This is a genomic window from Streptomyces sp. NBC_01288, from assembly GCF_035982055.1.
Classification (GTDB): domain Bacteria; phylum Actinomycetota; class Actinomycetes; order Streptomycetales; family Streptomycetaceae; genus Streptomyces.
The window spans coordinates 3,504,346-3,617,447 of sequence record NZ_CP108427.1 but is presented as its reverse complement, the minus strand read 5'-3'; the positions used below and the strand labels follow the sequence as shown (position 1 = coordinate 3,617,447).

Here is a 113,102-nt window from a genome sequence, read left to right as displayed (position 1 = left end):
CGGGGTCGGGGCCGCGGAACCGAGCGCGTTGCCCGCGAGGAAGACGACGGCGACGCTGGCCAGGCTGAGCGACGTCGACTGATCGCCGAACGCCCGGATCGACGCGTCCAGGCACATCACGAAGCAGGCCGTCAGCAGCAGCATGCCGCCGATGCCGGTGACCAGCTTCTGCGGCCGCTGGAGCACGTCGAGCATGCGCGGGATGACGCCCGCGAAAAGCGACCGCACGCGCGTGACGAGGAACTTCCGCAGGAACGGCACCGAGGTCACCACGAGCACGAGCACCGCCACCGTCAGCAGACCGGCGATGACCGTCCGGGACGGCGACAGGGACGGCGTCTTCTCGGTGCCGGTGAGATAGCCGAACGACAGCAGCATCAGGATGTGGCAGCCGAGACCGAACAGCTGCGACGCGCCGACACTCGCCACCGCGAGCCCGGGCCGCACCCCGGCACGCTGGAGGAAGCGTGTGTTCAGGGCGACACCGCCGACCGCGGCCGGGGCCACGATCTTCACGAACGACCCGGCGACCTGCGCCCCCACGGCCCGCAGGAACGGCACGCGCTCCGGTACGAACCCCAGGAGGGCCATCGCCGCCGCGAAGTAGCTCAGCGCGGAGAACAGCACGGCCGCGGCCACCCAGCCCCACTGGGCGTTGGCGACGAGCGGGCCGAACTCGATGTGTGTGAGCTGCGTCAGCAGGAAGTACGCGCCGATCGCGCCCGCGATGAAACTGATCAGCGTGCGCGGCCGCACCCGCTCCAGACGGGCCGGTTCGACGTGCGCCTGCGGTCTGATCAGCAGCACCTGGTGACGGATCTGGGTGAGCAGATCCTCCTCGCGTGCCTCGTCCAACGCTTCGTCGATGGCCCGCTTCTCGGCCCGCTGCTCCGCGCGCACGGCCTTCTTGTCGGGCTTCTCCAGTACGGGCGTGGAGCCCTCCGAAGCCTCCGCGCGGGCCAGCCTGGTCTGCTGGGACGCCTCCAGGATCGCGTCGCGCTCCCGCTGAGCCCGCTCCCTGGACAGGCGTCGCAGCGTCGCGCGCGTGGAGCGCGACAACGCGATCGGCTGGAGCATCGGCAGACAGTCGGCCACTGCGTCGGGACCGAGGACACCGACCGCCGAGGCCACCGCGCGCTCGGCGCCCACCAGCAGACCGATCGTCGTCACCAACTGGGCGACGTCCATGCGCAGCAGCAGCTCACCGGCCGCGATCTCGCCGCCGCGCAGATCAGTCAGGATCACACTGCCGGAACGATCCACCAGAATCGCGTCACCGGCGAGCCTGCGGTGGGCGATGCGCCGCGACTGCAACGCCTGCACCTGGTGCCAGGTCAGGCGCAGCAGATCGTCGGTGATCTCCTCGTCCGCGAGCGAGTCGAGCGTGCGCCCACCGGTGTGCTCGTAGACGAGCATCACGGCGTCGGGGCCGAGTTCCGAGGTCGCGATCAGCTTCGGGGCGTTGGCCCCGGCCGCGATCGCCGCGTACGCCAGCAGGGCCTCCTGCTCCAGCGCCTGGCGCAGCGACTGGAGGCTGCTGCGGGTCGCGAAGCCGCGCAGCGTCAGATTGCGCCACGCCCGGTAGAAGAAGCCCTGCGCCTGCTGTTCGCGGTCGACCACGGTGACGTCCAGCGGTGGACCGTCCTCCAGGGTCACGAAGTAGCGCCGGCCGCGGTCGCCGTTCTCCGTGTCGACGACCTCCTCGCGGGCCGCGCCCACGGGGTGGAAGCCGACCGTCCGCAGGCCCGCCATCAGCGTCCGTCCGGTGGGCCGGACGTTCGGCGAACCCACCGCGTACAGCGTCCCGTAGGCCACGGTCCAGCCGATCAGCACCGTCAGGATGATCGAGAACGGCGTCGTGTACCCGGTGACCAACATCGAGAAGGCGTCGAGCAGCAGCACGATCCACAGCACGGAGCGCCAGCGCGGCCTCCGGGACATGCCTACGGCCGTCATGTACGCGATGACGGGCGCCAGATAGCCGTGCACCGGGTCGGTGAGGGCGTGGATGTCGCCGGGGGAGGGCTGGGTGAGCGCCTCCTGGATGGAGCCCGGGGCGGCCTTGGCGACCCACAGGTCCGTGGCGAGTGTCACTCCGTGGGCGAGGACCGCCGCGAGCACGCCGTCGGCGATGCGCAGTCCGTCGCGCTTGATCAGCCGTTCGATCGCGAAGGCGACCGGCACCAGCAGGATGGCGATGCTGGACGCCAGCCCCGCGATCTTGATCAGCAGGTCGGGCGCCTGCCCGGTGCCCTTGTTGATGTCCTGTTCGAGCCCCGAGGTCGTGCCGTGCGCGAACGCGGCGATCGCGAGCAGTACGACGATCGCGAGAAAGCCCACCAGGAGGCGCATGAGATCGGAAGGGCGGTGCACGCGCGCGGGGAGCAGTGGTTCGTCGCCCTCGACCTCCTCGACGTGCGGGTCGTCACCGCAGTCGTCGAGACCGGGCACAGGGCCGGGCGCGGGGCCGGGTGAGGGCGTCTCGGCGGACCCCTCCGCAGGGTCCTGCTCGTGGGCGTCGGCGGTGTCCGGGCGCGACGCAGCGTCAGAGGTGCCCTCCGCGTCTTCGGGGTGCACACCCTGCTGCTTCATCGTCTCTTCTTGATCTCGTATCACCGGTCACCGCCCGCACGATGGTGGCATGCCCCACCGACACACGGGGGCATCAGGGTGCAAATGCGGGGGCGCACAGTCTGCCCCACGCGCCGCTCCGGGGCGAGGGATACGCAGAGTCGCCAGCGCGTCGCACTGTCGGTGGTGTGCGGCAGGATGGGACGGATGAGCGAGGAGAGCCTTCCGGACGACACCGGCCCCGAGCACGGCGACGCGCTGCCCGAGTACGCCGAGCGCGTCCTCGACGTGGCCGAACGGATTCCGCCCGGGCGCGTCATGACGTACGGCGATGTCGCCGAATGGCTGGAGGAGGGCGGCCCGCGCCAGGTCGGCCGCGTGATGGCCCTCTACGGGGGAGCCGTTCCGTGGTGGCGGGTCGTCCGCGCGGACGGCACGTTGCTCCCCGGCCACGAGCTGCGAGCGCTCGACAACTACCGCGCGGAGGGCACTCCCCTGAAGGAGGCGAGCAGATCCTCCGAGGGTCACTTGCCACGCGTCGACATGAAACGGGCGCGATGGGACGGCGGCGAGCGCGCGGACGGTCACACCTGACAGCTTCCGCCATCGGCCGCGCCCCGGGGCGGCCTGTGGCCCGTACGGGGGAAACCCGGCACGTCCGTGGCATGCCGTACGTTCGAGGGGCGAGGGACGCGAGGGTCGCGCGAGCCGTGAGGGAACGCGCGGAAGTCCTGCTTCCCTACGACCCGTCGGCGTAGCGTCGGCTGCACCTGTCCCCCTCACCACGCGGTCACCGCCCTCCACGCGCGGTGGTCAGGCAACCAGCACACCCACCAGGACCGGCGAACCACGTGAGCTCCTCTTCCTCCACCAGGCGCCTGTCGCACCCCCAGGTGCGACAGGGGAACCGTGGCGCTTACCGACTGGTGCGTACCCCGCAGACCCGGCCGGTTCCCCCTCGTCTGGACGCGCCACAGCGCTCCGTGGTTGACCACGAGGCCGGTCCGCTGCTCGTCCTGGCAGGTCCTGGCACCGGCAAGACCACCACCCTCGTGGAGTCCGTCGCGGCACGGATCGCCAGGGGAGGTGACCCCGCGCGGATCCTCGTGCTGACGTTCAGCCGCAAGGCGGCCGTCGAACTGCGCGACCGCATGGCGCTGCGCATCGGCGCCGCCCGCGCGCCCCGGGCGACCACGTTCCACTCGTTCTGCTACGCCCTTGTCCGCGCCCACCAGGACACCGGCCTGTTCGTCGAGCCCCTACGGCTGCTCTCCGGCCCCGAACAGGACGTCGCCGTACGCGAACTGCTCGCCGGCCAGCCCGACCTGGAGCGGCTCGGCCTCGCCCACGTGCGGTGGCCGGACGAACTGCGGGCCTGCCTCACCACCCGCGGCTTCGCCGACGAGGTCCGCGCGGTCCTCGCCCGCAGCCGCGAACTGGGCCTGGGCCCCGGCTCCCTGGATGCCTTCGCCCGCCGCATCGGCCGCCCCGACTGGCGTGCCGCCGCCGCCTTCCTCGCCGAGTACCTCGACGTACTCGACCTCCAAGGAGTGCTCGACTACGCGGAACTGGTCCACCGCGCGGTGCTCCTCGCCCAGCGCCCCGAGGTCGCGGAGCGGCTCGCCGCGGAGTACGACGCCGTGTTCGTGGACGAGTACCAGGACACCGACCCGGCCCAGGTACGACTGTTGCACGCCCTCGCCGGCGGCGGCCGCAACCTCGTCGCATTCGGCGACCCCGACCAGTCGATCTACACGTTCCGGGGCGCCGATGTGAACGGCATCCTGGACTTCCCGAGCGCCTTCCCGCGCGCGGACGGCAGTCCGGCCCCCGTAGAGGTGCTCCGGACCTCGCGCCGCTCCGCCGCCACCCTGCTGACCGCCACCCGCCTGCTCACCCAGCGCATGCCCCTGACCAGGCTCCCGGCCCAGAAGGTGCGCGCCCACCGCGAGTTGTCCCCGGTACGGGACGGCGGCCAGGTCGAGGTCTACACGTACCCGACGTCCGGCACGGAGCTGGACAACATCGCCGACATCCTCCGTAGGGCACACCTGGAGGACGGCGTCCCCTGGAGCGACATGGCCGTCCTGGTACGCGCCGGCTCCCGGACCATCCCCACGATCCGACGCGCCCTCACCGCGGCCGGCGTCCCCCTGGACATCGACGGCGACGACCTGCCCCTGCGCCACGAGCCCGCGGTGGCACCGCTGCTGACGGCCCTGCGGGCGGTGGCGGCGGCGGAGGCATCAGCGCGGCCCGAGGACGACACCGAGGCCGTAGGAGCCGTAGGGGAGGGCGACGACGTAGAAGACGCTGCGTCGGAAGCCGACGATGGACCGGCCACTGTGGAAACCGAGCACGGGCACGAACAGGCCACGCCGGAAGCCGATCCCGAAGAGCCCGTTGCTCCCTCCTGGCTCGACGCCGAAACCGCCCTCACTCTGCTCGCCTCCCCCCTCGCCGCCATGGACGCCGCCGACCTGCGCCGCCTGGGCCGGGCGCTGCGCGAGGAGGAGCGGGCCGGTGGCAACCCCGTGCCGCCGCCCTCGGACGAGCTGCTCACGCGGGCGCTCGCCGAGCCGGAGCGGCTGGTCGCGCACGACCCCACGTACGCGCGCGGAGCCCAGCGCCTGGGCGCGCTGCTGCGCAAGGCACGGGAGCGCCTGGCAGGCGGCGGTACGGCCGAGGAGGCGCTCTGGGACCTCTGGCAGGGCACGCCGTGGCCCGGGCGCCTGGAGCGGGCCGCACTGCGCGGCGGCGCGGCCGGGCGCAACGCGGACCGTGACCTGGACGCCGTCTGCGCGCTGTTCGCGACCGCCGCCCGCGCGGAGGAGCGCACCGGAGGCCGGGGCGCCCTCAACTTCCTGGAGGAGATCGACGCCGAGGACATCGCCGCCGACACGCTCACCCGGCGTGCCGTACGCCCCGACGCCGTACGCCTGATGACCGCGCACCGCTCCAAGGGCCTGGAGTGGAACCTGGTCGTCGTAGCCGGCGTCCAGGAGGGCCTGTGGCCGGACCTGCGCCGACGCGGCTCCCTCCTGGAGGCCGACCGCATCGGCCGCGACGGACTCGCCGAACCGCTCACCCCGGGAGCCCTGCTCGCCGAGGAACGCCGCCTGTTCTACGTCGCGGCCACACGCGCGCGTGAACGCCTCGTCGTCACCGCCGTGAAGGCACCCGCGGACGACGGCGACCAGCCGTCCCGCTTCCTCACCGAACTCGGCGTCGAGCCCAAGGACGTCACCGGCCGCCCCCGCCGCCCGCTGTCGGTCGCCGCACTGGTCGCCGAGCTGCGCGCCACGACCGTCGACCCGCGCGTGTCCGAGACCCTCAGGGAGGCCGCCGCACGCCGGCTGGCCCGGCTGGCCGCGCTGGCCGACGACGAGGGCCGCGCCCTGGTCCCGTCCGCGCACCCGTACCGCTGGTGGGGCATGTACGACCCGACCGAGAGCAAGGTGCCGCTGCGCGACCGCGACCAGCCCGTCGTGCTCTCCGGAAGCGCCCTCGACCAACTCGCCAACACCTGTGCCCTGCAATGGTTCCTGGGCCGCGAGGTGAAGGCCGACGCGCCCGCGACCGCCGCCCAGGGCTTCGGGAACGTGGTGCACGTCCTCGCCGACGAGGTCGCCTCCGGACGCACCCCCGCCGACCTCGACGCCCTCATGGAGCGCCTCGACACCGTGTGGAACGCGCTCGCCTTCGACGCGCCCTGGAAGTCGGTACAGGAGAAGGACAACGCGCGCGTGGCGCTCGAACGCTTCCTGAAGTGGCACGTCGACTCCAACGGCGTCCGCACCGGTCGTACGCCGGTCGCCAGCGAGCACGACTTCGACGTCACCCTCGAAGCGGGCGACTACGAAGTGCGCATCCGCGGCTCCATGGATCGCGTCGAGGCGGACGGCGAAGGACGCGCCTACGTAGTCGACTTCAAGACCGGCAAGGCCACACCGACCGCCCGCGAGGTGGAGCGCCACCCCCAACTCGCCGTCTATCAACTCGCCGTCCAGGAGGGCGCCGTAGACGAGGCCTTCGACGGAGTGCGCCCCGAAGCGGGCGGCGCCGAACTCGTCCAGCTGCGCCAGGGCGCCGCGCAACGGGACGGCGGCGAGACCCTGCCCAAGGTGCAGGCCCAGGAGCCACTGGAGGGGGAGTGGGCCGGTGAACTGCTGGCCACGGCCGCGGGCAAGGTCCTCGACGAACGGTTCACGCCCACGGCCGGACAGCACTGCACGCACTGCGCGTTCCGGGCCTCGTGCAGCGCGCGGCCCGAGGGACGACACGTCGTCGAGTAACTCGCGTGACGTATCGCACCACATGTGCTGACCTGCGCTTCTTCTGCCCCTGAGGGCGATTGGTCCTCGACTGTCAGTGGCCGCCGCTAGCCTCTCCGACATGCCCGCCCGTATCACCGATCCCGATCAGCTCAAGGAGCTCCTCGGCATCCCCTTCACCCCGGAGCAGACGGCCTGCATCATCGCGCCGCCCGCCCCGCAGGTGATCGTGGCCGGAGCCGGGTCGGGCAAGACCACGGTGATGGCGGCCCGCGTGGTGTGGCTCGTCGGCACCGGCCAGGTCGCCCCCGAGCAGGTCCTCGGCCTGACCTTCACCAACAAGGCCGCCGGTGAACTCGCCGAGCGCGTCCGCAAGGCGCTGATCAAGGCGGGCGTCACCGACCCCGACGTCATCGACCCGGACAACCCTCCGGGCGAGCCAGTGATCTCGACCTACCACGCCTTCGCGGGCCGCCTCCTGACCGACCACGGCCTGCGCATCGGCCTCGAACCGACGGCTCGCCTGCTCGCCGACGCCACCCGCTTCCAGCTCGCCGCGCGCGTGCTGCGCGAGGCCCCCGGCCCCTACCCGGCGCTCACCCGCTCCTTCCCGGACCTCGTCAGCGACCTCCTCACGCTCGACGGCGAGCTCTCCGAACACCTCGTACGCCCCGAGGAGTTGCGCGCCTACGACGCCGAGCTGCTGCGCGCGTTGGAGGGCCGCAAGCTCAGCAACGCCGAGCTGCGCAAGGTCCCCGAGGCGGCCGCCGCACGGCGTGAACTCACCGAGCTGGTGAGCCGCTACCGGACCGCCAAACGCGAGCGCGACCTGCTCGACTTCGGTGACCAGATCGCCCTCTCCGCGACCCTGGCCCGCACCCGCCCCGAGGTCGGCGACATCCTGCGCGACGAGTTCCGGGTCGTGCTGCTCGACGAGTACCAGGACACCTCGGTCGCCCAACGCATCCTCCTGGCAGGCCTGTTCGGCGCCGGCACGGGCCACCCGGTGACCGCCGTCGGCGACCCCTGCCAGGCGATCTACGGCTGGCGCGGCGCGTCCGTCGCCAACCTCGACGACTTCCCCGAGCACTTCGCGCACGCCGACGGACGCCTCGCCGCCCGCCAGTCGCTCAGCGAGAACCGCCGCAGCGGCGGCCGCCTCCTCGACCTCGCCAACAACCTCGCGGAACCCCTGCGCGCCATGCACGCGGGCGTGGAGGCCCTCCGCCCGGCCCCCGGCGCCGAGCGCGACGGCATGGTCCGCTGCGCGCTGCTGCCCACCCACACCGAGGAGATCGACTGGCTCGCCGACTCCATCGCCCACCTCGTACGGACCGGCAAGGCGCCCGCCGAGATCGCCGTCCTGTGCCGCACGGCCACCGACTTCGCCGAGATCCAGGGTGCCCTCGTCGCCCGCGACATCCCGGTCGAGGTGGTCGGGCTCTCCGGGCTGCTGCACCTGCCCGAGGTCGCCGACCTCGTCGCCGTCTGCGAAGTCCTCCAGGACCCCGGCGCCAACGCCTCCCTGGTCCGGCTGCTGACCGGCCCGCGCTGGCGCATCGGCCCGCGCGACCTCGCCCTCCTGGGCCGACGCGCCCGGTTCCTCGTGTCCCACACGCGCGTGGGGGACGACGACCCGGACCGCCGACTCGCCGAGGCCGTCGAGGGGGTCGACCCCTCCGAGGTGATATCGCTCGCCGACGCCCTCGACACGTTCCTGGAGACACCTCTTTACGGCGCCGACCGCACCGGGGACGACGACGGGCTGCCCTTCTCACCGGACGCGCGCGTGCGCTTCGCCCACCTCGCCACCGAACTGCGCGACCTGCGCCGCTCCCTGTCCGACCCCTTGATGGACGTCCTGCACCGCGTCCTCGCCGTCACCGGCCTGGAGGTCGAACTCGCGGCGTCCCCGCACGCGTTGGCCGCCCGCCGCCGCGAGACCCTGTCGAACTTCCTGGACGTCGCCGCCTCCTTCGCCGCGGGCGACGGCGAGGCGACCCTGCTCGCCTTCCTCGGCTTCCTGCGCACCGCCGCCCAGTACGAGAAGGGCCTCGACAACGCCCTGCCCGGCGGCGAGAACACCGTCAAGGTCCTCACCGCGCATAAGTCCAAAGGCCTGGAGTGGGACGTCGTGGCCGTCCCCGGCCTGGTCACCGGGACCTTCCCCAGCACCCAGGGCCGCGAGAAGTGGACCGCCCAGGGCAAGGTCCTGCCGCACGCCCTGCGCGGCGACACCGCCACCCTGCCCGACGTGGCCTCCTGGGACTCCCGAGGCCTGAAGGCCTTCCACGAGGACATGAAGGACCACCAGCACACCGAGGAACTCCGCCTCGGCTACGTCACCTTCACCCGCCCCCGCTCCCTGCTGCTCGGCTCCGGCCACTGGTGGGGTCCCACCCAGAAGAAGCCCCGCGGACCCTCCGACTTCCTCCAGGCCCTCTACGACCACTGCACGGCCGGGTACGGCGAGATCGAGGCCTGGGCGGACCAGCCCGAGGAGGGCGCGGAGAACCCCGCCCTGCACACGGCCACCGCCGACCAGGCCTGGCCGCTGCCCCTGGACGACGCGGCGATGGCCCACCGCCACAAGGCCGCCAAGCTGGTCATGAACCACTTGGAGTACCTCGCCTCCCACGACGAGGGCCACCCCGCGGCCACCCACGACCCGAACACCCACGACGACCCGGACTGGCCCCCACCACCGGAGGACGACGAACCGCCTTACGACGAGCCCCCTTCCGGGGAGCCTCCCTACGAGGAATCGCTCCCCGAGACGGACATTCGGGCCGAAGACGCCCTCCCGGAGGACGACCCCGCCGACTGGGACGCCTGGACCACGGACCGCCCGACCGTCCCGCAGCAGGCGACGGCCCCGCACGCCGCCGAACACTCCAGTGCGCCAGGGGGCGCGCGCCCACACCCCACGGAACCGCCCGGCACGCGCCTCACCCCCGAGGAGGCCCGTGCCATCGCCTCCTGGGACCGCGACCTCGACGCCCTCACCGGCGAACTCCTGCGCGCCCGCCGGGGAGTCACCGACGTCCCCCTGCCGGCCTCCCTCACGGCCACCCAGCTGATGCTCCTGGCCGCCGACCCGGACGCCCTCGCGCAGGAACTCGCCCGCCCGCTGCCGCGCCCGCCGCAACCCGCCGCACGTCGGGGCACCCGCTTCCACGCCTGGGTGGAGTCACGCTACGAAGAGCTGACCCTGCCTATGCTGGAACCGGACGAACTGCCCGGCAGCGAGGCCGAGATCGCCGACGAACGCGACCTGGAAGCCCTCAAGGAAGCCTTCGAACGCACCGAGTACGCCCGGCGCACGCCCTACCGCGTCGAGACCCCCTTCCAGCTCGCGATCGCCGGCCGCGTCGTACGGGGCCGTATCGACGCCGTCTACAGACAGGGCGACGGCGACGGGACGACGTACGAGATCCTCGACTGGAAGACCAGCCGCACCCGTACCGCCGATCCGCTCCAGCTCGCGATCTACCGGCTGGCCTGGGCCGAGCTGCGGGGTGTGCCCCTGGAAGCGGTCACGGCCGCGTTCCTGTACGTGCGCGGCGGCGAGGTCGTACGGCCGGAGAACCTCCCGGACCGGGCCGCGCTGGAGCGGCTGCTGCTGGAGGAGCCGGGCGCGCAAGCAAACTGTGAGGAACCGCCCACCGAGGATGTCAGTGCGGGCCGATAGGCTCGTGACCATGAGCCACACCGTTGACAGTGCCGTCAGCGCGGTCCGCACGTACATCGAGCAGCACCGCGCAGCCTTCCTCGACGACCTCGCCGAGTGGCTGCGCATCCCGTCCGTGTCGGCCCAGCCCGACCACGCGCCCGACGTCCGGCGCAGCGCGGACTGGCTCGCCGCCACACTCCGGGAGACCGGCTTCCCCACCGCCGAGGTCTGGCCGACCCCGGGCGCCCCCGCCGTCTTCGCCGAGTGGCCCTCGGACGACCCCGAGGCACCCACGGTCCTCGTCTACGGCCATCACGACGTCCAGCCCGCCGCCCGCGAGGACGGCTGGGACAGCGAGCCCTTCGAGCCCGTCGTCCGCGAGAACCGCCTCTACGCGCGCGGGGCGGCCGACGACAAGGGCCAGGTGTTCTTCCACACACTCGGCGTCCGCGCCCACCTCGCCGCCACCGGCCGCACCGCCCCCGCCGTCCACCTGAAGCTCCTGATCGAGGGCGAGGAGGAGTCCGGCTCCCCGCACTTCCGGGCGCTCGTCGAGCAGCAGGCCGACCGGCTCGCCGCCGACGCCGTGATCGTCTCCGACACCGGCATGTGGTCCGAGGACACCCCCACGGTGTGCACCGGCATGCGCGGCCTCGCCGAGTGCGAGATCCGGCTGCTGGGCCCCGACCAGGACATCCACTCCGGCTCCTTCGGCGGCGCCGTGCCCAACCCGGCGACCGCGGCCGCCCGCCTCGTCGCCGCCCTGCACGACGAGCACGCACGCGTGGCCGTTCCCGGCTTCTACGACGGCATCGTCGAGCTCACCGATCAGGAGCGCGAGCTCTTCGCCGAGTTGCCCTTCGACGAGACGGAGTGGCTGCGCACCGCCAAGTCGCACGCCACCCACGGCGAGGCCGGACACACCACCCTGGAGCGCATCTGGGCCCGCCCCACCGCCGAGGTCAACGGCATCGGCGGCGGCTACCAGGGCCCCGGCAGCAAGACGATCATCCCTTCCTCGGCGATGGTGAAGCTGTCCTTCAGGCTGGTCGCCGGCCAGGACCCCGACCACATCGAGAAGGCCGTCCGAGCCTGGGCCGCCGAGCAGGTGCCCGACGGGATCCGCCAGGAGATCACGTTCAGCTCGGCCACGCGCCCGTGCCTGACGCCCCTGGACCACCCGGCCCTCCAGTCCGTCGTCCGAGCCATGGCCCGCGCCTTCGAGAAACCGGTCCTCTTCACCCGTGAAGGCGGCTCGGGACCGGCCGCCGACCTTCAGGAAGTCCTCGGGGCACCCGTCCTCTTCCTGGGCATCTCCGTCCCCTCCGACGGCTGGCACGCCCCGAACGAGAAGGTCGAACTCGACCTCCTCCTGAAGGGCGTCGAAACCACCGCACACCTGTGGGGAGACCTCGCCGACACCTGGCGCCGCGCGCCCTGACGAAACCGCGCGATCCGGAACGGCTACGCGCGCGGGGCACACTGGAAGAACCGCCCCGCACACCCCGTCCCCGCCGGACCCGGTCGCCTCCTGCCGAACGTCCCGCTGAACCGCCCGCCGAAACAATCCGCATTGCCGGGGGAGTTGGAAGCACCCGTGACCACCTGGACCGACCACACAGCCGACCGACCCATCTCGCTCACCGCCCCGAGCGGCATCGACCGAGCCGCCCACCACCGGCTCGACGAGGCCTGGCTCGCCGCGGCATGGAGCCACCCCACCACCCGTTGCTTCGTGGTCTCCGGCGGCCAGGTCCTCATCGACGAGACACCCGACGGCAAGACCGAACTCGTCATGACGCCCTCCTTCGAGGCCCCCCTCACCGAGGCGCACCGCTACTTCCTGGGCACCGACGACGACGGCGTCAGCTACTTCGCTCTCCAGAAGGACGCCCTCCCCGGCCGCATCGACCAGTCGGCGCGCCCCGCGGGCCTGCGCGAGGCGGGCCTCCTGCTGTCACCCCGGGACGTGGGCCTCATGGTGCACGCGGTCGCCCTGGAGAACTGGCAGCGCCTGCACCGCTTCTGCTCCCGCTGCGGCGAGCGCACGGTGATCGCCGCGGCCGGCCACATCCGCCGCTGCCCCGCCTGCGGCGCCGAGCACTACCCGCGCACCGACCCCGCCGTGATCATGGCCGTCACCGACGAGGAGGACCGCATCCTGCTCGGCCGCCAGGTCCACTGGCCCGAGGGCCGCTTCTCGACGCTCGCCGGCTTCGTGGAGCCCGGCGAGTCCATCGAGCAGTCGGTGCGCCGCGAGGTCTTCGAGGAGGCAGGCATCACCGTCGGCCACGTCGAGTACGTCGCCAGCCAGCCCTGGCCCTTCCCGTCCAGCCTCATGCTCGGCTTCATGGCCCGTGCCACCTCGACCGACATCAACGTCGACGGCGACGAGATCCACGAGGCCCGCTGGTTCTCCCGCGAGGAGCTGCGCGCGGCCTTCGAGTCCGAAGAGGTGCTGCCCCCGTACGGCATCTCGATCGCGGCCCGCCTGATCGAACTCTGGTACGGCAAGCCGCTGCCGACGCGCACCTTCGTCTGAGGCGACCTGGGGCGCGGATGCCGGGGCGCGGATGACCGACCCGTACTGGAACCACAATGTCCACTACCACCCCCTGGTGGTGGACGCCGTGCCCGCCGGCTGCCGTACCGCCCTGGACGTCGGCTGCGGGGACGGCCTGCTGGCCCGCAAACTGGCGAGCAGAGCCGGGTCCGTCACGGGCGTGGACCGCTCGCCGCAGATGATCCGGCTCGCCCGCGCGGACGTGCTGCCGGAAAACGTCACCTTCGTAGAGGCCGACTACCTCGACGCCACCTCACTCGACGAAGGCACGTACGACTTCGTGAGCGCGGTCGCCGTCGTCCACCACACGGAGTTCGAGGACGCCGTGGCACGGCTGGTGAGCCTGCTGGCACCCGGCGGCCGACTGGTGGTCGTCGGCCTGGCGTACAACCGCACCTTCCTGGACTGGGTGATCAGCGGCTGCGGACTGCCCGTGAGCCAGTTCCTCGCACGACGGAACGGCGGGAAACTCGGCCCCGTCGGCATGCCGATCGAGGACTCGGCCATGTGCTGGGGAGAGGCCCGCGCAGCCGTCCGGCGCATGTTGCCGGGAGCCCGGTTCCGGCGTCGGCTGCTGTGGCGCTACATGGTCGCGTGGGACAAACCGGTCGCCTGAGGAGAACGACAAAGAGGGCGGCCCTCGACATCAGGGGCCGCCCTCTTCGGAGCTGTGTGCGCCGACCGTCGTTCAGGCGCCGAGCGCCTGCTTCACCTGGGCGAGGCTCGGGTTCGTCATGACGACCTCGGAGCCGCCCTGGGAGGGAACAACCAAAACCGTGGGCACCGTCTGATTCCCGCCATTCGCCTTCTCGACGAACGCCGCCGAAGCCGGGTCCTGCTCGATGTTGATCTCGTTGTACGCGATTCCCTCGCGGTCCATCTGGCTCTTCAGCCGACGGCAGTAACCGCACCACGTGGTGCTGTACATCGTCACAGTGCCCGACATTCTCTCGCGCTCCTCAACAGCTCGGGGGATGTGTCCTCGCAGTGGAGGGAACGTACGCGACACGGCCGCAATTCCCGCAGGGAGCGGCATGCGGCACGTGACGCCGGCCGCATTAGTACGACTGCGGGTGCCTCCCTGTGGACAACCGGCTCACCTGTCTCCGGCGACCTGGCAGCATGGCCGTGTGACAGCAGCAACGCACTCCTCCCTCTTCCCGCAGGTACCGGACTCGGCCGACGCGGTGCTCGAAGGACTCGACCCCGAGCAACGCGAGGTGGCCACGGCCCTGCGCGGTCCGGTGTGCGTGCTGGCGGGCGCCGGCACGGGCAAGACACGGGCGATCACCCATCGGATCGCCTACGGAGTGCGCGCCGGGGTCCTTCAGTCCTCCAGCGTGCTGGCCGTCACCTTCACCAACCGCGCCGCCGGCGAGATGCGCGGCCGGCTGCGTCAGCTCGGCGCCACCGGAGTGCAGGCACGCACGTTCCACTCGGCCGCGCTGCGCCAGCTCCAGTACTTCTGGCCGAAAGCGATCGGCGGCAGCATGCCCCGGCTCGTCGACCGCAAGATCCAGCTCGTCGCCGACGCCGCGGCCGCCTGCCGCATCCGCCTCGACCGCGGCGAACTGCGGGACGTCACCGCCGAGATCGAGTGGTCCAAGGTCACCCAGACCGTGCCCTCCGACTACGCGGCCGCGGCGGCCAAGGCGGGCCGCGACGTCCCCCGCGCCCCCGCCGAGATCGCCCAGCTCTACGCCACCTACGAGGACGTCAAGCGCGACCGCGCGGTCATCGACTTCGAGGACGTCCTGCTGCTCACCGTCGCCGTCCTCCAGGACCGGCACGACATCGCCGAACAGGTCCGCTCGCAGTACCAGCACTTCGTGGTCGACGAGTACCAGGACGTCAGCCCGCTCCAGCAGCGCCTCCTGGAGCTGTGGCTGGGCGACCGCGACAACCTCTGCGTCGTCGGCGACGCCAGCCAGACGATCTACTCCTTCACCGGAGCGACGCCGGACCACCTGCTCGACTTCCGCACCCGCCACCCCGGCGCCACCGTCGTCAAGCTGGTTCGCGACTACCGCTCCACACCCCAGGTCGTCCACCTCGCCAACGGCCTGCTCTCCCAGGCCCGCGGCCGTGCCGCCGACCACCGGCTGGAGCTGATCTCCCAGCGTTCCGCGGGCCCCGAGCCCGTCTACGTTGAGTACACCGACGAGCCCGCCGAGGCCGAGGGTGCCGCCCGCCGCATCCGCGACCTCATGGACGCGGGCGTCCCGGCGAGCGAGATCGCGATCCTGGTCCGCACGAACGCCCAGTCCGAGACCTACGAACAGGCCCTCGCCGACGCCGGAGTGCCCTACCAACTGCGCGGCGCCGAGCGGTTCTTCGACCGCCCCGAGGTCCGCAAGGCCGGCATCGCCCTGCGCGGCGCGGCCCGCTTCGGCGGCAACGACTCCCTCCTGGACGACGTCATCGACCTGCCCTCCCAGGTCCGTGCCGTCCTCTCCGGCGAGGGCTGGACCACCGAGCCCCCGGCCGGCTCCGGCGCCGTCAGAGAGCGCTGGGAGTCGCTGGCGGCCCTGGTCAACCTCGCCCAGGACTTCGCCGCGGCGAAACCCGGGGCCACCCTCGCCGACCTGGTCGCCGAACTCGACGAGCGGGCCAACGCCCAGCACGCCCCGACCGTCCAGGGCGTCACCCTCGCCTCCCTGCACTCGGCCAAGGGCCTGGAGTGGGACGTCGTCTTCCTGGTCGGCGTAGCCGAGGGCATGATGCCCATCACCTACGCGAAGACCGACGAGCAGATCGAGGAGGAGCGTCGCCTCCTCTACGTCGGCGTCACCCGCGCCCGAGAGCGGCTCCACGTCTCCTGGTCTCTCTCCCGCTCACCCGGAGGCCGCCCCAACCGCCGCCCCAGCCGCTTCCTGGACGGCCTGCGCCCCGGCTCGACCGGCGCCGTGGGCAGACCCGGCACGATGGCCCCCGGAGGCATCGAGCGTGGCTACGCGGGCACCCCCAAGGCTGTACCGCGCCGGACGCAGCGCACCGTGGCCCGCTGCCGGGTCTGCGGCCGCACTCTCACCGAGGCCGGTAAGATGAAGCTGATGCGCTGCGAGGACTGCCCCTCGGACATGGACGAGGGCCTCTACGAGCGGTTGCGCGAGTGGCGGGAGGTCCAGGCGCAGCGCAGCGGTCAGCCCGCGTTCTGCGTCTTCACCGACAAAACACTGATGGCGATCGCCGAGACCGTCCCCGACGACGACGGCGAACTCGCGCGCATCCCGGGCGTCGGCGTCCGCAAGCTCAACCGCTACGGGGCTGATGTCCTGGCCATCTGCGGCGGTCAGGAGCCTGCGGAGGGTGTCGCGGAGGACTGATTCAAACTCGTCGAGAAAATAGTTTGCGCATGCCCCAGCAATCCCCATAGGTTCTTAGGCACGGGAACAGGGGGCCTTCTCGAAGGCCCTGATTCCGTGCTGTACTTGCCTAACCGAAGGACCGGTCTCACCCCCGGTCCCCCGAGACGCCGAGAGGAGGCGATTCCAGTGATCAGCATCAACACCCGTTCCAGCAGCACCGTGAAAATGACCGATCCCTCGGTCGTCTCCCTGTGCATCCTCGGCGTTTCGAACCTGGGCACCGGTCTGTCCGGCATTTCTGCCGCCCGTCCGACGTCCGCCCTGTCTCTCGCGGTCCTTCCCGTCCGTGAGCGCAACGAGCGACCGATCAAGGCACTGGAAGCAGTAGGGGCACAGGCGCAGGCCTATGCCTTTGCGCCCGGTGCCGGAAGCCGGAAGCAGACGACGCAGCACCACCAGATGTGGGCCTTCCGTGGGCCAGAACCCTGGAGTGATCCAGCCTGATCGATCAGGCCGGCGCCTTCAGGGCCGCGGAACCCCATCCGGGATCCGCGGCCCTTCTGTTTTCCCCGAACGGGGACGACGGAGCGAAGGGGCCTCGGGACAAGAAAAGAACCCGGTACCAAGCCGACAACCGGCCCAACAGGGCCGGACCGACCAGACGAGGAAGAACAACCGTGCAACTCGAAGCGCACGCCCCGTCCGTACCGCCTTCCGACACGATCCCCCCGCCCGGCCTCACGGAGGACTCCACCTTGACTCCGCTCACTACGCTCACCGCGCTCGACGACGCCATCGAGAACCTGGGCGTGCCCGTCCCCTGCCGTTCCTACGACCCGGAGGTCTTCTTCGCCGAGTCGCCGGCAGATGTCGAGTACGCCAAGTCCCTCTGCCGCACCTGCCCGCTGATCGAGGCCTGCCTCGCCGGCGCCAAGGAGCGGCGTGAGCCCTGGGGCGTCTGGGGTGGCGAGCTCTTCGTCCAGGGTGTCGTCGTGGCCCGCAAGCGGCCGCGTGGCCGTCCGCGCAAGAACCCGGTCACGGCATGAACATCACCCTGGGAACGATCGACCGCCCCCTCACGCACGACCCCAAGAAGCAGGCCCCGATGAAGCCGTCCACTCCCAGCGAGCCCGTGGGCTCCGCGATCCCAGACTTCACCACCCCGGGTGCGACCGAGTCGCGCCAGAACAGGACCCGAGAGATGCAACTCATCCCAGAAGCCCTGGCCCGTGCGCATATGCACGAGCGCCTGCACGAGGCCGAGCGGGAACGCCGGGCCGTGCGCCTGGTGACCGCTCGCCGGATGCAGCGCAGGGCCGAGCGCGCCTCGATGCGTGCCCGGCGTGCGCTCGCCATGGCCGTCATGCAGTAACCGATCACACCTGAAGCGGTGGCCTCCCGACCCCGGGAGGCGAAAGCTCCCCCGCGGGGCCGGTCCGTCCGAACGGACCGGCCCCGCGGTGCGTTCCGACCGCCGATCCCCGGCCGCGGAGATATCGTCACCGCGTGACGAGTCCTCCCGGAGGCAGTGACACCGGCGCCTCCACCGCGAAGCCCCAACCCCTCGTGTGCGCCCGCTGCGGCACCCGGTCCGAAGGCCCGCGGCCCACCTGGACCTGCTCCGTGGAGCACGGAACCCGGCACTACTTCTGCGACACCTGCGCCAGAGAGAACCTCAGGGCGATCGAGGGACGGCTCGACTCGGCCTGGTGGTAGGCCGCACTCGCGCCATCAACGCCCTGACCCGCGCCGTCAGAGGCCCGACTCGCGTCACCCGCGGCCCGGCTCACGCCTCCGCCGCGGGGTCCTCCTCGTCCAGGTGCTCCTCGTACTCGTCCGGGTCCTCCGGTACGAACCCCGGCAGCCACTCCTCCAGCTCATCGCGCAACCGCACCGTCGCACCCAACTGGCACAGCACGCCGATTGTGCTCAATGTCACCCGGTGTATCAGGAGGTACGCCGGGGGCAGATTGAGCTGCTTGCCGAGCTGGTGGGCGGGGGAGCGGGGGTCGGCGATACGGGCCGCCTGGCTGCGCATCCAGCCGCGGCTGAAGGTGAACGCGTCGACCTGCGCCGGCTCGATGATCGGCACGAGGTAGTCGAGGACGGCGTCGGGGTCCAGCTCTATCGACTCCTTGACGAATCCCTCCGTGCGCAGCAGCTCGTAGACCCCCTCGGCGTCGCCGTCGAGCGTCATGCGCAGAGAGTCGCCGATGGGCGTCGGCAGACCGCCGGGAAGACGGTCGACCGTGCCGAAGTCCAGGACACCCAGACGCCAGTCGCCCTTGCCGTCCGGATCGGCGGGCAGCAGACGGAAGTTGCCCGGATGCGGGTCCGCGTGGAGAAGACCCGTGCGGGCCGGGCCGGAGAAGAGGAAGCGGGCCAGGAGCTGGCCTGCCCGGTCGCGCTGTTCCTGGGTGCCGTCGGCGATCACCTCCGACAGCGGGATGCCGTCGATCCACTCCGTGACCAGGACCTGGTCGCACTGGTGGACCACGGCGGGCACCACGACGTCCGGGTCGCCCTCGAACTCCTCCGCGTGCGCCTGCTGGGCCTGTGCCTCCAGGCCGTAGTCCAGTTCCTCGGAGACCCGGTCGCGCAGCTCCGCGATGAGGGGCTTGATGTCCATCCCGGGGATGAGCGGGCCCAACAGACGGGCGAATCGGCTCAGTTGGGTCAGGTCGGAGAGGAGGGCCTCGCCGGCGCCCGGGTACTGCACCTTGACCGCGACCTCGCGGCCGTCGTGCCACACCGCCCGGTGCACCTGGCCGATCGACGCGGCCGCCGCGGGCTTGTCCTCGAACTCCAGGAACAGCTCCCGCCAGTCCTCGCCGAGCCGCTCCGTCAGCACACCGTGCACGGTGCGCGTCGGCATCGGCGGTGCCGCCTCCTGGAGCTTGGTCAGCGCGGCACGGTAGGGACCGGCGACCTCCTCGGGCAGCGCCGACTCGAAGACGGACAGCGCCTGCCCGAACTTCATCGCACCGCCCTTGAGCTCGCCGAGCACCTTGAACAGCTGCTCCGCCGTGCGCTGTTGCAGTTCGCGGCCGACGATCTCCGCGGACTCGCCCACGATCCGTTTCCCGAGCCCCCACGTCGCTCTCCCGGCGAAGCCGAGCGGGAGCGCGGCGAGCTTGGCGGTGCGGGTGACCGCCTTGCGGGGAAGATCAGACATGCGCCCTCCAAGTCCCGGCCGGCCGGGCCGAGTCTGCCTTACGGCGCACATCCCTCGACGGCCGGTCCCCTGCCATTGTCGCGTGTCGATCCTCGTCCGTAGAGGTGTGTCCCTCCTTACCTTTCCTCGCACCCTTCTCCGCGGCTCCGCACGGGCAGGCGGAATGCGCCCAGACCGGTCGCGCGTGCCAGTCAAGACCGGGCAGCGAGACCTCCCACCGCGCACCCGCGCTCGACGGCGACCGCCCGTCCAGGAAGGCCAGCGCGTGCGCGGCGGCCAGCCCGGCGACGGTCGTGGCCAGCGTCAGATCGCACGCCCGCACCCGCGGCTGCTTACCGGAGCGCCACTGCGCGACCAGACGCGGCCAGGTCGGATCCCGGTCGGTACGCGCGTGGTGCAGGCAGCCCGCGCAGGACGTCTCGCCGGGCAGGACCAGCGGGCCCACGACTCCCGTGCCCTCCACCACACCGGCGTACAGATGAGGTGTCCCCGAGACGATCAGGCCGGTGGCGGCGGCCGGGTCGGGCGCGTGCACGGCGACGTCGTCGCGCGGGGCGAGGATCACCAGGGAGAAACCGGGGTCGCTCTCCTCCGCCGTGGCCCGCGAGGTCCGGCGGGGCTGGCGGTCCGGTGCCGCCCGGCGTACCGCGCGGCGCGCCGCCTCGTCCCGGCGCTCGCCGACCGCCTCCGCGGGCAGCCCGCCCGGAGCGACATCCCAGGGCTCGGTGTTACCACCGTCGCGCACGTCGACCTCACCGACCCCCGCGCCCGACAACAGTGCGGCCAGCACCGCGCCCACCCGGCCCGCGCCTCTCACCTGCACCCGCAGTTCGCGACGTGCCGCCAGACGGCCCATCGACTCGCCCGGCTCGCCGGTGATCAGGGAGAGCGACGCGAGGTCCGGGCGCAGCCGGTCGAGGACGTCCTTCTTCGCGCGGAGGGCATCGGCCGCGGGCCCGCCGCCCCTCGCGTCGTCGAGCAGTCCCGCGTGCGTCAGCCCCTCCACCAGCTGGTCCACCTGCCCCTCGGGCAGCTTCATCCGCTGCCCCTCCTCACGCAGGAGCGGCAGTCCGCGCGTGCCGTTGAGCAGGTCCAGGAAACCGCCCGTCGCCGTGTCCATCGGGCCCAACGTCAAGGCGTGCGCCGGTGTCATCCCGAACTGCACGGTGTGGAGATCACGCCAGCCGCGCCGCAGCGCGGGCTTCACCATCGGATGCATGACAGGCCCCCGTAGCCCTAGGAAGTACGTCCCGTGTGCCGGCGGAACCGGTCGGTGCTCCGCCTGCGATGCCAGCCTGCCCGGCCCGGGCGTCGGGTGCGGAAAGTTGTCCACAGGCTGTGGGATTCGTCGTACAAATCAAACGCTTGGTGGCGGATCGATACCGAAACCGCCCCGGAGTCGGGACTTCCCGCGTGTGCAGAGGGTAACGTCGTGGCGTGCCCGCCGACCCACTGCACAGCGCCGGAAAACCACAGCGCAGTACGACGAGCCAGCCGCCAAGCGGCTCGGGGGCGAGCGCGATCGAGGTCCGCAGGAGTGCGCGTCGGCGCAGAACTGTCTCCGCGTACCGCGAGGGCGATCGCACCGTCGTGCTCATCCCCGCCCGCATGTCCGAGGCGGAGGAGAAGCGCTGGGTCACCGTCATGCTCGACAAGCTGGCCGCCCAGGAAAGCAAACGCGTGCTGGGTGACGCCGAGCTGTCCGAGCGCGCCGAGCGACTGTCGGCCCAGTACTTCGACGGCCGCGCCCGGCCCACCTCCGTGCGCTGGGTGACCAACCAGAACACGCGCTGGGGCTCCTGCACGCCCTCCGAGGGCAGCATCCGCCTCTCCCACCGGCTCCAGGGAATGCCCGAGTACGTCGTCGACTACGTGCTGCTGCACGAGCTGGCGCATCTCCTGGTGCCCGGACACGGGCCGCGGTTCTGGCGGCTCCTGGAGGCGTATCCGCGCACCGAGCGGGCGAAGGGCTACCTCGAAGGCGTGGTCGCGGCCGAGCGGCTGCCCCATCCGCCGGGCGCCCGCGAGGAGTGAGGCCCTCTTGTGGGGGATTGTGTACCGGGTCTGTACCGACTTCCTCCGGTGTCGGTGATTGCCGTTAGCCTGGCGCGACTCACTTGCATCGGGATGGGGGACGGTCGTTACGCATGGCCAGGGAATTCCAACGCGGCCACAAGGCCAAGATCAGTGACCTCACCGCGGGCACGGATCTGTACGTAGGTGTGCAGATCACCGGCCCCGGACTGACGTTCGACATCAGCTGCTTCGGCCTCGACGCCGAGGAGCGGCTCTCGGACGACCGGTACTTCGTGTTCTTCAACCAGCCGAAGTCCCCCGAGGAGTCCATCCAGCTCCTGGGTGCCCAGGCGGGCGACTCGGAGTCCTTCCGGGTCACGCTCGACAAGATCCCGCCGCAGATCCACAAGCTGGCGTTCACGGCGACCCTCGACGGTGCCGGGCAGATGTCGCAGATCGCCCCCGGGTACGTCCGGATCGTCGCGGGCGGCGAGGAGGTGGCCCGCTACTCGTTCAACGGTTCGGAGTTCACCACCGAGCGGGCCGTGATGCTGGGTGACTTCTACCTGAAGGACGTCTGGCGGTTCGCGGCCGTCGGCCAGGGCTTCGACGGCGGCCTCGAAGCGCTGCTGAAGAACTTCGGCGGCGAGGTCGCCGAGGAGGAGACGCCCGAGCCGCAGCAGGCACAGCCCGCGCCACCGCAGTCCGGTGCCGCCCCCGGCTTCGCCCCGCCCGCGTTCGGCGCCCCCGCGGCCCCGGCACCCGCCCCGCAGCCCGTCGCGCAGGGGTACACACCCCCGCCCGCACCCTCCGTGCACGCCGCGCCGACCATCATCGCGCCCATGACCCCGCCCGGGGCGGGCACCGTGCCGCCCCCGGGTCCCGTGCCCGCGCCCTACGGTCAGCCGCAGGCGCCGTACGGACAGCAGGCCCCCGGCCAGAGCCCGCCTCCGCCGCCCGGCTACGCGCAGCCCCAGGCCCCGCACGCGCCGGGCCCCCCGCCCGGCTACGGTCAGCCGACTCCGCCCCCTGGCTACGGCCAGCCGCCCGCGCCTCCCGGGTACGGGCAGCAGCCGCCCACTTTCGGGCAGGTCCCGGGGCAAGCAGCCGGCTACGGAGTGCCCCAGGGATCTCCCCAGGGCGCCGGTGTGTCGGCCGCGCTGGAGAAGTTCAAGGAGACGCCCACCGGGCAGCGCTGGACGCAGCAGAACAAGAAGCTCGTCCGCGTCGACCTCGGCATCGGCGGCCAGCCCGTGCTCGCCCGCCAGGGCAGCATGGTGCTCTACCAGGGCAAGGTCGACTTCGGCTACAAGGGCGCCGGGTTCGCCGGGCGGATCGTCGGCAACGCGACCGGCCAGGAGATGCAGCTGATGCGCTGCACCGGCCAGGGCCAGGTGTTCCTCGCCGAGAACTCCGCGCATCTGCACCCCGTCGAGCTCCAGGGGGACGCGATCTGCGTCTCCGCCGAGAACGTCCTCGCCTTCGACGAGAGCCTCCAGTACGAGGTCCGGCGCATCGAGGGACACGGCATCCCCGGGGGCGCGCTGTTCACGATGCAGTTCCAGGGGACCGGCACCATCGTCGTGAAGACCCACGGCTCGCCCGTCGTGCTGCCGGTCACGCCGACCACGTTCGCCGACTGCAACGCGGTCGTCGCCTGGTCCGCGGCCGCCCAGGTGATCGTCTCCAGCCAGGTCCGGATGCGCCGCAACGCCTATCCGGGCGACACCGGGGAGAGCGTCAACCTGCAGTTCCGGGCGGCCCCCGGAAACTTCATCGTCGTCCAGCCGTACGAGGTCTGAGGGAGCCCGTCATGAACCAGCCGCTCGCGGGCTACGCCCCCGCACCCGTCTCCGCCCGCATGGAGAACCACGGCAACAACATGCTGAAGGTCGCCATGCAGACCGGAAGCGACCTCTTCGCGCGCGTGGGCTCGATGATCGCCTACGAGGGCTTCATCCAGTACGAGCCCAACCCGCCGGCCGTGCGCCAGATCGCACGCGACTGGATGACCGGCGAGGGCGCGCCCCTGATGAAGTGCTCCGGTGACGGACTGCTCTACCTCGCCGACTACGGCGCGGACGTCGTCGTGATCAACCTCAACGGCGACGGGATCTCCGTCAACGCCACCAACCTGCTCGCCTTCGACGCCCACCTCACCTGGGGCGTGGAGCGCGTCAAGGGGCTCGCGAAGTTCGCCGGACAGGGCCTGTGGAACACCAAGATCACCGGCCAGGGCTGGGTCGCGCTGACCTCCCGCGGCAAGCCGATCGTCGTCGACTGCGGCGGCGAGGACGAGACGTACGTCGACCCGGACGCGCTCGTCGCCTGGTCCCCGAACCTCAAGGTGAAGGGCAAGCGCAGCTTCAAGGCGCAGTCGCTGATCGGCCGCGGCAGCGGCGAGGCCTACCAGATGGCCTTCTCCGGGACGGGCATCGTCGTCGTCCAGCCCAGCGAGGACAGCACCGACCGTCTCCGGTTCCGGGGCTGAGGGGGGAACACGACACCATGCAGAGCCCGCTTTTCGCGTTCAACGACTCGCAGTCCCCGGAGCGCTACAGCCTCCAGAACAAGCAGATGCTGCGCATCGTCCTGGAGGGCCACGACGACATCCTCGCCCGCAAGGGCACGATGGTCGCCTACCAGGGGCTCGTCGAGTTCGACGCCGAGTACCAGAGCACCCAGCAGGCTTACGCGCGTGCGGCCACCGGCGAGGGCGTCAACCTGATGCGCTGCCACGGGCAGGGCACGGTCTTCCTCGCCAACCTCGCCCAGCACGTCCACGTAGTGGATGTGGAACAGGACGGTCTGACCGTCGACAGCAGCTACGTCCTCGCGATGGACTCCTCTCTGCACCACGAGGTCATCGCCGTGGACAGCCAGTACGGCATCTCCGGCTCTGGGAAGTACCAGCTCAACATCACCGGCCGCGGCAAGGTCGCCCTCATGACCTCGGGCGCGCCCCTGATGATGCAGGTCACGCCCGACAAGTACGTCAACTGCGACGCCGACGCGATCGTCGCCTGGTCCACCGGCCTGCGCGTCCAGATGCAGGCCCAGACGCACTCCTCCGGGGTGTGGCGGCGCCGCGGCAACACCGGTGAGGGCTGGGAGCTGAGCTTCATGGGCAGCGGCTACGCGCTCGTCCAGCCCAGCGAACTCCTGCCGCCGCAGAACGCCGCGATCGGTCAGGGCGTCGCCGCCCAGTTCGGCATGGGCCAGCACGGCGCTCACGCGCAGAACCAGGGCAACGCCTGGAGCTGACCGTCCAGAAAACCAACGTAAGGGGCGCCCGCCATCGCGGGCGCCCCTTACACGTTCAGCGCCGGCCGCACCCCGCTCAGAGCCTGGCGCGCGTCGCCTCCAGCAGCCGTAGGACCGACTCGTCCGCTACGGACGGCACCTCGTCGTAGGTGAACCAGCGCAGGTCGAGGGACTCGTCGCTGATCTCCTGGACGGCGCCGGGGGGTGCCAGCACCGTGTACTGGACGTCGTAGTGGCAGTGGCACGGCGGGGGGATCGGGTGCCGGTCCAGGCGGACCGGGCCGCCCGGGAGCAGGGTCAGTCCGGGGATGCCGGACTCCTCCGTGGCCTCGCGCAGCGCCGCGGCCTCCAGGGAGGTGTCCTCCGGCTCGCAGTGGCCGCCCATCTGGAGCCACATCCGCAGCTTCTTGTGCAGGGTCAGCAGCACGCGACCTTGCTCGGGGTCGATCACCAGGGCGCTCGCCGTCACGTGACCGGCGTGGCAGGACTTCCACATGCCGTCCGGGTGGGCGGCCAGGTGGTCCAGGTAGGCCTGGCGCAGGTCCGTCTGGTCCTCGTAGCTCTTCAGTACGAGGACCGCGTCGTCGTACAGGCTCACTCGGTGTCGTCGTCCTTGGAGTCCTCGTCCTTCTTCAGGTTCGGCTTCTCCGCGGTGCCGCTCGCCGCCTCGCCGAGCATCTTGTCCAGCTCGGAGAAGTCCATCTGCTCGCGGTGCACGAAGCCGTCCGGGTCGTCCAGGTCCGAGGCCGTGGGCAGCATGTCCGGGTGGGCCCACAGGCCGTCCCGGCCGTCGACACCGCGCGCGTCCGTGAGCGAGGCCCACAGGCGGGAGGCGTCGCGCAGCCGGCGCGGGCGCAGCTCCAGGCCGATCAGCGTGGCGAACGTCTGCTCGGCGGGACCGCCCGTCGCACGACGGCGTCGCAGGGTCTCGCGCAGCGCGTCGGCGGACGTCAGACGCGGCTTCGCGGCCGCGTGGACCACCGCGTCCACCCAGCCCTCGACGAGCGCCAGAGCCGTCTCCAGACGGGCCAGGGCGGCCTTCTGCTCCGGGGTGTCCTCCGGCTGGAACATGCCCTGCTGGAGCGCGTCCTGCAGCTGCTCCGGGTTCGCCGGGTCGAACTGGCCGACCACGTCCTCCAGCTTGGCGGTGTCGACCTTGATCCCGCGCGCGTACCCGTCGACCGCGCCGTACAGGTGCGAGCGCAGCCACGGCACGTGGGCGAACAGGCGCTGGTGGGCCGCCTCGCGCAGGGCGAGATAGAGCCGCACCTCCTCCTGGGGGACGCCCAGGTCCTTGCCGAAGGCCTCGATGTTCAGCGGCAGCAGCGCGGCCTTGCCGACCGGGCCGAGCGGCAGGCCGATGTCGGTCGAGCCGACGACCTCGCCCGCGAGCACGCCGACGGCCTGCCCGATCTGCGTGCCGAACATGGCGCCGCCCATCGAGCGCATCATGCCGATCAGCGGGCCCGCCATGGCCTGCATCTCCTCCGGCAGGACGTCACCCATGGCCGCGCCGACGCGCTCGGCGACCGGGTCCACGAGCTCCTTCCACGCGGGCAGGGTCGCCTCGACCCACTCCGCGCGGGACCAGGCCACGGCGGTGCCGGCGCCGGACGGCAGCGACGTCGCGTCGTCCAGCCACAGGTCCGCGAGCCGCACGGCCTCCTCGACCGCGCTGCGGTCGGCGGGGCCGATGCTCGCGTCCTTGACGCCGTCCTGCGTGCCCTGGGAGACCGTCTGGCGGGCGATCTGCTTGGCCATGTCCCAGTTCACCGGGCCGCCCTCGTACGAGAGCATCTGGCCCAGCTGCTGGAACGCGGCGCCCAGGTCATTGGGGTTCAGCGAGCCGAACATGGCTGCGAGCGGATTGTCCGCGCCGGGGCCGCCAAAGCCCCCGGCACCTGGCAGGCCGCCAAAACCGAACGGGTTGGCCGGTCCCTGACCACCACCGCTCTCCTGGTCCTTCTTCTTGCCCTCGTCGCCGTCGTCCGGCTCCTCCGGCGGAAGGCCGAATCCGAATGGGGTGTCACTCACGGGATTCCTCGGCTGTTAAGGCCGCCGGTTCTCTCCGACGGCACGACTGCCCTTCAACACCACCCAGCGTAGACACCGCGGGCCGATCGGGCCTCAGTGCTTCGCCGAGACCCGGCCTGCGGCAGGATGGATGCCACCTGGTCCGGACGCGTCACGCGCATCCGTACTGAAGACAACCGCTGGAGACGCCCGGTGAGTTCCCCAGATCCGCAGGTTCGCGCAGCGCGAAACCACTCAACCAGTCCCGCCGTGCGCGGGCCCGTCGTCGCGGTCACCGGCGCCGCGTCCGGGATCGGGGCGCTGCTGACCGAGCGGCTCGCCGCCTCCGAGGAGATCAAGCAGGTCATCGCCATCGACGAGCGGCGCGGTGAGTGCGCCGCGGCGCAGTGGCACATCCTCGACGTACGGGATCCGGCCATCGCGGAGAAGCTGCGCGGCGCGGACGTCGTCGTCCATCTGGCGCTCGATCTCGACTTGGAGACCGACCCGGCCGCCCGTTCGGCGTACAACGTGCGGGGGACGCAGACCGTGCTGACCGCCGCCGCGGCCGCCGGTGTCCACCGGGTCGTGCTGTGCACCTCGGCGATGGTCTACGGAGCGCTGCCCGACAACGAACTGCCGCTCTCGGAGGACGCCGAACTGCGCGCCACTGCGGAGGCCACCGGCGTCGGCGACCTCCTGGAGGTCGAGCGGCTCGCACGGCGCGCCCCCCGGGCGCATCCCGGGCTCAACGTCACCGTCGTCCGCCCCGGAGTACTCGTCGGCGGCACCGACACCGCGCTGACCAGGTACTTCGAGTCACCCCGGCTGCTGGTGGTGGCCGGGTCGCGGCCCGCCTGGCAGTTCTGCCATGTCGAGGACCTGTGCAGCGCCCTGGAGTACGCCGTCCTGGAGAAGGTCGAGGGCGAGCTGGCCGTCGGGTGCGACGGATGGCTGGAGCAGGAGGAGGTCGAGGAGCTCAGCGGCATCCGCCGCATGGAGCTGCCGTCCGCGGTCGCGCTCGGCGCGGCGGCCCGGCTGCACCGGATCGGGCTCACCCCGTCCCCGGCCGGCGACCTGGCGTACACGATGTACCCCTGGGTGGTGAGCGGGAGCCGGCTGCACGACGCGGGCTGGCGGCCGCAGTGGACCAACGAGGAAGTGCTCGCGGAGCTGCTGGAGGAGGTCTCCGGGCGGCACACGGTCGTCGGACGACGGCTCGGCCGCAAGGACGCGACGGCGGCGGGCGCGGCGGGCGCGACGGTCGCGCTGCTGGGCGCGGCGGCGGTCGTACGGCGGGCGCGGAAGGCCCGGCGGCGGATCTGACGGGCAGGCCAGTCCAGGACACCCCGGCCTCGTCCCCGTAAAGCGTGCCCCCTGTAGAAGGCTCCAAGTCCCCACGCGCGTGCCTGGTGAAAGTGCTATTCCTCGCTGTCGCCGGGGTGGGGCACGATGGAGGTATGGCACCCACGATCGACCATCCCGGTGAGCAGGCCGCGCAGGATCCCATCAAGCTGATCGGGATCCGGGAGACGCCGCTCTCCGTGGACGAGGTGTTCCGGGCCGTGGGGGACGACGCCGCCGGCGGGATCGCCCTCTTCGTAGGGACCGTCCGCAACCACGACGGCGGGACCGACGTCGACGAGCTGGGGTACTCCTGCCACCCCAGTGCCGAGGCGGAGATGCGGCGGATCGCCGAGAAGGTCGTCGCGGAGTATCCCGTGCGGGCGCTGGCCGCCGTCCACCGTGTGGGGGATCTCGGCATCGGGGACCTCGCGGTCGTCGTCGGCGTGTCGTGTCCGCACCGGGGCGAGGCCTTCGAGGCCTGCCGGAAGCTGATCGACGATCTCAAGCACGAGGTGCCTATCTGGAAGCACCAGAAGTTCTCCGACGGTACCGAGGAGTGGGTCGGCGCCTGTTGACGCACGATCACGCGCTTCTCGTCCGCCCTCCGGTTGCGTAACCGTCCCCCGGGCATGAGCGTTGTCAGTGGGGCTGGCTAATCTGCTGATCAGTCAGTTGAGGTCACTCATCCGGGGTTGGGAGGTCGGCATGGCGGCACTCGCCTGGTTGTTGATTCCGTTGGCGGCTGCGATAGGTGCCGGCGTGTGGGGCAGTTGGGCCAACCGGACCCGCAGGATGCGGAGCGACGGCCCGGAACTGGACGGCTATGCCCGGTTCCGCGAGGCCATGGAGAAGTCCCACTCCGGCACATGATCGGAAGGCGGCCCTGACGGTGCGCTGACAGACGCGTCCCGTACTGTCGTGCCATGCCACGCCGCACCGCGACGATGCTCGCCTCCACCCTGATGCTGATCGCGCTCCTGTGCGCCGGAGTCCTCATCAACGTCCCGTACGCGGAGATGTCGCCGGGCCCGACGGTGAACACGCTCGGGGACCACGACGGCGAGCCGGTGCTGCAGATCACCGGGCGCAAGACCTACGCGACGACCGGTCACCTGAACATGACGACGGTCCGCGTCACCAGCGCCGACTACAACATGAACCTCATCGAGGCCGTGTACGGCTGGCTCGCCCACGACGACAAGATCGTCCCGCACGACACGCTGTACCCGGACGGCAAGACGGAGCAGCAGTCGACCCAGGAGAACGCCGAGGAGTTCAGCCAGTCCCAGGAGAGCGCCAAGGTCGCCGCCCTGGAGCAGCTGGGCGTCCCGGTGAAGTCCTGGGTGATCGTCTCGACGGTCGTCAAGGCCACCCCGGCCGAGGGCAAGCTGCACGCCGGTGACGTCATCAAGGCCGTCGACGGTACGACGGTGAAGCAGCCCGACGACGTCGCGAAGCTGGTCACCAAGCACAAGCCCGGCGAGAACGTCGTGTTCACGATCGTGCCCGCCAAGGAGCAGGCCGCCGCCGTGAAGGCGAACAAGACGGCGACCGCGACGAAGAACATCACGATCACCACCGCGACCTCCGACGACACGGGCACCAAGCGCGCCATCGTCGGCATCTCGGCCGGAACCGATCACACGTTCCCGTTCACCATCGACATCAAGCTCGCCGACGTCGGCGGCCCCAGCGCCGGCCTGATGTTCGCGCTCGGCATCTACGACAAGCTCACCCCGGGCGACCTCACCGGCGGCAAGTTCGTCGCGGGCACCGGCACGATCGACGATACCGGCAAGGTCGGCCCGATCGGCGGCATCTCGATGAAGACGGTCGGCGCGCGCAGCAAGGGCGCCCAGTACTTCCTGACCCCCGCCGACAACTGCGCGGAGGCCGCCAAGGACACCCCGGGCGGCCTGAAGCTGGTCAAGGTCAACACCATCAAGGACGCGATCAGCTCCCTGAAGCTGATCAACAGCGGCAAGACCGACGACCTGCCGAAGTGCAGCACCAAGGGCTGAACAAGGCCTCTTCTTAAGAAGTCCTCGCGTACGACTCAGAAGACCTCGCTACGACTCCGGGGGCGCCCTCAAGCAGAGGGCGCCCCCGGAGTCGTAGGCAAGGGACCGGAGTCGTAGCGGACGACCGTCAGTCCTCGAAGGTCGCCGACAGGGCCTCGGCGAGGCCGGGGACCAGGGCGCCGCCCGTGAGGACCTCCGTGGGGGAGTCCTTCTCGCGCAGGCGCAGGGCCGAGTCGCGGGTGCCGTCGCGCAGGACCGCGACCGTCATGCGGACCTCCTGGCGGTCCGGGTGCTGGGCGACCCACTGGGTGAGCTTCTTCTCGCTCAGGCCCTCAGGGACGGAGGTCTCGGCGGACGGCGGCAGCATCAGGCGCTCGACCGTGAGCGCGCAGCCGACCACCGCGTCGGGCCAGGCGATCGTGCCGAGGAACTCGTCCAGCGGCTTCCCGGCCGGAATCTCCTCCTGCTCGATCGGGGTGAGACCAGTGGTCTCGGGCTCTTCCCGCAGGCCGAGTTGGGCCGCGAGGCCGGGTTCCTGGGCCCGCAGTCGCGCGGTGTCTACCAGGGCGAAGAGGCGAGCGGGCTGGTCCCAGCCGAGCCCGGAAACGTACTCGTCGATCTCCAGTACGGCTCGGGTGAGGGGGTTCGCTGCCATGGGGGTGTTGGACATGGTCACAATCCTGCCTCGTTCATGGCCGGAATCGGGAACCGAGTAAACGGTGAGTAAGTTGCATAGGTGTGGGCCCGCGATCACGCGGGGCTACGGAGGGTCCGCGAAACCGGGGACCTGACGCAACGACAGCGACCAACAGCGAACTTCGAGGTGCGCACCTTGGCTTTCCAGATGCCGGACCGCGGCGGAGGCCCGACAGGGCCGCGGATCAGAGTGGGCCGCCCGTCCCGGCGCGTCCGGACTTTGCTCATGACACTGGGCGTCCTTGCCGTACTCGGCATGGCGTTCACGATGTTCGCGGGCTTCTGGACGGACTGGCTCTGGTACCGGTCGGTGCATTACTCGTCCGTGTTCACCACCACCCTCTCGACGAAGATCGGGCTCTTCTTCGTCTTCGGCCTGCTGATGGCGGCCGCGGTGGGCGTGAACATCTGGCTGGCGCACCGCCTGCGCCCGCCGCTCAGCGCGATGTCGATGGAGCAGCAGAGCCTCGACCGCTACCGGATGGGCATCGCGCCGTACAAGAAGTGGCTGCTTCTGGCGATCACCGCCCTCGTCGGGCTGATCGCGGGGGCGTCCGCGTCCAGCCAGTGGCGGGTCTGGCTGATGTGGGTCAACGGCGTGCCCTTCCACCAGAAGGACCCGCAGTTCCACCTCGACGTGTCCTTCTACGCGTTCGACCTGCCCTGGTACCGCTTCCTGCTCGGCTTCGGCTTCGCCGCCGCGATCCTCTCGCTGCTCGCCGCCGCGCTGACGCACTACCTGTACGGCGGCCTGCGCATCACCAGCCCGGGCGCGCGCGCCACGGCCGCGGCCACCGGGCACCTGTCGGTGCTGCTCGGCATCTTCGTCGCGCTCAAGGCGGTGGCCTACTGGCTCGACCGGTACGGACTCGCCGTGAAATCCAGCGACTTCAAGGCGACGGGCGACTGGACGGGCCTCAGATACGTCGACGCGAACGCGTATCTGCCGGCCAAGACGATCCTGTTCTGCATCGCCGTCATCTGTGCGCTGCTGTTCTTCGCCACCCTGTGGCGGCGCACCTGGCAGCTGCCCGTCATCGGCTTCGGCCTGATGGTGCTCTCCGCGATCCTCATCGGCGGCCTGTACCCGGCCATCGTCCAGAAGTTCACGGTCCAGCCGAACGAGCAGGCCAAGGAAGCCCCGTACGTCCAGAAGAACCTCAAGGCGACGCGCGAGGCCTACGGCATCGACGACACCAAGGTCACGGAGTACTCGGGGACGAGCACCACCAAGGACAAGACCAAGCTGCGCTCCGACGTCGACTCCACTGCGAGCATCCGCATCGTGGACCCGAACGTCGTGTCGCCCACGTTCCAGCAGCTCCAGCAGATCAGGAACTACTACGCGTTCCCGACCAACCTGGATGTCGACCGCTACAGCGAGGACGGCAAGGACCAGGACACGGTCATCGGTCTGCGTGAGCTGAACCTCAACGGCATTCCGAAGAACAACTGGATCAACGACCACTTCCGCTACACGCACGGCTACGGAGTGGTGGCCGCCAAGGGCACCGAGGTCGACTCCGAGGGCCGCCCGGTCTTCACCGAGTCCGATCTGCCGTCCACGGGTGACCTCGGGACGTACAAGCAGCAGATCTACTACGGCGAGAAGACCACCACGTACTCGATCGTCGGCGGTCCCCAGAAGGAGATCGACTACTCCGACGACAGCGGTGAGAAGACCACGAGCTACACCGGCAAGAGCGGGGTCAATCTCTCCAACCCGGTCAACCGGGCCGCGTACGCGGTGGCGTTCAACGAGCCGCAGATCCTGTACTCCGGTGCGATCGGCGAGGGTTCGCGGATCCTGTACAACCGCACGCCCAAGGAGCGCGTCGAGGCGGTGGCGCCCTGGCTGACCATCGACGGCGACGCCTACCCGGCGGTCGTGGACGGCCGTATCCAGTGGATCGTCGACGCGTACACGACGAGCAACGGATACCCGTACGCCTCACGTACGACCCTCGGGGACACCACGGCGGACTCGCTGACGGCGACGAACAACAACCGCGCGGTGGTGGCCCAGCAGAACCAGGTCAACTACATCCGCAACTCGGTGAAGGCGACCGTCGACGCGTACACCGGTGCCGTCAAGCTCTACCAGTGGGACACCGAGGACCCGGTCCTGAAGACCTGGATGAAGGCGTTCCCGAACACGGTCGAGCCCAAGAAGGACATCTCGTCCTCGCTGATGGCCCATCTCCGGTACCCGCAGGACCTGTTCAAGGTCCAGCGCGAACTCCTCACCCGCTACCACGTGACGGACGCGCAGACGTTCCTCAGCGGCAGCGAGGTGTGGCAGGTCCCGAACGACCCGACGAACCAGTCCAACAGTGCGGTGCCGCCGTACTACTTGAGCATGAAGATGCCGGACCAGTCCGCGCAGGCCTTCTCGTTGACGACGACGTTCACACCGAACGGCAGAGACAACCTCAGCGCCTTCATGGCCGTCGACTCCGAGGCCGGCACCCCGGACTACGGCAAGATCAGAATCCTGAAGCTGCCGACCAGCACGACCGTCGGCGGGCCTAAACAGGTGCAGAGCGCCTTCAACTCCCAACAGGACATCGCCGAATCCATCAAGCTGCTCAAGGGCGGCGACTCCGACATCGAGTACGGCAACCTGCTCACGGTGCCGCTCGACGGGGGACTGCTGTACGTGGAACCCGTCTACGTACGCGGTGGTGGACTCAAGTACCCGCTCCTGCGCAAGGTGTTGGTGGCCTACGGGAACAAGACCGCCTTCGAGGACACCCTGGACGAGGGGCTGAACAAGGTCTTCGGAGCGGAGAGCACCACGACTCCGCCACCGGACGAGACCACCACTCCACCGACATCCAGCAACCCCACGGTCCAGGCCGCGTTGACCGACGCGCAGAAGGCCTTCGACGCCGGGCAACAGGCGTTGAAGAAGGGCGACTGGGAGGCGTACGGGCAGGCGCAGAAGGATCTCCAGTCTGCGTTGCAGCGGGCCGAGGACGCGCAGGCCGCGGCGGACAAGAGCAAGACCAGCAGCGGCAGTAGCACCAGCAGTCCGAGTCCCAGTAAGAGTCCCAGTCCGAGCAGCAGTCCCAGTAGCGGATAGGGAAAAAGCCCACCTCACGCCGTGGTACGGTTGCAACACAACGGCGCGGGGTGGAGCAGCTCGGTAGCTCGCTGGGCTCATAACCCAGAGGTCGCAGGTTCAAATCCTGTCCCCGCTACTGATCGCGAAGGCCCGGATCCTCCAAGGATCCGGGCCTTCGCGCTGTGCGAACGCATGTGCCGACGAGGGCGACGGCCGTGCCGCCGACGGGACTTGGCGAAACCGTGTTTGTGTTGTCTCTCTGTGGGCATGTCGACAAAACGCTGTAGAGACCTCACTGGCTGCGGTATACCAGGTGTACCCAGGTTGCAGGTGGTGCGACGATGGACGTTATGGGGGACAAGGCAACTCTGTTGGATACAGGGCGTTTTGTGCAGCCTTCCGACCGGGACGAGTCCGGTGACGGGGAGGCTGTCGACGAGGCACGCACACGGCTCGCCGCACAGGCCGGCGACGTCGAGGCGACGAGTGTCCTCGGAGCGATGCTGCTGCGCCGCGGTGATCTCGACGGAGCCGAGCCCCTGCTGCGTGCCGCCACCGCCGAGGGTGACCGGGCCGCGGCCAACAACCTCGGCGTCCTTCTGCACCAGCGCGGATACACCGACGACGCCGCCGGCTGGTGGCGGATCGCGGCTGTGGCGGGGTCCGCGGCCGCCGCGCACGCGCTCGGCCGGTACCACCGTGAGCGCGGCGACGAGCCCGCCGCCGAGTACTGGCTGCGCCAGTCCGCCGAACAGGGCCACGCGCTGGGCGCGTACGCGCTCGCCGATCTGCTGGAGCACCGCGGGGACACCGCGGCCGAGCGGTGGATGCGGTCCGCCGCCGAGCGCGGGCACCGCGAGGCCGCGTACCGGCTGGCGCGGGCGCTCGACCGGCAGGCGCCGCACGAGGGCGAGCGGGAGTACGACGGCGGGGGCGGGCGTGCGGCTGGGGGTGACAACGGTGTCGCATCGGCCCCGGGAACCGCTGACGCCTCGGGGTCCCCGGAGAACGAGGCCGAGCAGTGGTACCGGCAGGCCGCCGCGCGTGGGCATCAGCGGGCCGCGCTGCAACTCGGGGCGATCCTGGAGAAGCGGGGCGAGCTCAAGGAGGCCGGGCGCTGGTATCTGACGTCCGCGAAGGACGGGGAGGCGCGGGCCGCCTGCGCGCTCGGGTTCCTGCTGCGCGACGCCGGCGACACCGAGAGCGCCGCCGTGTGGTGGCTCCGGGCCGCCCAGGACGGCGACGGCAACGCGGCCAACGCGCTGGGCGCGCTGCACGCCGAGCGCGGTGAGACGCAGACCGCCGAGCGGTGGTACCGGGCCGCGATGGACGCCGGGGACGTGAACGGCGCGTACAACCTCGGTCTCCTCTGCGCCGAGCAGGCGCGTACCGCGCATGCCGAGCAGTGGTACCGGAGGGCCGCCTACGCCGGGCACCGGGAGGCCGCCAACGCGCTGGCCGTGCTGCTGCTCCAGGGCGGCGACGCGACCGGGGCCGAGCCGTGGTTCTCCAAGGCCGCGGAGGCCGGGAGCGTGGACGCGGCGTTCAACCTCGGGATTCTCTTCGCCGGGCGGGGCGACGAAGGCGTCGCGCTGCCCTGGTACGAGCGGGCCGCCGCCGCCGGGCACACGGAAGCGGCGTTGCAGGTCGGGATCGCCCGGCTTCGGGACGGGGACGAGCGGGAGGCCGAGCGGCATCTGCGGTGTGCGGCCGGTGGGGGGAGCGCGGAGGCCGCCTATCGGCTGGCCTCGGTGCTTGACGCCCGGCGGCCGCCTGCGCCCGCGCACGAGCTGGGTGAGCAGGTGCACGAGAAGACCGAGTGCGAGGAGTGGTACGAGCGGGCGGCCTCTCAGGGGCATCGGCGGGCGCAGGTCCGGGTCGGGATGCTGGCCGCCGCGCGGGGCGATGTCGTCGAGGCGGCTCGGTGGTACCGGGAGGCTGCCGAGGCCGGGTCTCGTAACGGGGCTTTCAATCTCGGGCTGTTGCTGGCCCGGGAGGGGAGTGAGCCTGAGGCCGCTGTGTGGTGGGCTCGGGCGGCGGATGCGGGGCATGGGCGGGCCGCGTTGCGGCTGGCCCTGGTGTACGCGCGTCGAGGGGAGCTGGCCGAGGGGCAGCGGTGGGCTGATCGGGCGGTGACGCTGGGGCCTCGGGAGGTTTCCGAGCGGGCGGCTCGGTTGCGGGATGCGTTGCGGCAGGAGCTGACGGCGTAGGGTTTCGCCCCCGCCGCCCCTACCCGTCCCATCACTGGGGGCTGCCGCCCCCAGACCCCCGCTTCGGCCTGGACGGCCTCGTCCTCGGACGCCGGACGGGCTGAGTGGTGGCGGCCTGCGCTGAAAAGTGGAGGCCGGACGGGCTGGGTGGAGCTGACCTGGGTTGATAAGCGATTTGCTTCTGTCCGCCCGTCTGACGTAGCGTTGCAATCACAACGGCGCGGGGTGGAGCAGCTCGGTAGCTCGCTGGGCTCATAACCCAGAGGTCGCAGGTTCAAATCCTGTCCCCGCTACTGAAGGCCGAGGGCCGGAATCCGAAAGGGTTCCGGCCCTCGGTGTTTCTACGGTTGGTGGCCCACCGCCTCCTCGTACAGCGAGCGGTCGACCGTCTTGGACTCCGGCAGCGCGGGCCCCTTCAGAACGCCCGCGGCCTTGTACGCCGATTGCAGCCTGGTCGTCGTGCCCGCGCGGATCTCCCAGTCCATGGTCAGTGACGGGGTCGATTTCAGGACCGACTCGTCCGCCTTCAGGAGTTTCGCCAGGTAGGCGACGAAGGACGGGTCCGCCTTGTAGTCGCCGGCGAAGTACGTGTTCACCGTGCGGATGTAGGCGCGGAGCAGGGCTACGCCGGCGTCCAGGTCGTCGTTCAGGAGGCTGGGGCCGTACAGCATGCCTCCCAGGGGCTCGCCCAGTGGCTGGCCGCCCAGGAAGGCGTACCGGGGGTTGTCGTCGACCTTGCGCCAGACCGGGTCCAGGAGCCAGGCCGAGTCGACTCCGCCGTTCTGGAGGGCGGTGAGGACGTCGGCCGAGCCGAGTTGCTGGTACTGGATCTTGTCGAGGCCGCCGCCGTGGGTCGCCAGGGCCTTCTCCATGGGGTATGCGATCACCGAGCCCTTGCCGATCATCGTGCCCATCCTGCGGCCCGCCATCCTGACGTCCGCCGCCGCCTCGCCCTTCTTCAGCTTCACCCAGAGGCCGCTCTTCGACTTGGGGTCGGGGGAGAAGTTGCCGGCCACCCACTTGATGTCGAAGCCGCCCTTGACGCCGTTCATGACGGCCGCCTCCGGGGCCGCCCACATCGCGTCTATGTCTCCCTTGGCCAGCAGGGGCAGTGCGTCGGGAGTCGGGAGGACCTTGAGTGTCACGTCCAGGCCCTCCTTCTTGAACTCGCCCTTGTCGACGGCTACTTCGAGCGGGGCCACGTACTCCGCGCTCAGCGTGCCCGTCGCGATCGTCAACTTCCGTGTCTTGGGGAGGGGTTGGGCGGGAGGGGCGAGGGGTTCGCAGCGGGCCGGGACGCGGGTGGGGGAGACGTCCGTCGGGTCCGTCCAGGAGGACTTGCCGCAGCCGTCCACCGGGGTGACCGTGCGGTGGCCCGCGGTGGTTGTGCCCGAAGTCCCGCTGGCGTCCGCGTACTTGGAGGAGCAGCCCGCCGACGCCAGCAGGGCCGCCACGACAACTGCCGTTCCGTACACACGCCTTCTCATGACCGGCCCCGTCCTCGGTCCCTCGGTGCCCACGGCGTGAGCAACCGGCCTGCCACACGCACCAGTTCGGAGAAGACGACCCCCAGGACCGCCACGCACACGATGCCGACGAACATCACGTCGTTCTCGAACAGGGCGCGGGAGTCGAAGATCAGGTGGCCCAGGCCGTTCGTCGCCGCGATCTGTTCCGAGGCGACGATGACCAGGACCGCCACGCCGGCCGCGATCCGTGCGCCCACCAGGACCGCCGGGAGGAGGACGTGGCGGAACATCTGCCAGGGCGTGGCGCCGAAGACCTGGCCCGCGTCCCGGTGGCCGGCGGGGATCGCCACCACCGCCGACATCGTCGAGATCCAGACGAAGAAGAAGACCGTGGTGGCGACCAGGGCCACTTGTGGGCCTTCTCCCAGGCCGAACATGTTCAGGAAGATGGGCAACAGGGCCAGTTTCGGTACGACGTAGAGGGCGTCCAGCAGTGGTTCCAGTGCCGCCCGGACCAGGGACAGCGAGCCCATCAGGAGGCCCAGGGCGTAGCCGGTCACCGTGCCGATCGCGTAGCCGCCGAGGACGCGTTTCGTGGTGGCCCAGACGTCCGGCCACAGGTCGCCCGCGGTGGCCCTGGACCAGCCGTCGGAGAGGATCGTGGAGGGGGACGGGTAGACGCGGGGGTCTATCCAGCCCTGGGTGGCGGCCAGTTGCCACCAGAGGATCAGGGCCAGGGGGACGGCTGTGGCGAGGGTGAGTTCCAGGGCGCGTCGACGGCGGTGGGTGCGCAGGGGGTTGAGTTCGTGGGGGCCGGGGCGGCGGACCAGGACCGACTCCTGGCGGTCGGGGGCGACGGTGGTCATGCCGGGACCGCCTCCTTCCGCAGCAGCTCCCACAACTCGCTTTTCAGGGCGGTGAATTCGGGGGTGTCGCGGATGTCGCCGGTGCGCGGGCGCGGGAACGGCGGGCGGTGTTCCGCGATGATCCGGCCCGGGCGGGCTGACATCACCAGAACCCGGTCACCGAGGACCAGCGCCTCCTCCAGGCTGTGCGTGATGAAGAGGGTGGTGGTGCGCAACGACCGGGTGAGGTCGAGGAGTTCGTCCTGGAGGATCGTGCGGAGTTGCGCGTCCAGGGCCGCGAACGGCTCGTCCATCAGCAGGAGTTCGGGTTCTACGGCGAGTGCGCGGGCGATGGCGACCCGCTGGCGCATGCCGCCCGAGAGGGTCGCCGGGTAGGCGTGCGCGAAGTCGGCGAGGCCCAGGCGGGTCAGCCACTCGGTGGCGCGGGCGTTCGCCTCGCGACGCGGGACGCGCTGGATGTCCAGGCCGAAGCGGACGTTCGCCCTGACCGACTTCCAGTCGTAGATGCCGTAGTCCTGGAAGATCATGGCCGCTGGGCGAGGGGTCGATGTATGGATCTCCAGGGTGCCTGTGGTGGGGCGCAGTAGGCCTGCGGCTATGCGGAGGAGGGTGGACTTGCCGCAGCCGGACGGGCCCACCAGGCAGACGAACTCGCCGTGGGTGACGGTGAGTTCGAGGGGGCCGAGGGCGTCCACCTGGTGCGGGGGGCGGCCGAAGGTGCGGGTCAGTTCGGTGGCGTGGAGTTTTGGGTGCGGGTCTCCCACGGTTGCTCCTTGCGGAGGACGGTACGTCTGTCGGTACGGGTGGGGGGTGCCGCACGACGATATGACGGACCGTCAGATTCGGGAAGCCTGTGCACAGCACAAAGCCGAAGCCCGTACGCAGCACAAAGCCCCGGCGTCCGTGGCGAACGGATACCGGGGCCGGTGAAGGGAGTTGCTACGCGCTCGCGCAGTTCGGGCACAGCCCGCGGTACGTCACCTCTACGTCCGAGACCGTGAAGCCGAAGCGCTCCGAGTCGGGGAGGTCGGCGAGGGGGTTGCCGCCCGGGTGGACGTCACGGATCTGGCCGCACTGGGCGCAGACCAGGTGGTGGTGCGGGCGGTGCGCGTTCGGGTCGTAGCGCTTGGCCCGCTTGTCGGTGGAGACTTCGAGGACCTCGCCGAGCGAGACCAGCTCGCCCAGCGTGTTGTAGACCGTCGCCCGGGAGATCTCGGGGAGCTTGGTCACGGCGCGGGAGTGGACCTCGTCGGCGGTCATGTGGACGTGGTCGCCGTCGAGTACTTCGGCCACGACGCGCCGCTGTGCGGTCATCCGCCATCCGCGTCCGCGCAGCCGCTCCAGAAGGTCACTCATGCGGGCCAGCTTAACAGCAGGGTGACCAGTTTCCGAATAGGTGTGACTTTGGAGGGGTGCTGGACTTGGACTGAGTCCAAGTCGAATTCCGGCCTCGGTTCCGGATCCGGATCCGGTTCCTGCTGTGGCTCCGGCTGGGCCCCGCCCGCCGTCAGGCCGGTACCTGCTGTCGTGCCGGTGCCCAGCAGCGGATGATGTCGCGGACCGAGACGATGCCGGCGGGCTCGGCGCGGTCGAGGACGATGAGGTGACGGAAGCCGCCGTGGGCCATCGCGCTGGCCGCGTCCTCCAGGGTCCAGGCCGGGGTGGCGAAGACGACGTCGGTGGTGGTGTGGGCATGGGCGCGCTCGGTGTCCGGGTTCTGGCCCCGGCCGAGGGAGTTGAGGATGTCGCGTTCGGTGAGGATGCCGATGCCGCCGGCGTCCGGGTCGAGGACCACGGCCGCGCCGACGTGGCGCGAGGCCATCAGGGCGGCCGCCTGGCGGAGGGTGTGGGCGGGGCCGATGGTGAGGACCACCGTGCTCATGGCGTCGCGGACCAGCGTGGACTGTGGAGTGGATCGCGGTGTGGGTTGCGGCGTTGGATGCAGCATGGGGTGAGGCCACCTCCTAGTGGAACCCGCGTGGTTCACGGACGGAGGGTCCGCTAGTTACCGGATTCACAAATTCACAAGTGGGGGGACTCTCAGAGTTGCAGGTAAAGCACGGGTCAACAAGAGGGCGCGCGCGGCCGGTTGGGGGCGTGCGCAGGCGTCCTGTGGTGCTCAGTAGCGCTGGTATTGATCGCAGTTGTCGGTGGGGTGCGGGATCACCCTCCACCCCGGCGACGAGCTACGTGGTTGTGGCCGTCATTGGTCGTTACTGGTCGTCGTTGGCCACGCTCGGACGGCCCACAGGCGGCCCGGCGAGGCCGCCGTGGCAATGCCCGGCTCGTCTCCGGACATCAGCTTGGGAAGCTGCGGGCATTTGTGGGTGGATTGGGCGCTGACCTGGTCGAATGGCTGGGCTTGGACTTCGTCGGTGGCACCTGCTTTTACCGTGGTTCCCCGCTGTTCCCCGCTCGATCTGGTGCGGTTGTGGTGCGGCATCGACCTCGCACTCGGTCTGTCCGAACGGCATTATGAACCTGTGGATCGTCGCCAAGGGGCCCGACGTAGCCATCGTCGGAGAGTTCCAACTGGTGGGGGATCGTAGGCGCGGTTATGGCACAGTCTGCGCAGGTGCTTGAACTCATAGTCGCGCCCGTCTTCGGAGTCCTCCAAGGTCTCGACCCACAGGCGCGCGAAGGGCTGACGATGCATCTGTGAAGAGATGGCGCCGCTCCAGTCACGCCACGTGTCATCGGAGACCCATCCCTGCGATCGCAGGTCGGCTTCATCTTCGCTCAGGCGAAAGTACAGGCGGATCGCCAACTCCTCTTGCGGCTCCAACTGTGGTCCATCCAGACCGCGAAGAGTGGTCGCCGAGAACTTGTCCAGCAACGACCAGTAGCGTGCTACGTAGACGTCCTCGATCTGTCGGACTCTCTGTGTCCGTACCTGCCAGACGGTGATACCCCAGGCAACGGCTGCCGGGATCAGCGTGATCGTCAGTGAAAGCCACATGGTCAGCCATTGTGAAGGCTGATCGGCGCACCACAACTTGTTCTTGTGTTGCTGGTGGCGCCCAACACGCTTTCCAACTGTGGTGTTGGGGTGTGTGCGGGGGCGTTCACCTGGGTTCATCGGCGGTCGGCCGTCGGCGACCGGAGGGGTGTGGGTCTCGCCTGAACGGTCGTGAACGGGGCTGAATGAGACGGGCTGCGACGCGGTGCCTCACCCGATGATCTCGGAGCGCTCTCGAACATGGTCGTCCAACTTGCCTTCGTCCAGATCGCTCAGCGCAGCTGCATATCCGGCCATGACGGCCTCGTGTACAACGTCGTGGAGGTCGACAGGGATCGTGTCGAAGATGCCAGAGCAGATGTTCGCGGCTGCGTCATGCGCGGCTCGGTAATGCGTTTCACGGATGCCGGCGCCCAAGTTGGTGACGAGGCTGCTTCGTTCTTCTTTGTGGTCATCGCTCACGCTGACGTCACTACCCGCGTGGCGGGGGCGAGAACCTCGCTTCTGTAGGCCTCGGCCGAAGACAGTCAGCCACGGTGGCGGATCAGCCAACCGACACGGCGCGCGTGTGTCTCGCCGCACCACCACCGGCTTCAACCACGCTGCCGGTGCTGTCGACCGGAACAAGCCGCGACGGCAGACCCGTTGGGGAGAACTCCAAAGCGGCTTGGCTCGCAAAGGTTCTCAGCTTGGGACCTGCGGGCACCTGGGCCGGATAGCGGGCTGAATGCACACACGGTCAGCTCGTGGTCCCCATCCCTTAACGGACCTGGAGACTGTGGGTCGTGCTTGGTCTGAGGAGCGTGGCGCCATCCAAGTCGACCCCGAGGTGTGGTTGAGGAATTACCGCGAGGAACTCCACCGTCCTGCGTGAATTAAGAGGTAGTACCTGAGCACCCCTCCTGCTTCCCTAGGCGCGTCATAGAACCGCAGTTGCCTACACGAAGATTGCCATGGGTAGGATTTGAATAGCAGGGAAACTTACAACCGGACTGCCTACGTGCTGATTTAGTCCCGGAATACCTTCCGCCAAGCTTGCTGCAATGTTCGCATCGTCGCCTTCCATAGCGCCAATAACTGTACGGCGAGAAAGATTGATCGACTCTCCGGAGTGAAGGATTCTAGTCACTTTACCTAGGACGATAAAGTCTCCGGACTTTAGGCGCTCACCCACTGCCGGATTGTAGTAATCTGACGAAACGGTCAGGACTGCCCTCAGGCCAGACCCGGCTTCGAGGACTACATCATGGATTGGTGAACTCTCAAGCTCATCTTTCATTTTGAGAAATAGGGCAAATTCTAGCGTGTCTCGAATTTCATTGAACTGTCTAGTGATTGCTGTCAGGTCACTGCTCCCCTCTTCACCTGAAGCCTCCTCGCGGGTTTGCGGGTTTCCGGACCTCTTCCCTTTTGAGGCCTTGGAGGTTCGTTCATCCTCCTTTTCGGATAGCTCTTTCATGTATTCGAAGAATCGACTGAAAACTGCAAGAGTCTCCTCAAGTGGATTCCCGGTGTAGCGCCCTGATACCTCGACAAAGTCTCCGGATTTCACACCGCGCAAATCATCTGTATCGCCGATATGCTTGATCTTTGCGTCGGAAGCCAGGTGGCCATAGAGGGCATTGAATAGACTTGCTGCAGTGTGATGCCTTGCCACTTTGATTTCAGCTGACTCGCCCGTGTGGCCGCCTAGTTCGGCATTTACAGAGGCTTCGAGACCGAGCAAAGCTCCCAGAGATGGAAGTTTCAACTTTCCGCCGCCAGTCGCTTTCCGGTCTTTTGCCTGCTCTGTCTGCATCGTCTCTTCAGTTGTTACGTAAACTCCCCCTTCTAGGTAGGCGAGAAAGCTGACCATCATTTGCACGTCAAGGTAAAGTGGGTGTGAAAGTCGGTAGTCCATCATGGTGAACTCCCTCAGAGAATATTCGTGGATACTTGACCTGCTGACCTAATCAGACTAACTGGATCTGTTTTTAATGAAACGCTTGGTGGCCCGAGACTGACTTGTAGGGTTCTGGTCTATTTCCCTGAGAGCCACAGTGATCGGCGGGTGGCCCCCTCGATCTACTGGGCCAACGCATCAATCATCTGTAGCACCTCAATCATCTCCTCATCGATTTGGCCTGCGGTGGTAGATGCCGCGATTGCGTCAAATGAGACTGCTTTATGACCCATTTTTTGCAGCTCGTAATTCAGCTGAGAAATTAGCTCCTTTGGCGGGCAATGCGCGAGGCGGTATTCTTCATTTTCCCAGTTCAGTTCGAACTCTTTCAGTAGATCTTCCGTGATTGTCGCGATACTCTTTCCGGTGGTCCGCTCAACCTCCTGGCGGTCTGCGAGGAGCCGGGAAAAGATGCCATTTTTCATTTTGGCCACCTTCGCCGAGATGAGTTCCCGTACCGTTAGTTCAGGGCACTTACTCAGCTTTGAAATAACCTCCGGCAAGATTAGGTAGCTTTCTAGCTCCTTCTTTTTCCAGACGTGAGCTTGAACTCTTACGGCAGAGAACTTATCAACGACCTCTTGGGCCTGAGATTCAGATCTGTAGTCTCGATCGAGCAGGATCATGACTTTTATTGAATTGCCTAGGAATTCTTGGAGGAACCACCCAAACGCCTCCGCCTTGCCCCAGTTTGTGTATCCGTTGATTGGGACGACTGCGAGGGTGTATTCGTTGGTGATCTGTGACAGATTGAGCCGTTTAGAGACCTTCTTTAGGAGTTTTACATCCTTCCCTTCAACGAAGAGGACGCCTCGAGAGCGAAGCGCCTTTGCCATAGCGAGATTGAAGGCGGTTCCCAGTGCGTTATCTAGTCCGTGCAGCTGATCTTCCTTGGGGGCCCTCAGGGCGCGGCGTCGTGACTTGTCAACCCATACGATTGAGTTCCTCTCGGCCTCCGCCAACACCTCTGCAGAATGTGTAGCAAGGATAACCTGGGAGTTCATTGAATCCAGAAGCCGAATCAATCTCCGTTGCAGGTCTGCGTGAAGGAAAACCTCGGGCTCATCGAGAACAAGTGTTGGAAGGGATCGCGCATGGTGCAGCTGCAAAAGAATCTGAAGCCAGATCTGAATTCCGTCGCCAGCCCATACGATTTCTTTCTCAATCCCACTCCCTTTTTCGGTGAAGAAGACATCAATACTGGATGGGTCGTACTGTGTTACCGGTTTTCTGAGAGCGATTCCGCCTAGCCAAGGGGTGGCGAACTCGACAAAAGAATCCCACTGCCCGTCTTGGTCCAGCAAGCGCAGTTGATTCCTGAAGTGGCGACTACTTAGGCGCGTGGATTGGTTCAGCTTCACGTATTCATCGGCCAGTATGCTCTCTTCGTGCTCCAGAGGGGAGAGTGCGGGGATGATTCCCATTGGCGCGAATAGAGAGCGAATCTGGGGAATGCTTCGAGGTGTGGTTCCGTTGCTGTTTAGAAGATAGAAGAACGGGGGTTCTCGTTCGGTATGTGGCGACAGTTCCGGCCAGACCACTCGAAGCTTGCAGCCATTCTTCCATTCCAGTTCCAGACTGGACTCATCATCGCGGAAATTGTGACGTACGCTCTCATCAAGTGCAGCGAATTCACGCATTGGGACAGGATATGCTGGAACCCAGATACCGCGGTGTGCAGATCGGAGCGTGGGATGGCTGCGCTTCGCTAGTCGTAGGCAAGTCTCTCCTAGCCTCAAGGCTGAAAGGATGGTGCTCTTTCCCGCACTGTTTGGCCCAACGAGAAGTGACGACTGTCTAAAATTTACAGCGAACATCGGGAATGCTTTAAAGCTCCGGAGGCGGAGATCCTTGATCACACGAACCGTCCCTCGATGCGGCACCTGGCCGGGCAGCTTACTCCCGAGCTGATCATCTGACAGCGTCTTTGCAGGTAAAACAATCAAAATGGGAAGCTTGTTCGAGGCTCGCGCCAAAGTGGCTCAGTGGAGCTGCGGAGTCGACCACCCCAGCCACTATGTACGCCTTCTCTGGGATCAGGTGGCTGATTGCTGTGCGCGCGACCCGGGCGTCGGCCGGGCTGGAGCGGGGCGGAGACAGGAGCGCAGGCACGGCCGGGGGTCGGGCCGCACGCGGGGAGCGGAGCGAGCCGCCTTGAAACCAGTAGAGAAGGTTGTAACTCAGTTGGTCGCGTGGGGTAGCGACGACTTGCAAGACCGGCCTGATTTCAGTGAGGAAGCGGACCACAAGAAGCCGGGGCGTACTGGTCTACTGAGATTCGCGGCGTGATGTCGCGACGAGATGGACGCTGAACTGCGCGGACTTGTCTTTCTCCGGCGGCAGCATGCCGGGATCATCGGTAGCCCGGAACCAGCTTGCGGTCCCGGTCCCTGTCACGCGAGCCAGTGATAGGGCAGGCGGAGGATGGCGGCCACTTCCTCGGCAACGACGGCAGCGTGGGAAGGAACCCCTCCCTCGGCAAGGCCGCGCGTCAGATGCAGATGCAGCGACTGCAGGGTCGCAATCGTGTTGAACGCCCACGGAGGCACCGGACCGTAACCGCCGGCCTCCAGCGCCTTGGTCACCACGCTCAGCCACCCCGTGGCCTGCTCAGCCGACAGGCCGGGCACGAGCAGGATGCGGCCGATCGCACGGGCCAGACGGGCATCCTCCAGCTGTACATACCGGTAGTCGACCGCAGCCGTCATCCGGCGGGCACACAGCTCCAGCAACTCCGCGCACCGACTCGGCAACGCCTGCGCGAACGCCGCAGCCGCGTCGGCGCCATGCGCGACAGCGTGCAGCCAGCCCAGGGAGTCGTCCCAGCCACGGGTGTCGCTCTCAGCCGGATACCAGGCGGTGAAGGGGGCATACCAACGCTCAGCGGCGGCCTTCGGCGCGGCGCCGGGCGCTGCCACCGCGCGCGCCAGCACGCATCGCAAGACGAGCGGCGCGAACGTCCGCGCCTGTATTTCGGGATGCTTGAAGCGACCCGCGGCCGTGTCTCCAAGATCCTCCAGGACCTCATCGAGATGGCCTTCATCTATCCAGTGCGCGGCGGCGGTATACGCCTGATCATCGCGGACCTTGGGGTCAGGGGAGACCAGCATGACTGACAGCTCATCACTGAGCCGGGACGCCGGAACGCCTTCAGGAAAGGGGAAGCCCTCGGCGGCGATCGACGACCAGGCGAAATGATCCATAGGCATCGCAACACCCTAATCACGGCCCTCCGGTCAGGGAAGAGCTGCTGGTGATCTTGGCGTGCTGTCGTCGGAGGAAGACAAGTCCGCGCAGTTCAGCGTCCATCTCGTCGCGACATCACGCCGTGAATCTCAGTAACGGACTGCCGTCGGTGAGTAGCCCTTGGAGAGCCGGCCCGGGAGCTCGTAGGTCAGGCATCAGCGGGCTCGGCGTGCCGTACAGCCCGCTTCGCCGCCTGCTCCACCTCATGCCGCGACATGGTCACGTCCTCGCGCGTCGCGTATTCGGTCACTGCGGCCTGGAAGTCCTCGGCTGCCGTACGCCACGCCTTCCACTGGGCCTCGTGCTCCTCACCGACAAGGCCGGCGAGTTGTTGACGGGCGTCTTCGGAGGAACGTTCCAGCTTGATCAATTCGTCGGGAATGTCTGCCATGGCCTGGATCTTAAGCCGCCGCCGGGACAGACCCGGGGATGCGGCTCGGACAACGGCAAGGTCTACAGGTGCGGTGACGACAGCGAGTGGCAACCGAAGGGTTGGATGTAGATCGACCACCGATTTGGTCAATGTCCGTGCTCAGCGCAGGGCCTCAATGGCCTTCACGATCAGAGTGCGAGCGTCCGCGCCGTACACGGCCATGCTGCGCAACCGCTCGAATGCCTTCGCGTACAGGGCGATTTCGGAGGGCTGGGTGACGTTCACCTCGGCGGATACCAGCTCGACGGAGACGTGCTTGTCGTCGTAGATGTGGAAGGTCCCCTCGGGCCAGTGTGTCCGGCGGATGGTCATGGGGATGACGCCGAGGGAGACGGCCGGAAGGGCGCCGGCGGTGAGGAGATAGCCGAGTTGCGCTGCCATCGCGTCGGGGTCGGCCACCTGGGAGTGCAGGACGGCCTCCTCGATCACCACGACGAAGCGGTGTCCCTGTTCGTGGATGATGCGGGAGCGTTCGAGCCGGGCGCGCGCGGCCTCCGCGCTGTCGTCGATGTCCAGGTCGTGGATGCCTGCGGCGATGCCGAGGACGGCGAGCGCGTAGCCCTCTGTCTGCAAGAGCCCGGGGACGATGCTGGAGGAGTAGATCCGGAAGGTCTGGGTCTCGCGGGACGCCTGCATCCTGCTGTCCTGGATGTGTCGCAGTCCGGCGCGGACCTGGTCGCGCCATTGCCGGTACATCGACTCGGCGTTGATGGACTGCACGACGAGATCCTGCGCTTGTCCGTCTGACCCGGTCGCGGTGCACCACCGTCGGATGTCGTTCGCGGATGGCCCGGTGAGGGCGTTCTCGACGCGTGAGGTTTTGGAGTAGTGCCAGCCGCACGCGGCAGCCAACTGTACGACCGTCAGGCCGGCTTCCTTGCGGAGGTCGCGCAGCCGGTGGGCGACGGCTTCACGTGCGGCCTGGGCAGACGAGGAGGGCGAGGCGGGCATGGGGTGGCTGCTGGTGCTTTCTGGTCAGTGGATCTGGTACTGGCCGTGCGGGATCGCGCGCGCCCATACGGCCTCGAAGGACTCAGCGCACAGCTTCGCGGCGGCTGGGTCCTCGGAGACCTCGTGGCCGATCATGGCCCCGTCGCCGGAGAAGTAGCCCCACCGGATCACCTGGTCGTCGAAGAGCCAGAAGTCGTTGCCCGGCAGGGCGATGTCCGAGGCGCGGCGGCGGGGCAACCAGCGCACCTGTTCCCCGGCGTGCACGTTGACGCCGGTGGAGGCGTGTTCGTAGCGGATGTAGTCCGTGACGGGTTCGGACACGATCCGGGCGCGCCGCACCGCGACGCAGCGCGCCACGGCAGAGGAGACCAGGTCCACCCAGGGTGCCCAGTCCGGCGATCCGGGGTCGGTGTCGAGCTGGCCGGTCTCCAGCCATGTCCCGAAGTCGTCAGCCTCTGCGGCCACCCCGTAGTGATCTCGCATCTCAAGGTGCACAGCGGAGCGTGTGCACTTGTCCATGAGTTCAGCGATCGTCGGAACGATCGAGGACATCGCACGCCTCCCTGATCATGTGCACCATCCTGGCAGGGACGCGGATCACGGCCTCGTCCACCGGAATACCGACGGCATGACCTGGCACTTCGAACGCGGCGCACTCTGCTTCGAGTTGGGGGTCGGGCTTCCATCCTTGGAAGACGAGTTCGCCCTTCTCCTGGTCGACCCATACGGTCGGTGAGTCCCCGGTCTTGGTGTCCGGGTCGACCCCGCTGAACCGTAGCGACATGACTGTCTCCATCCATGTGATGTGCAGTTCTTTGCGGCACGGTTCGGCAGATGGCGTAGCTGGTCAAGAGGCCGAACTCACCAAGGAACAGGGCTGGTTGGCATGAATGCAAAGATCTGCACATTGCTGGCATGGGCGTCCGTCGTGCTCTTAGCTTCGAGAGGCATGACGAGACCCGGCGACCTCGCGAACGGCCCCGGGCGTGGCCGACTGGGCAGGGGTCGACATGGTGAACCGCACCACCGCAGCATCCGAAGGTGCTGAGCGCCGGCAAGCTGATCGCCCTGACATCACCGTCATGCGCGAGACCGTGGGAATTCTGTTGGACCCCGATGCCGTGGCGCTGCCCCCGACGGCTGATGAGCTGGAGACGCTGACGCAGATGGTTCGGGGTCACCTGGAGCTGCTCATCCCTGAGGTCGAGCAGTCCGTCAGGCGGTTGAAGAAGGACAGCATCCCCCGTTACTGCGCGCTCGCCTGCGTAGGCGAGGCGCGGGGAAAGCTCCGTGCCGAGCCGATCCGCAGATTCGGCGTCGAAGTCGGCTATGCCCGACGCCTGGCACGCACCTCGAACGCTTTGTGCGACCACTACGAGAACCTCGGTGCGCGCCCGTGACTGCGGCCGTCGATGACACCTCGATGCGCTCCGCCGAGTGCGCGGTGGCCGCCCTGGACGGATACCAGGAACTGCACCACGAATGCCGTCAGACGAAGGACATCCCGCTGCCCCACGGGGCCGGCCTGGTTTTGGTGCGACGCTGCACTTGCCACACACAGATCGCGGGTGCGTCATGAGCCTGCGCTTCTGCCGCTACTGCCGCTACTGCGACGAGCCGATCACCGATCCCGACGACGCGGTTCACCTCTGGCACGAGGAGAGCATGAGCGGACCGGGGAGAGACGTGTGGGCACACCGCGAGCACGCTGACCTCGTCGAGCCGGACACCGCGCTGGTGCGCATCCTGGCGCGCGTGCTGATCGCAGAGCGGAGGAGGCCCTGAGCCGAACAATCCCGGCACGACTTTCGCCGACCTGCGCGGGTCGCATGCGGGAAGCGGTGAAGGCGCGTTCGAGGTCGGCCCGAATACCGGCGACTGCCCCATGACGGCCCAGGGGTCCTGAGGAAGGGGGAAACGCGCAGGTCAGGCCGTAAGGCAGGTCAGTACCGCTGGTTGAGATACCCCAGGAACTCGTCGTGCAGGATGCCGTTCGACGCCGCCGCGTTGCCGCTGTGCGGGCCCGGGTGGCCGTCGAGGCCTGTGAAGGTGCCGCCTGCCTCGGTGACGATGATCGCGGTGGCGGCCATGTCCCAGAGGGAGAGTTCGGGTTCGGCGCAGATGTCGACCGCGCCCTCGGCGACCATCATGTAGGGCCAGAAGTCGCCGTACGCGCGTGTGCGCCACACCTCGCGGGTCAGGTCGAGGAAGCCGCCCAGGCGGCCCTGGTCCTCCCAGCCGGTGAGGGAGGAGTACGCGAAGGAGGCGTCCGTCAGCTTCGAGACCTGGGAGACGCGCAGCCGGGACGCGGAGGACAGGCTGCGGCCGGTGTAGGCGCCGTGGCCCTTCGCGGCCCACCAGCGGCGGCCGAGCGCGGGCGCGGAGACCAGGCCGACGACCGGCTGGAAGCCGCCCTCCGCCGCCTCCATCAGGGAGATCAGCGTGGCCCACACCGGGACGCCGCGTACGTAGTTCTTGGTGCCGTCGATCGGGTCGATCACCCAGCGGCGGGGGCCGGTGCCCTGGGCGCCGTACTCCTCGCCGAGGACCGCGTCGCGCGGGCGGGCGCGCTGGAGATGGCCGCGGATCAGCTCCTCGGCCGCCTTGTCCGCCTCGGTCACCGGGGTCATGTCCGGCTTGGTCTCGACCTTCAGATCGAGGGCCTTGAACCGCGCGGTCGTCGCGGCGTCGGCGGCGTCCGCGAGGACGTGGGCGAGGCGCAGGTCATCGTGATAGTCGGCCATGCGTGAACCGTATCTTCAGGGGTCGCGCCGGGGCTACAGGGTCCGGTGGGCGAAACGGGAGGTGGGGGACCCCGGGGAGACCGTCGAGGGGGAACCCTCGCCGCGACCCCAGCCTCAACCCCCGCCCCAACTCCCGCGCGCAATGGCCGAAGTGCGCCCCCCGGCACCGCCGCGAACCCTTGACAGTGCTCCCGTGCGCGTCAAATCTGGGCGCAGAGCCGCTCGCCCCCGGGAGGCGAATGATGCCTGCAGCGCGGGAATCCCTGCTGGACGCCGCCTATACGGCGCTGGCGCGCCGGTCGTGGTCCACCGTACGGATGGTGGACGTGGCCGCTGCCGCCGGAGTGTCCCGGCAGACGCTGTACAACGAGTTCGGGAGCAAGGAGGGTCTCGCGCGGGCGCTGGTCAGAAGGGAGGCCGACGGATATCTCGTCGGTGTCGAGCGGGCGCTCGGAAGTCACAGCGACGCCCGCGAGCGGCTGACCGCGACCGCCGAGTGGACCACGTCGGCGGCCCGCGAGAACGCACTGGTACGAGCCATGCTCACCGGCTGCTGGAGCGAGCGGCTGCCCTCGCCGACCCTGTCCGCGGTGCCGTCCTCCTCCGCCGTTCCGGCCCAGCGCCGGGCCGACGGGCCGCTGCCCTCACCCGGTGACTTCGTGGCCGTCGTCCGCGACCGTGCCGTGGCGGTGCTCGCCGGACCCGGCGCGGCCAAACCGGACACCGCCGACCTGGCCCGGTCCTGTGAACTCGTCGTACGGCTGGCGCTGTCCTGTGTGGCGGCGCCGCCGGGGGAGGGCGGGGTCGGTGAGCTGGTGCGCGGTGCGCTGACGCCGACCCATCGGATCCTCGGGGCCTGAACTAGTGCGCGGAGCCCGACAGTTGGAGGCCGATCACGCCGATGATGACGAAGCTGATCGACACGATCTTCAGGGTCGACACCAGGTCGTCGAGGAAGATCATGCCGTAGATCGCCGTGCCGGCCGCGCCGATGCCGGTCCACACGGCGTAGGCGGGGCCCACGTCGAGTTTCTTCAGGGAGAGCGTGAGCAGGCCGAAGCTGCCCAGCGCGAAGGAGCAGAAGGCGACCGTCGGCCACAGGCGCGTGAAGCCGTGGGACAGCTTCAGGCACACAGCGAACCCGGTCTCCAGAATTCCGGCCACGACAACCAGCAGCCACGCCATTGTGCTGTCCTCCCGTTTGTCCGGCTCGGTGCGATTATGCACTTACCGAACTTGAGTCCCCACAAACACGCGGTGGTCAGCCGGTGATCAGTCGCCCTCTGTCCGCTCACGGGTGGCCAGCAGCCGCCGTAGCGAGTACAGCCGCTGCGGGTCCGCGTGACCGTCCGCCACCCACTGGTCCAGCGCGCAGTCCGGCTCGTCGTGGCTGCACGCGCGCGGGCAGTTCTCCGTGCCCGGTTCCAGGTCGGGGAAGGCCTTGATCACCCGGGACGGGTCCACGTGGTGCAGGCCGAAGGAGCGGACGCCCGGGGTGTCGACGACCCAGCCGGAGTCGTCGGGCAGCGGGATCATGCGCGCCGAGGTCGTGGTGTGCCGGCCGCGGCCGGTGACGGCGTTGACGATGCCGGTGCTGCGCCGCCGCTCCAGCGAGACCAGCGCGTTCACGAGGGTCGTCTTGCCGACGCCGGAGTGGCCGACGAACGCCGTGATCTTGCCGTCTAGCTGCTTGCGGACCCGCTCCACCGCGGTGCCGTTCTCCAGCTCCTCGCGGCTCGTGACGACGTAGGGGACGCCCAACGCGCCGTACATCTCCAGGAGTTCGTCCGGCGGGGCCAGGTCCGACTTGGTCAGGACGAGGAGTGGGTCGAGGCCGCCGTCGTAGGCCGCGACCAGGCAGCGGTCGATCAGGCGGGGGCGTGGCTCGGGGTCGGCGAGGGCGGTGACGATGGCGAGCTGGTCGGCGTTGGCGACGACCACGCGCTCGTACGGGTCGTCGTCGTCGGCCGTGCGGCGCAGCACGGAGGTGCGCGCCTCGATGCGGATGATGCGGGCGAGGGTGTCCTTGTCGCCGGACAGGTCGCCGATGATGCCGACGCGGTCCCCGACCACCGCCGCTTTCCGGCCCAGTTCGCGGGCCTTGACGGCCATCACGACCCGGTCCTCGACCAGACAGGTCAGCCGGCCCCGGTCGACGGTGACGACCATGCCCTCGACCGCCTCCTCGTGCTTGGGGCGGATGTTCGTGCGCGGCCGGTTGCCCTTGCGGTTCGGGCGCTGGCGGATGTCGTCCTCGTCGGTGTTCTTGCCGTAGCGACGCATGGCGTGTGTCCCCTACGCCCCATCGCTCCCGAGCATCCCGGTCCACAGGTCGGGGAAATCCGGAAGGGTTTTCGCCGTTGTCGCCACGTTCTCGATCTGCACGCCCTCGACCGCGAGGCCGATGATCGCGCCCGCGGTGGCCATGCGGTGGTCCTCGTACGTGTGGAAGATCCCGCCGTGCAGGCGGCGCGGGCGGATGTGCAGACCGTCGGCGGTCTCGGTCACGTCACCGCCCAGCTCGTTGATCTCCTTGGTGAGCGCGGCGAGCCGGTCGGTCTCGTGCAGGCGCAGGTGCGAGACGCCCCGCAGGGTCGACGGGGAGTCCGCCAGGGCGGCCACGGCCGCGATGCCGGGGGTCAGTTCGCCGACCTCGCCCAGGTCCACGTCGATACCGTGGATCGCACCCGAACCGGTGAACTCCAGCCCGTACTCGGTCAGTTCGCAGGAACCACCCATCTCGGTGAAGATCTCCCGCAGCCGGTCACCGGGCTGGGTGGTCCGGGCCGGCCAGTCCGGTACGACGACCTTGCCGCCGGCCACGAGCGCCGCGGCGAGGAAGGGCTGGGCGTTCGACAGATCCGGCTCGACCGTCAGGTCCCGGCCGAGCAGCGCGCCCGGGGTGACCCGCCAGACGTTGGGCTCGCCGCCCGACTCCGGGGTGTCCACCTGGGCGCCGACCGCGCGCAGCATGTCGACCGTCATCCGGATGTGCGGCATCGAGGGGAGCGAGGAGCCGATGTGGCGGACCTCCACGCCCTGGTTGAAGCGCGGGCCGGAGAGGAGCAGGGCGCTCACGAACTGGGACGAGGAGGACGCGTCGATCTCCACGGGGCCGCCGTCCAGCGCGCCTCCGCCGTGCACCGTCAGGGGCAGTGCGCCTCGGCCGTCGTCGTCGATGCGGGCGCCGAGGACGCGGAGGGCGTCGATCACGCCGTGCAGGGGGCGTTCGTACGAGCGCGGGTCGCCGTCGAAGCGGATGGGGCCGTTGGCCAGGGCGGCGACGGGGGGGAGGAAGCGCATCACGGTGCCCGCGTTGCCTACGTCGACCGTGGCCGGGCCGTGGAGGCCGGAGGGGATGACCCGCCAGAACTCGCCGGAGCCCTTTTCCGTGCCTACGCCCTCCTCGATGCCTACGCCCATCGCGCGGAGGGCGGCTGCCATCAGGAGGGTGTCCCGGGAGCGGAGGGGGCGGCGTAGCCAGCCTGGTTCGCTGGCGAGAGCGGCCAGGACGAGGGCGCGGTTGGTGACGGACTTGGACCCCGGGACGTGGACCGTCGCGTTGACGGCTCCGCGGGCGTGGGGAGCGGGCCAGAGGGCGGTTTGGTCGTTGTTCGGGGCCATGTGACCCACTGTATAAGTAGGCCGTCTTTCGGGTGCCGCGCCGTCGTGGCTGGTCGCGCCCGCGCGGCGGAGCCGCACATAGATACAGCCCCGCGCCCCTAGTGACTCGCCCCTTCGGGGCTTGTCACAGCTCCAGCAGCCATCGTCCCCCGCCTATTAGCGAGCACAGGGACACCAGGTGGAAAAGAAACAGCCATAGGCCCGCCGGTACGTGGGTCAGTCGCGCCAACTGGTCCGCGTCCGAGTCGCCCGCGCCGCCCCTTGACCTCTTTGCCTGGAGCTCGAAAGCCGGGCGGACTCCCCCCAGCAGCAAGAACCACACCACCGCGTACGCGAAGGCCGCCTGGACCTGGGGGCCCGTCAGCCAGGACACGAGCAGGAAGGCTGCTCCGCTGAGGATGACCGTGAGGGCGCCGTAGGCGTTGCGGATCATGACCAGCATGGCTATGAGGAGGAGGGTCGACAGCCAGAGGAGGAGGGTGATGTGGCCGGCGCCGAGGAGGGCCGCGCCGCCCAGGCCCAGGAGTGGGGGAGCGGTGTAGCCGGCGGCTGCCGTGAGGATCATGCCGAGGCCGTGCGGCTTGCCTCGGCTGACCGTGAGGCCGCTGGTGTCGGAGTGGAGGCGGATGCCGGTGAGGGTGCGGCCGGTGAGCAGGGCCACCAGGCCGTGGCCGCCCTCGTGGGCGATGGTGATGGCATTGCGGGAGAGGCGCCACAGGCCGTGCGGGACGACCACGGCCAGCGCGGCGACCATGGTGGCGATGACCACCCACAGATCGGGGTCGGGCTGGCTGCCGAAGACCTCGTCCCACAGGGCGCTGAACGAGGTGATTGCGGTGCTGTCCATTGGCGGCGGAGGCTCCCGTGGTGGTCGTCGAATCTGGCAGTCTGGCACGTATGTGCGGACGGTATGCAGCGAGTCGTGGGCCCGAGGATCTCGCAGGAGTCTTTGAGATCGAGAAGTGGGAGCCCGAGGAGGCTTTGGCCCCCGACTACAACGTGGCCCCGACCAAAGAGGTCTATGCAGTCCTCGACCGTCCACTTAAGGACGCGGACAGCCCGAAGCCGGTTCGCCAGCTGCGCAGGCTCAAGTGGGGCCTCGTGCCGAGCTGGTCGAAGACCCCCGAGGGCGGGGCGCGGATGATCAACGCGCGTGCCGAGACCGTGCACGAGAAGCCGTCGTACCGTCGCGCCTTCTCCACCCGGCGCTGCATCATCCCCGCCGACGGCTACTACGAGTGGGTCACCGCCAAGGACGAGCGGGAGCTGGAGGTCGAGGGAAAGAAGAAGCGGCAGCGCAAGCAGCCGTACTTCGTGCTGCCCGCCGACGGGTCGGTGTTCGCGATGGCCGGGCTGTACGAGTTCTGGCGGGACCGGACCCTGCCCGACGACCATCCGCTGGCCTGGTGGGTCACCTGCTCGGTGATCACCACCGAGGCGGAGACGACCCCGCTGGCGGTGCCCCCGGCCGAGGGGCCGCACACGCTGGCCGACATCCATCCCCGGATGCCCCTGATGCTCACCCCGGACCGCTGGGACTCCTGGCTCGACCCGTCCCGCACCGACCCGGACGACCTGCGCGAGCTGCTCGCCCCGCCGCCCGCCGGGCTGATGCGCGCGTACCCGGTGTCCACGGCCGTGAGCAACGTCCGCAACAACGGGCCGGAGCTGCTGAAGGAGCTGGAGGGGCCCGAGGAGGGCACACTCTTCTAGCGTGAGCGAGATCATTTCCAGCGAGACAGTTGAGACGGTCGAGACCGACGCGGGGGACGCCCGTGTCACCTGGCATACGGCCAAGAAGGCGCGGCTCGTCCTCGCCGTGAGTCATGGCGCCGGCGGTGGCATCGACGCCCGGGATCTGCGGGCCCTCGCCGCCGTACTCCCCGCGCACGGTGTCACCGTCGCGCTCGTCGAGCAGCCGTGGCGGGTGGCCGGGAAGAAGGTGGCGCCCGCGCCCAAGACGCTCGACGTGGGGTGGCGGGGGATCTGGGCGGCGGTCGCGAAACCGGGGCTGCCGGTGATCTCCGGGGGCCGTAGTGCGGGAGCCCGCGTGGCGTGTCGTACGGCTCTGGAGCTGGGCGCCGCCGCCGTTCTCGCGCTGAGTTTCCCGTTGCATCCGCCGGGCAAGCCGGAGAAGTCCCGGGCCGGCGAACTGCTCGGGGCCGGGGTGCCCACGCTCGTCGTGCAGGGCGGGAACGACCCCTTCGGGAAACCGGCGGAGTTCCCGGAGGGCGACTTCGGGCTGGTCGAGGTGCCGTACGGCGATCATGGGTTCGCGGTGCCGAAGCGGGCGGAGATCGGGCAGGACGAGGCGCTGGAGATCATCACGGGGCGCGTGGTGGAGTGGACTCGAACACTTGAGTAAGGGGCGGGAATGCCGGGGCCCTTACCACTGTTGTGGCGGACATAGAGAGTCGTAGAAAGGAAGTCCGCCGCATGGGTTCGACCTTCTGCCCGTCCCGTAGCAGCCGCTCCGACCTGGACTGGTCCGTGCTGCACGCGACCAAGGCCACGCCTATTGGGGCGGCGGGCGGACCGGATCGTCGTCTATCCTCCGATTCTGGTGGCATCGGCTTCGGCGCCACCCGGAATCTTGAGGAGGTGGGTCCGGTTCCCGGTACCGACGCAGGGACCGAACACGGCCAGGCGGAGCAGCCCGAGGGCCAGGGCACGAGCGAGGTCACACCGGAATCGACCTCGGAGCGCAGTGCGCGCTTCGAGCGGGACGCGCTCGAATTCCTCGACCAGATGTACTCGGCCGCGCTGCGCATGACGCGAAACCCGGCCGACGCCGAGGACCTGGTGCAGGAGACGTACGCGAAGGCGTACGCGTCCTTCCACCAGTTCCGCGAGGGCACCAACCTCAAGGCGTGGCTGTACCGGATTCTCACCAACACGTTCATCAACTCGTACCGCAAGAAGCAGCGTGAACCCCAGCGTTCCGCGGCCGAGGAGATCGAGGACTGGCAGCTCGCGCGCGCCGAGTCGCACATGTCGACGGGTCTGCGCTCCGCCGAGTCGCAGGCGCTCGACCACCTGCCCGACTCGGACGTGAAGGAAGCGCTCCAGGCGATCCCCGAGGAATTCCGCATCGCCGTCTATCTCGCGGACGTCGAGGGCTTTGCGTACAAGGAGATCGCGGACATCATGGGGACACCCATCGGTACGGTGATGTCCCGGCTGCACCGCGGCCGTCGTCAACTGCGCGGCATGCTCGAGGACTACGCGCGTGACCGCGGACTGGTCCCGGCCGGCGCCGGAGAGTCGAACGAAGCGAAAGGCTCGGGCTCATGAGCTGCGGAGAGCCGCACGAAACGGACTGCAGTGAGGTCCTCGACCATCTCTACGAGTTCCTCGACAGCGAGATGCCGGACGTCGACCGCGCCAAGTTCAAGCAGCACTTCACGGAGTGCTCGCCGTGCCTGGAGAAGTACGGGCTCGAAGAGGCCGTGAAGAAGCTGGTCAAGCGGTGCTGCGGCCGGGACGACGTGCCGACCGACCTGCGCGCCAAGGTCCTGGGGCGGCTCGATCTGATCCGTTCCGGGCAGGCCGTGCCCGACCACGACCTGACGGCCGCCCCGCAGGAATCCTGACCGTTTCCTGAACACGCGTCCTGAACGGGCGATCGTCACTCGAACGTGCTAATCCGCGGGTGATACGCCCGCGGCCCGCCCCCGACCGCCCTAGGCTCCTCGGCCTGGACAGGCATGGTCGGGGGAAGGGCGTCAGCCATGGAGGCGACACCGGCACGGGCACGTGCGTACGTCGTCTGTGTCGTCGCCGGCGCCTTGTGGTGCCTGCTGCCGCTGCCGACCGTCCACACACCCTGGTGGGCGGTCGCACTGCTGGCCGCGCTCTACGCCGGCTGCGAGCAGGTCGCCCGGCGCCGTTTCGCGGGCACCTTCTACCCGGTGCTGCTCGCCGCGGCCTTCCTCCTCCCGCCCCCCGCCGCCGCGCTCGTGCCGCTGCCGGGGGCGCTGTTCTCCCGCGTCGAGCAGGGCTCGCCCTGGCTGCGGCGCGGCTGGCGGGCCGCGCAGCTCGCGCTGGGCGTGTGGGCGGCGGCACGCGTGCACTGGGCGCTGGGCGGGCGCGACGCCGTCGTCGCGTCCGACTTCCCGTACGCCCTGGTGCCCGCCCTGGCCGCCGTCCTCGCCTTCTGCCTGGTCCTCACCGTGCTCGACGGCGGGATCCTCGCGCTGGCCGAGCGGATGCCGGTACGACGGGCCTGGCGAGGGCTGTTCCTACGGTCCCTGGCGCCCATCGGCGTGCACGGGCTCGCCGGGCTGATGATGGCCGTCCTGTGGCGCAGCCCCTACGGCCCCGTCGCCGCGCTGCTCGTGCTGCTGCCGATGGGGGTGTCCTGGTGGGTGTTCGCCCAGTACCACCAGGAGCGGGCCGCGCATCAGGCCACCATCCGCGCCCTCGTCCAGGCCGTCGACATCAAGGACGGGTACACCCGCGGGCACAGTGAGCGGGTCGGGCAGGCGTCGATGATGATCGCGCGGGAGCTGGGCATGGACGACTCCCGGGTGGAAGTGCTGCGCTTCGCCGGCATCCTGCACGACGTCGGAAAGCTGGGCGTGCCTACGCGCTTGCTGCGCAAGGACGGGCCGCTCACTCCCGAGGAGCGGCGGGTGATCGAACTGCATCCCGAGTACGGCCACGAGATGGTGCGCGGGATCGGTTTCCTCGGGGAGGCCCGTGCGGCTGTCCTGCACCACCACGAACGGCTGGACGGGAGCGGGTATCCCTACGGGCTGTTGGGGAGTCAGATCCCGGAGTCCGCGCGGGTAGTCGCCGTCGCCGACGCCTTCGACGCGATGACGTCCACGCGGTCCTACCGCCGGGCTCGGCCGGTGTCTGCCGCGCTGGAGGAGTTGTCGCGCTGTGCCGGTACGCAGTTCGACCCGTTGATGGTGCGGGCGTTGGTGCGGGCGTTGAGCCGGTGTGGGTGGCATCCCTCGGTAACAGCCGACGAGGTCCAGTCGTCCATTGTTTTCCCACCCAGTCCGCCCGTTTCCAGTGTGTTGAGGGGTTGACGAAATGCCTTCGCCCCAGCCCCCGTTGATCCTCGCCCTCGTCCACGCCTCCGCCCTCCTCCTCGCCCTCACCTCCCTCACCCTCACCCTCCGCACCGGCCTCGAAGAACCCGGAGTAGCCCTCGCCTTCGGCGTCCTCGTAGCCGTAGGGGAGTTGAGCCGATGGAACGGCGCAACCGGTCTCCGCGAAACCGCCCCCCTCGGCGCAGCCGGCGCCCTCTCCTACGCCCTGCTCGGCGCCGACGCCGGCCGGCCCACCCACCATGGCGTCTTCCAGACCGTCGCCGTGGTGGTCGCCGCCGCCCTCGTCGGCTGCGTCCCGCACATCGCGCGCGGCCACAGCCGCACCCCCGACCACATGGCACGGCGCGTCCTGACCGTCGGTTTCGCGGCCGTCTGCTTCCAACCCCTGTACAACCAGGGCGTGTTCAGACACTGGGGCGGCCCCGCCTATGCCCTCCTGCTCCTCGCGCTGCTCTCCCTCACCGCGCTCTGCGACGCCGTGCTCGCCGCCGCGCTCGCGCACGCGCGGACCCGGTGGCCGTTCGGGCCGCTGTTGCGGGACGAGCTGCGCGGGATGCTCGGGATCGGGTCGGCGGTGTGCGCGACCGGCGCGGTGATGGCGCTCGCGGTCGCCGTGGTGGGGCTGTGGGCGCTGCCCGTGTTCTCGCTGCCGCTGCTGCTGACCCAGCTGTCGTTCCGGCGGTACGCGGCCGTACGGGACACCTACCGGCAGACCATCGCCTCCCTCGCCCGGTCCACCGAGATAGCCGGATACACGCCTGCCGGGCACGCCCGCCGGGTCGCCGCGCTGTGCCAGGCGGTCGGGCGGGACCTGGGGCTGTCCGAGCCCGACCTCACCGTCCTGGAGTACGCGGCCCTGATGCACGACATCGGCCAGCTCAGCCTCGTCGACCCGGTACCGGCCGGCGCCACCGCCGTACTCCCGGCGGAGGAGCAGCGGCGGATAGCGCTGCTCGGCGGGGCCGTCGTACGGCAGACCGGGGTGAGTCCTCAGGTGGCGGCCGTCGTGGAGCGGCAGGCCGACCCGTGCCGGGAGCAGCCGCTGTCCGCGCGGATCGTCCGGGCCGTGAACGCGTACGAGGAGAAAACCCGGGCAGGCGGCCCCGGCGGGCCTCTCCAGGCGTTGGAGGAGCTGCGCCTCGGGACCGCCGGGGACTACGCTCCCGAGGTCGTGGAAGCACTGGCCCGGGTACTGTCCCGGGACTGTCTGACCTTGCCTTCGGCTGGGTAACCCATGGGTAATGAGCGCCCTCCCAGCCGTACGTGGTTGGATGCGAAGAAGAGGGTGTCCGGGGGCAGAGCCAGCCCACTGAACGGAACTGGCAGGCGGGAATCGTGAGGATCTTCGGCAAGGGACGGCACCGGCCCTCCGCCTCCTGGCGGCAGGCCACAGACCGCGCGTTCACGCTGATCGGCGACGGTCGGTACGAGGACGCGGGCGCGCTGCTGACGCGGGCCGCCGATCTGGAGCCCTGGCTGTCCGAGTCCTGGTTCAATCTCGCCCTTCTCCACAAGTTCCGGCACGACTGGGAGCAGGCGCGGGCGGCCGGACTGAGGGCCGTCGCGCTGCTCGACCGGGAGGCCGGCGCGCCTGACTGGTGGAACGTGGGTATCGCGGCCACCGGGCTCCAGGACTGGCCGCTGGCGCGGCGGGCCTGGCAGGCGTACGGGCTGCGGGTACCGGGTGGCGTCACCGGGGCGGGTGAGCCGGCCGGGATGGATCTCGGCAGCGCGGCTGTACGACTGTCTCCCGAGGGTGAGGCCGAGGTGGTGTGGGGGCGGCGGCTGGACCCTGCGCGCATCGAGGTGCTGTCCATTCCGCTTCCCTCGTCCGGGCGGCGGTGGGGTGAGGTCGTGCTCCATGACGGGGTTCCGCATGGAGAGCGGACGACTGCCGCCGGGCACTCGTACCCCGTGTTCGACGAGATCGAGTTGTGGGCGCCGTCTCCTGTGCCTACGTGGGTCGTGCTGCTTGAGGCTGCCGCCGAGGCTGATCGGGACGCGTTGGAGCAGTTGGCGGCGGATGCGGGATTCGCGGCGGAGGACTGGTCGTCTTCCGTGCGGTTGCTGTGCCGGATGTGTTCCGAGTCCCGGATGCCTTCCGATGAGGGTGACGGGGAGCATCTTGATCCGCATGATCACAGTGAGCCCGGGCATCCTGGGCCGCTGGGGCATCGGACGGACGGGCAGTTGTGGGTGCCGGAGCGGGAGTGTGGGCTTGCGGCCCCCGCGTCGCTGGTTCGGGGGTTGTTGGACGGGTGGGTTGCCGACAGCCCTGACTCTCGGGACTGGCGGGATCTGGAAGAGGTCTGCTGAGGTCGGTGGTCGGGTGCCGCGCCGTCGTGGCTGGTCGCGCCCCGCGGCGGAGCCGCATATGAGAACAGCCCCGCGCCCCTTAAAAGACGGGCGTTGTCGCCGGCGGAGCCGCACAATGGCGCAGGCCCGCGCCCCTTGAAGACAGGGCGCGCTCGCGCGGCGGAGCCGCACATCGGCACAGGCCCGTGCCCCTGAAGGCAGGGCGTGGTCGCCGCCCATTGACACAGGCCCGCGTCTCTCGAAGAACTCCACGTACCCTGTATCAGCAACTTCTCCCCCTTGGTTTTCAGGAAGGCTTACGTCGGTCATGGCGCAGCAGGACACCGATCAGCAGCACGTGGGCGTGCTCCCCGTGGATGACGAGGGGTTTGTCGTCGACACCGAGGGGGCCGAGGAGCGTGAGGCGGCCTGGCGGGAGCGGGGGGTCTCGCGGGCGATCACGGTCGTCGGGAATCCGGTGCTGCACAAGGAGTGCAGGGACGTCACCGACTTCGGCGCGGAGCTGGAGACGCTGGTGGCCGACATGTTCGCCTCGCAGCGCACCGCCGAGGGCGTCGGCCTCGCCGCGAACCAGGTCGGCGTCGACCTGAAGGTCTTCGTCTACGACTGCATGGACGACGAGGGCAAACGGCACGTCGGTGTCGTCTGCAATCCCAAGCTCGTCGATCTGCCCGCCGACAAGCGGCATCTGGACGAGAGCAACGAGGGCTGTCTGTCCGTGCCGACCGCGTATGCGCCGCTCGCACGGCCCGACTACGCCGAGGTGACCGGGCAGGACGAGAAGGGCAACCCGGTCAAGGTCCGGGGCACCGGCTACTTCGCTCGGTGTTTGCAGCACGAGACCGATCACCTCTACGGCTACCTCTACATCGACCGGCTCTCCAAGCGCGACCGCAAGGACGCGCTGCGGCAGATGGCCGAGAACGAGCCCCGTTACCCCGTGGTCGCCAACGACTGATCCGGCCGACCCCAGCGGTCGACCCATCTCCCTTACGTACGGCGTCTGTTCAGGTGCAACTCCCTGACCAGGCGCCGTTCGTCTGTCCCTCGCACATTCGATCGTTTCCGTGCGCGTAATGATCCAGAATCGGTCACACAAGGGGGGATTCTCGGCACTTGGGGGTAGTGAAGGGAGCAAATCCGTTCCCAGAACGGTCAGTTGTGGTGCTGAATAGGAAGTGCGGGGATACGCAACGGCGCACGCCCGGCACAGCGGGAGGGGCGTGCGCAACTGGCGGCTGAGAGGGGTTTGTTCGTGCCTGCTTTCTCACACAGCACCACATCGACAACGGCAACGGTAACGACGGCGATCGCGGTACCACCGTCGCTCTCTCTCCCGGTGATCGAGGCGGCGTTTCCCCGGCAACTGCATCCGTATTGGCCGAGGCTCCAGGAGAAGACACGTGTCTGGCTGCTGGAAAAGCGCCTCATGCCGGCGGACAAGGTAAGGGAATATGCCGACGGTCTTTGCTACACGGACCTGATGGCCGGGTACTACTTGGGCGCACCGGACGAGGTGCTCCAGGCGATAGCGGACTACAGCGCGTGGTTCTTCGTCTGGGACGACCGCCACGACCGGGACATCGTGCACCAACGCCCCGACGCCTGGCGGCGGTTGAGGTTCCGGTTGCACGCGGCACTGGATTCACCACGGCACCATCTGCTCCACCCGGATCCCCTGGTCGCCGGGTTCGCCGACAGCATGATGCGGATCTACTCGTTCCTGCCCGACACCTGGAACGCGCGGTTCGCCCGGCACTTCCACGCGGTCATCGAGGCCTACGACCGTGAATTCCGCAACCGTACCGAGGGGACCGTCCCCACGGTCGAGGAATACCTCGCGCTGCGCCGGCTCACCTTCGCCCACTGGATCTGGACCGATCTGCTGGAGGCGAGCGCGGGACTCGAACTCCCGGACAGTGTGCGGAAACACCCGGGATATCGCCGGGCGGCCCTGCTCAGCCAGGAATTCGCCGCCTGGTACAACGACCTCTGCTCGCTGCCGAAAGAGCTCGCGGGCGACGAGGTCCACAATCTCGGAATCAGCCTCATCAAGCACGAAGGGCTGACCCTTGAGGAAGCGGTCGCCGAACTGAGGCGCCGTATCGAGGAATGCATCGCCGAATTCCTCGTCGCGGAACAGGACACCTTACGTCTCGCCGAACGGCTCGACGACGGCACCGTGCGCGGAATGGAAGTGAGTGCCGCGGTACGGACCTGCCTCGGCAATATGCGGAACTGGTTCAGCACCGTCTACTGGTTCCACCACGAGTCCGGCCGTTACATGGTCGACAGCTGGGACGACCGGTCCACACCCCCGTACGTCAACAACGAAGCGGCAGGTGAGAAATGACCGTCGAGTCTGTGAAGCCCGCGGCACCCGAGGTGCCGGAGCTGCTGGAGCCGCCCGTCGCGGGCGGCAGGATCCCGCTTCTCGGCCACGGCTGGAAGCTGGTCCGCGACCCCCTGGCCTTCATGGCCCAACTCCGCGACCACGGCGACGTGGTGAGGCTCCGCCTCGGCCCGAAGACGGTCTACGCCGTCACCGCGCCGGCCCTCACCGGCGCCCTGGCGCTGAACCCCGACTTCATCATCGCGGGCCCGCTGTGGGAGTCCCTGGAGGGACTGCTCGGCAAGGAGGGCGTGGCCACGGCCAACGGGTCCCTGCACCGGCGCCAACGGCGCATCATCCAGCCCGCGTTCCGGCTCGACGCGATCCCCGCGTACGGGCCGATCATGGAGGAGGAGGCGCACGCGCTCACCGAGCGCTGGCGGACCGGCGAGACGATCGACTGCACCTCCGAGTCCTTCCGGGTCGCCGTACGGATCGCGGCTCGCTGTCTGCTGCGCGGCGACTTCATGGACGAGCGCGCCGAGCGGCTGTGCGTCGCGCTCGCCACCGTCTTCCGGGGCATGTACCGGCGGATGGTGGTACCGGCCGGACCGCTCTACCGGCTGCCCCTCCCGGCCAACCGCGAATTCAACCGGGCACTGGCCGATTTGCATCTCCTGGTCGACGAGATCGTGGCCGAGCGACGCGAATCTGGTCAAAAGCCGGACGATTTGCTGACGGCATTGCTGGAGGCGACGGACGACAATGGCGACCCGATCGGGGAACAGGAGATCCACGACCAGGTCGTCGCGATCCTCACCCCGGGAAGCGAAACAATCGCGTCCACGATCATGTGGCTGCTCCAGGTCCTCACCGAACACCCGGAACACGCCGACAAGGTACGCGAAGAGGTCGAATCCGTGACGGGTGGCCGCCCGGTGGCATTCGACGACGTCCGGAAGCTCACGCACACGAACAATGTCGTCGTCGAGGCGATGCGGCTGCGTCCCGCCGTATGGATATTGACGCGGCGGGCGGTCGCCGACACCGAACTGGGGGGCTATCGGATTCCGGCCGGAGCCGACATCATCTACAGTCCGTACGCCATCCAGCGCGACGCGCGTTCGTATGACCGAAACGAGGAGTTCGACCCCGACCGCTGGCTTCCGGAACGGTCCAAGGACGTACCGAAGTTCGCCATGAGCCCGTTCAGCAACGGCAACCGGAAGTGTCCCAGCGACCACTTCTCGATGGCCCAACTGAGCCTGGTCACGGCGGCGGTGGCGACGAGGTACCGCTTCGAGCGGGTGTCCGGCTCCGACGACACCACCCGCGTCGGCATCACCCTGCGCCCCAACCGGCTGCTGCTCAGGCCCGTGTCGAGGTGACGTGACGGGCGTGCGTTCAGGCGGCTTCCGGGCCCCTGAACGTGCGCCGGTAGGCGTTCGGGGTGGTGCCCAGCGCCCGGACGAACTGGTGACGCAGGGCGGGTGCGGTGCCGAAGCCGGCGCGCCAGGCGATCGCGTCCATCGTCTCGTCCGTCCCCTCCAGCAACTGCTGGGCCAGCAGCACCCGTTGACGCAGGATCCAGCGGTACGGCGTGGTCCCGGTCTCCTGCTGGAAGCGGCGGGCGAAGGTCCGCGGTGACATGTGGGCACGGGCGGCGAGCTGTTCGACGGTGACCTCCTGGTCGAGGTGGACCGCCATCCACACCAGCACCTCGCCCACCGTGTCGCACTGCGAGCGCGGCAGCGGCCGCTCGATGTACTGGGCCTGGCCGCCGTCGCGGTGCGGCGGGACGACCATCCGCCGCGCGATGGCGTTGGCGACCTCCGGCCCCTGCTCCTTGCGCACGATGTGCAGACAGGCGTCGATGCCGGCCGCGGTGCCGGCGGACGTGATCACCGGGTCCTCGTCGACGTACAGCACATCCGGCTCCACGACGACCTTCGGATACCGCCGGGCGAGCAGCTCCGCGTGGTGCCAGTGCACCGCGCACCGCCGCCCGTCCAGCAGCCCGGCGGCGGCCAGCACGAACACGCCCGAGCAGACGCTGAGCACCCGGGCGCCCCGGTCCACGGCCTGCCGCAGGGCGTCGAGAAGCTCCTCCGGGTACTCCCGCTCCGCATAGGTCGCACCGGCCGGTACGGCGATGAGGTCCGCGGTCTCCAGGCGCTCCAGGCCGTGGTCGACGGTCAGGGAGAAGCCCGCGTGGGTGGTGAGGGTCGGCCCCTCGGCCGAGGCGACCGCGAAGTCGTAGACCGGCAGTCCCTCGTCGCTGCGGTCGAGGCCGAACACCTCGCAGACGACGCCGAGTTCGAAGGGGGCGACTCCGTCGAGCAGGACCACGGCCACGTTTTTCAGCATGCTGCCAGTGTGCCCCCGGAATGGCAGTAAATCGAGGGTGTGCGGCAGTCCTGCCACTCACGGTAAGGAGTCAAAAGGACGAGACTCATGTCCATGAACGCAGCCATGGACAACCTCATCGCCCTCCTCGCCGTCGTCGGCATCCTCGTGGCCGTGACCTTCCCGTCGCTGCTCGGCATCGCGCACGACCGGCGCATCGACCGTCAGATCAGGACCGCCCACCGGATGATCACTTCGACACCACGACGGTGACCGACCATTCCTGAATGCCCTTGCACGAGATCTTGTGCGCGGCGGTCGCACACAGCGGCCGGGACGACGTGAGCTTCACGGTCCCGGCCGAGACCGCCTCGTACGCGTTGCTCGCGTCGCCGGGCCGGATCAGGATCCCGCTGTTGGTGGCCTTCAGGCCGCTGCCCACCGTCTTGACCGGCGCCCAGGGGCGGGTGGTCGTGCCGTCCAGCAGGATGCGGACGGTGTTGCCGGTCGTCACGCAGAAGGTGCCGTTCGTGTCGGTGGCGGCGAGCGTCTCCTTCGCCGTACAGGCCGACCTGCTCTTGCTCGCTGTGGGGGAGGACGACGGCGACACACTGCCGCTGCCGGTGTCGGACTTCGTACCGCCGCAGCCCGTGAGGGCGAGCGCCAGGGTGGCGACGGCGAGGGACGGACCGAGAATCGATCGGCGCATGGGGGGCCTCCTTTGCCCCTTTGACGTGTCACGGACGCATCCGGATCCCTCGTGAGCGGTGAAATATTCGTGGACATGACAGAACCCCGGCCGCTGCGAGACGACCGGGGTCCAGCTCATGAAGGGGTCAGCTGGTCGTCACGGCGGTGTCGTCGAGGACGAAGCTGGTCTGGAGGGAGGAGTCCTCGACGCCGCTGAACTTCAGCGTGACGGTGGAGCCGGCGAAGGAGGACAGGCTGAAGGACTTCGCGACGTACCCGGTGGCCGCGTTGAGGTTGGAGTAGGTGGCCAGGGTGGTCGATCCGGCGGTGACCGTCAGCTTGTCGTAAGCCGTGCTGGTGCTGGTCTCCGCGGTGTCGACGTGCAGGTAGAAGGTGAAGGTCGTGCCCGTGCAGCCGGACGGGACCGTCACCGACTGGGACAGCGTGTCGGTGTGGGTCGAGCCGTAGCCGTCGAGCCACGCCTTGTACGAACCGGTGCGGGCCGCCTCGCCGGTGTCGTTGGTGATGACCCCGCTGCTCGCGGTCCAGGTCGTGTTGCCCGACTCGAAGCCCGCGTTGCCCAGGAGCTGGGTCGAGGTGCAACTGCCGCCGCCGGAGGTGCTGACCGTCCAGGTGAAGGAGGCCGAGCCGGAGGCGCCGGTGGAGTCGGTCGCGGTCACCGTGACGGCGTACGTGCCGGCGGTGGACGCGGTGCCGGAGATCAGCCCGGTCGAGCTGCTGATCGACAGGCCGGTCGGCAGCCCGCTCGCGCTGTAGGTCAGGGTCGCGCTCGCGCTGTCGGTGGCCGAGATCTGGAGACTGGCCGTGGAGCCGGTCACGGTGGACTGGCTGCCCGGGTTGGTGACGGTCACCGTGTTGCCCGTGGTGGTGCCGGAGGTGAAGGCGGCGGTGCCGTCCGGGGTGCCCCAGCCGGTCGGGCCGTCGTAGCCGGTGCCCGCGGTGCAGAAGTAACTCGTCGAGCAGGAGCCGTTGTTGCCGCTCGTGACGTCGTACAGGTTGCTCGTGTGGGAGTAGGGGTACTTCGCCGGGTAGTCGCTGGAGCCCGGGGTGCCGGCCAGCGCGTAGACGCCCGCGATGATCGGGGACGAGGCGCTGGTGCCGCCGTAGACCGCCCAGCCGGAGCCGCCGTAGGTGTCGTAGACGGCCACGCCGGTGGCGGGGTCGGCCACGGCGGAGACGTCGGACTCCATGCGCTTGGTGCAGCCGGTGTCGGTCTGCCAGCTCGGCTTCGTGTCGTACGCGGAGCAGCCGGAACCGGTGCCCTCGCTGCTGCTGGTCTTCCACACGGACTCGGTCCAGCCGCGGGTGGTGGACGAGGTGGAGAGGGCGGTGCCGCCTACCGCGGTCACGTACTGCGACGTCGCCGGGTACTCGGCGCCGTAGTCCTCGTCACCGGCGGAGACGGTGATCGCGACACCCGGGTGCTTGAAGTACGAGGTGTCCTCGCTGGTCTGCGAGGAGGACTCGGAGCCGCCCCAGCTGTTGGAGACGAACTTCGCGCCCAGGGTCACGGCCTCGTTCTCGGCGGTGCCGAGGTCGGAGTCGGTGGCCGAACTGGCCTCCACCAGAATGATGTTGCAGTTCGGGCAGACCGCGCTGACCATGTCGATGTCGAGCGCTTCCTCGCCCGCCCAGCCGCTGTCGTTGGTCGGCAGCGAGGTGGTCGAGCCGGTCTGGCTGACCTGCTTGAAGCACCCGCTGGCCACCGTGCAGGCCGACAGGCCGAAGTTGGAGCGGTAAGTGGCCAGGTCCGAGGCCGCGTTGGGGTCGTTGTACGCGTCGACCACCGCGACCGTCAGGCCGGAGCCGCCGGTCGAGGGGAGCGCGTACGCGCTGTGCAGGTTGGCCGGGCTCAGCCCGGAGACCGCGGCCGCGGCGTCCGCGTGCACGGCGGCGGCCAGCTTCTGCTTGATGTCGGTGCGCCGCTGGGCGAAGCAGGACGCGTGACCGGGGGCCGCGGCGGCACACAGGTGCTCGGTCGGCACCTTCTGCCCGGCCTTGCCGGTCGAGTGGACGGCCTGGGCCGCGGGGGACGTCAGGGCCTTGGAGTTCTGGGTGACCTTGGAGACCTGGGCGGACTGGACGGCGGCCTGTGGGGCGGGCTGCGCGCCGGCGGGGGAGGCCGCCACGAGCCCGAAGACGCTGAGAGTGAGGGCGGGTACGGCGGCGGTCAGCAGTCTTCGCAGACTCCGTCTGGGCTTCTCACGCATGGGGTACTGCCTCCATCGTTGGAGTGGGGTTCCTCGGCGTGGTGGCAGGCCTGTGACGCGCGTAGCGGCGGCAGATGACGTCGTCATGGGCATGACACTTTGAGCGTCCTGTGGGGCCATTGATGAATGACATGAACAGGACGGGTGGAACGTAGCCGGGGCGACGAGACCGCGAACAGACGCACCCCATGAACTTTGCCGCTCCATAGAAACTCCATGGACGGCCCATGGAAGCTCCATGGGCCGTCCGCGAAGTAAGACACAGATAAAGGGCGACCGAGGGTCGACCGGATGGGGCTAGAAGTCCTCGTCCAGGTCGACCGTGCCCTCCACCGCCACCTGGTACGCCGACGGGCGGCGCTCGAAGAAGTTGGTCAGCTCCTGGACGCCCTGCAACTCCATGAAGGAGAAGGGGTTCTCGGAGCCGTACACCGGGGCGAAGCCCAGTCGCTGGAGGCGCTGGTCCGCGACGCACTCCAGGTACTGGCGCATCGAGTCGGTGTTCATGCCCGGCAGACCCTCACCGCACAGGTCGCGCCCGAACTGGAGCTCCGCCTCGACGGCTTCGCGCAGCATGTCGGTCACCTCCTGCTGGAGCTGGTCGTCGAACAGCTCCGGCTCCTCCTTGCGGACGGTGTCGACCACCTCGAACGCGAAGGACATGTGCATGGTTTCGTCCCGGAAAACCCAGTTCGTCCCCGTCGCCAGGCCGTGCAGCAACCCCCGGCTGCGGAACCAGTAGACGTACGCGAACGCGCCGTAGAAGAACAGCCCCTCGATGCACGCGGCGAAGCAGATCAGGTTCAGGAGGAAGCGGCGGCGGTCGGCCTGGGTCTGGAGGCTGTCCAGCTTCTCTACCTCGTTGATCCACTTGAAGCAGAACTCGGCCTTCTCGCGGATGGAGGGGATGTTCTCCACCGCGTCGAAGGCGGCCGCCCTGTCCTCCGGGTTGGGGAGGTAGGTGTCCAGGAGGGTCAGATAGAACTGGACGTGGACCGCTTCCTCGAAGAGCTGACGGCTCAAGTACAGCCGCGCCTCGGGGGAGTTGATGTGCTTGTACAGCGTCAGCACGAGGTTGTTCGCCACGATCGAGTCACCCGTCGCGAAGAACGCGACCAGCCGGCCGATCATGTGCTGCTCACCCGGCGTCAGCTTCGCGAGGTCGGCGACGTCCGAGTGGAGGTCGACCTCCTCGACGGTCCAGGTGTTCTTGATCGCGTCCCGGTAGCGCTCGTAGAAGTCCGGGTAGCGCATGGGGCGGAGGGTCAGCTCGAAGCCCGGGTCGAGGAGGTTCTTTTCGGGGGAGCTCATTACTGGCAGGCCTCGCAGGACTCGGGGTTCTCAAGGGAGCAGGCGACCGCGTCTTCGTCGGGGGTCAACTGCTGTACGGGGATGGGGGTTTGGGCTTGGGCCTGGGCGGCGCGGGCGATGCGGGTCGCCGGGCGGGAGCGCAGGTAGTACGTCGTCTTCAGGCCCTGCTTCCAGGCGTACGCGTACATCGAGGAGAGCTTGCCGATCGTCGGCGTCTCCAGGAACAGGTTCAGGGACTGGGACTGGTCCAGGAACGGGGTGCGGGCGGCGGCCATGTCGATCAGGCCGCGCTGCGGGATCTCCCAGGCCGTGCGGTACAGGGCGCGGACCTCGGCCGGGATCCAACTGAAGGCCTGCACCGAGCCGTTGGCCTCACGCAGGGCCTCACGAGTGCGGGCGTCCCACACGCCGAGCTGCTTCAGCTCGTTCACCAGGTAGGAGTTGACCTGGAGGAACTCGCCGGACAGCGTCTCGCGCTTGAACAGGTTGGAGACCTGCGGCTCGATGCACTCGTAGACACCCGCGATGGACGCGATGGTGGCGGTGGGCGCGATGGCCAGCAACAGGCTGTTGCGCATGCCGACTTGGGCGATACGTTCCCGCAGCGCGGCCCAGCGCTCGGGCCAGGTCAGTTCCACGTCGTAGTGGTCCGGGTGCAGGACACCGCGGGCGGTACGGGTCTTCTCCCAGGCCGGCAGCGGGCCGTTGCGCTCGGCGAGGTCGGCGGAGGCCTCGTACGCGGCGAGCATGATGCGCTCGGCGATACGCGTCGAAAGGGCCTGCGCCTGCGGGGAGTCGAAGGGGACGCGGAGTTTGAAGAAGACGTCCTGGAGGCCCATCGCGCCCAGGCCGACCGGGCGCCAGCGGGCGTTGGAACGGCCCGCCTGCTCGGTCGGGTAGAAGTTGATGTCGACCACGCGGTCCAGGAAGGTGACGGCCGTGCGGACGGTCTCGTCCAGGCGCTCCCAGTCCAGCTCACCATCGGTGACGAACGCGCCCAGGTTCACCGAACCCAGGTTGCAGACCGCCGTCTCGCCGTCGTCCGTGACCTCCAGGATCTCCGTGCAGAGGTTGGAGGAGTGGACCGTGTGGCCCGGCTCGGCCGTCTGGTTGGCGGTGCGGTTGGCCGCGTCCTTGAAGGTCATCCAGCCGTTGCCGGTCTGCGCGAGGGTGCGCATCATGCGGCCGTAGAGGTCACGGGCCGGGATGGTCTTCTTGGCGAGCCCCCGCGCCTCGGCCTTGCGGTACGCGGCGTCGAACTCGGCGCCCCACAGGTCGACCAGCTCGGGCACGTCGGCGGGGGAGAACAGCGACCAGTCGCCGTTCTCGTTCACCCGGCGCATGAACTCGTCCGGGATCCAGTGCGCGAGGTTCAGGTTGTGCGTACGGCGGGCGTCCTCACCGGTGTTGTCCCGCAGCTCCAGGAACTCCTCGATGTCGGAGTGCCAGGTCTCCAGGTAGACCGCGGCGGCACCCTTGCGCCGGCCGCCCTGGTTCACCGCGGCGACCGAGGCGTCCAGCGTCTTCAGGAACGGGACGATGCCGTTGGAGTGCCCGTTCGTGCCCCGGATCAGCGAACCCCGGCTGCGGATGCGGGAGTACGACAGTCCGATGCCGCCGGCGTGCTTCGAGAGGCGGGCGACCTGGTGGTAGCGGTCGTAGATGGAGTCCAGCTCGTCCAGCGGGGAGTCGAGGAGGTAGCAGGACGACATCTGGGGGTGCCGGGTGCCGGAGTTGAAGAGTGTGGGGGAGGACGGGAGGTAGTCCAGGCGGCTCATCAGGCGGTAGAGCGCGGCGACTTCGTCCAGGGCGCGGGTGCTGTCGTCCTCCGCGAGACCGGCGGCCACGCGCAGCATGAAGTGCTGGGGCGTCTCGATGACCTTGCGGGTGATCGGGTGCCGCAGGAGGTAACGGCTGTACAGGGTGCGCAGGCCGAAGTAGCCGAAGCGGTCGTCGGCCTCCGTGTCGATCAGCGCGTCCAGGCGGGCCGCGTGCAGCGTCGCGAACTCGGCGGTGCGGTCCGCGATGAGGCCCTCGCGGTGGCCCACGGCGACGGACCCGGTGAACGTCGTGACGCCCTGGGATGCGGCCTCGGCGGCGATGCTGATCGTCAGCAGCCGGGCGGCCAGCCGGGAGTAGACCGGGTCCTCGGAGATGAGGCCGGCGGCCGCCTCCGTGGCCAGCTCGCGCAGTTCCGCCACGTCCGCGTGCGCGGACCGGCCGCGCAACGTGGCGGCGGCGACCCGGCCGGGGTCGGCGTCGGGGAGGTCGGCGGTCAGCTCGGTCAGGGTCCGCAGGATCGCGGTACCGGGGCCGTCGGCGTCCTGAACGGCCGTTCCGGGAACGTCGGTTCCGGGTCCGGTCGCGGTCGCTACGATCGCCTCGTTCACCTGGGTCGCTGATGCCGGCTCTGCTGGCGCGATGGTCACGGTGGGGCTCTCCCTCGCTCGGCACGGGGCCTCGCCGAGGGCAGGCGGCAGTACACGAGCGCACGGGGCGTCGCGTCCACCGGCCCACTCCACGAGGCCCGGACGTCATGCGCCTGGCCGGGTGGCCGGACGCGAGCTGTCGGCAGGTCCTCGGACTGGCCATGCGTGCATATGCACGTAAGTACACCGTTGCGGGACAGTTCCGGATTCGCACCGGATTCCCCTGCGGCGACAGCGAGCATGAGCATACATCTTGTGCTCGCCTGTCACGTCACCACCAGATGTTGTGTCGCGGTGGTTTCAGAGTGTCAGCTTGTAGGTGAGCAGAGTGAGATCGTCCAGGTGTGGCACGGGGTTCCAGTCGCGGTCGGGGGTGCGGACGAAACCCAGGCGTTCGTAGATGCGGTGGGCCGCGTGCATGGAGCTCTGGGTCGACAGGACTACGGCCGTGCAGCCCTCGGTGGCTCGGGCGCGGTCGACGCAGGCGCGGACGAGGGCCTCGCCGGCGCCTCGGCCGCGGGCGGTGCGGGCGATCGCCAGTGCGCGGATCTCTGTCTCGTCGGTTGTCGCGATGTCGGCGACTGGGCCGGGGCCGGGGACGAAGGTGACTCCGCCGAGGAGGTGGTCGCCGTCCACCGCGACGAGGACCTCTGCGGCTGCGGCTCGGCTTGCTACGTCCTTCAGTACGGGGAGGTAGGGGTCGTCGTCGCCGTAGTCGAGGAGGCCGTCCTGTAGGTAGGCCTGCGCCGTGATGTTGCCGAGGTCTTCGTATTCGGTGGGGATTGCTCGGCGGATGAGGATGTCCATGGGGGTGAGTGTGTACGACAGCGGGCCGCCGAGGAACTTGCTTTCCGGTGGCCCGCTGCGGGTTGTGTGTGGCTGGTCGCGCCCACGCGGCGGAGCCGCATATCGATACAGCCCCGCGCCCCTGGGTGGGGACGGTCAGCCTGCGTTAGTGGGTTGCCCCTGCTGTTGCCGGAGGTAGTTCCACCTCTACGCCCGGGTCGCCCGCGTCTGCGGTGTAGTCGGCGGGGTTGGTCTCGTCGATGCCCTCTGGGGCCTTGAACGCCTTCAGGGCGAATGTCAGGACCACCGTGACGACGACGTTCAGGACGAACGCCGTCAGGCCGATGTAGCCGATCTCGCCGATGCCGGGGATCTCCTTGGACGAGCCGCCGAAGTGGTCCTGGGTCGGGGAGGCGACCCCGTACGCGGCGAGGGTGCCGTAGATCATGCCGACCGCCCAGCCGGTGAGGAGGGCCCAGCGGTGGGGCCAGCGGGTGAAGAGGCCGCCCACCAGGGACGGGAAGGTCTGGAGGATCCAGATGCCGCCCAGGAGCTGGAAGTTGATGGCGACCGTCTTGTCCATCGTGAGGACGAAGGCCAGGGCGCCGACCTTCACCAGGAGCGAGACGATCTTGGAGACCTTTGTCTCCTGGGCCGGGGTCGCGTCGGGCTTGATGAAGTCCTTGTAGATGTTGCGGGTGAAGAGGTTCGCCGCCGCGATGGACATGATCGCCGCCGGGACGAGGGCGCCGATGCCGATCGCCGCGAAGGCCACGCCCGCGAACCAGTCCGGGAACATGTTCTCGAACAGCTGCGGGATCGCCAACTGGCCGTTGGTGACCTTGACTCCGGCCGCGATCGCCATGAAGCCGAGCAGCGCGAGCAGGCCCAGCATCAGTGAATACAGGGGCAGGATCGTGGTGTTGCGGCGGATCACGTTGCGGCTCTTGGAGGAGAGCGTCGCGGTGATCGAGTGCGGGTACATGAAGAGGGCCAGTGCCGAGCCCAACGCCAGTGTGGCGTACGTCCATTGGCCCGCCGGTGCGGGGACGAGTCCGCCTGTCCCGGCCGCCTTGAACTTGGCGCCCGCCGCGCTGAAGATGTCGTCGAAGCCGCCGAGCTTGATCGGGATGTAGATGATCGCCACCGTGATGACGAGGTAGATCAGGCCGTCCTTCACGAACGCGATCAGCGCGGGCGCGCGGAGGCCGGACGAGTAGGTGTACGCGGCCAGCACCGCGAACGCGATCAGCAGCGGCAGGTCCTTCACGAACCAGTTGGAGTTCGCGCTGCCGCCCACCCCCATGACGTCCAACACGGCCTGGATGCCGACCAGTTGGAGTGCGATGTACGGCATCGTCGCGAGGATGCCGGTGACCGCCACGGCCAGCGAAAGACCCTTCGAGCCGAAGCGGCCGCGCACGAAGTCCGAGGTCGTCACGTATCCGTGCTTGTGCGACACCGACCAGAGGCGGGGCAGGAACGTGAAGATGAGGGGGTACACGAGGATCGTGTACGGCACCGCGAAGAAGCCGGCCGCGCCCGCCGCGTAGACCGCCGCCGGGACCGCCACGAACGTGTAAGCCGTGTAGAGGTCGCCGCCGAGCAGGAACCAGGTGACCCAGGTGCCGAACGACCGTCCGCCCAGGCCCCATTCGTCGAGGCTCTGCTCGTTGTCGGCCCGGCGCCAGCGGGCGGCCAGGAAGCCCAGGACCGTGACGGCCAGGAAGAAGAAGATGAAGACGCCGAGAGCGACGCCGTTCACGCCGTCGTTCACCGGTTACCTCCATGGCGGGCCCGCTGGTCGCGCTGCCACAGCTTGTAGGCGGTCATCGTCAGCACCGTCGAGATCAGCACCCACAGCATCTGGTACCAGTAGAAGAACGGGACGCCGATGAACGTGGGGTCGATCTTGGTGTAGGAGCCGACCCAGAGCAGCGCCACGAACGGCGCGACGAGGCAGACCGCGATGACGACGCGGGCCGGTGTCACCAGCGGTGGTGCCGGTTCGGGCGGAACTTCGGGTACGTCTGACATGTCGCGGCTCCGTCACCTCAATGATCGCCTGTGTAATGCGCAGGCAATCTAGGTCACGGCATCGCGCGTACGGAAGACCTCGTCCGCATATCGGCATGTCGATTCTGTGAAGGCGTGACATCGGTGTCAGCAGCAGCGGAAACCCTGGCGCGGGTCGGCCTCCTGGCGGTCCGTCCGCATCCGTTCGAAGTCGCGGCGGCCGGGGACCTCCGCCTCGGGGTGGTTCCGGCGTACGTGCGCCACGTAGCGGTCGTACGCCGACTCGTCCATCAACTCCCGGACGTACCACCGCACTCCACCGACCAGCCGGTCAGCCGCCCGTATCAGCGCCGACCGCATCGCGGGTCGCCTCCTCCTTCTCCTCGCGGGTCGGGATCAGCCCGGCCGGTGCCACGATGTTCGACTCGACGTACGGCGTCTCGCTCAGAGTCGAGAGCGCGGGCCGGCGGATGTGTCGAACGCAGACGCGAAGGGCGTCCGCGATCACGACCACGACGAGCACCGCGAGAATGGCCGAAAGCACCCCGTCCACCGTCGAGTTGGTGACGACGGTGTGCATGTCGTCCATCGACTTGGCGGGCGGCAGGACCTTGCCCGCGTCGATCGCGTCCTGGAACACCGAGCGTTGCTTGAAGAAGCCGACCTTCGGATCGCCGGAGAACACCTTCTGCCAGCTCGCGGTGAGGGTGACCGTCGCGTCCCAGGCGAGTGGAATCCCGGTGATCCAGGCCCACTTGAGGCGGCCGGACTTCACCAGGAGGGTGGTGCAGACGGCCAGCGCGACCGCCGCGAGGAGCTGGTTGGCGATGCCGAAGATGGGGAAGAGCTGGTTGATCCCGCCCAGGGGTTCGTGGACGCCGACCCAGAGGAAGTAGCCCCACAGGGCGCACACGATCGCGCTCGTCAGGGCCAGGCCCGGGCGCCAACTCACGTTCTTGAACGGCCGGTAGACGTTCCCGAGCATGTCCTGGAGCATGAACCGGCCCACCCGCGTGCCCGCGTCCAGCGCGGTCAGGATGAACAGCGCCTCGAACATGATCGCGAAGTGGTACCAGAAGGCGCGCAGGCTCCCGCCGGTCACCTTGGAGAAGATCTCCGAGACGCCGACCGCGAGGGTGGGCGCCCCGCCGGTGCGGGACAGCAGGCTCGCCTCGTCGACGTTCTTCGCGGCCTGCGCGAGGTCGGCGGGGGAGATGTGGTAGCCCCAACCGCTCACCACCTGCGAGGCGTTCTGCACCGTCGTGCCGATCGCGCCGGCCGGGGCGTTCATCGCGAAGTACAGACCCGGGTCGATGATGCTCGCGGCGACCAGGGCCATGACGGCGACGGACGACTCCATCAGCATGGCGCCGTAGCCGATCATGCGGATCTGGGTTTCCTTCTGGATCATCTTCGGGGTCGTACCGCTGGAGATGAGCGAGTGGAAGCCGGACAGGGCGCCGCAGGCGATCGTGATGAAGACGAACGGGAAGAGGGAGCCGGCGAACACCGGGCCGTTGCCGTGCTTCGCGAAGTCGGTGACGGCGGGCATCTTCAGGGCGGGCAGGGCGACCACGACGCCGATCGCCAGCAGGCCGATCGTGCCGATCTTCATGAAGGTGGAGAGGTAGTCGCGCGGGGCGAGCAGGGTCCAGACCGGGAGGATCGAGGCGACGAAGCCGTAGCCCACCAGCCAGATCACCAGCGTGGAGGGCGCGAGGGTGAAGGCGCCGGCCCAGGACGACTCGGCGACCCAGCGGCCCGCGACCAGGGCGAGCAGCAGCAGGGCCACGCCGATCAGGGAGACCTCGGAGACGCGGCCGGGGCGAAGGACCCGTAGGTAGAAGCCCATCAGGAGGGCGATCGGGATGGTCATGCCGATGGAGAAGGTGCCCCAGGGCGAGGAGGCGAGCGCGTTCACGATGACCAGAGCCAGCACGCCGAGCAGGATGATCATGATGGCGAAGGTGGCGACCAGCGCGGCGGCGCCGCCGAACGGGCCGATCTCCTCGCGGGCCATCTGACCGAGTGACCTGCCGTCGCGGCGGGTTGAGAAGAACAGCACCACCATGTCCTGGACCGCGCCCGCGAAGATGACCCCGGCGATGATCCAGACCGTGCCGGGCAAGTAGCCCATCTGCGCGGCGAGTACGGGTCCGACGAGCGGGCCCGCGCCGGCGATCGCGGCGAAGTGGTGGCCGAGCAGGACGCGGCGGTCGGTGGGGTGGTAGTCGATGCCGTTGTCGAGGCGTTCGGCCGGGGTGGCCCGGGTGCCGTCGACCTTGAGCACCTTGTACACGATGAACTTCGCGTAGAAGCGGTAGGCGATGGCGTACGAGCCGAGCGCGGCGGCGACCATCCAGGCGGCCGACACGTTCTCGCCCCGCGCCAGCGCGAGCACGGACCAGCCCGCCGCGCCGACGAGCGCGACGAGGGTCCAGACGACGATGGTTCGGACGTTCGCGGTACGCACCGGGTGGTCCTCCCGTCCATGCGGCGACGGGAGGAACGTAGAGCAACCCCGGTAACTCCGTAAGTCCCCTAGGAGTTGTCTTCAAATGTCACGCCCACATCAGGAGCGATGCGAGGGTGACGGCTGCCTGGTAGGACTCGGCGGTCTTGTCGTAGCGGGTAGCGATGCCGCGCCACTGCTTCAAGCGGTTGAAGCACCGTTCCACGACGTTGCGTCGCTTGTAGAGCTGCTTGTCGAAGACCGGCGGGCGCCCGCCTCGGCTGCCGCGCCGGAGCCGGTTGCGGACCTGGTCGGACCGCTCGGGAATGGTGTGACCGATGCCCCGCCGCCTGAGCCACGTGCGGATGGCCCGGGAGCTGTAGCCCTTGTCGCCCAGCACATGGGCGGGCCGTGTGCGGGGCCGTCCCGGGCCGATGCGGGGCACCCGGATGGTTTCCATCATGGCGGTGAACTGGGTGCAGTCGTTGGTGTTGCCGCCCGTGAGGGTGAAGGCGAGCGGGCGGCCCACGCTGTCGCAGGCCAGGTGGATTTTGCTGGTCAGGCCGCCTCGGGAGCGTCCGAGGCCGGGACTGCGGGCCCCCTTTTTCGGGCCCCGGCGGCGTGCTGGTGGGCGCGGACGACGGTGGAGTCGACCGACACCAGCCAGTCAATGTCCCCGGCCGCGTCGGCGTGCGCCTGGGCGGCCCGGAGCATGCGCTCGAAGGTGCCGTCCAGCGCCCACCGGCGAAAGCGGGTGTGCAGGGTGGCCCACGGGCCGTACCGCTCGGGCACGTCCCGCCAGGCCGTCCCGGTACGGAACTTCCACACGATCCCGTTCAGCACCCTGCGGTCGTCCAGCCGCTTCCGGCCCCGCAGCGACACCGGCAGCAGCGGCCCGACGAACTCCCACTCGGCATCGGACAGTTCATGGCGACGTATCACCCCACCATGATCCACCACTCAAGATCTTTTGAAGACACGGCCTAGGGCCTGTCCGGCGGATCCTGTCGCAGACGCGGGGTCTGGCACGCACATCTGCGGCGTTGTCGTCGGTCGCCGACGCTCCGCGTCGACTCCCTCCTCCGCCTTGCAGTTGCACGCACCAGACCCCGCTCACCGGCGTCGATGGAGCACCGTTGCTTTCCTACGACCGGATCCGCCGGACAGGCCCTAGTCCTGTGGGCGCTTGAGTCGCGCCACGAACTTGTACCGGTCCCCCCGGTACACCGACCGCACCCACTCCACCGGCTGGCCCTCCTTGTCGAGGGAGTGGCGGGAGAGCATCAGCATGGGCAGGCCGACGTCGGTGCTGAGGAGGCCGGCCTCGCGCGGGGTGGCCAGCGAGGTCTCGATGGTCTCCTCGGCCTCGGCGAGGTGGACGTCGTAGACCTCGGCCAACGCGGTGTACAGGGACGTGTACTTGACGAGGGACCTGCGCAGGGCGGGGAAGCGCTTCGCGCTGAGGTGGGTCGTCTCGATGGCCATCGGTTCGGCGTTGGCCATGCGGAGGCGCTCGATGCGCAGGACCCGGCCGCCGGCGGTGATGTCGAGCAGGTCGGCGAGGGTGTCGTCGGCGGTGATGTAGCCGATGTCCAGGAGCTGCGAGGTCGGTTCGAGGCCCTGGGCTCGCATGTCCTCGGTGTATGAGGTGAGTTGGAGGGCCTGCGAGACCTTCGGCTTGGCGACGAACGTGCCCTTGCCCTGGATGCGCTCCAGGCGGCCCTCGACGACCAGCTCCTGAAGTGCCTGGCGCACGGTGGTGCGCGAGGTGTCGAACTCCGCGGCCAGGGTGCGCTCGGGCGGGACGGGCGTGCCGGGCGCCAGCGTCTCCGTCATGTCGAGCAGGTGCTTCTTCAGGCGGTAGTACTTGGGCACACGCGCGGTGCGGACGGTGGCCCCACCCTCGTTCTCCGCACTGCTGACGTCGGTGCTCATGCTCCGCCTTCCGGGCTCCGGACAAGGGTCACTTGGTGATCCCCTCTGTATACCGTCGCCGTCTCTTTTGGTCTAGTCCACAGCGCCAAGTGGTCTAGCGGAAGACAGTACTCCGGCACCGTTGTTTTCGCTGCCTTCTTACTTAAAGGTTCCTGCATATGTAGGTCGCATAACGGCTGGTCAGGGGTGTTTCGAGGGCTCTTGACAGGCCCTGTGGTCTGGTCCAAGCTCCCGGTACTGGTCTACACCATTGGTTCAGGTCCCGGCTCTTGGGCGGGAGGTGTGGCAGGCATCCCTGAGGAGGGTGGCGTGAAGCGCAAGCTGATAGCCGCGATCGGTATCGCGGGCATGATGGTCTCCATCGCGGCGTGCGGGGGCAACGACGACAAGAGCTCTTCGAACAGCGGCGCCGACGCCAAGGAGCTGACCGTCTGGCTCACCGTCGACGCGCAGAACAACTGGCCCCAGCTGGTGAAGGCGGCCGACGCGGCCGTGCAGAAGGCGCACCCGGGCGTCAAGATCAAGCACGAGTACTACGGCTGGCCGGACAAGAACACCAAGCTCGACGCGGTTCTCGCCACCGACAAGGTGCCCGACGTGGTCGAGATGGGCAACACCGAGATGCTGAGCTACATGGTCAAGGGCGCCTTCGCACCCGTGGACCCGGCCAAGTTCACCAACTCCTCCGCCTGGCTCGACGGCCTCAAGGCCTCCGTGACCTACGACGGCAAGACCTACGGCGTCCCCTACTACGCCGGTGGCCGCGTCGCCAACTGGCGCAAGGACATCGCCGCTTCGGTCGGCGTGAAGGCGCCCCCGACGACGTACGCCGAGCTGACCGCCGACCTGGACAAGATCCAGAAGAAGGAAGGCAGCAAGTTCAGCGCCTGGTACCAGCCCACCCGTGACTGGTACGCGGCCATGTCCTTCGTCTACGACGCCGGCGGCGCCATCGCCACCCAGTCCGGCAGTGAGTGGAAGGCCAGCCTCTCCTCGCCCGAGTCCATCAAGGGACTCAACGAGTGGAAGTCGGTCATCGACAAGTACATGCACGGCGACAAGACCAAGGACGAGTCCGACCGTTACATCGTGTACGGCCAGGGCAAGGCGTCCATGATCTTCGCCGCCGCGTGGGAGGGCGCGACCGCCGCCGACCCGAAGAACGACAAGACCGGCGGCAAACTGAAGACCGACCTCGTCAACTTCGTGATGCCGGGCCCGTCCGGCAAGAACATGCCCGTGTTCCTGGGCGGTTCGGACCTCGCCGTCCCGGTGAAGTCCAAGGCGCAGGCGCTCGCCGCCGAGTGGATCAACGCCTTCACCGGTCCGTCCGGCCAGAAGGGCCTGATGGCCAAGGGCAACCTGCCGAACAACAAGACCGACCTCGCGACGCTGAAGAGCGACCCCGCGACGGCGGTCCCGGCCACCGCGGCCGAGTCCAACTGGTTCGTCCCGATGGCACCGGGCTGGGGCCAGGTCGAGAAGGCCCAGGTCCTCCAGACCATGTTGCAGAACATCGGCACCGGCAAGCAGTCGGTCGAGGACGCCGCGAAGGCCGCGGACACCGCGATCGACAAGGTCATCAACACCAAGTGACCGGGGGCCCTGCCGCCAAACTCCCGCCTGCCCGGCGACGCCTGGCACGCACGCTCGCTGCGTTGCCGAACCGCCCACGTGGCTCCGCCACGAGGACGCTCCGGCGCCTTGCGATCGCACGCACCAGACGCCGCCGGGCCCGCCCTCCGGGCGGACGACGGGAGTTTGACGGCAGGACCCAGTGCGGGGCCCTGTTAGACACCTCGGTGTTCTCGGGGCAGGGCCCCGCCTCCCGTACGAAATCCGCTACGCAGCACGGCCGTACGACCTGAGGGATCGCTGAGGAGCGCGCGATGAGTGCCGACACGACCACCCCTGCCAAGGTGCCGCCACCGCGGCAGGCGCCCCCACCGCGCGTCTCCGACGCACCCCGCGGACGGCGGACGTCGAGAGGGGCCGGGGTTCCCTGGCTGCTGCTCGCGCCCTGTCTGCTCATCCTCGCCCTGGTCATGGGCTATCCGCTGGTCCGCCTGGTCACCCTGTCGTTCCAGTCCTTCGGCCAGTCCCAGCTGTGGGGCTTCAAGCCCGCCGAGTGGATCGGCTTCGACAACTTCTCCGGCATCCTCGGCGACGGCGAGTTCTGGGGCGTCGTCGTCCGCACGATCGTCTTCGCGGCCGGCTCGGTCATCTTCACGATGGTCGCCGGCATGGCGCTCGCCCTGCTCCAGCAGAAGGTCTCCGGCTGGGTGAAGACGCTCATCAACGTTGTCCTGGTGGCCAGTTGGGGCATGCCGGTCATCGTCGCGACCACCGTCTTCAAGTGGCTCTTCGACTCGGACTACGGCGTCTTCAACGCGCTGCTCAGCAAGTTGCCGGGCGTCGACATGATCGGCCACAACTGGTTCGCCAGCGGACCGCAGGGCCTCCTCGTCATCATGCTGCTCGTGGTGTGGGGCGCGGTGCCCTTCGTGGTGATCACGCTCAGTGCCGGACTCACCCAGGTTCCCCAGGAGTTGGAGGAGGCGGCCCGCCTCGACGGCGCCGGCGCGTGGGGCGTCTTCCGGTACGTCACCCTGCCCATCCTCAAGCCGATCATCGTGATGCTCACGACCCTCTCGGTGATCTGGGACATGGGCGTCTTCCCCCAGGTGTTCGTGATGCGCGGCGGCCACCCCGAGGCCGACTTCCAACTGCTCAGCACCTATTCCTACGACCGTGCCTTCGTCGTCAACGACTACGGACAGGGTTCCGCGATAGCCCTGGTCACGGTGGTGCTGCTGCTCGGGGTCGTCGCCGTCTACATGCGTCAGATGCTTCAGATCGGAGAGGTCGAATGAGCGCGCTCACGACCGACGCGCCCCGGAAGCCGACCGGTGGGCGCCGGAAGTCCAAGGTCGGCTGGAACCTCCTCGGCCTGCTCGTCTTCGTCGTCGTCGGCTTCCCTCTCTACTGGATGCTCGACACGGCGTTCAAACCGGCCAAGGACGCCATCGACCCGGACCCGAGCCTGCTGCCCACCGGCATCACGCTCGACAACTTCCGCCGGGCGCTGGACATCGCCGACTTCTGGGGACCGGTCGGCCGCAGCCTCATCGTGTCCCTGTCGGTGGTCGTGATCGGCGTCGTCGTCGGCCTGCTGGCCGCGCTCGCCATCTCCCGCTTCGCCTTCCGCGGCCGCAAGGTCGTGATCGTCGGCATCCTCGCGGTCCAGATGGTCCCGCTGGTCTCGATGATCATCCCGGTCTTCCTGCTGCTGAACGACCTCGACCAGTACGACAAGCTCTCCGGCCTGGTCATCACGTACCTGACCTTCATCCTCCCGTTCACGGTGTGGACCCTGCGCGGCTTCATCGTCAACATCCCGAAGGAGTTGGAGGAGGCGGCCATGGTCGACGGCTGCTCCCGCACCGGCGCCTTCATCCGCGTGGTCTTCCCGCTCCTCGCCCCCGGCATGGTCGCCACCTCGGTCTACGGCTTCATCCAGGCCTGGAACGAGTACCTGTACGCCCTCATGCTGCTCAGCCAGGAGCACCAGACGGCGACCGTCTGGCTCGGCAACTTCACCACCAAGCACGGCACCGAGTACGCCCCGATGATGGCCGGCGCCACGATGATGGCCGTGCCGATCGTCGTCCTGTTCCTCATCGTCCAGCGCAAGATGGCCGCGGGGCTGACCGCGGGCGCTGTGAAGGGATAACGCCACCGATGACGACACTCGCCAGCGGTACAGACACCCTGACGCGCGACGCCCTCACCGTCCTGCAACCGGGTTTCCCCGGCACCACGGCCCCCGACTGGCTGCTCCGGCGCCTCGGTGAAGGCCTGGCCTCGGTGGGCCTGTTCGGCCGCAACATCGCGTCACCCGAGCAACTCTCTTCGTTGACCGCCCAGTTGAGGTCCGAACGGGACGACGTCCTGGTCGCGATCGACGAGGAGGGCGGAGACGTCACCCGCCTGGAGGCCCGCACGGGCTCCTCCTTCCCGGGCAACCACGCCCTGGGCGCGGTCGACGACGTGGACCTGACGAGGGCGGTCGCCCACGAGCTGGGCCGCAGACTCGCGGCCTGCGGCGTGAACCTGAACTGGGCCCCCTCCGCCGACGTCAACTCCAACCCCTCCAACCCGGTCATCGGCGTCCGGTCCTTCGGCGCCGACCCGGAGCTGGTCGCCCGGCACACGGCGGCCTACGTCACCGGCCTCCAGTCGGCGGGCGTCGCCGCCTGCACGAAGCACTTCCCGGGCCACGGCGACACGGCGGTCGACTCCCACCACGCGCTGCCGCGCATCGACGCGGAGTCGACGGTCCTGGAGCACCGCGAACTGCTCCCGTTCCGCGCGGCCATCGCCGCCGGCAGCCGCGCGGTGATGAGCGCCCACATCCTGGTCCCCACCCTGGACCCGGACCGCCCGGCCACCCTCTCCCTCCGCATCCTGACCGACCTCCTCCGCGGCGAACTCGCCTACGACGGCCTCATCGTCACCGACGGCATGGAGATGCAGGCCATCGCCGCCACCTACGGCATCGAACGCGGCAGCGTCCTGGCGATCGCCGCCGGCGCCGACGCGATCTGCGTCGGCGGAGGCCTCGCGGACGACGAGACGGTACGACGCCTGCGCGACGCGCTGGTGGGAGCGGTGCGCTCGGGAGACCTCCCGGAGGACCGCCTGGCCGAAGCGGCGGAACGGGTACGGGGGTTGGCCCGGTGGACGGCTTCGGGTGCCGCGGGTGCCGGCGGCTTCGCCGGGGTGTCCGGTTCCGCCCCGGGCGGGACCTTCGACGAGGCGCGGAATTCCGTCTCTTCGCGAGCGGGCTCCGTCGCGGGTCCGCGCTCTGCGCGGGAGCCGAACCCGGCCGCGCAAGCGGGTTCCCGGTCCGAGGCGGGCTCCGCCGCGGGCACGCGCCCCGCGTCGGCGCCGGTCCTCGCCTCGCAGGCGACCTCGGACGGCACAAGCCCCGCTGCGGACACGAGCCCCCCAGCCCCGCGGGAGGTGACGCGCGTCGACATCGGACTCGTCGCCGCCCGTCGCGCCCTCACGGTCACCGGCGCCGACGACTTCACCCCGCTCACCGAACCGCCCTACGTCGCCCTCCTCACCCCGGTTGCGAACATCGCGGTGGGCGACGAGACCCCCTGGGGCGTGGCCGCGGAACTGGCCCGGCTGCTGCCCGGTACGGAGACGGCCGGGTTCGCCGGGGAGGACGCGGGGGGCGTGGTCCTGAAGGCGGCCGGGACTCGGCGCATCGTCGTCGTGGTCCGGGACGAACACCGGCATCCCTGGATGGCGGACGCCCTCGACACCCTGCTCGCCGCCCGCCCCGACACCGTCGTGGTCGAGATGGGCGTCCCGCAGGCCCCGCCCCGAGGCGCCCTCCACATCGCGACTCACGGCGCGGCCCGGGTCTGTGGCCACGCGGCGGCGGAGGTCATCGCGGGCGCGTGACCGTGAGCCGGGGGAGCGACCCCGACCCGGGGGAACACCTCCGAATACACCGGTGCCGGGCCCTCCACGAGCGGGCCCGGCACCGGCATGTACGGATGTGAGACCGCGTCAGATCCCTTGCCAGTCCGGCTTGTTGACGAACGTGTGCCGGAAATAGTCCGCGAGCTTCAGCTTGGACGCGGCCCCCTCGTCGACCACGACCGTCGCGTGCCGGTGCAACTGGAGCGCCGACGCCGGGCACACCGCGGCGACCGGTCCCTCCACGGTCGCGGCGACCGCGTCCGCCTTGCCCTCCCCGGTCGCGAGCAGCACCAGGTGCCGGGCCTCCAGGATCGTGCCGATGCCCTGCGTGATGACGTGGTGCGGCACCTGCTCGATGTCGCCGTCGAAGAACCGCGCGTTGTCCACCCGCGTCTGCTCGGTGAGCGTCTTGATCCGGGTCCGCGAGGCGAGCGACGAGCACGGTTCGTTGAACCCGATGTGCCCGTCGGTCCCGATCCCCAGTATCTGAAGGTCCACCCCGCCGGCCTCGCCCAGTGCCCGGTCGTACGCCTCGCACGCCGCCTGCACGTCGGCGGCGGTCCCGTCCGGCCCGATGAACGCGTCGATCCCGACCCCGAGCGGCTCCAGCACCTCGCGCCGCAGGACCGAGCGGTACGACTCCGGGTGCTCGGCGGGCAGCCCCACGTACTCGTCGAGCTGGGCGATCCGGGCCCGCGAGGTGTCCACGGCCCCGGCCCGTACCTTGGCGGCGAGGGCTTCGTAGATGGGCAGCGGCGTCGACCCGGTGGCCACGCCGAGAAGGGCGTCCGGCTTGCGCCGGAGGAGCTGTGCCATGGCCTCGGCGATCAGTTCGCCACCCGACTTGGCGTCCGGAACGATGACAACTTCCACGCTGGCCTGCCGTTCTGCAGAGGGGCTTCGAGGAACCCGGAGGAGCTGTGTGGTTTAGACCAATCCGCGCACCAATCTAACAGAGGAGGCTCCTGCCTCCCAGAGTTCGCCGCCTGTCCGGGAACCGGTAACCGCCCAACAGGGGCGCACCTCGCGCAGAGGGGGTGAAATGGGCACCGCAGCACTGCCCCGACCGACCTCCGGAGGACCCCGCATGACCGCCACGACCCCGGCCCCCGACAGTGAACTCCCCGGCCGGATCATGGCCCGCGAGATGGCCGAGCAGCCCGCGGTCCTGCGCCGCATCCTGGACGAGGGTGCCCCGCGCATCCGCCAGGTCGCCCAGGAGGTCGCCGCCCGCAGGCCCCGCTTCGTGCTGCTCACCGCCCGCGGCACCTCCGACAACGCGGCCCTCTACGCGAAGTACCTCCTGGAGATCCGCCTCGGCCTGCCCTGCGGACTCACCTCGATGTCGACCACCACGGCCTACGGCGCCCGCCCCGATCTGACCGACGTCCTCGTCGTCACCGTCAGTCAGTCCGGCGGCTCCCCGGACCTGGTCGCCTCGACCCGGGCCGCCCGGGAGGCCGGCGCGATCACGGTCGCCGTGACCAACAACCCGGACTCACCCCTGGCCGCCGTATCGGAGTACCACGTCGACATCATGGCCGGCCCGGAGAAGGCCCTCCCCGCGACCAAGACGTACACGGCCTCCCTGCTCGCCCTCTACCTCTTCGTCGAGGGCCTGCGCGGCGGCGACGGCGCGGCCGCCAAGACGCTGCCCGACCTCGCCGAGCAGCTCCTCGCCCGCCAGGACGAGGTCCGCACCCTCGCCTCCCGCTACCGCTTCGCCGAACGTATGGTGATCACCTCGCGCGGCTACGGCTATCCCACCGCCAAGGAAGCCGCCCTCAAGCTGATGGAGACCAGCTACATCCCCGCGCTCGCCTACTCCGGCGCCGACCTCCTGCACGGCCCCCTCGCCATGGTCGACAACGTCTCCCCGGTCATCGCGGTCGTGACGGCCGGCAAGGGCGGCTCCGCCCTCCAGCCCGTCCTCGACCGGCTGCGCGGCCGGGGCGCCGACCTCGTCGTCATCGGCCCGGCCGGCCAGGTCGACCAGGCCTCGGCCGGTTTCGTCCTGCCCGTGGAGGGCGTCCCCGAGGAACTCCAGCCGATCCTGGAGATCCTCCCGCTCCAGCTCCTCGCCTACGAGGTCACCATCGCCCGCGGCCAGGACCCGGACGCGCCCCGCGCCCTGGCCAAGGTGACGGAGACCCGCTGAGCCCGTGTTCCGGCCACGGAAATTCCCATGACCAATCAGTCCCGCACAGGACTCGACACGGTTAGGCTCGTCAACATCCTTCAAAGCATGGACACGGAATGTGGTCTAGTCCACAATGTGTTAACGGCGTAAGCCTCCGTCCTCCCCGCACAGGAGGACGGACCGAGGAACCGAGGCTCTCTGCCCTGACTGCCCCGGCTCCTCATCCATCGGCCGATCGGGACCGCACACCCCGTGGCCGTTGCTGCTCCGGGCTGCGGTGCCGAGAGGGCTGAGGGTCCCTCTCAGGCGCCGCGGCCCGCGGGTGTTTTTAGGACAGGTACAGACCGGCGGGTACGCTCGCAGACGTGCCCTCCATGAACGAACTCGTACGCCAGCACACAGCACTCGACGACTCCGATCTCGAGTGGCTGCACCTGCTGGTCTCGGAGTGGCAACTGCTCTCCGACCTCTCCTTCGCCGACCTGGTCCTGTGGGTCCCCACGCGTGACGGCACCCGCTACGTCTCCGTCGCCCAGATGCGGCCGAACACCGGGCCCACCTCGTACCAGGACGACATGGTCGGCCACCTCGTCCCGCGCGGCCGCCGCCCCATGCTGGACGCGGCCCTGGACGAGGGCCGGATCGTCCGCGAGGGTGACCCCGAGTGGCGCGAAGAGGTCCCCGTCCGCGTCGAGTCGATTCCGGTACGACGGGACGGGCGCGTCCTGGGTGTCATCGCGCGCAACACCAACCTCCTCACCGTGCGCACCCCCAGCCGCCTCGAACTGACCTATCTCCAGAGCGCGTCGGACCTCGCGCAGATGATCGCGGCCGGTTCCTTCCCGTTCCCGAACCAGCAGGTCGACATGGACGCCTCGCCGCGCGTCGGCGACGGACTGATCCGCCTCGACGGCGACGGCATCGTGCAGTACGCCTCGCCCAACGCCCTCTCCGCGTACCACCGGATGGGCCTCGCCACCGACCTCGTCGGCCAGCCCCTTGGTACGACCACCGCCGAACTCGCCCCGACCCGGGGCCCGGTGGACGAGGCACTCGCCAAGCTGGCCAGCGGCTGGGCGCCGCGCGAGTTCGAGATCGAGGCGCGGGACGGGGTGATCCAGTTCCGGGCGATCCCCCTCAAACCCAAGGGCACCCGCATCGGTTCACTGGTGCTGCTCCGGGACGTCACCGAACTGCGGCGCCGCGAGCGGGAGTTGATCACCAAGGACGCGACCATCCGGGAGATCCACCACCGGGTGAAGAACAACCTCCAGACGGTCGCCGCCCTGTTGCGACTCCAGGCCCGCCGCATCGACTCCGAGAGCGGCCGGGAGGCCCTGGAGGAGGCCGTACGCCGGGTCGGTTCGATCGCGATCGTGCACGAGACGCTGTCCCAGAACCTGGACGAGCGTGTGGAGTTCGACGAGATCGCCGACCGGGTGCTCGCGATGGTCGCCGAGATCTCCCCGGGCAAGGTCACCGGCCGGCGCAGCGGACGCTTCGGAATACTGGACGCCGAGGTCGCCACCCCGCTCTCCATGGTCCTCACCGAAATCCTTCAGAACGCCCTCGAACACGGCTTCCGCGAGGGCGAGACGGGCACGGTCGAGGTCTCCGCGGTCCGCGGCGGCACCACGAAGGACGCCCGCCTCCTGGTCACCGTGCAGGACGACGGCGTAGGCCTCCCCGAGGGATTCGACCCGCACCGCTCAGGCAACCTGGGCCTCCAGATCGTACGGACGCTGGTGGAGGGCGAGTTGGGCGGCACGTTCGACATGGTGCCGGGCCCGGAGCGGGGGACCCGGGTGATCCTGGACGTCCCGGTGGAGGCGCACAAGTGACGTACGTGCACGCGATCTTCACACGCGAGGGCCCGAACTGCCGTACGCGCGTGGGTGCTTGAACAGCCGCAGGTGTACGTGAACAGCAAAGAGCCCCGGATCACTGGGTGATCCGGGGCCAGTCGCTCGTTGCTATGCGCATCGGGGGTACTGCGCGCTGCGGCTCGGGGGCGGGAGATGCGTACTCGCTGTACGCGCCGCCAAGCTCAGGCTGTTAGCAGGGTGGGCGTCAGGCGGAGGCCTGACGGGCACGGTTGCGAGCGGCGCGGCGCTTCATGGCGCGGCGCTCGTCCTCGCTGAGACCACCCCAGACGCCGGAGTCCTGGCCGGACTCGAGCGCCCACTGCAGACACTGGTCCATAACGGGACAGCGACGGCAGACGGCCTTGGCTTCCTCGATCTGCAGCAGCGCAGGACCGGTGTTGCCGATGGGGAAGAAGAGCTCGGGGTCTTCCTCGCGGCAAACGGCGTTGTGACGCCAGTCCATGGCTGCTACCTCTCCTTGGTATTACGTGCGGGTTGCTTGTGAATGTGAACGCTTTCACGAATCCCTCAACAAGTGAAGGGCCGAACGCCAGGTTCACTGGCGGAGGTCCTGTGGATTGAAGAGGGGTTCCGGTGATCCGTGGAGGCCGGTGTTGCGGGCCGTCTCGATCGCCACGTAGAGACTCGCAAACCTCAGCGGCGGATACAACCCCTTCCGGAAAGTTTTTTTTGATTCCTCGGTGTCGACTAGGTCACAGCCGTACTTCCATGGGGTGGACCCTGGTCTAAACGTTCGAGTGAAAGGACTTCAGCCCTTTCTGCTCACACAATCACACGCAGTGCACGGCGTACGCCTGTGAACGTCACGCTCGTACGCAGTCCGAGGTGGTCGCCGTCCATCTGGAGGGGCAGGGGGACCTTCGAATGCAAGGTGAACTCACTCAGGTCGTGCAGGGCCGCAGCGTGCTTGCCATGGGGCCCGCGTTCGGGGGACGAAGTGAGCAACTGGGTGCCATACCGGGCAACCGCGGCGCTGGACAGGCGGCTGAGACCGAGTACGTCGAGGCCTTTATCGAACGACGCCTTAGGTGACGTGTACATCGGGCGATTGCCGAGATACGTCCAGGGCGAGGTGTTCGAGACTATGGCCACCACGAGATCGGTGACCGGGTCCTCGCCGGGCTGCTCCAGCGTGATCGTCCCGTGCCGGCGGTGCTGCTCGCCGAGGAACTGCCGGACCACCTGACGCACGTAGAGCGCATGCGTGGATTTCTTGCCCTGCTCCCGCTGCTGTTCGACCCGCCCGACCACCCCGGCGTCGAACCCGAGGCCGGCGTTGAAGGTGAACCAGCGCGAGGGCACGGCCTCGTCCTCGGTGCCGGGCGTCCCGGAGGTCAGCCCCAGGCCGACCGTGCGCTCGCGGCCCTCGCGCAGGGCGTCCAGCAGGGCGCCGGTGGCTTCCACGGCGTCGTTGGGCAGCCCCAGGGCGCGGGCGAAGACGTTGGTGGAGCCGCCGGGGACCACGGCGAAGCCGGGCAGGCGCTCCGGGTCGGGGCCGGTGTGCAGCAGGCCGTTGACGACCTCGTTGACCGTGCCGTCGCCGCCGAGGGCCACGACCAGATCGACGTTCCCGCTCTCCGCGGCCTGCCGGCCGAGGTCGCGCGCGTGGCCCCGGTGCTCCGTGGTGACCGCTTCCAGCTTCATCTCGCTCGCGAGGGCGTGGAGCAGGACGTCGCGCGTACGTGCGCTTGTGGTGGTTGCCGCCGGATTGACCACGAGAAGTGCACGCATGAGTTGCAGCGTACCTACTGGGGGGTACTCGGCCCATACCGAGGTAGGCGTTGGGTAAGAGGAGACGGCGTGAGCCTGAACACCTGGGGCCGGATCCCGAGGGCTACCCTTCTGGGGTGAGTGCTGAGCAGACCCCCGCCCCGGAGACCGACGGCCCCGACGGACCCCGTCCGCGCCGGCTGACCTACGCGGCGGTCCTCGTCGCGCTGGAGGGCCTCGCGCTCAGCGTCGCCGGCGTGTGGATGCTCGTCCTGGGTGTCACCGGTGAACCGGACGACCGGCAGCAGGCCGTGACCGGTGGGGTGACCCTGGTGGTGCTCGCGCTGCTGCCGCTGCTGGCCGCGCGCGGGCTGATCGGACGGCGCGGCTGGAGCCGGGGTCCGGCCGTCATCACCCAGGTCATGGCGTTGCCCGTGGCCTACAACCTGCTCCAGGCCGACAGTGTGGCCATCCCGGCCGGTATCGCGCTCGCGGTGGTCGCGGTCGCCGCGCTGGTGCTGCTGGTGAACCCGGCGACGACACAGGCCCTCGGAATCCGAGGGCCTGGACGTGGAGCCGAAGAGCCGAAGAGCTGACCTTTTTCGCCGGTCCTACTCCTCGACGAGGAGCTTCTCCCGCAGCTGGGCCAGTGTCCGGGCCAGCAGCCGGGACACGTGCATCTGGGAGATGCCGACCTCCTGCGCGATCTGCGACTGCGTCATGTTGCCGAAGAACCGGAGCAGCAGAATGCGCTTCTCCCTGGGCGGCAGGTCCTCCAGCAGCGGCTTGAGCGACTCGCGGTACTCGACGCCCTCCAGGGCCTCGTCGTACGAGCCGAGCGTGTCCGCGACCGCCGGGGACTCGTCGTCCGTGTCGGGGACGTCCAGGGACAGCGTGGAGTAGGCGTTGGCCGACTCCAGGCCCTCCAGGACCTCCTCCTCGGAGATGCCCAGCTTCTCGGCCAGCTCATGGACCGTGGGGGAGCGGCCGTGCCGCTGCGAGAGCTCCGCCGTCGCCGTGGTCAGCGACAGGCGCAGCTCCTGGAGCCTGCGCGGGACGCGCACCGCCCAGCCCTTGTCACGGAAGTGCCGCTTGATCTCGCCGACGACCGTCGGGGTCGCGTACGTCGAGAACTCGACGCCGCGCTCCGGGTCGAAGCGGTCGACCGACTTGATCAGGCCGATGGTGGCGACCTGGGTCAGGTCGTCCAGCGGCTCGCCGCGGTTGCGGAAGCGGCGCGCGAGGTGCTCGACGAGCGGCAGGTGCATACGGACCAGCCGGTTGCGCAGCTCCGCGTACTCGACGCTGCCGCCATCGAGCGTGCGCAGCTCGATGAAGAGTGCGCGCGCCCCGCTGCGGTCCTGGGGGTCGTGCCGTGTGACCTGCACGCTCTGCGTGCCCGCCACGTTGTCCCGCTCGTGCTCGCTCATCGCCTGGCCCGTCGCCCCTTCCCGAGCTTTCGCCTCCTCCCCCGCGCTCGACCCAGTCGGAGCGGGGGAACCCCCGGCTACGGGGGAGACCCCACCAATACGCACGGCACCGTCCTGCTCACGTTGACCGTCGTCCATCACACCGGCCTCCGAGGTTTCTTCCTCCGGGTGCGGCCGGGCCTGTTCGGGGATTCCGCCGCGTGGCACGAGGGAGCCGTCGTCCGCCGTGCGGCGGGGTCCGCCTGAGCCGCCCTCGGCCGGCAGCTCCCGTGTGCCGCGCTCTTCGTCCCGCACCGGCCCGTCCCCGTTCCTCACGCCGGCCCGGGTCCCGCGCCGCGCTGTTTGTAGAGGCTGATCGAAACGGTCTTGTCCTCGTCGACTGCCGATGAGACCTTGCCCGCCAGGGCCGAGAGCACGGTCCAGGCGAAGGTGTCGCGCGCGGGGGCGTGACCGTCCGTCGTCGGGGCGGAGACGGTGACTTCGAGCGAGTCGTCCACGAGGCGGAAGACACAGCTGAGCACCGAGCCCGGCACGGCCTGCTGGAGCAGGATCGCGCAGGCCTCGTCCACCGCGATGCGAAGGTCCTCGATCTCGTCGAGGGTGAAGTCCAAACGGGCTGCGAGGCCGGCCGTGGCCGTACGCAGCACCGACAGGTATGCGCCCGCAGCCGGCAGCCGGACTTCCACGAAGTCCTGGGTCGCGGGCTCGCCTGCGATCTGGGACACCCTCACCTCCAAGGTGGTACAAGCTCTTTCGGGGGCCCAGGGGTCGCCCCCCGGGGTAACGCGATACTTGGTTCAGCGGTGACGCTACCGCGCTCCGAACTTTTCTGTCCCCGGGACCCCAACCCCATGCTGTCACTCATAGTAAACCTACGGATACGCTCCGTGGCTAGGGGTCCTGCGGGCCCAATTGGGAAGAGCGCGCGCCGGGTTGACGTACCCAGACGTCAGACGGTCGAACCGTCGAAACCGAGGGTCGGATTACGGCGTCACCGGCGTACGTGATTCAGGGCGTCACAGGAGGACGTGGTCGACGAAACACCAGCGCCAGCTCTCCCCGACCTCGAACGTCCGCATCACCGGATGTCCGGAGTCCTTGTGATGTGCTGTGGCATGGCGCAGGGGCGAGGAGTCGCAGCAGGCGACATGGCCGCAGAAGAGGCACAGTCTCAGCTGCACCGGGTGGGTGCCTGCCGCCAGACACTCCAGACAGGTCTCGCTCTGGGGCCCCGGTTCCGGGAGCGGCAGCGCGTCGGCGTGCGTGCACGGTTTCATGATTGCCAGATTACGACGGGTGTGCGGTTGGCCGCGCGAAAAAACGAGGGCGGGCGAGAACGATGGACGTGATGCCACTGCTGTTGCTGGTGGCGGGGAGCGCCGTGGTGGCCGCGGGGGCCCGGCGCACCCCGGTGCCGGCACCGCTGCTGCTGGTCGCGGTCGGGCTGGTCGTCTCGTACGTCCCGGGGGTGCCCGACTACACCCTCGACCCGGAGGTCGTGCTGCCGCTGCTGCTGCCCCCGCTGCTGTACACCTCGGCCACCGACAGCTCGTACCTCGATCTGCGGGCCCAAGTGCGGCCCGTGGCACTGCTGTCGGTCGGCTACGTGCTCTTCGCGACCTTCGTCGTCGGCTGGGCCGCGTACGTGATCGTGCCGGGGCTGCCGCTGACCGCCGCCCTGGTGCTGGGCGCGGTGGTGGCACCGCCGGACGCGGTCGCGGCGACGGCGGTGGCCCGCCGGGTCGGACTGCCGTCACGGATCACGACGATCCTCCAGGGCGAGTCCCTGCTGAACGACGCCACCGCGATCACCGCCTACAAGGTGGCCCTCGCGGCCGCGATCGGCGAGGGCGCCACCTGGGCCGGCGGCATCGGCGAGTTCCTGCTCGCGGCGGTCGGCGGGGTCGGTATCGGGCTCCTCCTGATGGTGCCGATCCACTGGCTGCGCACCCACCTCAAGGAGGCGCTGCTCCAGAACACGCTCTCCCTGCTGATCCCGTTCATCGCCTACGCGGTCGCCGAGCAGGTGCACGCCTCCGGGGTGCTCGCCGTCGTGGTCGTGGCGCTCTATCTGGGGCACCGCGCGTGGGAGGTCGATTTCGCGACGCGCCTCCAGGAGGAGGCGGTCTGGAAGATGGTCGCCTTCGTCCTGGAGTCCGCGGTGTTCGCCTTGATCGGACTCCAACTGCCGGTGGTCCTCAAGGGACTTGGCGAGTACCGGGGTCTGGACGCAGCCTGGTACGCGATCGCGCTCTTCCTGGTGGTCGTCGCGACCCGGTTCGTGTGGGTGTACCCGGCGGCCTTCGTTCCCCGCATCCTGTCGGCGCGGATCAGGGAGCGTGAGGACAGCCCCACCTGGAAGGGGGCGATGACCACCGCGTGGGCCGGCATGAGAGGCGTGGTCTCGCTGGCCATCGCCTTCTCGATCCCGCTCACGGTGCACGGCGGCGACCCCTTCCCGCAGCGCAACCTCATCCTGTTCCTGACCTTCACGACGGTCATCGGGACCCTGGTGGTGCAGGGCCTGAGCCTGCCCCCGATCATCCGCCTGCTGAAATTCCCCGGCCGCGACCAGCAGGCCGAGACCCTCGCCGAGGCCAACGCCCAGGCACAGGCCTCCCGCGTCGCCGAAAAACGCCTGGAGGCCCTCCTGGAGGACGAACGCAACGCCCTGCCGCCTCCGCTCGCCGACCGCCTCCGCGAGGTCCTGGAACGCCGCCGCAACGCCGTCTGGGAGCGCCTCGGCGCCACCAACCCCGTCACCGGCGAGACCGTCGACGACACCTACCGCCGCCTCTCCCGCGAGATGATCAGCGCCGAACGCTCGATGTTCGTCCGCCTCCGCGACGGCCGCTACATCGACGACGAGATGCTCCGCACGTTGCTGCGCAGGCTGGACCTGGAGGAGGCTGCGGCTTACCGGGAGGCGGCCTGAGCGGGTCGGGGCATGGGGCTGTGTCGATTCTGCGGCTCCACCGCGCGGGCGCGACCAGACACGATGGTGCTGCGGTCGATCGGCTGCACCTCGCGGCACCTCCAGCGGAGCGCTCAGTGGCGGCTACGGCTCCTGGACGGGGTCTTACGGCAACGGCCGCCCGGTGATCACCGCGGCGACCGTGCTCCCGCGCGGGAAGGTCCCTTCGTCGGCCAAGGCGATAAGTCCGTACAGCAACTTGGCGACATAGAGACGCTCTACGGGCACCCCGTGCCGCTGCTCGAAGTCCTCGGCGAAGGCGTCGAGTTCGGCGGGCACGCGCGCGTAGCCCCCGAAATGGAAGCGGTCGTCGAGGGACCAGTCGCCTTGCCGCCCGCCGAAGGCACGCTTCTGCAGCTCCTCTATGTCGGCGCTCAGGAAGCCGCCCTTGAGGACCGGTATCCCCAAGGCGCGCTGGTCAGGGGCGAGTCCGGCGGCCAGTCCGGCCAGTGTGCCGCCGGTCCCGCACGCGAGGGCGACGACATCGACGTCGGCACGCGCGCGTAGTTCCTCACCCAGGGTCCGGCAGCCGCGCACGGCAAGGGCGTTGCTGCCGCCCTCGGGGACGACGTACGCGTCCTCCGCGCCCGCCCCGCGCAGGATCGCGGCCAGTGTCTCCGGCTCGGACTTGCGCCGGTACGTCGACCTGTCGACGAAGTGGAGACGCATCCCGTCGGCCGCGCACCGGGCCAGGGACGGATTGAGCGGGCGGTCGGACAGCTCCTGCCCACGCACCACGCCCACTGTCGACAGCCCCAGGAGGCGCCCCGCGGCGGCGGTGGCACGCAGGTGGTTGGAGTAGGCGCCGCCGAACGTGACGACCGTACGTCCGGCCGCCGCCGTGAGGTTGGGCGCGAGCTTGCGCCACTTGTTGCCGATCAGGTCCGGGTGGATCAGGTCGTCCCGCTTGAGCAGCAGCCGGACGCCGCGCCGGCCGAAGCGCCGGTCCGTGATCTCCTCCACCGGCGACGGAAGCCGGGGCCGCAGGGCGGCGAGGTCGGGGCTGGTCACGGCACCATTGTCACCCGGGTCGGCGGTGTCGCCCGTGTCGCCTGTGCTGTCCCAGAAGTCACTTCAGCCGGTCGCGGACCCGGTCGCGCAGCCACGTCATCGTGAATCCCCGCGGGTCCACCTTCCCGGGCTGCCACTCCAGGTGGCCGATCACCGACCGTTCCGACCAGCCGTGGTGGCGGCAGATCGACGCGCAGACCTTCTCGATGGTCGCCAACTGGGCCTCGGGCCACGGGTCCTCGCCGTCGCCGAGGTTCTCGCACTCGAAGCCGTAGAAGTGCCGGTTGCCGTCGGTGTTGGCCTCGTTGTCGTGCGGCAGCGCCTTCTCGGCGATCACCGCGCGCAGGACGTCGTCGTCGCCGAGGCCGGCATGGTTGGCGCGGCCGTAGCCGACCAGGTGGAGGTGGCCGTCCTTGGTGATGACGCCGTGGCAGAGCGGGCCGGGGAGGTCCGGGCGGCCGTCGCGGCACAGTGCCACCGTCTGCGCGCTGCCCTTGGTGACCGTGTGGTGGATCATCACGCCGTGGACGGGTCCCCACGGGCCCTTGTGGTTGCGGTTGTGGTGCTCCCAGTCGCCGACCTCGACGACGGTGACGCCCTCCGCCTTCAGGCCGGCCAGGAAACCGCCCGCGGACATGGGTGAGGCCATGAACGCCTCCTTCGTGCTGTGCGACGGCCGCTGTGCAAGGCCGTCTCGTATCGCTGCTTGTACCGAAAAAGCGCGGTACAGACGACTTCTTCGTACGGTGTGCGAGTCGATCCGGACACCGGCCGACCCGGCAGCAACTCGAACAACATTCGACGTAAACAGCCCCTGTGCCCAGCAGTTGAAGATCCAGTCCCGCTCTTTCGGGTAATACCATCAGCACGCTCCGTGAGGAAGGCTGGTGCGCGAGAACGATGCCCGGCGCACAGGTGCCGGGCGAATGGGGAGGGCATTTCTCTATGTCGGTAGGCGAAGAGGTCCGCGCGGAGCAGAACAAGCCGCAGCAGAGTCTTGGTACGGCGGCTGCGCGGAACCTGGCCACGACCACGAAGTCCGCGCCGCAGATGCAGGAGATCAGCTCGCGCTGGCTGCTGCGCACGCTGCCGTGGGTGAACGTGCAGGGTGGCACATACCGGGTGAACCGACGGCTGAGCTACTCCGTTGGCGACGGCCGGGTGACATTCGTGAAGACCGGCGACCGCGTCGAGGTCATCCCCGCGGAGCTCGGCGAGCTGCCCGCGCTGCGGGACTACGAGGACGAGGAGGTGCTCTCGGAGCTGGCGACCCGTTGCCGGCAGCGTGAGTACGCCCCGGGGGAGGCGATCGCGTCGTTCGGCGGCCAGGCCGACGAGGTGTACCTGCTGGCGCACGGCAGGGTGGAGAAGGTCGGCACGGGCCCGTACGGCGACGACACGGTCCTCGGGGTCCTCGCCGACGGCGCCTACTTCGGCGACCAGGCGCTGCTCGACCCGGAGGCCATCTGGGAGTACACGGCCCGCGCGGACACCGCCTGCACGGTGCTGATCCTGGCCCGCGGAGACGTCGAGCAGGTCGCGGAGCGGTCCGAGACCCTGCGGGACCACCTCACGCAGCTGCGCGCGATCCCCGAGCAGCGCACCAACAAGTACGGCGAGAAGTCCATCGACCTCGCGTCGGGCCACTCCGGCGAGCCGGACATCCCGCACACGTTCGTCGACTACGACGCCCGGCCGCGCGAGTACGAACTGAGCGTCGCCCAGACCGTCCTGCGCATCCACTCGCGCGTGGCCGACCTCTACAACCAGCCGATGAACCAGACGGAGCAGCAACTCCGGCTCACCGTCGAGGCGTTGAAGGAACGCCAGGAGCACGAACTCATCAACAACCGCGAGTTCGGCCTGCTCAACAACTGCGAGTACGACCAGCGGCTCCAGCCCCACGACGGCGTGCCCAGCCCGGACGACCTGGACGAGCTGCTCAGCAGGCGGCGCGGCACCAGGATGCTCCTCGCCCACCCGCGCGCGATCTCCGCGTTCGGCCGCGAGCTGAACAAGCGCGGACTGGTCCCGGAGTCCATCGACGTCGGCGGCAACCGCATCCCGACCTGGCGCGGCGTGCCGATCTACCCGTGCAACAAGATCCCGGTCAGCGACCGGCGGACCACCTCGATCATCGCCCTGCGTACCGGCGAGGCCGACCAGGGCGTCATCGGCCTCCAGCAGGCCGGCATCCCGGACGAGATCGAGCCGAGCCTCTCGGTGCGCTTCATGGGCATCAACGAACAGGCGATCATCAAATATCTGGTGACGGCCTACTACTCGGCGGCGGTCCTCGTGCCCGACGCCCTCGGCGTCCTGGAGAACGTCGAGATCGGCCGCTGGAGGTGACGTTTCAGCAGCTGGACGCGGTGTTCCCGCCCGGAAGGGCGGGTACACCCCGGTCTGACGCGACCGGCCGCAGCGGAAGCGTCACCGTCCGCGGACTCTCCGAGGGGGACCCCATGGCCGAGTTCGGGACGGAGACGAAACAGCCCGCCGACGGGAGCCCGACACCTGACGGGACCCGGCCGCTCGACGGGACACCGCCGACACCTTCGACACTGCCGGCACCGCCGTCCGACGGGCACGAGGCGGCCGCGATCCTGGAGGGGGCCAGGACGTCCGTCGACCCCGAACTGCGCGCGGCGATCGACTCGTTGCCCGGCTCGATGCGCCGGATCGCGCTCTACCACTTCGGGTGGGAGCACGCGGACGGCACACCGGCGGCGGGCAACGCCGGCAAGGCGATCCGCCCCGCCCTCGTCCTGGCCGCCGCCACCGCACTCGGCGGCGAGCGGGCCCGGGCGAGCGCACTGCGGGCCGCGGCGGCGGTGGAACTGGTCCACAACTTCACGTTGCTGCACGACGACGTGATGGACCGGGACACCACCCGCCGGCACCGGCCCACCGCGTGGACCGTGTTCGGCGACGCCGACGCGATCCTCGCCGGGGACGCCCTCCAGGCGCTGGCCCTGCGGCTGCTCGCCGTGGACCCGCACCCGGCGTCCTCGGCCGCCGCGGCCCGGCTCGCGGACTGCGTCGTCGAACTGTGCGAGGGCCAGCACGCGGACACGGCCATGGAGAAGCGGGCCCCCGGCGAGGTCACCCTCGACGAGGTGCTCGTCATGGCCGAGGCCAAGACCGGCGCGCTGCTCGGCTGCGCCTGCGCGGTGGGCGCGCTGTACGCGGGGGCGTCCGCCGAGGACGTCGAGGCGCTGGACGCGTTCGGCCGGCAGGCCGGGCTCGCCTTCCAGCTGATCGACGACGTCATCGGGATATGGGGCGACCCCGGCCGCACCGGCAAACCGGCCGGCGCCGACCTCGCGGTCCGCAAGAAGTCCCTGCCCGTGGTCGCCGCCCTCACCTCGGGCACACCGGCGGCCGTGGAACTCGCGGAACTGTACGGAATGCCGTACGAGGAAGGGGAGTTGGAGCGCACCGCGCTCGCCGTCGAGCGGGCGGGGGGCCGGGACTGGGCGCAGGACCAGGCGGCCGACCGGATGGCGCGGGCCGTGCAGGAGCTGGCCCGGGCGATCCCGGACCCGCGGGACGCGGGCGGTCTGCTCGCGCTGGCCGAGTTCGTGACCCGGCGCAGCAGTTGATGACTCCGGAGCCTTCCGGAACCGCGCGGACCTGACCCCGCACGGCCACCGGAGGCCCCGGACCGGCGGGTCCCGCGCATCCCCACGGTGCGCGGGGCCCGCCTTCGTTCACCGAAACCCGGATAGGCTCAACACCCGTACAGAATAAGACTGTTGAGACGTTGGGGTGGGCGGAACATGGGCGTGGCGATACGGGCGGCGGGCGAGGGTGACAGAGAGCTGGTCGTCCGGCTGCTGGACGAGGCCTTCCAGGACGATCCGGTCAGCGGCTGGGTCTTTCCCGACGCCGAGTACCGCCGTACGACCCACCACAGGCTGATGGCCTCCTTCACCGACGCGGTGTTCGCCGACGGCCGGATCGACCTCGCCGAGGACGGCGCGGCGTGCGCGCTGTGGCTGTCGGTGCCGGCCGAGGCGCATCCGGAGAACGGCGAGGACGAGGCCGTACAGCTACGGGAGTTGGTCGATCCCGACAACGAGCGGGTCGAGACGATAGCCCGGCTGATGGCGGAGTCCCATCCGGCCGGCCGGGCCCACGAGTACCTGTGGATGATCGCCGTTGCACCGGGCCGCCAGGGCGACGGCCTCGGCGCCGCGCTCATCCGGCACGTCCTGGACCGCTGCGACCGCGAGGGCCTGCCCGCGTACCTGGAGGCGAGCAGCGAGCGCAGCACCAAGCTGTACGAGCGCCTCGGCTACACCTTCACCGACCACACCCTCGACCTCCCGGACGGCCCGAGCATGTACCCGATGTGGCGCGAGCCGAAGCCGTAGCGAGGGCAGACGCAGGGGCCGTAGCGTGGGCTTATGCCGGAACAGGAACTCACCACCACCCCCATCCTCCACATGACCGAGCGCGCCCTGTGGGACGCGGCCCGCGAGCGCGGGAGCTACGAGTGGTCGACCCGTGGCCGCACCCTCCAGGAGGAGGGCTTCATCCACTGCTCGACCCGTACCCAACTCCCGCGCGTGGCGGCCTTTTTGTACGGTTCCTACGACGGCCCCGACGAGCTGGTGGTCCTGGTCGTGGACCCGGCACGGCTCGACGCACCGCTGAAGTACGAGGCGCCGGAGCCGGGTGGGGAGGAGTTCCCGCATGTGTACGGGGCGATTCCGGTGGGCGCGGTGGTGGATGTGGAGGTGTGGACGGCGTGAGCCGGTTATGGCGCCGGGCCCTGGTCGCATGGGCGGTCGTGGTGGCCGTCGGGGGCGGGCTCACGCTGTGGCTGCAGGACTCCGGCGCGTCGCACCCGCCCGGCGAGACGCGTACGCCGCTGTCGCGGCAGGACGGGGAGAGTGCCTGTCCCATGCCGACGGACTCGCGGCGCGACGACCATCGAGTGCTCGTCGTCTGCGTCAGGGGCGGTTAGGGAGCCCGCCGGTCTCCGCGTCTCGGCCTGTCAGGCAGTACGTGCCGCCCGCCGGGTCCCGCATCACGGTCCAGTGCCTGCCTTGGGAGACGACGGTCGCGCCGAGGTGCTCGTGCAGTACGACGGCCTCGTCGATGTCCGCGCAGGCCAGGTCCAGATGGGCGGACGCGGGGCGTTCCTCGCCGAGGCGTTGGAGCAGGATGCGGATCGGCTGGCCGGGCGGGGGCTTGAGCACATGGAACTCGGGCAGCGCGCCCGACAGTGAGGCCCAGTCGGGCAACAGGGCGCTCCAGAAGGCGACTTCGGCGTCGTAGGAGCCGGGGCCGATGTCGAGGGACACCTGGTCGAGGCGGGTGCCGGCCACGACGGGCGGCCGTACGGACTCGCCGTGCCAGGGGCCGGCGCAGAACAACTCCCCCGCGGGGGACCGGAGTACGGCCCAGCCGTCGTGCTCGGCGACGGTCTCCGCGCCGAGCCGCAGCGCGGACTCCACGAACGCCGGTACGTCCTCGACGGAGAAGTCGAGATGAGCGCCGCCGAGGCCGGAGTCCACGCCCTGGATCTTCACGCAGGCGTCGGTGCGGTCGGACAGCAGGGTGACGAACTCGCCCTCGTCACCCCGGAGTTCGGACAGCCGGGTGTCCGTGACGGCCGTCCAGAAGTCGCGGGCGGCGCCGAGGCGGTCGTGCGGGCGGTCGACGAAGGCGTAGGTCCAGCGGATGCTCGTAGCGCTCATGGCGTGATCGTAGGCGCGGGGCAGGGAGCCGCCCGCGTGTTTTTCGGCCGCCGGTCGGTCCTCGCTCCGTCAGTCCTCACTCCGCTGCATGAACCGCAGCATGTTCCCGGCCGGGTCGCGGAACGCGCAGTCGCGGACGCCGTACGGCTGGTCCGTCGGTTCCTGGACCACCTCGGCGCCGGACTCCTGGACCCTGGCGTAGAGGGCGTCGCAGTCGGCGGTGGTGAAGTTGACCCCGCGCAGGGTGCCCTTGGCGAGTAGTTCGGCCATGGCCTGCTTGTCGGCGGGGGAGGCGTCCGGGTTCGCGGCCGGCGGCTCCAGGACGATCTCCACGTCAGGCTGCAACGGCGACCCCACGGTCACCCACCGCATGCCCTCGAAACCGACGTCGTTACGGATTTCCAGCTCCAGGACGTCGCAGTAGAAGGCGAGCGCCTTGTCGTGGTCGTCGACGGCGATGAAGCACTGGCGGAGTTTCAGGTCCATGGACGACAGGCTAGGGGCGGAGCGGCGGTCCCGCCCGGTTCGGCCGGGTAAAGGTGCGGGCCACGCAGGACGGGATCACCGTGCCCGCCTCGTGGGAACGGGCGCGGTAGGCGCTGGGCGTCTCACCGACCAGCTCGGTGAAACGGGAGCTGAACGAACCGAGCGACGTACAGCCGACGGCCATGCACACCTCGGTCACGCTCAGGTCCCCGCGCCGCAGCAACGCCTTCGCGCGCTCTATCCGCCGGGTCATGAGATAGCTGTACGGCGTCTCCCCGTACGCGGCGCGGAAGCTGCGCTGGAAGTGGCCCGGGGACATCAGCGCGGTGCGGGCGATCGAGGCCATGTCGAGCGGTTCGGCGTACTCGCGGTTCATGCGGTCGCGGGCCTGGCGCAGCCGTACGAGGTCGTCGCGGTTCACGTCGTCCAGGATGGCACGGGGCCGCTTTCACCGGGCCGGGAACAGCGGGTCTCTTGCGGGCTGTGTGCGGACCGCGGGGAGCGGCCGCCCGCGGTGCCGCCCGCTGCCCGGGACCGCCGCGGCGCACAGTCCGGCTCCGCCCTCAGGCGGCCTCCGATCACCATGCCGTGTCTGCCGTCTGCCGTTACAGTGGTGCCCGGCCGCGACTGGCGAGGGTGGACAACCACCGGGAAGCGGCCGTTCCTTCACGTGAGCGTCGACCGCCTGGGCGCCTCCGTCAGTGATCTTCAGCTGAGGAGGCCATGACGTGGAACTGCGTTACGGAATCAACCCGCAGCAGCAGCCCGCCGATGCGACACCGGTGCGGCCCGGCCGGTGGCCGGTTCGGGTGGTGCGGGGAAGCCCGTCGTACATCAACATGTTGGACGCGCTGAACGGCTGGCAGCTGGTGTACGAGGCGAGCCGGGTCCTGAATCGGCCGGCGGCCGCTTCCTTCAAGCATGTCTCACCCGCCGGTGCCGCCGTGGCCGGGGCCGTCGATGACGTGACAGCGGAGCTCCACGGCGTTCAGCAGCACGATGTAGGCCCCCTGACCAGCGCGTATCTGCGCGCACGCGATGCCGATCCGAAGTCCTCCTACGGAGACTTCGCCGCCGTCTCGCACCCGGTCGACGCGGAACTTGCCGCATCGCTGGCCCGCGTGGTCTGCGACGGCGTCATCGCGCCGGGCTATGCGCCGGGCACCGTGGGAACGCTCGCCAAGAAGAAGAACGGCCGCTTCCTCGTCATGGAAGCGGACCCGGCCTTTGTGCCGCCGGAGCGTGAGACGCGCGAGGTCTTCGGCCTGCGCCTGGCCCAGCAACGGGACGAAGTGCCGCTCGCCGCCACGCTGTTGGAGAACGTCGTGTGCGGTGCGCTGCCCACGACGGCCGCGGAGGATCTTCTGCTCGGCCTGGTGGTGCTGCGTCACACCCAGTCCAACTCGGTGTGCTACCTGCGGGACGGGATGACGCTGGGCATCGGCGCGGGACAGCAGTCCCGCGTCGACTGCACGCGGCTTGCCGGCGCGAAGGCCGACACCTGGTGGTTGCGCCGCCATCCGGCGGTTCGCGCCCTCGCCTTCCGGCCGGACATCCGGCGCCAGGACCGGATCAACTGGCAGATCCGCTCCGTCGAGGGTGACCTCACGCCGGACGAGAGCACCCGCCTCTCCCGTGCGCTGTCACAACCGAGGGAAGCGCTGACCGGCAGCTCGCGCGCCGAGTGGACGGCCCGTCTGAAGGGCGTCGCGTTCGTCTCCGACGGGGCTTTGCCGTTCCGCGACAACGTCGACCACGCACAGCGGCACGGTGTCCGCTACATCGCCGAGCCGGGCGGATCGATCCGCTCCGCCGAGGTCGAGGACGCATGCCGCGAGCATCGGATCACCCTCGTACGCACCGGCCTCAGGCTGTTCCACCACTGAGGAACCAGGCCCTGCGACGGCGCTCGCGGGGCGCCGCGTCAGAAAAGCGCCGCCTCCCTCCCGACCGACACCAGAAAGCGCGGCCGCATGCTCTCCCTCCACGACCTGCTGTCCGCAAACTCCTATCCGGGCCGCGGGGTTCTGTGCGCCCGCACCCACTCCGGAGCGGTTCTGGGTGGTTACTTCCTCACCGGCCGCAGCCCTGCCTCGCGCGACCGCGCCCTGCGACTGATCGACGGTGAGCTCGTGGTCGGCCCCCTCACCATGGGGAGACACGATCCGCTGCGCCACTACGCCGCCGCCACGGCCACCGGCGGCTGGCTGGTTCTGGGCAATGGTGAGCAGGTGTCCCAGGCCGCGGAACGACTCCGTGCGGGAGCCGCGCCCACCGAAGCGCTCAGCGGCTTCGCGTACGAACCGGACCCGCCGATCCGGACGTCCCGGATCACCGCGCTGATCAGCCGCGACGGCGGACGCACCACCGTTTTCGGAGCCGCCCGGCCCAGTCGCGCCGCACGTCCGACCAGCAACGTGATGACCCTCGCCGTACAGGATCTGGAACCCGGCGAGGCGGTCCTGCTGACCACCTACGACTCCGATGGCGAACGGGTCTCGGTCGCCGCTCCCTTCACCGAGGCCGCTGTCGGCGCCAGGAACGGTGAGGAACTGCTGGACGAGATCTGGTCCGGGCTCGACGAACGGTTCCGGATCGCCGCCGCCGTCGTCGATCCTGCCCGGGGACCGGGCTCTGCGATCCAGCGTTCCGTTTGAGCTGCGACGCTTGTAGCGCACCATCACGGTTCGAGAGCCCCGCCGGTCATCGCGCACACGGCCTCCGGCGTTGGCGTAGAACGACGAAGGGGCTCCGCCGGTGAACCGGCCGAGCCCCTTCCCCAAACCCGCTGACCTGCGCCCGCCGACCTGCGATGGTGCACCGATCGCCGGTCGGTCGGGTCGGGCCGACTGGGTGTCAGGCCTTCTTGGTCTCCCAGAAGATCTTGTCGATCTGGGCGATGTAGTCGAGCGCCTTCTGGCCCGTCGCCGGGTCGGTGGACGCCTTGGCGGCCGAGAGGGCCTTCAGGGTGTCGTTGACCAGCTGGTGCAGCTCCGGGTACTTCTCGAAGTGCGGGGGCTTGAAGTAGTCGCTCCAGAGCACCGAGACGTGGTGCTTCGCGAGCTCGGCGCGCTGCTCCTTGATGACGATGGCGCGCGCCTGGAAGTGCGGGTCGTCGTTGGCGGCCATCTTGTCCTGCACGGCCTTCACCGACTCCGCCTCGATGCGGGCCTGGGCCGGGTCGTACACACCGCAGGGCAGGTCGCAGTGCGCGCTGACCTTCACCTTGGGGGCAAACAGGCGGGAAAGCATGGAGCGTTCCTTCCTCGTGATCGTCTTCTCAGGTGGGACATTACTCCCTGGAGAAGCTGATTTCGCGAGTGCCCCCATGGGCTTAGGACAAAAGTCCAGGGTCGGACTCAGACTGGTGGAGGATAGGACCGGGGAGGTGCCGGGGATGCCGGAGCTGTCGCAGGAGACCGAGCGCGGGAGGGCCGCACTGCCCTTCGGGACGGCCGAGGTGACCGGGCCGTCCATGGTGCCGACGCTGCTGCACGGGGATCTGCTCGTGGTGCAGTACGGGGCGCGGATCAGGCCCGGCGACATCGTCGTGCTGAGGCATCCGTTCCAGCAGGACCTGCTGGTCGTGAAGCGGGCCGCGGAGCGGCGGGACGGCGGGTGGTGGGTGCTCGGGGACAACGCGTTCGCCGGTGGGGACAGTACCGATTACGGCGCCGTGCCGGAGGATCTGGTGCTGGGCAGGGTGCGTTTCCGGTACCGGCCGCCGAAGTCCGGTCAGCGGTCGCCGCTCGCGCTCGTCCGCTGGGCGCTCTCGGCCGCCAGGCCCGTGTTTCCCGACCGGTCGGCCTCCAGGCGCTTCCGGGCCCGGTAGGCGGCGACGTTGGCGCGGGTCGCGCAACGGTCCGAGCAGTAGCGCCGGGAGCGGTTCGTCGAGGTGTCCAGGTAGGCGTTGCGGCACGGCGCCGCCTCGCACAGGCCCAGGCGGTCGACGCCGTACTCGGTGAGATGGAAGGCCAGGCCCATGGCCGCGATCGCCGCGTAGCCGGCCGTCGCGTTCGACGGGTGGTCCGCGAGGTGCATGTGCCACAGCGGACGGCCGTCGTCGTCACGGAAGTTGTGCCCGGAGATCTGCGGGCTGACCGGGAACTCCAGCAGGAGCGAGTTCAGCAGGTTCACGGAGAGGGTCTCGTCGCCGCCGTCGGCCGCCTCGAAGACCGCCCGCAGCCGCCCCCGGACCGAACGGAAGCGGGTGACGTCGGCGTCGGCGGCGCGGCGGGCCGCCTCCTGGTTGGTGCCGAACAGGTCCCGCACGGCCTCGACCGAGGTCAGGGCGTCCTTGCCCCGCGCCGGTTCCTCGGTGTTGACGAGGCGTACGGCGTAGTCCGAGTAATAGGCCAGTTCCACTTGTAGTCCTTACGGAGGCGCTCTATGGTCGTGGATGCGGTCGGGTAACAGCTGATCGTGCTTCCAGGGTATTACGACAGTGAGTGGACAGGGGGTCCTCATGACGACCGGTGTCGGAACCGACTGGCAGGCCTGGCAGGAGAGCTGGGACCGGCAGCAGGAGTGGTACATGCCCGACCGGGAGGACCGCTTCCGGATCATGCTCGACATGGTCGAGGCCCTCACCGGCCCCGCACCCCGCGTGCTCGACCTCGCCTGCGGCACCGGCAGCATCACGGCCCGGCTGCTCGCCCGCCTCCCGGACGCCACCAGCACCGGGGTCGACCTCGACCCGGCGCTCCTCGCCATCGCCGAGGGCACCTTCGCGGACGACGAGCGGGTCACCTTCGTGACGGCCGACCTCAAGGACCCGGAGTGGACGACGAGGCTGCCGTACGACTCGTACGACGCCGTGCTGACCGCCACGGCCCTCCACTGGCTGCACAGCGAACCCCTCGCGGCCCTCTACGGTCAGGTCGCGGGACTCGTCCGCGACGGCGGTGTCTTCATGAACGCGGACCACATGATCGACGAGTCGACGCCCAGGATCAACGCGGCGGAGCGCGCGCAGCGGCACGCGCAGATGGATCGGGCCAAGGGGAACGGCGTCCTGGACTGGGCCGAGTGGTGGCAGCTCGCCGCCCAGGACCCCGTCCTCGCCGGACCGACGGCCCGCCGCTACGAGATCTACGGCGAGCACGCGGACGGCGACATGCCCTCCCCGGCCTGGCACGCGCGCGTACTGCGCGAGCAGGGGTTCGGGGAGGCCCGGGCGGTGTGGTGCTCGCCTTCCGACACGGTGCTGCTGGCGCTGAAGTAGGCCCAGATTCGCGGCCGTTGTGTCGCGCTGGTGTCGTTGCATCTTTGCGCAAGCGGGCAAGTGTCTGGGATGATCTTCTGTGGCCGGGTGGCTGGTGTGCCGCCCGAGAACGGAAGAGGACGAGTCTGTGTTGCAGCTCAAGAAGGCCGCTGGGGCAGTCGTGATGTGTGCGGTCGTGTCGGTCGCGGGATGGACCGCGGCGCCGGCGGCCTTCGCCGAAGGGAACGGCGGGTGCTACTCGTACTCGGACGTGGACACTTATCCCAACGACAGCACCCTGATCACCTGGAAGTCCTGCATCAGCAAGAAGGCCACGCGAGTGGGGCACCCCTACGCGATCGTCTCCATGGGGAAGAAGCACCCGAAGTGCAAGATCCTCATCACCGCCGTCACCACCGGCGAGAAGATCGTCTCCAAGAAGGTCTACACCTGCCCGACGGGGAAGGTGGTCAACAAGCGCTACAACGGCAAGGACTTCCACGGCAAGGGACAGTTCGAGACCTTCGTGCACATGTACAACGTGACCACGGAGGGCAACCTGTCACCGCGCAGCCCCTGGCTCAACCTGCACTGACGTGAAACGGCTGATGCCGCCCACCCCGGCCGGGGTGGGCGGCATCAGCCGTTCGGGATCGTTCAGAGCACCTTGGACAGGAACCCCTGGGTGCGCTCGTGCTGAGGGTTCGTCAGGACGTCGCGCGGGTGGCCGGATTCGACCACCACGCCGCCGTCCATGAAGACGAGGCTGTCGCCGACCTCGCGGGCGAAGCCCATCTCGTGGGTGACGACGATCATCGTCATGCCGGACTCGGCGAGGTCGCGCATGACGTCGAGGACGTCGCCGACCAGCTCCGGGTCGAGGGCCGAGGTCGGCTCGTCGAAGAGCATCAGCTTCGGGTCCATCGCCAACGCCCGTGCGATGGCCACCCGTTGCTGCTGGCCGCCGGAGAGCTGCGAGGGGTAGTTCTGCGCCTTGTCGGACAGCCCCACCCGCTCCAGGAGCTGCATCGCGCGCTCCCTGGCCTGGCCCTTGTTGACGCCCCGGACCTGCACCGGCGCCTCGGTGATGTTCTCCACGGCCGTCATGTGCGGGAACAGGTTGAAGCGCTGGAAGACCATGCCGATGTCCCGGCGCTTCACCGCGACCTCGCGATCGCGCAACTCGTAGAGCTTGTCGCCCTGTTGGCGGTAGCCGACCAGCTCGCCGTCGACGTACAGCCGGCCCGCGTTGACCTTCTCCAGGTGGTTGATGCACCGCAGGAAGGTCGACTTGCCGGAGCCGGAGGGGCCGATGAGGCAGAACACCTCGCCGGACTTCACCTCCAGGTCGATGCCCTTGAGGACCTCGACCGGGCCGAACGACTTGTGGACACCCTCGGACTTGACCATCGGGACCGAGGGGTCCGTCGTAGCGGCGTCGTCGGTCTTGCTGAGCTTCGGGCTCATGCCGCGCCTCCCGTCGGACGGCCGATGGACAGCATGTTCGCCTTGATCTTCTGATATGGCGTGTTCGGCAGCGCGCGGCTGGAGCCGCGGGCGTAGTAGCGCTCGACGTAGTACTGCCCGACGCTCAGGACCGACGTCATGATCAGGTACCAGGCGGCGGCGAGGAAGTACATCTCCACCGGGGCGCCGGAGTTCTGGCCGATGTCCTGGGCGTAGCGGAAGAGCTCCGGATACTGGACGGCCGCCACGAGCGAGGTCGTCTTCAGCATGTTGATCACTTCGTTGCCCGTCGGCGGCACGATCACGCGCATCGCCTGCGGGATCACGATCCGGCGCAGCGTCTTGGCATGGCTCATGCCCAGCGCGTGCGAGGCCTCGGTCTGGCCCTCGTCGACGGCGAGCAGACCGGCGCGGCAGATCTCCGCCATGTACGCGGCCTCGTTGAGGCCGAGGCCGAGCAGCGCCGTCAGCAGCGGCGTCATGAAGGCCGACCAGTAGTTCTTGTAGATCGGACCGAGGTTGATGTAGTGGAAGACCAGGCCCAGGTTGAACCAGAGGAACAACTGGACCAGGACCGGGGTGCCGCGGAAGAACCAGATGTAGAACCAGGCGATCGACGAGGTCACCGGGTTCTTCGACAGCCGCATCACCGCGAGGCCGATGCCGCCGACGATGCCGATGACCATCGACAGGACCGTCAGGAGGAGGGTCTTGTAGACACCGGTCATGATCCGGTGGTCGAAGAAGTAGTCCGGCACGGCATGCCAGTTGATCTGGCCATTGCCGAACGCGTAGATGATCGAGACCAGGATGCCGATCGCGATCACGGCGGAGACGTACCGGCCGTAGTGCCGGACCGGAATGGCCTTGATGGGTTTCGGGGCGGCCGGGGGCGCGTCCTGCGGCCCCGGCGCCCCGTCGATGTCAGTAGTCACGGATGTTGCCTCTCAGCGACGGCGGACCCGCGGTCACTTGCCGCCGTTGACCACGGACGACTTGACGGCACCGTCCTCGGCGCCCCACTTCGTCAGGATCTTCTGGTACTCACCGCTCTTGATCACGGCGTCCATCGCGGCCTTCAGCGCGTCCCGCAGCTGAGTGTCGCTCTTGGCGACCGCGATACCGTACGGCGCCGCCTCGACCTGGTCGCCGACGAGCTGGAAGTCCTTGCCGCCGCCGGAGGTCTTCACCGCGTAGGCCGCGACCGGGAAGTCGGAGGAGGCCGCGTCCGCGCCACCGGAGCGCAGGCGGGTCTGGGACTGCTGGTCGTCGTCGAAGGCCTCGATGGTGATCTTCTTGCCGCCCGTGCACTTCTTCGTCTCGGACTTGGCGAGGTCCTCGGAGACGGTGCCGCGCTCGACGGCGAGCTTCTTGCCGCACAGGTCGGACCACGAGGCGATGTTCTCGGTCTGGCCCTTACGGGTGTAGATCGAGACACCGGCGGTCAGGTAGTCGACGAAGTCGACGCCCTCGCCGACCTTCTTGCCCGTGTCGGGGTCGACACCGTCCTGGCGGTTCTTGTTGTCCGTCATCGCCGACATCGCGATGTCGTAGCGGTTGGACCGCAGACCCGTGAGGAGCGCGTCGAAGGTGCCGTTCTGGAACTCGAACTTCACCCCGAGCTGCTTGCCCATCGCGGCGCCGAGGTCCGGGTCGAGACCGACGACCTTGCCGGCGTTGTCCTTGAACTCGACCGGCGCGTACGCGATGTCCGAGCCGACCGTGATGACGCCCTTGTCGCGGATCGCGGAGGGCAGCTTGCTCGCCAGCGGCGCCGAGCTGGTGGACGAGCTGGAGTCGTCCTTCTTGGTCTGGTCACCACAGCCGGCGAGCAGCAGGGTGGAGGCGACCGCGATCGCACCGACCGCTGCCAGCCGGGTGTGCGGGGCGGTCGTACGACGGGTGAATCTTGCGGTCATGGTGGGTTCCTCCGGCGGATGGATGGCGGTGCCGACGGGTCGACGAGAACACACACCTTCGGGTGTCGCGACCTCGTGTGATTAGGGCATCTTGCCATTCGGACTGGACCATTCAGGGGACCAGCCATGTCAAAATCGGATAACGGGTGAACCCCGAATCGCATCAGGTCGGTACATCGAGACGCCCTGATCACGGACCATCTGCTGGAATCACTCGTTCCGGCCGGAAGATCTTCGGCATGTCTCACGATGTGATCGATCATCGTTCCGCCCTCGGCCGCCGAGATGTGACCTTGCGCCTATTGGACTCGTCCTCGGTGCCGTCCGTCCGGTAAGAAGGTTCTTTACACCCCTCATCCGGGGCTCAGGGCGCGTGTGCGGCGCGCCCGTCGCGCAGGTGCTCGTACGCATCAAATCTCTGGGCCCTGCGCGGTGCCCGCCCACCCCTCACCAGGGAGTGGCCACCCTCAAATCAATGAAGACCTAAGGGGTAAGACAAAGTGGCAGCGGAGATCGTCAATCCTCGCAGCGACAGCAGTACGGATCAGGACGGCGGGGCCGAGCCCCTCCATTCCTTCGATCCGGCGTTCGCGCTGCACCGCGGCGGCAAGATGGCCGTGCAGGCCACCGTGCCGATCCGCGACAAGGACGACCTGTCCCTCGCGTACACACCCGGCGTCGCGCGCGTGTGCACCGCGATCGCCGAGCAGCCGGAACTCGTCCACGACTACACATGGAAGTCGTCCGTGGTCGCCGTCGTGACGGACGGTACGGCGGTGCTCGGACTCGGCGACATCGGTCCCGAGGCATCCCTCCCGGTCATGGAGGGCAAGGCGATCCTGTTCAAGCAGTTCGGCGGCGTGGACGCGGTGCCGATCGCGCTGGCGTGCACCGGCGTCGACGAGATCATCGAGACCGTCGTGCGGCTCGCGCCCTCCTTCGGAGGCATCAACCTGGAGGACATCTCGGCGCCGCGCTGCTTCGAGATCGAGCGCAGGCTCCAGGAGCGGCTGGACATCCCGGTCTTCCACGACGACCAGCACGGTACGGCGATCGTGACGCTGGCGGCGCTGCGGAACGCCGCGCGGCTGACCGGGCGGGAGCTGGGTGACCTGCGGGCCGTCATCTCCGGTGCGGGCGCCGCCGGCGTGGCCATCGCCAAGTTCCTGCTGGAGGCGGGGCTCGGTGACGTCGCCGTCGCCGACCGCAAGGGTGTCGTCTCGTGCGACCGGGACGACCTCACTCCGGTCAAGCGTGAACTCGCGGAGATCACCAACAAGGCGGGAATCTCCGGGTCGTTGGAGGCGGCGCTGGAAGGTGCCGACGT

Annotated in this window: 106 protein-coding genes, 2 tRNA genes, 1 pseudogene and 2 riboswitches (2 of these 111 only partly in view); of the genes and pseudogenes, 55 read left to right on the top strand and 54 right to left on the bottom strand. The window is 69.3% G+C overall.

Annotated elements, in window-relative coordinates; translation table 11 throughout:
- Positions 1-2,592, bottom strand: the 5' portion of a protein-coding gene (locus tag OG194_RS15600) for a lysylphosphatidylglycerol synthase transmembrane domain-containing protein (protein WP_327401450.1). The gene continues 171 nt to the left of window position 1, outside the view; 2,592 of the gene's 2,763 nt are visible here — the first part of the coding sequence; the start codon lies at positions 2,590-2,592; its stop codon lies off the left edge, out of view.
- 186 nt (positions 2,593-2,778) lie between these two features.
- Here OG194_RS15600 and OG194_RS15595 point away from each other — a divergent pair, with 186 nt between their 5' ends.
- The 6 genes from OG194_RS15595 to OG194_RS15570 all read left to right on the top strand — a co-directional run bounded on the left by OG194_RS15595 (position 2,779) and on the right by OG194_RS15570 (position 13,697).
- Positions 2,779-3,165, top strand: a complete 387-nt coding sequence (locus OG194_RS15595; RefSeq protein WP_327401449.1) for an MGMT family protein — start codon at positions 2,779-2,781, stop codon at positions 3,163-3,165.
- Between the two features lie 257 nt (positions 3,166-3,422).
- The gene (locus OG194_RS15590) at positions 3,423-6,866 is read left to right on the top strand and encodes an ATP-dependent helicase (RefSeq protein ID WP_327401448.1); all 3,444 of its coding nucleotides are present in this window, start codon (positions 3,423-3,425) and stop codon (positions 6,864-6,866) included.
- A gap of 100 nt (positions 6,867-6,966) precedes the next feature.
- Positions 6,967-10,536 carry an ATP-dependent DNA helicase gene (locus OG194_RS15585; protein ID WP_327401447.1) on the top strand — a complete coding sequence of 1,190 codons (3,570 nt, stop codon included), beginning with the start codon at positions 6,967-6,969 and terminating at the stop codon, positions 10,534-10,536.
- A 10-nt stretch (positions 10,537-10,546) separates the two neighbouring features.
- Positions 10,547-11,959, top strand: coding sequence for a dipeptidase (locus OG194_RS15580; protein ID WP_327401446.1), 1,413 nt, complete (start codon positions 10,547-10,549; stop codon positions 11,957-11,959).
- A gap of 156 nt (positions 11,960-12,115) precedes the next feature.
- Positions 12,116-13,060, top strand: coding sequence for an NAD(+) diphosphatase (nudC, locus tag OG194_RS15575; RefSeq protein WP_019058345.1), 945 nt, complete (start codon positions 12,116-12,118; stop codon positions 13,058-13,060).
- A 31-nt stretch (positions 13,061-13,091) separates the two neighbouring features.
- Positions 13,092-13,697, top strand: coding sequence for a class I SAM-dependent methyltransferase (locus OG194_RS15570; protein ID WP_327401445.1), 606 nt, complete (start codon positions 13,092-13,094; stop codon positions 13,695-13,697).
- 72 nt (positions 13,698-13,769) lie between these two features.
- Here OG194_RS15570 and OG194_RS15565 read toward each other — a convergent pair whose 3' ends face one another.
- Positions 13,770-14,027: a mycoredoxin gene (locus OG194_RS15565; RefSeq protein WP_318018708.1), complete on the bottom strand. Its 258-nt coding sequence runs from the start codon at positions 14,025-14,027 to the stop codon at positions 13,770-13,772.
- Positions 14,028-14,115: 88 nt separating this feature from the next.
- On the opposite strand from OG194_RS15565, the gene OG194_RS15560 reads away from it, so the two are divergent.
- From OG194_RS15560 to OG194_RS15540, 5 genes are all read left to right on the top strand, one after another.
- Complete coding sequence (locus tag OG194_RS15560) at positions 14,116-16,407, top strand: ATP-dependent DNA helicase UvrD2 (RefSeq protein WP_327401444.1); 2,292 nt, start codon at positions 14,116-14,118, stop codon at positions 16,405-16,407.
- A gap of 168 nt (positions 16,408-16,575) precedes the next feature.
- Positions 16,576-16,893 (top strand): hypothetical protein, encoded by a 318-nt coding sequence (locus OG194_RS15555; protein ID WP_327401443.1) that lies wholly within the window; start codon positions 16,576-16,578, stop codon positions 16,891-16,893.
- Between the two features lie 173 nt (positions 16,894-17,066).
- Positions 17,067-17,435 (top strand): WhiB family transcriptional regulator, encoded by a 369-nt coding sequence (locus OG194_RS15550; RefSeq protein ID WP_327401442.1) that lies wholly within the window; start codon positions 17,067-17,069, stop codon positions 17,433-17,435.
- Positions 17,432-17,761 (top strand): hypothetical protein, encoded by a 330-nt coding sequence (locus OG194_RS15545; RefSeq protein ID WP_043674579.1) that lies wholly within the window; start codon positions 17,432-17,434, stop codon positions 17,759-17,761. Before OG194_RS15550 ends, OG194_RS15545 begins: the two co-directional genes overlap by 4 nt.
- A 134-nt stretch (positions 17,762-17,895) precedes the next feature.
- Complete coding sequence (locus tag OG194_RS15540) at positions 17,896-18,105, top strand: hypothetical protein (protein WP_327401441.1); 210 nt, start codon at positions 17,896-17,898, stop codon at positions 18,103-18,105.
- A 70-nt stretch (positions 18,106-18,175) separates the two neighbouring features.
- Here the strand turns inward: OG194_RS15540 and OG194_RS15535 are convergent, their stop codons facing one another.
- Both OG194_RS15535 and OG194_RS15530 read right to left on the bottom strand, forming a co-directional pair.
- Positions 18,176-19,564 (bottom strand): ABC1 kinase family protein, encoded by a 1,389-nt coding sequence (locus tag OG194_RS15535; protein ID WP_327401440.1) that lies wholly within the window; start codon positions 19,562-19,564, stop codon positions 18,176-18,178.
- Complete coding sequence (locus OG194_RS15530; RefSeq protein ID WP_327401439.1) at positions 19,557-20,783, bottom strand: TOMM precursor leader peptide-binding protein; 1,227 nt, start codon at positions 20,781-20,783, stop codon at positions 19,557-19,559. Before OG194_RS15530 ends, OG194_RS15535 begins: the two co-directional genes overlap by 8 nt.
- A gap of 218 nt (positions 20,784-21,001) precedes the next feature.
- Here OG194_RS15530 and OG194_RS15525 point away from each other — a divergent pair, with 218 nt between their 5' ends.
- From OG194_RS15525 to OG194_RS15510, 4 genes are all read left to right on the top strand, one after another.
- Positions 21,002-21,598: a M48 metallopeptidase family protein gene (locus OG194_RS15525; protein WP_327401438.1), complete on the top strand. Its 597-nt coding sequence runs from the start codon at positions 21,002-21,004 to the stop codon at positions 21,596-21,598.
- Between the two features lie 113 nt (positions 21,599-21,711).
- Positions 21,712-23,382 carry a TerD family protein gene (locus OG194_RS15520; protein ID WP_327401437.1) on the top strand — a complete coding sequence of 557 codons (1,671 nt, stop codon included), beginning with the start codon at positions 21,712-21,714 and terminating at the stop codon, positions 23,380-23,382.
- 11 nt (positions 23,383-23,393) lie between these two features.
- On the top strand, positions 23,394-24,071 hold the full coding sequence (locus OG194_RS15515) for an AIM24 family protein (protein WP_327401436.1): 678 nt from the start codon (positions 23,394-23,396) through the stop codon (positions 24,069-24,071).
- A gap of 17 nt (positions 24,072-24,088) precedes the next feature.
- Positions 24,089-24,844 carry an AIM24 family protein gene (locus OG194_RS15510; RefSeq protein ID WP_327401435.1) on the top strand — a complete coding sequence of 252 codons (756 nt, stop codon included), beginning with the start codon at positions 24,089-24,091 and terminating at the stop codon, positions 24,842-24,844.
- Positions 24,845-24,920: 76 nt separating this feature from the next.
- Here OG194_RS15510 and OG194_RS15505 read toward each other — a convergent pair whose 3' ends face one another.
- Both OG194_RS15505 and OG194_RS15500 read right to left on the bottom strand, forming a co-directional pair.
- Positions 24,921-25,442, bottom strand: coding sequence for an NUDIX hydrolase (locus OG194_RS15505; RefSeq protein WP_327401434.1), 522 nt, complete (start codon positions 25,440-25,442; stop codon positions 24,921-24,923).
- A complete protein-coding gene (locus tag OG194_RS15500; RefSeq protein WP_327401433.1) occupies positions 25,439-26,878 on the bottom strand; it encodes a zinc-dependent metalloprotease in 1,440 nt (479 codons plus the stop codon). Before OG194_RS15500 ends, OG194_RS15505 begins: the two co-directional genes overlap by 4 nt.
- A gap of 192 nt (positions 26,879-27,070) precedes the next feature.
- On the opposite strand from OG194_RS15500, the gene OG194_RS15495 reads away from it, so the two are divergent.
- The 4 genes from OG194_RS15495 (at position 27,071) to OG194_RS15480 (ending at position 30,225) form a co-directional block, all read left to right on the top strand.
- A complete protein-coding gene (locus OG194_RS15495; RefSeq protein ID WP_266772347.1) occupies positions 27,071-28,183 on the top strand; it encodes an SDR family oxidoreductase in 1,113 nt (370 codons plus the stop codon).
- A 134-nt stretch (positions 28,184-28,317) separates the two neighbouring features.
- Positions 28,318-28,779, top strand: a complete 462-nt coding sequence (locus OG194_RS15490; protein WP_327401432.1) for a molybdenum cofactor biosynthesis protein MoaE — start codon at positions 28,318-28,320, stop codon at positions 28,777-28,779.
- A 67-nt stretch (positions 28,780-28,846) separates the two neighbouring features.
- The gene (locus tag OG194_RS15485) at positions 28,847-29,074 is read left to right on the top strand and encodes a hypothetical protein (protein ID WP_327407433.1); all 228 of its coding nucleotides are present in this window, start codon (positions 28,847-28,849) and stop codon (positions 29,072-29,074) included.
- A gap of 53 nt (positions 29,075-29,127) precedes the next feature.
- On the top strand, positions 29,128-30,225 hold the full coding sequence (locus OG194_RS15480) for a YlbL family protein (RefSeq protein ID WP_327401431.1): 1,098 nt from the start codon (positions 29,128-29,130) through the stop codon (positions 30,223-30,225).
- Positions 30,226-30,352: 127 nt separating this feature from the next.
- Here the strand turns inward: OG194_RS15480 and OG194_RS15475 are convergent, their stop codons facing one another.
- On the bottom strand, positions 30,353-30,895 hold the full coding sequence (locus OG194_RS15475) for a PPA1309 family protein (protein WP_327401430.1): 543 nt from the start codon (positions 30,893-30,895) through the stop codon (positions 30,353-30,355).
- 174 nt (positions 30,896-31,069) lie between these two features.
- Here OG194_RS15475 and OG194_RS15470 point away from each other — a divergent pair, with 174 nt between their 5' ends.
- The 4 genes from OG194_RS15470 to OG194_RS15455 all read left to right on the top strand — a co-directional run bounded on the left by OG194_RS15470 (position 31,070) and on the right by OG194_RS15455 (position 36,491).
- Entirely contained in the window at positions 31,070-34,006 is a 2,937-nt protein-coding gene (locus OG194_RS15470) for a UPF0182 family membrane protein (RefSeq protein ID WP_327407086.1), read from the top strand.
- Positions 34,007-34,050: 44 nt separating this feature from the next.
- Positions 34,051-34,124: transfer RNA gene (locus OG194_RS15465), tRNA-Met, on the top strand.
- A 205-nt stretch (positions 34,125-34,329) separates the two neighbouring features.
- Positions 34,330-36,198: a tetratricopeptide repeat protein gene (locus OG194_RS15460; protein ID WP_327401429.1), complete on the top strand. Its 1,869-nt coding sequence runs from the start codon at positions 34,330-34,332 to the stop codon at positions 36,196-36,198.
- A 219-nt stretch (positions 36,199-36,417) separates the two neighbouring features.
- Positions 36,418-36,491, top strand: a tRNA-Met gene (locus tag OG194_RS15455).
- 48 nt (positions 36,492-36,539) lie between these two features.
- Here OG194_RS15455 and OG194_RS15450 read toward each other — a convergent pair.
- The 14 genes from OG194_RS15450 to OG194_RS15385 all read right to left on the bottom strand — a co-directional run bounded on the left by OG194_RS15450 (position 36,540) and on the right by OG194_RS15385 (position 48,848).
- Positions 36,540-37,685 (bottom strand): ABC transporter substrate-binding protein, encoded by a 1,146-nt coding sequence (locus tag OG194_RS15450; protein ID WP_327401428.1) that lies wholly within the window; start codon positions 37,683-37,685, stop codon positions 36,540-36,542.
- Positions 37,682-38,533, bottom strand: a complete 852-nt coding sequence (locus OG194_RS15445; RefSeq protein ID WP_327401427.1) for an ABC transporter permease — start codon at positions 38,531-38,533, stop codon at positions 37,682-37,684. Before OG194_RS15445 ends, OG194_RS15450 begins: the two co-directional genes overlap by 4 nt.
- On the bottom strand, positions 38,530-39,297 hold the full coding sequence (locus OG194_RS15440; protein ID WP_327401426.1) for an ABC transporter ATP-binding protein: 768 nt from the start codon (positions 39,295-39,297) through the stop codon (positions 38,530-38,532). Before OG194_RS15440 ends, OG194_RS15445 begins: the two co-directional genes overlap by 4 nt.
- A 175-nt stretch (positions 39,298-39,472) precedes the next feature.
- A complete protein-coding gene (locus OG194_RS15435) occupies positions 39,473-39,889 on the bottom strand; it encodes a Fur family transcriptional regulator (RefSeq protein WP_327401425.1) in 417 nt (138 codons plus the stop codon).
- A gap of 151 nt (positions 39,890-40,040) precedes the next feature.
- Positions 40,041-40,415 carry a CBS domain-containing protein gene (locus tag OG194_RS15430; protein WP_327401424.1) on the bottom strand — a complete coding sequence of 125 codons (375 nt, stop codon included), beginning with the start codon at positions 40,413-40,415 and terminating at the stop codon, positions 40,041-40,043.
- Positions 40,416-41,006: 591 nt separating this feature from the next.
- Positions 41,007-41,492: a hypothetical protein gene (locus tag OG194_RS15425; protein ID WP_327401423.1), complete on the bottom strand. Its 486-nt coding sequence runs from the start codon at positions 41,490-41,492 to the stop codon at positions 41,007-41,009.
- 210 nt (positions 41,493-41,702) lie between these two features.
- Positions 41,703-41,954, bottom strand: a complete 252-nt coding sequence (locus OG194_RS15420; RefSeq protein WP_327401422.1) for a hypothetical protein — start codon at positions 41,952-41,954, stop codon at positions 41,703-41,705.
- A gap of 475 nt (positions 41,955-42,429) precedes the next feature.
- Positions 42,430-43,395, bottom strand: a complete 966-nt coding sequence (locus OG194_RS15415) for a DUF6414 family protein (RefSeq protein WP_327401421.1) — start codon at positions 43,393-43,395, stop codon at positions 42,430-42,432.
- A 161-nt stretch (positions 43,396-43,556) separates the two neighbouring features.
- On the bottom strand, positions 43,557-45,074 hold the full coding sequence (locus tag OG194_RS15410) for an ATP-dependent nuclease (RefSeq protein ID WP_327401420.1): 1,518 nt from the start codon (positions 45,072-45,074) through the stop codon (positions 43,557-43,559).
- Between the two features lie 753 nt (positions 45,075-45,827).
- Positions 45,828-46,637, bottom strand: a complete 810-nt coding sequence (locus OG194_RS15405) for a DUF2785 domain-containing protein (RefSeq protein WP_327401419.1) — start codon at positions 46,635-46,637, stop codon at positions 45,828-45,830.
- Between the two features lie 191 nt (positions 46,638-46,828).
- Entirely contained in the window at positions 46,829-47,071 is a 243-nt protein-coding gene (locus OG194_RS15400; protein ID WP_327401418.1) for a hypothetical protein, read from the bottom strand.
- A gap of 141 nt (positions 47,072-47,212) precedes the next feature.
- Positions 47,213-48,064 carry a helix-turn-helix domain-containing protein gene (locus OG194_RS15395; protein ID WP_327401417.1) on the bottom strand — a complete coding sequence of 284 codons (852 nt, stop codon included), beginning with the start codon at positions 48,062-48,064 and terminating at the stop codon, positions 47,213-47,215.
- A 24-nt stretch (positions 48,065-48,088) separates the two neighbouring features.
- Entirely contained in the window at positions 48,089-48,616 is a 528-nt protein-coding gene (locus OG194_RS15390; RefSeq protein ID WP_327401416.1) for a DUF6879 family protein, read from the bottom strand.
- Positions 48,588-48,848 carry a hypothetical protein gene (locus tag OG194_RS15385; protein ID WP_327401415.1) on the bottom strand — a complete coding sequence of 87 codons (261 nt, stop codon included), beginning with the start codon at positions 48,846-48,848 and terminating at the stop codon, positions 48,588-48,590. Before OG194_RS15385 ends, OG194_RS15390 begins: the two co-directional genes overlap by 29 nt.
- A 202-nt stretch (positions 48,849-49,050) precedes the next feature.
- On the opposite strand from OG194_RS15385, the gene OG194_RS15380 reads away from it, so the two are divergent.
- Positions 49,051-49,464: a DUF6415 family natural product biosynthesis protein gene (locus OG194_RS15380; RefSeq protein WP_327401414.1), complete on the top strand. Its 414-nt coding sequence runs from the start codon at positions 49,051-49,053 to the stop codon at positions 49,462-49,464.
- Positions 49,465-49,639: 175 nt separating this feature from the next.
- Complete coding sequence (locus tag OG194_RS15375) at positions 49,640-49,849, top strand: hypothetical protein (protein WP_327401413.1); 210 nt, start codon at positions 49,640-49,642, stop codon at positions 49,847-49,849.
- A 158-nt stretch (positions 49,850-50,007) separates the two neighbouring features.
- Here the strand turns inward: OG194_RS15375 and hisN are convergent, their stop codons facing one another.
- On the bottom strand, positions 50,008-50,808 hold the full coding sequence (gene hisN, locus OG194_RS15370; RefSeq protein ID WP_327401412.1) for a histidinol-phosphatase: 801 nt from the start codon (positions 50,806-50,808) through the stop codon (positions 50,008-50,010).
- A 239-nt stretch (positions 50,809-51,047) separates the two neighbouring features.
- Between hisN and OG194_RS15365 the strand changes: the two genes are divergently transcribed.
- A complete protein-coding gene (locus OG194_RS15365) occupies positions 51,048-51,668 on the top strand; it encodes a TetR/AcrR family transcriptional regulator (RefSeq protein WP_327401411.1) in 621 nt (206 codons plus the stop codon).
- Position 51,669: 1 nt separating this feature from the next.
- On the opposite strand, the gene OG194_RS15360 is transcribed toward OG194_RS15365, so the two are convergent.
- From OG194_RS15360 to OG194_RS15345, 4 genes are all read right to left on the bottom strand, one after another.
- On the bottom strand, positions 51,670-51,993 hold the full coding sequence (locus OG194_RS15360) for a DMT family transporter (protein WP_327401410.1): 324 nt from the start codon (positions 51,991-51,993) through the stop codon (positions 51,670-51,672).
- An 87-nt stretch (positions 51,994-52,080) separates the two neighbouring features.
- Positions 52,081-53,091 (bottom strand): ribosome small subunit-dependent GTPase A, encoded by a 1,011-nt coding sequence (rsgA, locus tag OG194_RS15355; protein WP_327401409.1) that lies wholly within the window; start codon positions 53,089-53,091, stop codon positions 52,081-52,083.
- A 12-nt stretch (positions 53,092-53,103) separates the two neighbouring features.
- Complete coding sequence (gene aroA / locus OG194_RS15350) at positions 53,104-54,432, bottom strand: 3-phosphoshikimate 1-carboxyvinyltransferase (protein WP_327401408.1); 1,329 nt, start codon at positions 54,430-54,432, stop codon at positions 53,104-53,106.
- A gap of 124 nt (positions 54,433-54,556) precedes the next feature.
- Positions 54,557-55,279, bottom strand: coding sequence for a M50 family metallopeptidase (locus OG194_RS15345; protein WP_266861988.1), 723 nt, complete (start codon positions 55,277-55,279; stop codon positions 54,557-54,559).
- A 50-nt stretch (positions 55,280-55,329) separates the two neighbouring features.
- On the opposite strand from OG194_RS15345, the gene OG194_RS15340 reads away from it, so the two are divergent.
- The 10 genes from OG194_RS15340 to OG194_RS15295 all read left to right on the top strand — a co-directional run bounded on the left by OG194_RS15340 (position 55,330) and on the right by OG194_RS15295 (position 65,531).
- Positions 55,330-56,145, top strand: coding sequence for an SOS response-associated peptidase (locus OG194_RS15340; protein WP_327401407.1), 816 nt, complete (start codon positions 55,330-55,332; stop codon positions 56,143-56,145).
- Between the two features lies 1 nt (position 56,146).
- A complete protein-coding gene (locus OG194_RS15335) occupies positions 56,147-56,797 on the top strand; it encodes an alpha/beta hydrolase family protein (RefSeq protein ID WP_327401406.1) in 651 nt (216 codons plus the stop codon).
- Positions 56,798-57,033: 236 nt separating this feature from the next.
- The gene (sigR, locus tag OG194_RS15330) at positions 57,034-57,726 is read left to right on the top strand and encodes an RNA polymerase sigma factor SigR (RefSeq protein WP_327407085.1); all 693 of its coding nucleotides are present in this window, start codon (positions 57,034-57,036) and stop codon (positions 57,724-57,726) included.
- Positions 57,723-58,025: a mycothiol system anti-sigma-R factor gene (rsrA, locus tag OG194_RS15325; RefSeq protein WP_327401405.1), complete on the top strand. Its 303-nt coding sequence runs from the start codon at positions 57,723-57,725 to the stop codon at positions 58,023-58,025. The genes sigR and rsrA overlap by 4 nt, the downstream gene beginning before the upstream one ends.
- Before the next feature lie 138 nt (positions 58,026-58,163).
- The gene (locus tag OG194_RS15320) at positions 58,164-59,471 is read left to right on the top strand and encodes an HD-GYP domain-containing protein (protein WP_327401404.1); all 1,308 of its coding nucleotides are present in this window, start codon (positions 58,164-58,166) and stop codon (positions 59,469-59,471) included.
- A gap of 4 nt (positions 59,472-59,475) precedes the next feature.
- Entirely contained in the window at positions 59,476-60,726 is a 1,251-nt protein-coding gene (locus tag OG194_RS15315; protein ID WP_327401403.1) for an HD-GYP domain-containing protein, read from the top strand.
- 104 nt (positions 60,727-60,830) lie between these two features.
- A complete protein-coding gene (locus OG194_RS15310) occupies positions 60,831-61,811 on the top strand; it encodes a tetratricopeptide repeat protein (RefSeq protein WP_019058305.1) in 981 nt (326 codons plus the stop codon).
- Between the two features lie 307 nt (positions 61,812-62,118).
- A complete protein-coding gene (gene def / locus OG194_RS15305) occupies positions 62,119-62,769 on the top strand; it encodes a peptide deformylase (RefSeq protein ID WP_327401402.1) in 651 nt (216 codons plus the stop codon).
- Positions 62,770-63,066: 297 nt separating this feature from the next.
- Positions 63,067-64,164, top strand: a complete 1,098-nt coding sequence (gene cyc1 / locus OG194_RS15300) for an epi-isozizaene synthase (protein WP_327401401.1) — start codon at positions 63,067-63,069, stop codon at positions 64,162-64,164.
- Complete coding sequence (locus OG194_RS15295; protein ID WP_327401400.1) at positions 64,161-65,531, top strand: bifunctional albaflavenone monooxygenase/terpene synthase; 1,371 nt, start codon at positions 64,161-64,163, stop codon at positions 65,529-65,531. Before cyc1 ends, OG194_RS15295 begins: the two co-directional genes overlap by 4 nt.
- A gap of 16 nt (positions 65,532-65,547) precedes the next feature.
- Here the strand turns inward: OG194_RS15295 and OG194_RS15290 are convergent, their stop codons facing one another.
- A complete protein-coding gene (locus OG194_RS15290; RefSeq protein ID WP_327401399.1) occupies positions 65,548-66,510 on the bottom strand; it encodes a GlxA family transcriptional regulator in 963 nt (320 codons plus the stop codon).
- An 87-nt stretch (positions 66,511-66,597) separates the two neighbouring features.
- On the opposite strand from OG194_RS15290, the gene OG194_RS15285 reads away from it, so the two are divergent.
- A complete protein-coding gene (locus OG194_RS15285; RefSeq protein WP_327401398.1) occupies positions 66,598-66,762 on the top strand; it encodes a hypothetical protein in 165 nt (54 codons plus the stop codon).
- On the opposite strand, the gene OG194_RS15280 is transcribed toward OG194_RS15285, so the two are convergent.
- The 11 genes and pseudogenes from OG194_RS15280 to OG194_RS15230 form a co-directional block, all read right to left on the bottom strand.
- Positions 66,740-67,198, bottom strand: coding sequence for a hypothetical protein (locus tag OG194_RS15280; protein ID WP_327401397.1), 459 nt, complete (start codon positions 67,196-67,198; stop codon positions 66,740-66,742). The genes OG194_RS15285 and OG194_RS15280 overlap by 23 nt on opposite strands.
- Positions 67,199-67,325: 127 nt before the next feature.
- Positions 67,326-69,410: a putative Ig domain-containing protein gene (locus OG194_RS15275; protein WP_327401396.1), complete on the bottom strand. Its 2,085-nt coding sequence runs from the start codon at positions 69,408-69,410 to the stop codon at positions 67,326-67,328.
- A 297-nt stretch (positions 69,411-69,707) separates the two neighbouring features.
- Positions 69,708-70,721 carry a ribonucleotide-diphosphate reductase subunit beta gene (locus OG194_RS15270; RefSeq protein WP_327401395.1) on the bottom strand — a complete coding sequence of 338 codons (1,014 nt, stop codon included), beginning with the start codon at positions 70,719-70,721 and terminating at the stop codon, positions 69,708-69,710.
- The gene (locus OG194_RS15265; RefSeq protein WP_327401394.1) at positions 70,721-73,150 is read right to left on the bottom strand and encodes a ribonucleoside-diphosphate reductase subunit alpha; all 2,430 of its coding nucleotides are present in this window, start codon (positions 73,148-73,150) and stop codon (positions 70,721-70,723) included. The genes OG194_RS15270 and OG194_RS15265 overlap by 1 nt, the downstream gene beginning before the upstream one ends.
- A gap of 124 nt (positions 73,151-73,274) precedes the next feature.
- Positions 73,275-73,398, bottom strand: a riboswitch (cobalamin riboswitch).
- A 52-nt stretch (positions 73,399-73,450) separates the two neighbouring features.
- The gene (locus OG194_RS15260) at positions 73,451-73,957 is read right to left on the bottom strand and encodes a GNAT family N-acetyltransferase (RefSeq protein ID WP_327401393.1); all 507 of its coding nucleotides are present in this window, start codon (positions 73,955-73,957) and stop codon (positions 73,451-73,453) included.
- A gap of 145 nt (positions 73,958-74,102) precedes the next feature.
- Positions 74,103-75,713, bottom strand: a complete 1,611-nt coding sequence (gene mctP, locus OG194_RS15255; protein ID WP_327401392.1) for a monocarboxylate uptake permease MctP — start codon at positions 75,711-75,713, stop codon at positions 74,103-74,105.
- Positions 75,710-75,973: a DUF3311 domain-containing protein gene (locus tag OG194_RS15250; RefSeq protein ID WP_327401391.1), complete on the bottom strand. Its 264-nt coding sequence runs from the start codon at positions 75,971-75,973 to the stop codon at positions 75,710-75,712. The genes mctP and OG194_RS15250 overlap by 4 nt, the downstream gene beginning before the upstream one ends.
- A 126-nt stretch (positions 75,974-76,099) precedes the next feature.
- Complete coding sequence (locus OG194_RS15245; protein WP_327401390.1) at positions 76,100-76,312, bottom strand: YbdD/YjiX family protein; 213 nt, start codon at positions 76,310-76,312, stop codon at positions 76,100-76,102.
- On the bottom strand, positions 76,284-78,425 hold the full coding sequence (locus OG194_RS15240; RefSeq protein ID WP_327401389.1) for a carbon starvation CstA family protein: 2,142 nt from the start codon (positions 78,423-78,425) through the stop codon (positions 76,284-76,286). The genes OG194_RS15245 and OG194_RS15240 overlap by 29 nt, the downstream gene beginning before the upstream one ends.
- 88 nt (positions 78,426-78,513) lie before the next feature.
- Positions 78,514-79,343: pseudogene (locus tag OG194_RS15235) on the bottom strand (IS5 family transposase).
- Positions 79,344-79,574: 231 nt separating this feature from the next.
- Complete coding sequence (locus tag OG194_RS15230) at positions 79,575-80,339, bottom strand: GntR family transcriptional regulator (protein ID WP_327401388.1); 765 nt, start codon at positions 80,337-80,339, stop codon at positions 79,575-79,577.
- A gap of 309 nt (positions 80,340-80,648) precedes the next feature.
- Between OG194_RS15230 and OG194_RS15225 the strand changes: the two genes are divergently transcribed.
- The 4 genes from OG194_RS15225 to OG194_RS15210 all read left to right on the top strand — a co-directional run bounded on the left by OG194_RS15225 (position 80,649) and on the right by OG194_RS15210 (position 85,817).
- The gene (locus OG194_RS15225) at positions 80,649-81,935 is read left to right on the top strand and encodes an extracellular solute-binding protein (RefSeq protein ID WP_327401387.1); all 1,287 of its coding nucleotides are present in this window, start codon (positions 80,649-80,651) and stop codon (positions 81,933-81,935) included.
- Positions 81,936-82,228: 293 nt separating this feature from the next.
- Positions 82,229-83,212 (top strand): carbohydrate ABC transporter permease, encoded by a 984-nt coding sequence (locus tag OG194_RS15220; RefSeq protein WP_327401386.1) that lies wholly within the window; start codon positions 82,229-82,231, stop codon positions 83,210-83,212.
- On the top strand, positions 83,209-84,072 hold the full coding sequence (locus tag OG194_RS15215; protein WP_327401385.1) for a carbohydrate ABC transporter permease: 864 nt from the start codon (positions 83,209-83,211) through the stop codon (positions 84,070-84,072). Before OG194_RS15220 ends, OG194_RS15215 begins: the two co-directional genes overlap by 4 nt.
- Positions 84,073-84,080: 8 nt before the next feature.
- On the top strand, positions 84,081-85,817 hold the full coding sequence (locus OG194_RS15210; RefSeq protein WP_327401384.1) for a glycoside hydrolase family 3 protein: 1,737 nt from the start codon (positions 84,081-84,083) through the stop codon (positions 85,815-85,817).
- Between the two features lie 108 nt (positions 85,818-85,925).
- Here the strand turns inward: OG194_RS15210 and nagB are convergent, their stop codons facing one another.
- Positions 85,926-86,711 (bottom strand): glucosamine-6-phosphate deaminase, encoded by a 786-nt coding sequence (gene nagB / locus OG194_RS15205; protein WP_327401383.1) that lies wholly within the window; start codon positions 86,709-86,711, stop codon positions 85,926-85,928.
- Positions 86,712-86,925: 214 nt separating this feature from the next.
- On the opposite strand from nagB, the gene OG194_RS15200 reads away from it, so the two are divergent.
- The gene (locus OG194_RS15200) at positions 86,926-87,996 is read left to right on the top strand and encodes an SIS domain-containing protein (protein ID WP_327401382.1); all 1,071 of its coding nucleotides are present in this window, start codon (positions 86,926-86,928) and stop codon (positions 87,994-87,996) included.
- 356 nt (positions 87,997-88,352) lie between these two features.
- Positions 88,353-89,819 carry a sensor histidine kinase gene (locus OG194_RS15195; RefSeq protein WP_327407084.1) on the top strand — a complete coding sequence of 489 codons (1,467 nt, stop codon included), beginning with the start codon at positions 88,353-88,355 and terminating at the stop codon, positions 89,817-89,819.
- A 229-nt stretch (positions 89,820-90,048) separates the two neighbouring features.
- Here the strand turns inward: OG194_RS15195 and OG194_RS15190 are convergent, their stop codons facing one another.
- A complete protein-coding gene (locus OG194_RS15190) occupies positions 90,049-90,306 on the bottom strand; it encodes a WhiB family transcriptional regulator (protein WP_006142322.1) in 258 nt (85 codons plus the stop codon).
- A 320-nt stretch (positions 90,307-90,626) separates the two neighbouring features.
- Positions 90,627-91,595 (bottom strand): diacylglycerol/lipid kinase family protein, encoded by a 969-nt coding sequence (locus OG194_RS15185; RefSeq protein ID WP_327401381.1) that lies wholly within the window; start codon positions 91,593-91,595, stop codon positions 90,627-90,629.
- A gap of 116 nt (positions 91,596-91,711) precedes the next feature.
- Here OG194_RS15185 and OG194_RS15180 point away from each other — a divergent pair, with 116 nt between their 5' ends.
- Positions 91,712-92,170, top strand: a complete 459-nt coding sequence (locus tag OG194_RS15180) for a hypothetical protein (protein ID WP_327401380.1) — start codon at positions 91,712-91,714, stop codon at positions 92,168-92,170.
- A gap of 15 nt (positions 92,171-92,185) precedes the next feature.
- Here the strand turns inward: OG194_RS15180 and OG194_RS15175 are convergent, their stop codons facing one another.
- The 3 genes from OG194_RS15175 to OG194_RS15165 all read right to left on the bottom strand — a co-directional run bounded on the left by OG194_RS15175 (position 92,186) and on the right by OG194_RS15165 (position 94,281).
- The gene (locus OG194_RS15175; protein ID WP_442811561.1) at positions 92,186-93,298 is read right to left on the bottom strand and encodes an RNA polymerase sigma factor SigF; all 1,113 of its coding nucleotides are present in this window, start codon (positions 93,296-93,298) and stop codon (positions 92,186-92,188) included.
- A 17-nt stretch (positions 93,299-93,315) separates the two neighbouring features.
- Entirely contained in the window at positions 93,316-93,729 is a 414-nt protein-coding gene (locus OG194_RS15170; RefSeq protein ID WP_019058277.1) for an anti-sigma regulatory factor, read from the bottom strand.
- Positions 93,730-94,020: 291 nt separating this feature from the next.
- Positions 94,021-94,281, bottom strand: coding sequence for a UBP-type zinc finger domain-containing protein (locus OG194_RS15165; protein WP_327401378.1), 261 nt, complete (start codon positions 94,279-94,281; stop codon positions 94,021-94,023).
- A 62-nt stretch (positions 94,282-94,343) separates the two neighbouring features.
- Between OG194_RS15165 and OG194_RS15160 the strand changes: the two genes are divergently transcribed.
- Positions 94,344-95,939, top strand: coding sequence for a Na+/H+ antiporter (locus OG194_RS15160; protein WP_327401377.1), 1,596 nt, complete (start codon positions 94,344-94,346; stop codon positions 95,937-95,939).
- A gap of 144 nt (positions 95,940-96,083) precedes the next feature.
- Here OG194_RS15160 and OG194_RS15155 read toward each other — a convergent pair whose 3' ends face one another.
- Positions 96,084-96,989 carry a 1-aminocyclopropane-1-carboxylate deaminase/D-cysteine desulfhydrase gene (locus OG194_RS15155; protein ID WP_327401376.1) on the bottom strand — a complete coding sequence of 302 codons (906 nt, stop codon included), beginning with the start codon at positions 96,987-96,989 and terminating at the stop codon, positions 96,084-96,086.
- Between the two features lie 58 nt (positions 96,990-97,047).
- Positions 97,048-97,638 (bottom strand): N-acetylmuramoyl-L-alanine amidase, encoded by a 591-nt coding sequence (locus tag OG194_RS15150; protein WP_327401375.1) that lies wholly within the window; start codon positions 97,636-97,638, stop codon positions 97,048-97,050.
- Positions 97,639-97,934: 296 nt separating this feature from the next.
- Here OG194_RS15150 and OG194_RS15145 point away from each other — a divergent pair, with 296 nt between their 5' ends.
- From OG194_RS15145 to OG194_RS15130, 4 genes are all read left to right on the top strand, one after another.
- The gene (locus OG194_RS15145; RefSeq protein WP_327401374.1) at positions 97,935-99,341 is read left to right on the top strand and encodes a family 2B encapsulin nanocompartment shell protein; all 1,407 of its coding nucleotides are present in this window, start codon (positions 97,935-97,937) and stop codon (positions 99,339-99,341) included.
- A gap of 113 nt (positions 99,342-99,454) precedes the next feature.
- Positions 99,455-100,594: a family 2 encapsulin nanocompartment cargo protein polyprenyl transferase gene (locus OG194_RS15140; protein WP_327401373.1), complete on the top strand. Its 1,140-nt coding sequence runs from the start codon at positions 99,455-99,457 to the stop codon at positions 100,592-100,594.
- A gap of 177 nt (positions 100,595-100,771) precedes the next feature.
- On the top strand, positions 100,772-101,368 hold the full coding sequence (locus OG194_RS15135; protein ID WP_327407083.1) for a GNAT family N-acetyltransferase: 597 nt from the start codon (positions 100,772-100,774) through the stop codon (positions 101,366-101,368).
- A gap of 33 nt (positions 101,369-101,401) precedes the next feature.
- Positions 101,402-101,749, top strand: coding sequence for a DUF952 domain-containing protein (locus OG194_RS15130; protein WP_327401372.1), 348 nt, complete (start codon positions 101,402-101,404; stop codon positions 101,747-101,749).
- A 201-nt stretch (positions 101,750-101,950) separates the two neighbouring features.
- On the opposite strand, the gene OG194_RS15125 is transcribed toward OG194_RS15130, so the two are convergent.
- The 3 genes from OG194_RS15125 to OG194_RS15115 form a co-directional block, all read right to left on the bottom strand.
- Positions 101,951-102,700: a VOC family protein gene (locus OG194_RS15125; RefSeq protein WP_327401371.1), complete on the bottom strand. Its 750-nt coding sequence runs from the start codon at positions 102,698-102,700 to the stop codon at positions 101,951-101,953.
- 69 nt (positions 102,701-102,769) lie between these two features.
- Positions 102,770-103,186, bottom strand: coding sequence for a VOC family protein (locus OG194_RS15120; protein WP_318018756.1), 417 nt, complete (start codon positions 103,184-103,186; stop codon positions 102,770-102,772).
- 10 nt (positions 103,187-103,196) lie between these two features.
- Entirely contained in the window at positions 103,197-103,607 is a 411-nt protein-coding gene (locus OG194_RS15115) for a helix-turn-helix transcriptional regulator (RefSeq protein WP_327401370.1), read from the bottom strand.
- A 192-nt stretch (positions 103,608-103,799) separates the two neighbouring features.
- Positions 103,800-103,884, top strand: a riboswitch (ZMP/ZTP riboswitch).
- 30 nt (positions 103,885-103,914) lie between these two features.
- Between OG194_RS15115 and OG194_RS15110 the strand changes: the two genes are divergently transcribed.
- Together OG194_RS15110 and OG194_RS15105 are read left to right on the top strand one after the other, a co-directional pair.
- Positions 103,915-105,072 (top strand): phosphoribosylaminoimidazolecarboxamide formyltransferase, encoded by a 1,158-nt coding sequence (locus OG194_RS15110; protein ID WP_327401369.1) that lies wholly within the window; start codon positions 103,915-103,917, stop codon positions 105,070-105,072.
- 87 nt (positions 105,073-105,159) lie between these two features.
- Positions 105,160-105,843 carry an IMP cyclohydrolase gene (locus OG194_RS15105; protein WP_327401368.1) on the top strand — a complete coding sequence of 228 codons (684 nt, stop codon included), beginning with the start codon at positions 105,160-105,162 and terminating at the stop codon, positions 105,841-105,843.
- 199 nt (positions 105,844-106,042) lie between these two features.
- On the opposite strand, the gene sodN is transcribed toward OG194_RS15105, so the two are convergent.
- Positions 106,043-106,438: a superoxide dismutase, Ni gene (sodN, locus tag OG194_RS15100; protein WP_019058247.1), complete on the bottom strand. Its 396-nt coding sequence runs from the start codon at positions 106,436-106,438 to the stop codon at positions 106,043-106,045.
- Positions 106,439-106,583: 145 nt separating this feature from the next.
- On the opposite strand from sodN, the gene sodX reads away from it, so the two are divergent.
- A complete protein-coding gene (gene sodX, locus OG194_RS15095; protein WP_327401367.1) occupies positions 106,584-107,018 on the top strand; it encodes a nickel-type superoxide dismutase maturation protease in 435 nt (144 codons plus the stop codon).
- Here the strand turns inward: sodX and OG194_RS15090 are convergent.
- Positions 106,922-107,551 (bottom strand): CGNR zinc finger domain-containing protein, encoded by a 630-nt coding sequence (locus OG194_RS15090; RefSeq protein WP_327401366.1) that lies wholly within the window; start codon positions 107,549-107,551, stop codon positions 106,922-106,924. The genes sodX and OG194_RS15090 overlap by 97 nt on opposite strands.
- A gap of 100 nt (positions 107,552-107,651) precedes the next feature.
- Between OG194_RS15090 and OG194_RS15085 the strand changes: the two genes are divergently transcribed.
- Both OG194_RS15085 and OG194_RS15080 read left to right on the top strand, forming a co-directional pair.
- Positions 107,652-108,410: a class I SAM-dependent methyltransferase gene (locus OG194_RS15085; RefSeq protein ID WP_327401365.1), complete on the top strand. Its 759-nt coding sequence runs from the start codon at positions 107,652-107,654 to the stop codon at positions 108,408-108,410.
- Between the two features lie 127 nt (positions 108,411-108,537).
- Positions 108,538-108,984 carry a hypothetical protein gene (locus OG194_RS15080; RefSeq protein ID WP_327401364.1) on the top strand — a complete coding sequence of 149 codons (447 nt, stop codon included), beginning with the start codon at positions 108,538-108,540 and terminating at the stop codon, positions 108,982-108,984.
- Between the two features lie 62 nt (positions 108,985-109,046).
- On the opposite strand, the gene OG194_RS15075 is transcribed toward OG194_RS15080, so the two are convergent.
- The 3 genes from OG194_RS15075 to OG194_RS15065 are packed head-to-tail and all read right to left on the bottom strand — an operon-like array spanning position 109,047 to position 111,775.
- Complete coding sequence (locus OG194_RS15075; RefSeq protein ID WP_327407082.1) at positions 109,047-109,799, bottom strand: amino acid ABC transporter ATP-binding protein; 753 nt, start codon at positions 109,797-109,799, stop codon at positions 109,047-109,049.
- A gap of 53 nt (positions 109,800-109,852) precedes the next feature.
- Positions 109,853-110,791 (bottom strand): amino acid ABC transporter permease, encoded by a 939-nt coding sequence (locus OG194_RS15070; RefSeq protein ID WP_327401363.1) that lies wholly within the window; start codon positions 110,789-110,791, stop codon positions 109,853-109,855.
- A gap of 33 nt (positions 110,792-110,824) precedes the next feature.
- Positions 110,825-111,775 carry an ABC transporter substrate-binding protein gene (locus tag OG194_RS15065; RefSeq protein WP_327401362.1) on the bottom strand — a complete coding sequence of 317 codons (951 nt, stop codon included), beginning with the start codon at positions 111,773-111,775 and terminating at the stop codon, positions 110,825-110,827.
- A gap of 500 nt (positions 111,776-112,275) precedes the next feature.
- On the opposite strand from OG194_RS15065, the gene OG194_RS15060 reads away from it, so the two are divergent.
- Positions 112,276-113,102 carry the 5' portion of an NAD(P)-dependent malic enzyme gene (locus tag OG194_RS15060; RefSeq protein ID WP_327401361.1) on the top strand. The gene runs 397 nt beyond the window's last position, so the window shows 827 of its 1,224 coding nt (coding positions 1-827); it begins with the start codon at positions 112,276-112,278; its stop codon lies off the right edge, out of view.

What these genes read in the sequence shown, in the direction of transcription:
- OG194_RS15190 (WP_006142322.1), bottom strand. Translation starts at nt 90,306, where the DNA reads ATGGACTGGCGTCACAACGCCGTTTGCCGCGAGGAAGACCCCGAGCTC.
- OG194_RS15560 (WP_327401444.1), top strand. Translation starts at nt 14,116, where the DNA reads ATGCGGCACGTGACGCCGGCCGCATTAGTACGACTGCGGGTGCCTCCC.
- OG194_RS15065 (WP_327401362.1), bottom strand. Translation starts at nt 111,775, where the DNA reads ATGACCGCAAGATTCACCCGTCGTACGACCGCCCCGCACACCCGGCTG.
- sodN (WP_019058247.1), bottom strand. Translation starts at nt 106,438, where the DNA reads ATGCTTTCCCGCCTGTTTGCCCCCAAGGTGAAGGTCAGCGCGCACTGC.
- OG194_RS15365 (WP_327401411.1), top strand. Translation starts at nt 51,048, where the DNA reads ATGATGCCTGCAGCGCGGGAATCCCTGCTGGACGCCGCCTATACGGCG.
- sodX (WP_327401367.1), top strand. Translation starts at nt 106,584, where the DNA reads ATGCCGGAGCTGTCGCAGGAGACCGAGCGCGGGAGGGCCGCACTGCCC.
- OG194_RS15315 (WP_327401403.1), top strand. Translation starts at nt 59,476, where the DNA reads ATGCCTTCGCCCCAGCCCCCGTTGATCCTCGCCCTCGTCCACGCCTCC.
- OG194_RS15245 (WP_327401390.1), bottom strand. Translation starts at nt 76,312, where the DNA reads ATGCGGTCGGCGCTGATACGGGCGGCTGACCGGCTGGTCGGTGGAGTG.
- OG194_RS15580 (WP_327401446.1), top strand. Translation starts at nt 10,547, where the DNA reads ATGAGCCACACCGTTGACAGTGCCGTCAGCGCGGTCCGCACGTACATC.
- OG194_RS15480 (WP_327401431.1), top strand. Translation starts at nt 29,128, where the DNA reads ATGCCACGCCGCACCGCGACGATGCTCGCCTCCACCCTGATGCTGATC.
- OG194_RS15490 (WP_327401432.1), top strand. Translation starts at nt 28,318, where the DNA reads ATGGCACCCACGATCGACCATCCCGGTGAGCAGGCCGCGCAGGATCCC.
- OG194_RS15415 (WP_327401421.1), bottom strand. Translation starts at nt 43,395, where the DNA reads ATGATGGACTACCGACTTTCACACCCACTTTACCTTGACGTGCAAATG.
- OG194_RS15410 (WP_327401420.1), bottom strand. Translation starts at nt 45,074, where the DNA reads ATGCGTGAATTCGCTGCACTTGATGAGAGCGTACGTCACAATTTCCGC.
- OG194_RS15520 (WP_327401437.1), top strand. Translation starts at nt 21,712, where the DNA reads ATGGCCAGGGAATTCCAACGCGGCCACAAGGCCAAGATCAGTGACCTC.
- rsgA (WP_327401409.1), bottom strand. Translation starts at nt 53,091, where the DNA reads ATGCGTCGCTACGGCAAGAACACCGACGAGGACGACATCCGCCAGCGC.
- OG194_RS15360 (WP_327401410.1), bottom strand. Translation starts at nt 51,993, where the DNA reads ATGGCGTGGCTGCTGGTTGTCGTGGCCGGAATTCTGGAGACCGGGTTC.
- OG194_RS15545 (WP_043674579.1), top strand. Translation starts at nt 17,432, where the DNA reads ATGAACATCACCCTGGGAACGATCGACCGCCCCCTCACGCACGACCCC.
- OG194_RS15195 (WP_327407084.1), top strand. Translation starts at nt 88,353, where the DNA reads ATGAACGAACTCGTACGCCAGCACACAGCACTCGACGACTCCGATCTC.
- OG194_RS15145 (WP_327401374.1), top strand. Translation starts at nt 97,935, where the DNA reads ATGTCGGTAGGCGAAGAGGTCCGCGCGGAGCAGAACAAGCCGCAGCAG.
- OG194_RS15390 (WP_327401416.1), bottom strand. Translation starts at nt 48,616, where the DNA reads ATGTCCTCGATCGTTCCGACGATCGCTGAACTCATGGACAAGTGCACA.
- OG194_RS15530 (WP_327401439.1), bottom strand. Translation starts at nt 20,783, where the DNA reads ATGCATCCGATGGTGAAGCCCGCGCTGCGGCGCGGCTGGCGTGATCTC.
- OG194_RS15075 (WP_327407082.1), bottom strand. Translation starts at nt 109,799, where the DNA reads ATGGTCAAGTCCGAGGGTGTCCACAAGTCGTTCGGCCCGGTCGAGGTC.
- OG194_RS15395 (WP_327401417.1), bottom strand. Translation starts at nt 48,064, where the DNA reads ATGCCCGCCTCGCCCTCCTCGTCTGCCCAGGCCGCACGTGAAGCCGTC.
- OG194_RS15385 (WP_327401415.1), bottom strand. Translation starts at nt 48,848, where the DNA reads ATGTCGCTACGGTTCAGCGGGGTCGACCCGGACACCAAGACCGGGGAC.
- OG194_RS15140 (WP_327401373.1), top strand. Translation starts at nt 99,455, where the DNA reads ATGGCCGAGTTCGGGACGGAGACGAAACAGCCCGCCGACGGGAGCCCG.
- OG194_RS15150 (WP_327401375.1), bottom strand. Translation starts at nt 97,638, where the DNA reads ATGGCCTCACCCATGTCCGCGGGCGGTTTCCTGGCCGGCCTGAAGGCG.
- OG194_RS15450 (WP_327401428.1), bottom strand. Translation starts at nt 37,685, where the DNA reads ATGAGAAGGCGTGTGTACGGAACGGCAGTTGTCGTGGCGGCCCTGCTG.
- OG194_RS15595 (WP_327401449.1), top strand. Translation starts at nt 2,779, where the DNA reads ATGAGCGAGGAGAGCCTTCCGGACGACACCGGCCCCGAGCACGGCGAC.
- OG194_RS15475 (WP_327401430.1), bottom strand. Translation starts at nt 30,895, where the DNA reads ATGTCCAACACCCCCATGGCAGCGAACCCCCTCACCCGAGCCGTACTG.
- OG194_RS15400 (WP_327401418.1), bottom strand. Translation starts at nt 47,071, where the DNA reads ATGGCAGACATTCCCGACGAATTGATCAAGCTGGAACGTTCCTCCGAA.
- OG194_RS15320 (WP_327401404.1), top strand. Translation starts at nt 58,164, where the DNA reads ATGGAGGCGACACCGGCACGGGCACGTGCGTACGTCGTCTGTGTCGTC.
- OG194_RS15345 (WP_266861988.1), bottom strand. Translation starts at nt 55,279, where the DNA reads ATGGACAGCACCGCAATCACCTCGTTCAGCGCCCTGTGGGACGAGGTC.
- OG194_RS15585 (WP_327401447.1), top strand. Translation starts at nt 6,967, where the DNA reads ATGCCCGCCCGTATCACCGATCCCGATCAGCTCAAGGAGCTCCTCGGC.
- OG194_RS15290 (WP_327401399.1), bottom strand. Translation starts at nt 66,510, where the DNA reads ATGCTGAAAAACGTGGCCGTGGTCCTGCTCGACGGAGTCGCCCCCTTC.
- OG194_RS15435 (WP_327401425.1), bottom strand. Translation starts at nt 39,889, where the DNA reads ATGAGTGACCTTCTGGAGCGGCTGCGCGGACGCGGATGGCGGATGACC.
- OG194_RS15430 (WP_327401424.1), bottom strand. Translation starts at nt 40,415, where the DNA reads ATGAGCACGGTGGTCCTCACCATCGGCCCCGCCCACACCCTCCGCCAG.
- OG194_RS15425 (WP_327401423.1), bottom strand. Translation starts at nt 41,492, where the DNA reads ATGTGGCTTTCACTGACGATCACGCTGATCCCGGCAGCCGTTGCCTGG.
- OG194_RS15515 (WP_327401436.1), top strand. Translation starts at nt 23,394, where the DNA reads ATGAACCAGCCGCTCGCGGGCTACGCCCCCGCACCCGTCTCCGCCCGC.
- OG194_RS15160 (WP_327401377.1), top strand. Translation starts at nt 94,344, where the DNA reads ATGGACGTGATGCCACTGCTGTTGCTGGTGGCGGGGAGCGCCGTGGTG.
- OG194_RS15405 (WP_327401419.1), bottom strand. Translation starts at nt 46,637, where the DNA reads ATGGATCATTTCGCCTGGTCGTCGATCGCCGCCGAGGGCTTCCCCTTT.
- OG194_RS15165 (WP_327401378.1), bottom strand. Translation starts at nt 94,281, where the DNA reads ATGAAACCGTGCACGCACGCCGACGCGCTGCCGCTCCCGGAACCGGGG.
- OG194_RS15275 (WP_327401396.1), bottom strand. Translation starts at nt 69,410, where the DNA reads ATGCGTGAGAAGCCCAGACGGAGTCTGCGAAGACTGCTGACCGCCGCC.
- OG194_RS15215 (WP_327401385.1), top strand. Translation starts at nt 83,209, where the DNA reads ATGAGCGCGCTCACGACCGACGCGCCCCGGAAGCCGACCGGTGGGCGC.
- aroA (WP_327401408.1), bottom strand. Translation starts at nt 54,432, where the DNA reads ATGGCCCCGAACAACGACCAAACCGCCCTCTGGCCCGCTCCCCACGCC.
- OG194_RS15535 (WP_327401440.1), bottom strand. Translation starts at nt 19,564, where the DNA reads ATGTCTGATCTTCCCCGCAAGGCGGTCACCCGCACCGCCAAGCTCGCC.
- OG194_RS15295 (WP_327401400.1), top strand. Translation starts at nt 64,161, where the DNA reads ATGACCGTCGAGTCTGTGAAGCCCGCGGCACCCGAGGTGCCGGAGCTG.
- OG194_RS15185 (WP_327401381.1), bottom strand. Translation starts at nt 91,595, where the DNA reads ATGCGTGCACTTCTCGTGGTCAATCCGGCGGCAACCACCACAAGCGCA.
- OG194_RS15260 (WP_327401393.1), bottom strand. Translation starts at nt 73,957, where the DNA reads ATGGACATCCTCATCCGCCGAGCAATCCCCACCGAATACGAAGACCTC.
- OG194_RS15135 (WP_327407083.1), top strand. Translation starts at nt 100,772, where the DNA reads ATGGGCGTGGCGATACGGGCGGCGGGCGAGGGTGACAGAGAGCTGGTC.
- OG194_RS15200 (WP_327401382.1), top strand. Translation starts at nt 86,926, where the DNA reads ATGACCGCCACGACCCCGGCCCCCGACAGTGAACTCCCCGGCCGGATC.
- def (WP_327401402.1), top strand. Translation starts at nt 62,119, where the DNA reads ATGGCGCAGCAGGACACCGATCAGCAGCACGTGGGCGTGCTCCCCGTG.
- OG194_RS15280 (WP_327401397.1), bottom strand. Translation starts at nt 67,198, where the DNA reads ATGCGCCGATCGATTCTCGGTCCGTCCCTCGCCGTCGCCACCCTGGCG.
- OG194_RS15210 (WP_327401384.1), top strand. Translation starts at nt 84,081, where the DNA reads ATGACGACACTCGCCAGCGGTACAGACACCCTGACGCGCGACGCCCTC.
- OG194_RS15375 (WP_327401413.1), top strand. Translation starts at nt 49,640, where the DNA reads ATGAGCCTGCGCTTCTGCCGCTACTGCCGCTACTGCGACGAGCCGATC.
- rsrA (WP_327401405.1), top strand. Translation starts at nt 57,723, where the DNA reads ATGAGCTGCGGAGAGCCGCACGAAACGGACTGCAGTGAGGTCCTCGAC.
- OG194_RS15565 (WP_318018708.1), bottom strand. Translation starts at nt 14,027, where the DNA reads ATGTCGGGCACTGTGACGATGTACAGCACCACGTGGTGCGGTTACTGC.
- OG194_RS15230 (WP_327401388.1), bottom strand. Translation starts at nt 80,339, where the DNA reads ATGAGCACCGACGTCAGCAGTGCGGAGAACGAGGGTGGGGCCACCGTC.
- OG194_RS15105 (WP_327401368.1), top strand. Translation starts at nt 105,160, where the DNA reads ATGCTCTCCCTCCACGACCTGCTGTCCGCAAACTCCTATCCGGGCCGC.
- OG194_RS15250 (WP_327401391.1), bottom strand. Translation starts at nt 75,973, where the DNA reads ATGTCAGACGTACCCGAAGTTCCGCCCGAACCGGCACCACCGCTGGTG.
- OG194_RS15220 (WP_327401386.1), top strand. Translation starts at nt 82,229, where the DNA reads ATGAGTGCCGACACGACCACCCCTGCCAAGGTGCCGCCACCGCGGCAG.
- OG194_RS15460 (WP_327401429.1), top strand. Translation starts at nt 34,330, where the DNA reads ATGGACGTTATGGGGGACAAGGCAACTCTGTTGGATACAGGGCGTTTT.
- OG194_RS15285 (WP_327401398.1), top strand. Translation starts at nt 66,598, where the DNA reads ATGTCCATGAACGCAGCCATGGACAACCTCATCGCCCTCCTCGCCGTC.
- OG194_RS15270 (WP_327401395.1), bottom strand. Translation starts at nt 70,721, where the DNA reads ATGAGCTCCCCCGAAAAGAACCTCCTCGACCCGGGCTTCGAGCTGACC.
- OG194_RS15470 (WP_327407086.1), top strand. Translation starts at nt 31,070, where the DNA reads ATGCCGGACCGCGGCGGAGGCCCGACAGGGCCGCGGATCAGAGTGGGC.
- OG194_RS15125 (WP_327401371.1), bottom strand. Translation starts at nt 102,700, where the DNA reads ATGAGCGCTACGAGCATCCGCTGGACCTACGCCTTCGTCGACCGCCCG.
- OG194_RS15445 (WP_327401427.1), bottom strand. Translation starts at nt 38,533, where the DNA reads ATGACCACCGTCGCCCCCGACCGCCAGGAGTCGGTCCTGGTCCGCCGC.
- OG194_RS15085 (WP_327401365.1), top strand. Translation starts at nt 107,652, where the DNA reads ATGACGACCGGTGTCGGAACCGACTGGCAGGCCTGGCAGGAGAGCTGG.
- OG194_RS15510 (WP_327401435.1), top strand. Translation starts at nt 24,089, where the DNA reads ATGCAGAGCCCGCTTTTCGCGTTCAACGACTCGCAGTCCCCGGAGCGC.
- OG194_RS15130 (WP_327401372.1), top strand. Translation starts at nt 101,402, where the DNA reads ATGCCGGAACAGGAACTCACCACCACCCCCATCCTCCACATGACCGAG.
- OG194_RS15570 (WP_327401445.1), top strand. Translation starts at nt 13,092, where the DNA reads ATGACCGACCCGTACTGGAACCACAATGTCCACTACCACCCCCTGGTG.
- hisN (WP_327401412.1), bottom strand. Translation starts at nt 50,808, where the DNA reads ATGGCCGACTATCACGATGACCTGCGCCTCGCCCACGTCCTCGCGGAC.
- OG194_RS15340 (WP_327401407.1), top strand. Translation starts at nt 55,330, where the DNA reads ATGTGCGGACGGTATGCAGCGAGTCGTGGGCCCGAGGATCTCGCAGGA.
- OG194_RS15120 (WP_318018756.1), bottom strand. Translation starts at nt 103,186, where the DNA reads ATGGACCTGAAACTCCGCCAGTGCTTCATCGCCGTCGACGACCACGAC.